The organism is Acidipila rosea (assembly GCF_004339725.1).
Classification (GTDB): domain Bacteria; phylum Acidobacteriota; class Terriglobia; order Terriglobales; family Acidobacteriaceae; genus Acidipila; species Acidipila rosea.
This window is the reverse complement of the sequence record NZ_SMGK01000001.1, coordinates 115,344-230,686: the sequence shown is the minus strand read 5'-3', so window position 1 is coordinate 230,686 and position 115,343 is coordinate 115,344. Positions and strand designations below refer to the sequence as shown.

General features: G+C 60.9%; 95 protein-coding genes (2 of these 95 cut by a window edge). 42 read left to right on the top strand and 53 right to left on the bottom strand.

Going from position 1 to position 115,343, the window contains the following annotated elements:
• The 18 genes from C7378_RS01000 to C7378_RS00915 form a co-directional block, all read left to right on the top strand.
• Positions 1 to 668, top strand: partial view of a DUF4238 domain-containing protein gene (locus tag C7378_RS01000; protein WP_131990824.1) — the 3' portion only. Its footprint begins 250 nt before the window's first position; the window shows 668 of its 918 coding nt (coding positions 251-918); its start codon lies off the left edge, out of view; the stop codon is at positions 666 to 668.
• Positions 669 to 747: 79 nt separating this feature from the next.
• The gene (locus C7378_RS00995) at positions 748 to 1,722 is read left to right on the top strand and encodes a DUF2971 domain-containing protein (protein WP_131990822.1); all 975 of its coding nucleotides are present in this window, start codon (positions 748 to 750) and stop codon (positions 1,720 to 1,722) included.
• Positions 1,723 to 1,838: 116 nt separating this feature from the next.
• A complete protein-coding gene (locus C7378_RS00990) occupies positions 1,839 to 4,592 on the top strand; it encodes a class I SAM-dependent DNA methyltransferase (RefSeq protein ID WP_131990820.1) in 2,754 nt (917 codons plus the stop codon).
• Positions 4,589 to 5,425, top strand: coding sequence for a hypothetical protein (locus C7378_RS00985; RefSeq protein ID WP_131990818.1), 837 nt, complete (start codon positions 4,589 to 4,591; stop codon positions 5,423 to 5,425). The genes C7378_RS00990 and C7378_RS00985 overlap by 4 nt, the downstream gene beginning before the upstream one ends.
• Positions 5,422 to 6,279 (top strand): hypothetical protein, encoded by an 858-nt coding sequence (locus tag C7378_RS00980; RefSeq protein WP_131990816.1) that lies wholly within the window; start codon positions 5,422 to 5,424, stop codon positions 6,277 to 6,279. Before C7378_RS00985 ends, C7378_RS00980 begins: the two co-directional genes overlap by 4 nt.
• A complete protein-coding gene (locus C7378_RS00975; protein ID WP_131990814.1) occupies positions 6,276 to 8,342 on the top strand; it encodes a DEAD/DEAH box helicase in 2,067 nt (688 codons plus the stop codon). Before C7378_RS00980 ends, C7378_RS00975 begins: the two co-directional genes overlap by 4 nt.
• Positions 8,335 to 9,537: a GIY-YIG nuclease family protein gene (locus C7378_RS00970; RefSeq protein ID WP_131990812.1), complete on the top strand. Its 1,203-nt coding sequence runs from the start codon at positions 8,335 to 8,337 to the stop codon at positions 9,535 to 9,537. Before C7378_RS00975 ends, C7378_RS00970 begins: the two co-directional genes overlap by 8 nt.
• 40 nt (positions 9,538 to 9,577) lie before the next feature.
• The gene (locus C7378_RS00965; RefSeq protein ID WP_131990810.1) at positions 9,578 to 10,312 is read left to right on the top strand and encodes a hypothetical protein; all 735 of its coding nucleotides are present in this window, start codon (positions 9,578 to 9,580) and stop codon (positions 10,310 to 10,312) included.
• A gap of 389 nt (positions 10,313 to 10,701) precedes the next feature.
• On the top strand, positions 10,702 to 11,127 hold the full coding sequence (locus C7378_RS00960) for a plasmid mobilization protein (RefSeq protein WP_131990808.1): 426 nt from the start codon (positions 10,702 to 10,704) through the stop codon (positions 11,125 to 11,127).
• Positions 11,124 to 13,091 carry a type IV secretion system DNA-binding domain-containing protein gene (locus C7378_RS00955; RefSeq protein ID WP_131990806.1) on the top strand — a complete coding sequence of 656 codons (1,968 nt, stop codon included), beginning with the start codon at positions 11,124 to 11,126 and terminating at the stop codon, positions 13,089 to 13,091. Before C7378_RS00960 ends, C7378_RS00955 begins: the two co-directional genes overlap by 4 nt.
• Before the next feature lie 21 nt (positions 13,092 to 13,112).
• Positions 13,113 to 15,887 carry a MobF family relaxase gene (gene mobF, locus C7378_RS00950; RefSeq protein WP_131990804.1) on the top strand — a complete coding sequence of 925 codons (2,775 nt, stop codon included), beginning with the start codon at positions 13,113 to 13,115 and terminating at the stop codon, positions 15,885 to 15,887.
• Positions 15,888 to 16,238: 351 nt separating this feature from the next.
• A complete protein-coding gene (locus C7378_RS00945) occupies positions 16,239 to 17,120 on the top strand; it encodes an ArdC family protein (protein WP_131990802.1) in 882 nt (293 codons plus the stop codon).
• Between the two features lie 307 nt (positions 17,121 to 17,427).
• On the top strand, positions 17,428 to 17,922 hold the full coding sequence (locus C7378_RS00940) for a NuoI/complex I 23 kDa subunit family protein (protein ID WP_131990800.1): 495 nt from the start codon (positions 17,428 to 17,430) through the stop codon (positions 17,920 to 17,922).
• Positions 17,923 to 17,954: 32 nt separating this feature from the next.
• Positions 17,955 to 18,515: a PPC domain-containing DNA-binding protein gene (locus tag C7378_RS00935; protein ID WP_207901286.1), complete on the top strand. Its 561-nt coding sequence runs from the start codon at positions 17,955 to 17,957 to the stop codon at positions 18,513 to 18,515.
• Between the two features lie 12 nt (positions 18,516 to 18,527).
• On the top strand, positions 18,528 to 18,827 hold the full coding sequence (locus C7378_RS00930; protein WP_165876572.1) for a putative quinol monooxygenase: 300 nt from the start codon (positions 18,528 to 18,530) through the stop codon (positions 18,825 to 18,827).
• A gap of 96 nt (positions 18,828 to 18,923) precedes the next feature.
• Entirely contained in the window at positions 18,924 to 22,403 is a 3,480-nt protein-coding gene (gene metH / locus C7378_RS00925) for a methionine synthase (protein WP_131990796.1), read from the top strand.
• 33 nt (positions 22,404 to 22,436) lie between these two features.
• Positions 22,437 to 22,778, top strand: a complete 342-nt coding sequence (locus C7378_RS00920) for a response regulator (protein ID WP_131990794.1) — start codon at positions 22,437 to 22,439, stop codon at positions 22,776 to 22,778.
• A gap of 33 nt (positions 22,779 to 22,811) precedes the next feature.
• Positions 22,812 to 23,924: an NADH:flavin oxidoreductase/NADH oxidase gene (locus C7378_RS00915; protein WP_131990792.1), complete on the top strand. Its 1,113-nt coding sequence runs from the start codon at positions 22,812 to 22,814 to the stop codon at positions 23,922 to 23,924.
• A gap of 1 nt (position 23,925) precedes the next feature.
• Here C7378_RS00915 and C7378_RS00910 read toward each other — a convergent pair whose 3' ends face one another.
• The 4 genes from C7378_RS00910 to C7378_RS00895 form a co-directional block, all read right to left on the bottom strand.
• Positions 23,926 to 24,861, bottom strand: coding sequence for a dihydroorotate dehydrogenase (locus C7378_RS00910; RefSeq protein WP_131990790.1), 936 nt, complete (start codon positions 24,859 to 24,861; stop codon positions 23,926 to 23,928).
• Complete coding sequence (locus C7378_RS00905; RefSeq protein WP_131990788.1) at positions 24,858 to 26,591, bottom strand: alkaline phosphatase family protein; 1,734 nt, start codon at positions 26,589 to 26,591, stop codon at positions 24,858 to 24,860. Before C7378_RS00905 ends, C7378_RS00910 begins: the two co-directional genes overlap by 4 nt.
• A gap of 71 nt (positions 26,592 to 26,662) precedes the next feature.
• Positions 26,663 to 27,319 (bottom strand): hypothetical protein, encoded by a 657-nt coding sequence (locus C7378_RS00900; protein ID WP_131990786.1) that lies wholly within the window; start codon positions 27,317 to 27,319, stop codon positions 26,663 to 26,665.
• Positions 27,320 to 27,324: 5 nt separating this feature from the next.
• Positions 27,325 to 28,020 carry a hypothetical protein gene (locus tag C7378_RS00895; protein WP_131990784.1) on the bottom strand — a complete coding sequence of 232 codons (696 nt, stop codon included), beginning with the start codon at positions 28,018 to 28,020 and terminating at the stop codon, positions 27,325 to 27,327.
• A 140-nt stretch (positions 28,021 to 28,160) separates the two neighbouring features.
• Between C7378_RS00895 and guaB the strand changes: the two genes are divergently transcribed.
• Entirely contained in the window at positions 28,161 to 29,684 is a 1,524-nt protein-coding gene (guaB, locus tag C7378_RS00890) for an IMP dehydrogenase (protein WP_131990782.1), read from the top strand.
• 86 nt (positions 29,685 to 29,770) lie between these two features.
• Positions 29,771 to 32,017 carry an ATP-dependent DNA helicase RecG gene (recG, locus tag C7378_RS00885; protein WP_131992624.1) on the top strand — a complete coding sequence of 749 codons (2,247 nt, stop codon included), beginning with the start codon at positions 29,771 to 29,773 and terminating at the stop codon, positions 32,015 to 32,017.
• Between the two features lie 21 nt (positions 32,018 to 32,038).
• On the opposite strand, the gene ispF is transcribed toward recG, so the two are convergent.
• The 5 genes from ispF to acpS all read right to left on the bottom strand — a co-directional run bounded on the left by ispF (position 32,039) and on the right by acpS (position 38,394).
• On the bottom strand, positions 32,039 to 32,644 hold the full coding sequence (gene ispF, locus C7378_RS00880) for a 2-C-methyl-D-erythritol 2,4-cyclodiphosphate synthase (RefSeq protein WP_131990780.1): 606 nt from the start codon (positions 32,642 to 32,644) through the stop codon (positions 32,039 to 32,041).
• 12 nt (positions 32,645 to 32,656) lie between these two features.
• Complete coding sequence (gene ispD, locus C7378_RS00875; RefSeq protein WP_131990778.1) at positions 32,657 to 33,373, bottom strand: 2-C-methyl-D-erythritol 4-phosphate cytidylyltransferase; 717 nt, start codon at positions 33,371 to 33,373, stop codon at positions 32,657 to 32,659.
• A gap of 82 nt (positions 33,374 to 33,455) precedes the next feature.
• Entirely contained in the window at positions 33,456 to 35,612 is a 2,157-nt protein-coding gene (locus tag C7378_RS00870) for a YncE family protein (RefSeq protein WP_131990776.1), read from the bottom strand.
• 346 nt (positions 35,613 to 35,958) lie between these two features.
• The gene (locus C7378_RS00865; RefSeq protein ID WP_131990774.1) at positions 35,959 to 37,992 is read right to left on the bottom strand and encodes an alpha/beta hydrolase family protein; all 2,034 of its coding nucleotides are present in this window, start codon (positions 37,990 to 37,992) and stop codon (positions 35,959 to 35,961) included.
• Between the two features lie 24 nt (positions 37,993 to 38,016).
• On the bottom strand, positions 38,017 to 38,394 hold the full coding sequence (acpS, locus tag C7378_RS00860) for a holo-ACP synthase (protein ID WP_131990772.1): 378 nt from the start codon (positions 38,392 to 38,394) through the stop codon (positions 38,017 to 38,019).
• Here acpS and C7378_RS00855 point away from each other — a divergent pair.
• Positions 38,393 to 38,899 (top strand): hypothetical protein, encoded by a 507-nt coding sequence (locus C7378_RS00855; protein WP_131990770.1) that lies wholly within the window; start codon positions 38,393 to 38,395, stop codon positions 38,897 to 38,899. The genes acpS and C7378_RS00855 overlap by 2 nt on opposite strands.
• Positions 38,900 to 38,906: 7 nt before the next feature.
• Here C7378_RS00855 and C7378_RS00850 read toward each other — a convergent pair whose 3' ends face one another.
• Both C7378_RS00850 and C7378_RS00845 read right to left on the bottom strand, forming a co-directional pair.
• Positions 38,907 to 40,481, bottom strand: a complete 1,575-nt coding sequence (locus C7378_RS00850; protein WP_131990768.1) for a UbiD family decarboxylase — start codon at positions 40,479 to 40,481, stop codon at positions 38,907 to 38,909.
• Between the two features lie 154 nt (positions 40,482 to 40,635).
• Positions 40,636 to 42,234 carry a glycosyl hydrolase family 79 N-terminal domain-containing protein gene (locus C7378_RS00845; protein ID WP_131990766.1) on the bottom strand — a complete coding sequence of 533 codons (1,599 nt, stop codon included), beginning with the start codon at positions 42,232 to 42,234 and terminating at the stop codon, positions 40,636 to 40,638.
• Between the two features lie 129 nt (positions 42,235 to 42,363).
• On the opposite strand from C7378_RS00845, the gene trpC reads away from it, so the two are divergent.
• A complete protein-coding gene (trpC, locus tag C7378_RS00840) occupies positions 42,364 to 43,158 on the top strand; it encodes an indole-3-glycerol phosphate synthase TrpC (RefSeq protein WP_131990764.1) in 795 nt (264 codons plus the stop codon).
• Positions 43,159 to 43,170: 12 nt separating this feature from the next.
• On the opposite strand, the gene C7378_RS00835 is transcribed toward trpC, so the two are convergent.
• The 13 genes from C7378_RS00835 to rpe all read right to left on the bottom strand — a co-directional run bounded on the left by C7378_RS00835 (position 43,171) and on the right by rpe (position 58,057).
• A complete protein-coding gene (locus C7378_RS00835) occupies positions 43,171 to 44,781 on the bottom strand; it encodes an L-aspartate oxidase (protein WP_131990762.1) in 1,611 nt (536 codons plus the stop codon).
• Between the two features lie 87 nt (positions 44,782 to 44,868).
• Positions 44,869 to 45,522 (bottom strand): riboflavin synthase, encoded by a 654-nt coding sequence (locus C7378_RS00830; protein WP_131990760.1) that lies wholly within the window; start codon positions 45,520 to 45,522, stop codon positions 44,869 to 44,871.
• Positions 45,503 to 46,666 (bottom strand): bifunctional diaminohydroxyphosphoribosylaminopyrimidine deaminase/5-amino-6-(5-phosphoribosylamino)uracil reductase RibD, encoded by a 1,164-nt coding sequence (gene ribD / locus C7378_RS00825; RefSeq protein ID WP_243647970.1) that lies wholly within the window; start codon positions 46,664 to 46,666, stop codon positions 45,503 to 45,505. The genes C7378_RS00830 and ribD overlap by 20 nt, the downstream gene beginning before the upstream one ends.
• Positions 46,667 to 46,699: 33 nt before the next feature.
• Complete coding sequence (gene ftsY / locus C7378_RS00820) at positions 46,700 to 47,665, bottom strand: signal recognition particle-docking protein FtsY (protein WP_131990758.1); 966 nt, start codon at positions 47,663 to 47,665, stop codon at positions 46,700 to 46,702.
• A 66-nt stretch (positions 47,666 to 47,731) separates the two neighbouring features.
• Positions 47,732 to 48,514 (bottom strand): HD-GYP domain-containing protein, encoded by a 783-nt coding sequence (locus C7378_RS00815; protein WP_131990756.1) that lies wholly within the window; start codon positions 48,512 to 48,514, stop codon positions 47,732 to 47,734.
• 121 nt (positions 48,515 to 48,635) lie between these two features.
• Positions 48,636 to 49,643 (bottom strand): NAD(P)H-dependent glycerol-3-phosphate dehydrogenase, encoded by a 1,008-nt coding sequence (locus tag C7378_RS00810; protein ID WP_131990754.1) that lies wholly within the window; start codon positions 49,641 to 49,643, stop codon positions 48,636 to 48,638.
• On the bottom strand, positions 49,640 to 50,284 hold the full coding sequence (gene plsY / locus C7378_RS00805) for a glycerol-3-phosphate 1-O-acyltransferase PlsY (protein ID WP_131990752.1): 645 nt from the start codon (positions 50,282 to 50,284) through the stop codon (positions 49,640 to 49,642). Before plsY ends, C7378_RS00810 begins: the two co-directional genes overlap by 4 nt.
• Before the next feature lie 24 nt (positions 50,285 to 50,308).
• Positions 50,309 to 51,109, bottom strand: a complete 801-nt coding sequence (locus C7378_RS00800) for a type III pantothenate kinase (protein WP_131990750.1) — start codon at positions 51,107 to 51,109, stop codon at positions 50,309 to 50,311.
• Between the two features lie 3 nt (positions 51,110 to 51,112).
• Positions 51,113 to 51,928: a biotin--[acetyl-CoA-carboxylase] ligase gene (locus tag C7378_RS00795; RefSeq protein WP_131990748.1), complete on the bottom strand. Its 816-nt coding sequence runs from the start codon at positions 51,926 to 51,928 to the stop codon at positions 51,113 to 51,115.
• Between the two features lie 5 nt (positions 51,929 to 51,933).
• The gene (gene nadC / locus C7378_RS00790; protein ID WP_131990746.1) at positions 51,934 to 52,818 is read right to left on the bottom strand and encodes a carboxylating nicotinate-nucleotide diphosphorylase; all 885 of its coding nucleotides are present in this window, start codon (positions 52,816 to 52,818) and stop codon (positions 51,934 to 51,936) included.
• A 3-nt stretch (positions 52,819 to 52,821) separates the two neighbouring features.
• Complete coding sequence (locus C7378_RS00785) at positions 52,822 to 55,551, bottom strand: valine--tRNA ligase (RefSeq protein WP_131990744.1); 2,730 nt, start codon at positions 55,549 to 55,551, stop codon at positions 52,822 to 52,824.
• Between the two features lie 155 nt (positions 55,552 to 55,706).
• Positions 55,707 to 57,335: an outer membrane protein assembly factor BamD gene (locus tag C7378_RS00780; protein ID WP_131990742.1), complete on the bottom strand. Its 1,629-nt coding sequence runs from the start codon at positions 57,333 to 57,335 to the stop codon at positions 55,707 to 55,709.
• Between the two features lie 44 nt (positions 57,336 to 57,379).
• Complete coding sequence (gene rpe / locus C7378_RS00775; protein ID WP_131990740.1) at positions 57,380 to 58,057, bottom strand: ribulose-phosphate 3-epimerase; 678 nt, start codon at positions 58,055 to 58,057, stop codon at positions 57,380 to 57,382.
• A 124-nt stretch (positions 58,058 to 58,181) separates the two neighbouring features.
• On the opposite strand from rpe, the gene C7378_RS00770 reads away from it, so the two are divergent.
• Positions 58,182 to 61,295, top strand: a complete 3,114-nt coding sequence (locus C7378_RS00770; protein ID WP_243647969.1) for a WD40/YVTN/BNR-like repeat-containing protein — start codon at positions 58,182 to 58,184, stop codon at positions 61,293 to 61,295.
• 46 nt (positions 61,296 to 61,341) lie between these two features.
• On the opposite strand, the gene trpE is transcribed toward C7378_RS00770, so the two are convergent.
• Entirely contained in the window at positions 61,342 to 62,820 is a 1,479-nt protein-coding gene (gene trpE, locus C7378_RS00765) for an anthranilate synthase component I (RefSeq protein ID WP_131990736.1), read from the bottom strand.
• A gap of 264 nt (positions 62,821 to 63,084) precedes the next feature.
• Between trpE and C7378_RS00760 the strand changes: the two genes are divergently transcribed.
• Entirely contained in the window at positions 63,085 to 64,350 is a 1,266-nt protein-coding gene (locus tag C7378_RS00760; protein ID WP_131990734.1) for a Glu/Leu/Phe/Val family dehydrogenase, read from the top strand.
• 15 nt (positions 64,351 to 64,365) lie between these two features.
• Here C7378_RS00760 and C7378_RS00755 read toward each other — a convergent pair whose 3' ends face one another.
• Both C7378_RS00755 and C7378_RS00750 read right to left on the bottom strand, forming a co-directional pair.
• Positions 64,366 to 66,540 (bottom strand): penicillin-binding protein 1A, encoded by a 2,175-nt coding sequence (locus C7378_RS00755; RefSeq protein ID WP_243647968.1) that lies wholly within the window; start codon positions 66,538 to 66,540, stop codon positions 64,366 to 64,368.
• A 23-nt stretch (positions 66,541 to 66,563) separates the two neighbouring features.
• Entirely contained in the window at positions 66,564 to 67,766 is a 1,203-nt protein-coding gene (locus tag C7378_RS00750) for a S41 family peptidase (RefSeq protein ID WP_131990732.1), read from the bottom strand.
• A 98-nt stretch (positions 67,767 to 67,864) separates the two neighbouring features.
• On the opposite strand from C7378_RS00750, the gene frr reads away from it, so the two are divergent.
• Both frr and C7378_RS00740 read left to right on the top strand, forming a co-directional pair.
• Positions 67,865 to 68,452 (top strand): ribosome recycling factor, encoded by a 588-nt coding sequence (frr, locus tag C7378_RS00745; protein ID WP_131990730.1) that lies wholly within the window; start codon positions 67,865 to 67,867, stop codon positions 68,450 to 68,452.
• Positions 68,449 to 69,642 carry a glycoside hydrolase family 18 protein gene (locus C7378_RS00740; protein WP_131990728.1) on the top strand — a complete coding sequence of 398 codons (1,194 nt, stop codon included), beginning with the start codon at positions 68,449 to 68,451 and terminating at the stop codon, positions 69,640 to 69,642. The genes frr and C7378_RS00740 overlap by 4 nt, the downstream gene beginning before the upstream one ends.
• 22 nt (positions 69,643 to 69,664) lie before the next feature.
• On the opposite strand, the gene folP is transcribed toward C7378_RS00740, so the two are convergent.
• Positions 69,665 to 70,558, bottom strand: a complete 894-nt coding sequence (gene folP / locus C7378_RS00735) for a dihydropteroate synthase (protein ID WP_131990726.1) — start codon at positions 70,556 to 70,558, stop codon at positions 69,665 to 69,667.
• A 43-nt stretch (positions 70,559 to 70,601) separates the two neighbouring features.
• Between folP and dacB the strand changes: the two genes are divergently transcribed.
• The 3 genes from dacB (at position 70,602) to C7378_RS00720 (ending at position 75,912) form a co-directional block, all read left to right on the top strand.
• Positions 70,602 to 72,212, top strand: coding sequence for a D-alanyl-D-alanine carboxypeptidase/D-alanyl-D-alanine endopeptidase (gene dacB / locus C7378_RS00730; RefSeq protein WP_207901284.1), 1,611 nt, complete (start codon positions 70,602 to 70,604; stop codon positions 72,210 to 72,212).
• A gap of 176 nt (positions 72,213 to 72,388) precedes the next feature.
• Complete coding sequence (locus C7378_RS00725; RefSeq protein WP_165876570.1) at positions 72,389 to 73,768, top strand: GGDEF domain-containing protein; 1,380 nt, start codon at positions 72,389 to 72,391, stop codon at positions 73,766 to 73,768.
• Between the two features lie 179 nt (positions 73,769 to 73,947).
• Entirely contained in the window at positions 73,948 to 75,912 is a 1,965-nt protein-coding gene (locus C7378_RS00720; protein WP_243647967.1) for a CocE/NonD family hydrolase, read from the top strand.
• Between the two features lie 62 nt (positions 75,913 to 75,974).
• Here C7378_RS00720 and C7378_RS17790 read toward each other — a convergent pair whose 3' ends face one another.
• From C7378_RS17790 to C7378_RS00700, 5 genes are all read right to left on the bottom strand, one after another.
• Positions 75,975 to 76,664 (bottom strand): hypothetical protein, encoded by a 690-nt coding sequence (locus tag C7378_RS17790; protein ID WP_207901282.1) that lies wholly within the window; start codon positions 76,662 to 76,664, stop codon positions 75,975 to 75,977.
• A complete protein-coding gene (locus C7378_RS17595) occupies positions 76,661 to 76,804 on the bottom strand; it encodes a hypothetical protein (RefSeq protein WP_165876569.1) in 144 nt (47 codons plus the stop codon). The genes C7378_RS17790 and C7378_RS17595 overlap by 4 nt, the downstream gene beginning before the upstream one ends.
• Complete coding sequence (locus C7378_RS00710) at positions 76,804 to 78,105, bottom strand: MFS transporter (RefSeq protein ID WP_131990720.1); 1,302 nt, start codon at positions 78,103 to 78,105, stop codon at positions 76,804 to 76,806. Before C7378_RS00710 ends, C7378_RS17595 begins: the two co-directional genes overlap by 1 nt.
• 202 nt (positions 78,106 to 78,307) lie before the next feature.
• A complete protein-coding gene (locus C7378_RS00705; RefSeq protein ID WP_131990718.1) occupies positions 78,308 to 81,559 on the bottom strand; it encodes a vitamin B12-dependent ribonucleotide reductase in 3,252 nt (1,083 codons plus the stop codon).
• Between the two features lie 495 nt (positions 81,560 to 82,054).
• Positions 82,055 to 82,537 carry a rhodanese-like domain-containing protein gene (locus C7378_RS00700; RefSeq protein WP_207901280.1) on the bottom strand — a complete coding sequence of 161 codons (483 nt, stop codon included), beginning with the start codon at positions 82,535 to 82,537 and terminating at the stop codon, positions 82,055 to 82,057.
• 137 nt (positions 82,538 to 82,674) lie between these two features.
• Between C7378_RS00700 and C7378_RS00695 the strand changes: the two genes are divergently transcribed.
• Positions 82,675 to 83,070, top strand: coding sequence for a hypothetical protein (locus C7378_RS00695; RefSeq protein ID WP_131990716.1), 396 nt, complete (start codon positions 82,675 to 82,677; stop codon positions 83,068 to 83,070).
• Positions 83,071 to 83,155: 85 nt separating this feature from the next.
• On the opposite strand, the gene C7378_RS00690 is transcribed toward C7378_RS00695, so the two are convergent.
• The 5 genes from C7378_RS00690 to C7378_RS00670 all read right to left on the bottom strand — a co-directional run bounded on the left by C7378_RS00690 (position 83,156) and on the right by C7378_RS00670 (position 88,207).
• The gene (locus C7378_RS00690; protein WP_131990714.1) at positions 83,156 to 84,136 is read right to left on the bottom strand and encodes an aldo/keto reductase; all 981 of its coding nucleotides are present in this window, start codon (positions 84,134 to 84,136) and stop codon (positions 83,156 to 83,158) included.
• 57 nt (positions 84,137 to 84,193) lie between these two features.
• A complete protein-coding gene (locus C7378_RS00685; RefSeq protein WP_131990712.1) occupies positions 84,194 to 85,216 on the bottom strand; it encodes a radical SAM protein in 1,023 nt (340 codons plus the stop codon).
• Positions 85,217 to 85,372: 156 nt separating this feature from the next.
• Positions 85,373 to 86,341: a PDZ domain-containing protein gene (locus tag C7378_RS00680; RefSeq protein WP_131990710.1), complete on the bottom strand. Its 969-nt coding sequence runs from the start codon at positions 86,339 to 86,341 to the stop codon at positions 85,373 to 85,375.
• Between the two features lie 141 nt (positions 86,342 to 86,482).
• On the bottom strand, positions 86,483 to 87,451 hold the full coding sequence (locus tag C7378_RS00675; protein ID WP_131990708.1) for an anti-sigma factor family protein: 969 nt from the start codon (positions 87,449 to 87,451) through the stop codon (positions 86,483 to 86,485).
• 78 nt (positions 87,452 to 87,529) lie between these two features.
• Positions 87,530 to 88,207: an RNA polymerase sigma factor gene (locus C7378_RS00670; protein WP_131990706.1), complete on the bottom strand. Its 678-nt coding sequence runs from the start codon at positions 88,205 to 88,207 to the stop codon at positions 87,530 to 87,532.
• Between the two features lie 129 nt (positions 88,208 to 88,336).
• Here C7378_RS00670 and C7378_RS00665 point away from each other — a divergent pair, with 129 nt between their 5' ends.
• From C7378_RS00665 to C7378_RS00655, 5 genes are read left to right on the top strand one after another with little or no spacing between them, the layout of a single operon-like run.
• Positions 88,337 to 88,633, top strand: coding sequence for a helix-turn-helix transcriptional regulator (locus tag C7378_RS00665; protein ID WP_243647966.1), 297 nt, complete (start codon positions 88,337 to 88,339; stop codon positions 88,631 to 88,633).
• Complete coding sequence (locus tag C7378_RS18030) at positions 88,620 to 88,742, top strand: hypothetical protein (RefSeq protein ID WP_279388562.1); 123 nt, start codon at positions 88,620 to 88,622, stop codon at positions 88,740 to 88,742. Before C7378_RS00665 ends, C7378_RS18030 begins: the two co-directional genes overlap by 14 nt.
• 3 nt (positions 88,743 to 88,745) lie before the next feature.
• Positions 88,746 to 88,970 carry a DUF2256 domain-containing protein gene (locus tag C7378_RS17890; protein ID WP_243647965.1) on the top strand — a complete coding sequence of 75 codons (225 nt, stop codon included), beginning with the start codon at positions 88,746 to 88,748 and terminating at the stop codon, positions 88,968 to 88,970.
• Positions 88,877 to 89,092, top strand: coding sequence for a DUF3253 domain-containing protein (locus C7378_RS17885; RefSeq protein ID WP_243648079.1), 216 nt, complete (start codon positions 88,877 to 88,879; stop codon positions 89,090 to 89,092). The genes C7378_RS17890 and C7378_RS17885 overlap by 94 nt, the downstream gene beginning before the upstream one ends.
• A gap of 14 nt (positions 89,093 to 89,106) precedes the next feature.
• Complete coding sequence (locus tag C7378_RS00655) at positions 89,107 to 89,547, top strand: MmcQ/YjbR family DNA-binding protein (RefSeq protein ID WP_131990703.1); 441 nt, start codon at positions 89,107 to 89,109, stop codon at positions 89,545 to 89,547.
• A gap of 37 nt (positions 89,548 to 89,584) precedes the next feature.
• On the opposite strand, the gene C7378_RS00650 is transcribed toward C7378_RS00655, so the two are convergent.
• Positions 89,585 to 91,144, bottom strand: coding sequence for a YifB family Mg chelatase-like AAA ATPase (locus C7378_RS00650; protein ID WP_131990701.1), 1,560 nt, complete (start codon positions 91,142 to 91,144; stop codon positions 89,585 to 89,587).
• 58 nt (positions 91,145 to 91,202) lie between these two features.
• On the opposite strand from C7378_RS00650, the gene C7378_RS00645 reads away from it, so the two are divergent.
• Positions 91,203 to 92,603 carry an L-serine ammonia-lyase gene (locus C7378_RS00645; protein WP_131990699.1) on the top strand — a complete coding sequence of 467 codons (1,401 nt, stop codon included), beginning with the start codon at positions 91,203 to 91,205 and terminating at the stop codon, positions 92,601 to 92,603.
• Positions 92,604 to 92,617: 14 nt separating this feature from the next.
• On the opposite strand, the gene C7378_RS00640 is transcribed toward C7378_RS00645, so the two are convergent.
• Positions 92,618 to 93,802 (bottom strand): acetyl-CoA C-acetyltransferase, encoded by a 1,185-nt coding sequence (locus C7378_RS00640; RefSeq protein ID WP_131990697.1) that lies wholly within the window; start codon positions 93,800 to 93,802, stop codon positions 92,618 to 92,620.
• A 523-nt stretch (positions 93,803 to 94,325) separates the two neighbouring features.
• Between C7378_RS00640 and C7378_RS00635 the strand changes: the two genes are divergently transcribed.
• A complete protein-coding gene (locus tag C7378_RS00635) occupies positions 94,326 to 95,063 on the top strand; it encodes an RsmE family RNA methyltransferase (protein ID WP_341539109.1) in 738 nt (245 codons plus the stop codon).
• A gap of 64 nt (positions 95,064 to 95,127) precedes the next feature.
• Here the strand turns inward: C7378_RS00635 and C7378_RS00630 are convergent, their stop codons facing one another.
• Genes C7378_RS00630 through C7378_RS00620 form a run of 3 tightly spaced genes read right to left on the bottom strand, consistent with a single transcriptional unit; the run spans position 95,128 to position 96,653 of the window.
• Entirely contained in the window at positions 95,128 to 95,664 is a 537-nt protein-coding gene (locus C7378_RS00630) for a zinc ribbon domain-containing protein (protein WP_131990695.1), read from the bottom strand.
• A gap of 12 nt (positions 95,665 to 95,676) precedes the next feature.
• Positions 95,677 to 96,042: a hypothetical protein gene (locus C7378_RS00625; protein ID WP_131990693.1), complete on the bottom strand. Its 366-nt coding sequence runs from the start codon at positions 96,040 to 96,042 to the stop codon at positions 95,677 to 95,679.
• The gene (locus C7378_RS00620) at positions 96,039 to 96,653 is read right to left on the bottom strand and encodes an RNA polymerase sigma factor (protein ID WP_243648077.1); all 615 of its coding nucleotides are present in this window, start codon (positions 96,651 to 96,653) and stop codon (positions 96,039 to 96,041) included. The genes C7378_RS00625 and C7378_RS00620 overlap by 4 nt, the downstream gene beginning before the upstream one ends.
• A gap of 179 nt (positions 96,654 to 96,832) precedes the next feature.
• Here C7378_RS00620 and rlmB point away from each other — a divergent pair, with 179 nt between their 5' ends.
• Entirely contained in the window at positions 96,833 to 97,618 is a 786-nt protein-coding gene (gene rlmB, locus C7378_RS00615; RefSeq protein WP_131990689.1) for a 23S rRNA (guanosine(2251)-2'-O)-methyltransferase RlmB, read from the top strand.
• Positions 97,615 to 99,480, top strand: coding sequence for a M1 aminopeptidase family protein (locus tag C7378_RS00610; RefSeq protein WP_131990687.1), 1,866 nt, complete (start codon positions 97,615 to 97,617; stop codon positions 99,478 to 99,480). The genes rlmB and C7378_RS00610 overlap by 4 nt, the downstream gene beginning before the upstream one ends.
• 33 nt (positions 99,481 to 99,513) lie before the next feature.
• Here C7378_RS00610 and C7378_RS00605 read toward each other — a convergent pair whose 3' ends face one another.
• From C7378_RS00605 to C7378_RS00590, 4 genes are all read right to left on the bottom strand, one after another.
• A complete protein-coding gene (locus C7378_RS00605; RefSeq protein WP_131990685.1) occupies positions 99,514 to 100,686 on the bottom strand; it encodes an acyltransferase family protein in 1,173 nt (390 codons plus the stop codon).
• A gap of 57 nt (positions 100,687 to 100,743) precedes the next feature.
• Positions 100,744 to 101,250: a hypothetical protein gene (locus C7378_RS00600; protein ID WP_131990683.1), complete on the bottom strand. Its 507-nt coding sequence runs from the start codon at positions 101,248 to 101,250 to the stop codon at positions 100,744 to 100,746.
• Positions 101,251 to 101,333: 83 nt separating this feature from the next.
• Positions 101,334 to 102,812 (bottom strand): GH1 family beta-glucosidase, encoded by a 1,479-nt coding sequence (locus C7378_RS00595; protein ID WP_243647964.1) that lies wholly within the window; start codon positions 102,810 to 102,812, stop codon positions 101,334 to 101,336.
• Positions 102,813 to 102,885: 73 nt separating this feature from the next.
• Positions 102,886 to 104,511 carry a S41 family peptidase gene (locus C7378_RS00590; protein WP_131990681.1) on the bottom strand — a complete coding sequence of 542 codons (1,626 nt, stop codon included), beginning with the start codon at positions 104,509 to 104,511 and terminating at the stop codon, positions 102,886 to 102,888.
• 204 nt (positions 104,512 to 104,715) lie between these two features.
• On the opposite strand from C7378_RS00590, the gene C7378_RS00585 reads away from it, so the two are divergent.
• Entirely contained in the window at positions 104,716 to 106,560 is a 1,845-nt protein-coding gene (locus C7378_RS00585; RefSeq protein ID WP_131990679.1) for a peptidylprolyl isomerase, read from the top strand.
• A 9-nt stretch (positions 106,561 to 106,569) separates the two neighbouring features.
• The gene (locus tag C7378_RS00580; RefSeq protein WP_243647963.1) at positions 106,570 to 107,577 is read left to right on the top strand and encodes a 3'-5' exoribonuclease YhaM family protein; all 1,008 of its coding nucleotides are present in this window, start codon (positions 106,570 to 106,572) and stop codon (positions 107,575 to 107,577) included.
• Here the strand turns inward: C7378_RS00580 and C7378_RS00575 are convergent.
• The 5 genes from C7378_RS00575 to C7378_RS00555 form a co-directional block, all read right to left on the bottom strand.
• Entirely contained in the window at positions 107,574 to 109,142 is a 1,569-nt protein-coding gene (locus C7378_RS00575) for a ribulokinase (protein WP_131990677.1), read from the bottom strand. The genes C7378_RS00580 and C7378_RS00575 overlap by 4 nt on opposite strands.
• 85 nt (positions 109,143 to 109,227) lie before the next feature.
• The gene (locus C7378_RS00570; RefSeq protein WP_131990675.1) at positions 109,228 to 110,637 is read right to left on the bottom strand and encodes an L-fucose/L-arabinose isomerase family protein; all 1,410 of its coding nucleotides are present in this window, start codon (positions 110,635 to 110,637) and stop codon (positions 109,228 to 109,230) included.
• A 45-nt stretch (positions 110,638 to 110,682) separates the two neighbouring features.
• Positions 110,683 to 110,892 (bottom strand): hypothetical protein, encoded by a 210-nt coding sequence (locus C7378_RS00565; protein WP_131990673.1) that lies wholly within the window; start codon positions 110,890 to 110,892, stop codon positions 110,683 to 110,685.
• Positions 110,893 to 110,906: 14 nt separating this feature from the next.
• On the bottom strand, positions 110,907 to 112,640 hold the full coding sequence (locus C7378_RS00560; protein WP_131990671.1) for a sodium:solute symporter family protein: 1,734 nt from the start codon (positions 112,638 to 112,640) through the stop codon (positions 110,907 to 110,909).
• An 18-nt stretch (positions 112,641 to 112,658) separates the two neighbouring features.
• Positions 112,659 to 113,363, bottom strand: a complete 705-nt coding sequence (locus tag C7378_RS00555; protein ID WP_131990669.1) for an L-ribulose-5-phosphate 4-epimerase — start codon at positions 113,361 to 113,363, stop codon at positions 112,659 to 112,661.
• A gap of 150 nt (positions 113,364 to 113,513) precedes the next feature.
• Here C7378_RS00555 and C7378_RS00550 point away from each other — a divergent pair, with 150 nt between their 5' ends.
• Positions 113,514 to 114,599 carry a LacI family DNA-binding transcriptional regulator gene (locus C7378_RS00550; protein ID WP_131990667.1) on the top strand — a complete coding sequence of 362 codons (1,086 nt, stop codon included), beginning with the start codon at positions 113,514 to 113,516 and terminating at the stop codon, positions 114,597 to 114,599.
• On the opposite strand, the gene C7378_RS00545 is transcribed toward C7378_RS00550, so the two are convergent.
• Positions 114,589 to 115,343, bottom strand: partial view of a LytR/AlgR family response regulator transcription factor gene (locus C7378_RS00545; RefSeq protein WP_131990665.1) — the 3' portion only. Its footprint extends 46 nt past the window's final position; only the last 755 of its 801 coding nucleotides appear in the window; its start codon lies off the right edge, out of view; the stop codon is at positions 114,589 to 114,591. The genes C7378_RS00550 and C7378_RS00545 overlap by 11 nt on opposite strands.

The window sequence follows — 115,343 nt, the reverse complement described above, 5'->3', positions numbered from 1 at the left end:
TGGACAGAGAACGCCGACTTCCCGACGACGATGAACTTGGAAGTCTTATTGTCTTCATGGCGATCCAGTGGATTCGTGTGCCAGCCTTCCGCCCATTTCTTTTCAACTTCACGGACACTTTTATGCGCGATAAACTCTCTGATGCACTCAGCAGTCAAGAGTCCTGGGAGCGCACCTTACAGCAGGCGGCGATTCCGGCTGGCGCTGAAGGTAGCGAGTATCACAAGATGCGCGAGTTTTTCCAATCCGGAGAATTTTCGCTGAACATCGGAAACGATTGGTATTTGAAAGAGGGATTTATTAATGCGATAGGTGTAATGGAATCGCTGGAAAAACGACATTGGGGCGTGGTCGTCAGCGACGCAGGAGACTTTGTCGCTTCAGACAATCCTGTGGTCATGGACGGACCTGCCAGCGAGAGAATGGGGTTTGAGAATGCGGGTGTAGTCATCTATCCCATCAGCCGCCATCTCGTGCTCTATGGAACCAGGACTGCGATTTCGATCCCCCACATGGAGCCAATCGATGTGGCGCGGCACAATACGTTCATGATGATGACCGCATCCAGCTATGTCTACTCCCATCGGCCTGACTTTCCTTGGCTCGATGCAGAGGGGCGAATCAAAACGGACGCACACCTTTTCTTGCAAGCGACGTTCGCTACTTGACCAATACCTATGCCAGATTATCCAGCGCCTCTGGCAACTGAGACGGAGCGATACTCAATGACGATTTGACGGAGAGACGATGGAAGAATGGCAAGCACAAATGGTCACTTGTCTGGCGCATGAAGAAGCAAAGAACCTCCGCGTCGAAGAAGCGCTTGCCATCAAATACGACCACCGCCCGAACAGCGTCTTCAAGTACCGGCAAGTCGATGATTGGTCACTGCAAAATCTTGAGAACGATTGTGTCTGGGTGTGTTCCCCGACGGACTACAACGACCCCTACGACAGCAGCATTTCCATTACCAGCGAAACGCTGACCTCCTCCATCGTCCAAGACGGGGTCAAAGAGTTAATCAAGCAAGGTCTGGACAAGGATTTGGATACCGAACGGTTGAAGGCTCTCCTCGCAGCGGAGAATCCTGCCATCGCATTACAGGAGGCCCTGCTTGGACAGGATCAGATTCCGCCAGAATTCTGGCCGCCCTTCATTGCGGCCTTCGAGGAACAGGTGCAGCAATGGAAACAAGCCGTCAAGGAATTGCTGCCCGGAAGTCATAAGGACTCGCTGAAAGTCTGTTCTTTCAGCGGGACGGTGGATTCCATCATCATGTGGTCTCACTACGCCGACCAACACCGTGGATTCTCCATCGAGTATGACTTGCAAGTGTTGCCGCCCGAGAACTTGTTTGTGCGAATGCTCTATCCCGTTATCTACTCCGACGCGCTCTTCGATGCCACCCGATACTATCTTGCTGCTCTCCGCGACCGTCCGGGATTTAATATCTTGTTCCCGGCGCTGGCATCGCTCTATAAATCTCCAGAATGGAGTTATGAGCGCGAGTGGCGGCTCGTCATACCCGCAGGTCTGGTGAAAGAACCCTCTCGGTGGCGCGTTCCTAAGCCAAAATGTCTACATCTCGGTTCACGCATGAATGCGGAACAACGGGATAAAGTTCTGGCTATTGCGAGAAAACGGGACATCGAGGTTTACCAGACCTTCCTTGCCGAAGATTCGTTCTCTCTGCGCTCAGAACCCGCTTACGCCCACTCATGATGGCCCCAGGTTTCGACAGAGCCGTGGACTGGTCAGTATCCTTGAAACACCAAAGAGTTTGGCTCGGATGATGCGACAGCCAAAACCGCAAAAGAATTTTTTGGAAGGTTCGTCCGTTGAACGCCGTTGAAATCGAAGAAGCTATTTCGCAGTTGGCGGAACAGCCGTTTGATCCCGCGAATTTCCCGTATGCCTTCCTTGAAGCCTTCGGCAACAAGGAGACGACGATCAAGCGTCTGCGCGCGGGCGCGTCAAACAAGTCCGATCTTGGCGGGGTTCTCCAGACCAACAATATCCATATCAGGGTATGCGCGGAAGGTGAGGTTACGAAAACCCTCACGGCGCTTCGGGAAAGTCCTTCCACCACGCGGGCCAAAGCCAAATTCATTCTGGCGACGGACGGGCAAACGCTGGAAGCCGAGAATCTTGCTTCCGACGATGCGCCTGTTGCCTGTGCATACAAGGATTTTCCTGACCATTTCGGATTCTTCCTGCCGCTTGCGGGCATCAGCACCGTTCGGCAAATTTCCGAAAATTCGTTCGACATTCGCGCCACCAGCCGCCTAAACCGGCTTTATGTCGAATTGCTGAAAGACAATCCCGAATGGGGCACAGCCGCGCGCCGCCACGACATGAATCACTTTATGGCGCGGCTTATCTTCTGCTTTTTCGCGGAAGATACGGACATTTTCATCGGCAAGGGCCTGTTCACCGACACTATCGCGCAGATGAGCGCGAAGGACTCTTCCAACACTCATCAGGTGATTGAGATGCTGTTCCACGCCATGAACACGAAGGTCGGAAATCGTGAGCGCGCGGGGTTGCCCAGGTGGTCCAATTCGTTCCCGTATGTGAACGGCGGCCTATTCTCCGGCAACATGGAAGTGCCGCGCTTTAGCAAAATCGCGCGGTCCTATCTTCTCCATATAGGCAATCTCGACTGGACAAAGATCAACCCGGACATCTTCGGCTCCATGATTCAGGCCGTCGCCGAGGACGAGGAGCGCGGCGCACTTGGGATGCACTACACCAGCGTTCCCAACATCCTCAAGGTGCTCAACCCTCTTTTCCTTGACGACCTGCGCGCGAAGCTCGCCGAGGCAGGCGACAACCCGCGCACCTTGCTCAACCTTCGCAAACGCATGGCGAAGATTAGAGTCTTCGATCCCGCTTGCGGCTCCGGCAACTTCCTTGTTATCGCGTACAAAGAAATGCGTGCCATCGAGGCCGAGATCAACGAGCGGCGCGGCGAGCCGGATAGGCTATCAGAGATTCCGCTGACGAATTTTCGCGGCATCGAACTGCGAGATTTTCCAGCGGAGATTGCGCGCCTTGCCCTTGTCATTGCGGAGTTCCAATGTGATGTTTTGCATCGAGGGGAGCAACAGGCGTTAGCTGTCTTCCTGCCGCTGAAGGCGGAGAACTGGATCACTTGCGGCAACGCGCTCCGGCTTGATTGGTTGAGCATCTGCCCGCCGACGGGAACGGGTGTGAAGATGCAGGCGGACGACCTATTCAGCACACCGCTCGACCAAGCGCAGATCGACTTTGAGAACGAGGGCGGAGAAACGTATATCTGCGGCAATCCGCCTTACAAGGGCGGGACAGAGCAAACGCCAGAGCAAAAGAGCGATATGGGAGCTGTGTTTGCTCAATGGACTCAGAACTGGAAATCACTCGATTATGTGTGCGGCTGGTTCTTCAAGTTTGCAGAGTATGCTCGCTTCACAAAGACAGCGTGTGCATTTGTCGCCACAAACTCAATCTCACAGGGAGAGCAAGTTGCGCGCTTATGGCCGCTAATCCTTGAGCGCGGGCAGGAAATCATTTTCGCCCATACTTCTTTCAAGTGGTCGAACCTCGCCACGCATAATGCCGGAGTTACAGTCGTCGTCGTTGGCCTAGGAACAAAGACTGGCAAATCGGTACTATTCGAGTACATCGGAGACGATAATCCGCAACGCCGCGAAGTTGAGAACATCTGTCCGTATCTCGTCCCGTATAAGAACATAGTCGTCAATGCTTCTACGGATGCCGTGTCGTCGGTTGCAGCAATGACGAACGGTAACAAACCGGCGGACGGCGGCCACCTCATTCTTGACTTGGACGAAGCAACCAGCTTGCGAACATCAGATGTTCGCGCGAGCGCATTTGTTCGCAGATTCGTCGGAGCAGATGACTCCATCAAGGGGTCTCTGCGCTTCTGCTTGTGGATTCAAGACAAAGAAAAAGATTGCGCGGTACAAATCCCCGCCATTGCCGAAAGACTTGCGCTCGTGCGGGCGATGCGCTCGAAAAGCCCAAAGAAGCTCACTAAAGACGGAGCAAATACCCCTCACGCTTTTCAACAGGTTCGACAATCTGGATCGGAAATCCCTGTTGTTATCCCTAGACATTCATCGGAGTCTAGGCCGTATCTTCCGGTGAGCCTTTTTGAGCAAGGAACCATTATTGCGGACGGTGCTTTTGCGCTTTTCGATGCCCCGCTTTGGAATCTATCTCTGCTAGTTTCTCGTACACACCTAATTTGGATAGCGGCAGTCTGTGGCAGGATCAAGACTGATTATCGCTACTCAAGCACACTTGGTTGGAATACATTTCCCGTCCCGACTCTGACAGAGAAGAACAAGGCAGACCTTACGCGCTGCGCTGAGGACATCTTACTTGCGCGCGAACATCAGTTTCCGGCGACTCTTGCCGATCTTTACGATCCTGACACCATGCCGGAGGACTTGCGCCAGGCGCACGAGCGCAATGACGAAGTATTGGAACGCATTTACATCGGTCGCCGTTTTAAGAATGACACCGAGCGGCTGGAAAAACTGTTCGAGCTTTATACCAAGATGACGAAAACAAAGGGGGCCGCATGAGTAGCCTCACGGTCATTGACAAGCGTTATCTTGAAAAGTTTCTGAATATGGACGGCGGCTATGTGCTCAACTATTCCGATAATAGTTTCGGCACGTTCTTCCATCGTCAGGCAGTCGATATTCATGGCCCGAAATATCAGACGTATGGAACATCGAAGGCGAAGAAGCTCCGCGCGTTCTGGGATACCGAAAACGATTCCGTCGTAGGCAAGGTATTGTCAGCCATGATCGACGAATATGAAGTCGATTGTGAGCTTAACAAGAAGCAAATCGACAAGGAGCTTCTTGCAAAGGTGCGGGGCATCGTCGCACGGCTGTCAGGAAAGCCGCAGGCCGCCGCAACGCCGACACAGACCGCCAACGACTTCCTGAATCACGAGTTCACGATTCCGAACATTCAGAAATTGCCGGTCGAACCGCTCGCCATCCCGATCATTGAAAGCAGACTTGCCGAGGCTCGAATAGCATTACGCGCGAAAGCGCATCTTTCTGTGATCTTCCTTTGCGGAAGCGTACTTGAAGCCGTCCTGCTAGGAGCGGCTCAGAAAGCTCCGGCGCAGTTCAATCGGGCCACGGCCAGCCCGAAGGCCAAGGACGGAAGTGTAAAGCCTTTGCATGAGTGGAGCCTTGCTCAGTTCATCGACGTTGCTTGCGAGATAGATTTATTGAAACCTGACGTAAAGAAGTTCAGTCACGGACTACGAGATTTTCGCAATTACATTCATCCATACGCGCAGATGCAATCAGGTTTCACGCCCGACGAGCACACGGCGAAACTCTGCTTTCAAGTTCTCAAGGCCGCCCTTGCAAGCGTTGCGGGAGAAAGAAAATGACAGAGTTCAACAATATGACCATTGTTGCCGCAACCGAAGTTATCGCTGAGTTCAAGTCACACAGCGATATGTCGGTTTTGGAGGTTCAGTGGGGCATTATCGGTAACTCGTCAAGCAAGGCTGCCCGCGTTGCAAGCTGGGCGCAACGAGCCACCATGCCGAATGCCCCCCAGGTAATGACCGAAAACGGCCTTATGAATCTTCCGCGAGCCTTTGTCGAAACGGCGATTAAGGCTCCCCCAGGCGTCCGCGACAGTGACGCTTGGAAGAAATTTGTCGCAGGGCTTAGGTTTGATGGATTCGAGGTAGTTGAAACGGAAGTTCCACCGCCTGCAAGCGCACCTTGGCAGTCCCCGCGCACTATCGTCACACTCGCGCGGATGTTGCCCGCCGACATCCCCGGACTGGATTTCCGCGAAGCCGAAAGCGAAATGACTTCCTTGCTTGTTCAGAGCGGCTTCACTGTCGCCAAAGGACACTTGGAACGAGCGGTATCCGCTTTTCAGCGTGGTGAATGGTCTTCGGCGAATGGAGAGCTTCGCAATTTCTACGAGAGCTATTTGAATGAAATCGCCGTCCATCTCGGTTGCGACAGTCAGCAGGACAGTAAGGCGAAACGTGATTTTCTCGGACGCCTTCAACCGCCGTTCCTGTTGACGGAATATAACGAGTGGAATGAAAACAATCAGAAGCCCCAATACGTTCAGGGACTGATGAGCCGGATGCACCCGCATGGGGGACACCCCGGACTGTCCGAAGAAGAAGACGCGACGTTTCGCCTTCAAATTACCCTTATTACGGCTCGCTTGTTTTTGCGGCGCTATCGCCAGCGAATGAAAGAGGTGACTGTTTGACTATTGAGGTGAAATCGGTTCCCTTCATTTCCGTTACCTACGCGCAGAACGGCAGTTCGACAAGGGCGAACGCGCTTGGTATGCGGCCCATGCAGGAGCGCGCGTATGAGAAGCGCGGCGAGCAGTATTTGCTTATCAAATCCCCGCCCGCGTCCGGCAAGAGCCGTGCGCTCATGTTTATCGCGCTCGACAAGCTGCAAAATCAGGGATTGAAACAGGCGATCATCGTTGTGCCGGAAAAGGCTATCGGCGCGAGCTTCTACGATGAGCCGCTGACGCAGTTTGGCTTTTGGGCTGACTGGCGCGTGGAACCGAAATGGAACCTGTGCAATGCCCCCGGCGGCGACAACGGCGGCAAGGTGAACGCCGTCGGCACTTTCCTTGAGAGCAACGACAAGGTGCTGATTTGCACTCACGCGACGTTCCGCTTTGCTGTCGATCAATTCGGCGTAGAGAAGTTCGACGACCGGCTGATTGCCGTGGACGAGTTTCATCACGTTTCAGCGAACCCCGACAACAAGCTGGGCGCGCACCTGGGCCAGTTCATCGCCCGCGACCGCGTGCATATCGTCGCCATGACCGGCTCATACTTCCGGGGTGATGCAGAGGCCGTGCTTGCTCCGCAGGACGAAGCGAAGTTCGAGTCTGTCACGTACACGTATTACGAACAGCTCAACGGCTATCAGTATCTCAAGCAACTCGACATCGGTTATTTCTTCTACTCCGGCTCTTACGTTGACGACATTTTGAATGTCCTTGACCCGACCGAGAAGACCATCATCCACATCCCGAACGTCAATTCGCGCGAGAGCACGAAGGACAAGATGCGGGAGGTGGAGCACATCATTGAGGCGCTGGGCGAATGGCAAGGGATTGACGCGGCAACGGGATTTCAGCTTGTCAAAGCCCCCGATGGTCGCATCCTGCGTATCGCCGACCTGGTGGATGACGACTCCAACCGCCGCGATAGAGTGACCACCGCGTTGAAAGATCCGGCGCAGAAGAATAACCGTGACTATGTGGACATCATCATTGCCCTTGGCATGGCAAAAGAGGGCTTTGACTGGATTTGGTGCGAACATGCGCTCACCGTGGGCTACCGGGCCAGTCTGACGGAAGTGATACAGATCATTGGACGCGCTACCCGTGACGCTCCCGGAAAGACCCGAGCGCGTTTTACCAATCTGATTGCCGAGCCGGATGCTTCCGAGCAGGCTGTGACCGAGGCCGTGAACGACACGCTCAAGGCCATCGCGGCAAGCCTGCTGATGGAGCAGGTTCTTGCGCCGCGTTTCGAGTTCAGACCAAAGCACCCAGAGAACGGGCCTGTTGCGGGCTATGATTACGGCGCGGGCGGCTACGATCCGAACGGGAACAATGTCGGCTTCAACCCGGAAACAGGGCAAATTCAGATTGAGATTAAGGGGCTTGCCGAACCCAAGAGCGAGCAAGCTGCACGGATTTGCAAGGAAGATTTGAACGAAGTGATTGCAACTTTCGTCCAGGACAAGACTGCCCTTGAGCGCGGCCTATTCGATGAGGAATTGGTGCCCGAAGAGCTGACCCAGGTTCGCATGGGCAAAATCATCAAGGATAAGTATCCAGAACTGGACGAGGAAGACCAGGAGGCCGTGCGCCAGCACGCCATTGCCGCCCTTAACATTACCCAACAGGCCAAACAGCTTGCTGCCAGTGGCGGGTTAGGGGGCAATGGGGAGCCTTCAGCCAATACAGCTTTGATCGACGGGGTGCGCCGGTTTGCGATGGATGTGCGCGAACTCGACATCGACCTGATTGACCGCATTAACCCGTTTGGCGAGGCTTACGCCATCCTCGCCAAGACTATGAGCGAGGAAAGCCTGAAACAGGTAGCGGTGGCAATCTCCGCCAAGCGTACAAGTCTGACGCCGGATGAGGCGAAAGACCTTGCCGTGCGCGCGTTCCGGTTCAAAAAGGAGCGCGGGCGGCTCCCGGCGCTCGACTCGCAGGACGCATGGGAAAAGCGCATGGCCGAAGGAGCCGCCGCTTTCATGCGTTACAAGAAGGAAGGTCGCTATGAGTGACCCGAATCTCGACGAACTTGCCGCAGAACTCGCAGAATTTGCGGAGCCGGAAAAGAAGGGCGGACGCCCGCCCCGCGAAGAACGCATTATTGCGGGCTTCGAGGAGATACAGCGTTTCGTTGAAAAGCATGGATGCGCCCCGCAACATGGGGAGGGACGCGATATTTTCGAGCGCCTATATGCCGTGCGTCTGGACCGCTTGCGCGCTCTTGACGAGTGCCGCGCGATCCTTGCGCCGCTCGACCGTCAGGGATTGCTCTCCGGCGCGAAGATTGCCGCCGCGCCCACGGAGACTATCGACGAAGACGAGCTGATGACGGAACTCGCGGGCGCAGCGGGTGATAGCGGTATCACCGAATTGCGGCACGTCCGCGCAAGCTCTGAAAAGCGTGCCGCCGAGGAAGTCGCTAATCGTACCGTGTGCGAGGATTTCGATTCGTTCAAACCACTCTTCGAGCGCGTTCAGAGAGAAATGAAGGAGGGCGTTCGCCGGTCGCTGCCCGTTGACAGGATGGATCAGATCAAGCTGGCAGATATACAGCAGGGGCAATTCTTCATTGTCGGCGGGCAGATTGCATACGTTGCCGAGGTTGGCGAGACTTTCAAAACAGGGGATGAGCGATGGGATAGCAGATTGCGGGTCATCTATGACAACGGAACCGAAAGCAATCCGTTAGCGCGATCTTTCCAACGCTCACTTTATCCCGATAAAGAAAATGCGGGCCGCATCATTACTAACCCCGACGCTGGGCCTTTGTTCGCAGATGAACAAGACGCAGACGACCTCGCCAGTGGGACCATTTACGTTCTGCGAAGCAAGTCAGACAATCCAATCGTTGCAGCCAATCGTGAGGTTTTGCATAAAATCGGCGTGACCGGAGGACGGGTTGAAACGCGGATTGTCAACGCGAGTCTTGACCCCACGTTTCTGTTGGCCGATGCGGAGATCGTTGCCACCTACATTCTCTACAACGTGAACCGCGTGAAGCTGGAAAACCTGATTCATCGCGTCTTCGATCCCGCGCAGTTGGACATTGAAATCAAAGACCGCTTCGGCAATCCGGTGAAGCCGCGCGAATGGTTCCTCGTACCGCTGTTTGTCATAGATGAGGTAGTCAAGCGCATCAAGGATGGGAGTATCACCCAATTCGTTTATGATCCGGCAGCGGCGAAGCTAGTGAAAATAGCATCCTGAAAGCATAGCTGGGGCTGGCTCCGGGTGGAATAAACAAACGATGGCGAAAGCAATCACCAGCGGCGGATGTTGGGCAGCACCGCTTGGCGGATGCGGAGGCGGTATTAGCCGTGAGCATCTTGTATCCAAATGCGTGTTCCCCGATCAGTCGATATTCGTGAAGGGTCTCGATTGGTGTCTCGACGAACCCAAAGAAGTCCGCATCGAAACACTGACGGCAAAGATACTTTGCAAGGATCACAACTCCGCATTGAGCGAGTTGGATTCCGAGGCGGGTAGCGCGTTCGATTCCATCCGGGATTTTGCGCGGACAAAGATGACCCGCGAAGAGATGCCATACATAAATTGGGCGTCCAAACATCTCACGGTGGACAGCCGCAAATTAGAGCGATGGTGCCTCAAGACGCTGCTCAATTTCAGCTTCGGCAGAAACCTAATCATCGGTCCCGGTACGCACGAGCCGGGAACGGTCCCTGTGGAATTGGCTAGGGTCGCCTTTGGCCTTGAAGAGTTCGCCGTTGGACGCGGCATCTATACGGCGTTCAGACAGGGAGAAACCTTTAATTTGGACGACCACTTCAATTACGTCGCAAAGGCGCACGAAGCGCATCTTGTGATGGGTTCATTTGGCCTTTGCGGACTTCGCTTTTACCTGAATCTGTTCCCGACTGTGGGAGGCGCACTGAGCAGGATAGAAGAGTCGGACGTTTTCTATCGCAAAACCCATTTCAATCAACCGATAGGCAATAGCCTTCTTCGGTTGTCAATCACTTGAGCGCGATCTCATCGCGTAGCCGCTGGCGAACTTTGCCGTTCTGACGAGTTTTCCAAATGAGCTTTGCATACACGGGGAGCCATGCCAGGCAAGGTATCCCCGAAAACCGCGCTGCCTACGGCATCGGCTGAAGTATCGACACGTCACCCCCAAATGGGAACTGCGAGGTGTACCTGCGGTACCGGACGTGAACGTGTGCAATTTGAGTCATTTAGCGATATGGCGTTTACAAGCGTAAACGCCATATCGTTCTGTAAACGTGCCGTCTTCCCTGACGCGTCTTTCACGTAAACACGTTGCAGGAGCAAGGCTTACGGTTTGGTGGCGTGAAACGGGCGCTTGACCGGATATCCTCGTCAGGTGCATGTTGGAAGACAAGGCGGACTTCTATGGAGACTCCGCACGGCCCTATTCTGGCGGCTTCCAGCGCTTCTGAAAGCGCCCAGGAGAAGCCCGGCTTTCGCACCAAAACCATCGCGACAAGGATCACTCCAGACGAGCTGCGGGAGGTCGAAGCTGCTGCCGAAAAGAGCGGCAAGACGCTCGCGGTATGGCTGCGGGAGCTGGCCTTAAATGGGGCGCGGGAGCGCCCAGCCGACCCCACGGAATTGATGCTGGCGGAGCTTTCCTCGCTGCGCTACATGCTCCTGAATCTGTTCCATGCGTCGGCCTCCGCGCAGACCGAAGGCAAGTATCTGCTGCCGGAATCTGTAGTCAAAATCCGAGATAAGGCGGAGGCGCGGAAGCTGGCCGACGCCCGCAAACTGCTCACCGATTTCCTTGCCGGGGAGGATAGAGCCGGAGGCCAGAAGTGAGTGCCGGGGCGATGCGCTTTCCCAGCCGGGGCCGGTGGCTCCTGTGGCTGGTTTTGCTCTTCGTGTTGGGGCCGTTTCTGGTGATCTTTCCGGCGGCGCTATGGCTCGGGTGGACGATGAATCCCGTCCAGAACTTCTACCTCGGAACCTATGCGGCGTGCTCCACACTGAGCAGCTACCCCGGTGCGACGACCACTGTGAGCTATGCCGAGAAAACGGCTCCGGGGCGGAAACCGGAGCCGTTATTGCCGGAAGATGCAGTCAAGAGTTCTGATCCGAAACAACGGTTCGCATTGAGTCCGAAAGCCATCGCGGAGGGTTGGCGAGGGGTGACGATTGCGCAGCCCGGTAAGGTCAGTGCGAGGGAGTTGCAATCGTACCTGCGGGACACGATCTATGACGGTGACAGCGCATGGCTGATCTTCCTCCGGCCCATGCTCTACCTGACGGCGGTAGTGTTGTCCCTATACCTGCTCTGGCTGTTCTTTGGACACAGGCTTCGTCTCAATCGGAAGCACGAGCAGCGTCATGGACGCCGTACCAAAGGCCCGGAGTTGATTGCCGCGTTGCGTGGCTCCAGTGATGGCGGTATCCGCTTCCAGATGGAGCGCGAAGGTACGCTCGGACGGCTGCTTCCCACCCGCAGCTTCCATCTCCCCCGACGGCTGGAGGCCAGTCACATCCTGCTTATGGGCGATACCGGCTCCGGCAAAAGTTCGGCCATCCGGCAGTTGCTCCGTCAGGTGAAAGACCGGGGCGAGAGCGCCATCGTCTATGACCCGGCGATGGACTTTCTGGGCGAGTTCTACGATCCCAAGAGGGGCGACCTGATCCTGAACCCGCTTGAGCAGCGCTGCCCGTACTGGGGACTGGGTGATGAGATCGACCGACCGGAGACGGCCACGACGATTGCGGCTGCGATGCTGCCGGAGAAGGAATATGAGAAGGCGTTCTTTACCGATGCGCCGCGCCGGGTGTTGGCCCATCTGCTGCGGGACAAGCCCCAGCCGAGAGACATTCTGCGCATGATGGCTGATCCGTCGCGCATCGAGTTTGCGGTGAAAGGAACGCCGCTGGCGGCGCTGCTCGATCCCGGCGCTCCGGCGCAAAGGGCAGGCGTGCTTTCCAGCTTGAACATGGTGGCCGACAGTCTGGAACTGCTGCCGGAGTGGGAGTACACAAGAAAGACCTTTGCGACGGCAGAATGGTATACCGAGCGCAAACGCTGGGTGTTCCTGACATCCTCTGCGGCTTACCGGGAGAAGGTGTTGCCGCTGCACTCGGCATGGCTCGACCTGTTCATCCTTCGCATGATGGGCTACTGTGAAGACCAGGCGGCGAAGCCGGTTTGGTTCGTGCTTGATGAGCTGGCGAGCCTGAATAAGCTGCCTCAGTTGCACACTGCCGTCACAGAAAATCGCAAGTATGGCAATCCCGTCGTGATGGGCTTGCAGGGGCGCAGCCAGATGGAGAAGCGTTACGGTCAGGACGCCGAAGCGATGCTCTCCCAGCCTGCGACGAAGATATTTTTGAAGACCTCCGAACCGCGCGCGGCCAAATGGATCTCCGAGGCCATCGGCGAAATAGAGGTCGAACGCCTGAAGGAGTCGCGCAGCATGGGCCTGCTGCGCTCAAAGAAGAGTTTTGCGATGGAGATTGCGACCAAGCCGCTTGTTATGGCCTCCGAGATCGCTGGGCTGGCTCCGCTCACAGGCTTTATCAAGCTGGAGAATCATGTTGTGCCGGCAAGGTTCCGGCTGGCGAAGAAACAGAATAAGCAACCGGAGTTTCTGGAGCGGACGAGAGAACAGCCGCGACCGCGCAAGGTGGATGCTGCGAAGACTCCGGCTCCCGTCAAAGCATCAGAAGCAAAGAAGCCAGTTCAGGCAGTGTTGCCGTTAGAGGATAAGGCCGCCGTGAAGCGAGAGGGGTTCAGTTGGGATGAAACCAAGGGCATCGAATGAAGATCGGGAGATTGAGTTCTTATGCTGACGCTCTCCAAGCCGCTGTCTGCGGGGCAGGTACGTTCGTACCATGAGCGGGAGTTTGCTTCGGAGAGACAGAACTACTGGAGCCGCGATCAGCAGGGGCATAGCGAATGGCAAGGACGGCTTGCGAAAGAATGGGGTCTGTCCGGTGTTGTGGGCGATGAGCACTTCGCGCGTTTGACTGAAGGCCAGCATCCCTTCACTCAACAGCAGATGGTGAAGCATCAGGTCTCACGCACCTATGAAGGCAAGAATGGCAAGGAAGTCACCAGCGTGGAGCACCGCGCCGGATGGGACGCGACGTTCTCCGCACCGAAGTCAGTTTCATTGACGGCGCTTGTGGGCGGAGATGATCGTGTGCGGGAAGCGCACCGCGAGAGTGTTCGCGTCGCGTTGAACGAACTGGAACATTACACGCAAGCTCGCATCGGCAATGTCCACGCACCGGAGACGACGGGCAAATTTGTGGCCGCAACGTTTGAGCACGATACCGCGCGGCCTGTCGAAGGTTATGCCGCTCCGCAGCTGCATACTCATGCTGTCATCTTCAATGTCACCGAGCGCGACAACGGACAGACGCGCTCCGTGCAATCACACGAACTCTATGCCTCGCAGCATTACGCGACATCCATCTACCGCGCGGAGTTGTCCTCTCGGTTGCAGGGGTTGGGCTATGAAATCGAATCCGGCAAGTACGGTCAGCCGGAGATTAAGGGCTACACGAAGGAATACCTCGAAGCATCCAGCCCGCGCCGCGAGCAAATTAAAGACCATCTTCGGGCGCAAGGATTGGATGGAGCGGGAGCTGCCCAGGTCGCGGCACACTTCACGCGTGACCGGAAAGAGTTGCTGTCGCCCGAAGAAGTCCAGCGTCAGCATCGTGAGTTGGCGACAACGTTCGGCCATCAGGCGGATCATGTTGTGGCAGCAGCGCGTGAGCGTAGCCAGCAACATCGGCAGGAGCGAAACCGGGAGATGATTGCGCGGCAGGCTGTCACGTATGCACGCGACCATCTTTTTGAGAAGTCTGCCGTGCAGGACCGTCGTGCTCTCTATGAAACCGCGTTGCAGCGTGGCATGGGCGAAGTGACGTACAGCCAGATACGGCAGGAAGTGGACAGACGCTTTGAGTCTGGCGAGTTCCAGCAGGCCGCCGCATCCGTGCGTGGCCCGCAGATTACGACTGCCACGATGCTGCGCACCGAGCGCGAGATCGTCGACATTCTCCAAAAGAGCAATGACCAGCACCGCCCGATGCTGGTGGAAGGCCGAGAAAGGTTCGATACGATAGGCCGTCATCCAGAGTTAAATTCTTCCCAACGCCATGCGGTCGAGGAAGTATTTTCCGCGCGGGAGAAGATCGTCGGCATGGACGGTGTAGCCGGTGCTGGCAAGACGACCACGTTGGCTGTCATTCGTGAAGGTGCGGAACGTGAGGGCTACGCTGTGGAAGGTTTTGCGCCCACGTCGCGGGCGGCACAAAAGCTGGGTGAAGCTGGCATCGAAACGTCCACGCTCCAGAGGCATCTTGCGCGTGGTGAAAGACCAGACACGGGCGAAAAGCGTTTGTACGTGCTCGACGAATCCTCGCTGGCTTCCACGAAACAGATGCACGAGTTTCTGACACGCTTGCATCCGAGCGACCGTGTGTTGCTGGTGGGAGACAAACGACAGCATGAAGCAGTAGAAGCGGGCAGGCCGTTCGCGCAGTTGCAACAGGCTGGCATGAAAACAGTTTCTCTTGACCAGATCGTGCGCCAGAAAGACCCGGAGCTACGCAATGTCGTGGAGCAGTTAGCGCGGGGCGAAGTCGGTGCTGCGGTAAAGAAGTTGGATGAGCAAGGCCGTGTGCATGAGTTCAAAGGCCGGGATGAGCGCATCGACGCAGTAGCCAAGGAGTATGCGAAAGCCCCCGAGAATACATTGGTCGTCTCGCCCGACAATCGTTCCCGCATGGAAATCAACACTTGCATCCATGCCGAGTTGCAGCAGCGTGGGGTAGTCGCCAAAGAGGAACATCCCGTACAGACATTGGTGCAGCGGCAGGAACTTACCGGCGCTGCACGAACATGGGCGGAGAAGTACGAAGTTGGTGACGTGCTACGGTACAGCCGTGGCTCGAAAGAGACAGGCATCCAGAAGGGCGAATATGCCCGCGTAACTGGCGTGGATGCCGAACACAACCAGATCACCGTCGCACTACGCGATGGACGACAGCAGAGTTACGATCCACGCCGCCAGCAGGGTGTGTCGGTCTACCGCGAGGAGCAACGAGCATTCTCCGTAGGCGACCGCATCCAGTTCACCGCACCCGACAATGAATTAAAGGTTGCGAACCGTGAACTAGCGACGGTCGAACGAATCAGTGACGGCAAAATGAGTTTGCGTATGGACGGTGGCCGTTCGGTAGAAATCGACCCGGTACGCAATCCGCATCTCGATCACGGCTATGCAGTGACCAGCCACTCCAGTCAGGGACAGACCGCCGAGCGAGTGCTGGTGCATGTAGACACCGAGTTAGGCGCGAAAGACCTGCTTAACAATCGTATGGCGTATGTCTCTATCTCGCGTGGAGCGCACGACGCGCAGATATTTACCAACGACCGGGAGAAATTGCCGGTTGCTCTCGGCCATGAAGTATCGCAGCAGAGTGCTCATGCACCGCAGGCAGGCGTAGAGAAGGGTGTGACGCCACAACAAGACCTTGGTGAAAAGATAAAGCCGCAATCTGTTCCCCAGCAGGAAATTTCACATGGCTTCTCGATTGGGTAAAGTCTTTTATTAGATTCAGCGGAGGAGGTTTCCTCCCCGCTGCGACCGCATTCGCGTTCTCCGCTTCCACCTCTGCGTGACGTTCCCTCCCGCAACGCCCTCCCTATAAATCTTGTGCGCTGACGCGCACGCATAAGGAAGACAAGCCCTGCTAAGGGGTCTCCCCTCGCGCTCTCCAAGGCCATTCGCCCTTCGGGTTTTGGCTCCCCCACGCTGACGCGCGGTCCCCCCAAAAAGCTCCGCTCGAAGACCTTTCCGTTTGCTACCCCCGCCTTCGCCAGGAGGCGTTCGGCATGTACATGCCGCGTTTCAACGCGGACGTGCAAAAGCAAATGCAAAGGAGAAAACACCATGAACACCATCGCCAACAGCAAAAAGCCCCTCACCAAGCAGGAAATCATCGCCGCCAACGTAAAGCTCTTGATTGAACAGTTGGAGGCCGGACACTCCGAAGCCCTCACGAACTACTTAACCGCGATGAGCCGTTTCCATCACTATTCCTTCGGGAACGTGATGGAGATTGCGCGGCAGATGCCCACCGCTACCCGCGTAGCCGGATTCTTCGCATGGAAGCAGTTAGGCCGGTTCGTCAAAGCTGGCTCCAAAGGCATCCGCATCCTTGCTCCCATCGTTGGCGTTCGCCGCAAGACTGACGAAGAGGTCGCCAAGAGTGACCCCATTTATCCGAATAAGCCTGTATTGGTTGGCTTCCGTTCGGCCTATGTCTTCGACATCTCTCAGACCGACGGTGTAGACCTGCCGGAGATGCGCGAGGTATCCGGCGACCCCGGAGAGAACTTGGACAGACTAACTGCATTCGTGCGTTCGCATGGCATCCAGCTTGCGTATAGCGACGATCTCAAAGGCGCACTCGGCATGAGCTACGGCGGACGCATTGCCATCCTGAGCGGACAGACGAAGGCCGAGGAATTTTCAACGCTGGTACATGAGACGGCGCACGAGCTTCTACACAAGGCCGAACGCAGAACAGCCACCACGAAGACAGTACGCGAGACAGAGGCCGAGGCTGTGGCGTTTGTTGTCGGAAAGGCCGTTGGGCTGGTAACGGGTTCCGCGTCCGCTGACTACATCCACCTGTACCACGGCAACGCATCCTTGCTGGCTGAATCACTCGAAGTCATCCAGCAGACTGCGAGCGTCATCCTTGCCGCGCTGGAGCCGCCCATTACGGACGAGGTAACGAGTGAGGAACCGGAGGAAGTCGCAGCATAAAAATCATGCCTGCGATCATGTAACAATCGAACGACACAGAAAACCGGACAGACGGGATGCAAAGGCTCCCGTCTGCCATTTTCAGCGGCGCGGGAGACACCCTGCGGGTTTCTCCCGAACCCTCTTCCGGCGTGAGAAAACTGTCATTCAGACTGAATTCTGCACAAATGTCCTGCACAATTCCTACACAGCCAAAATTGGCTGTTTTAGCTCATGCAGAATCAAAAGTTTCTGACAGTTTTCTCACCCGCTCAGGATGACCAGGGGCTGGTGCAAAGAGTACACCGCAGCATCGTATACTGTCGTTATGTCCATCGTGCGCAATATTGCGGGAATCACCAAGGGAATGAGCATCACCTTCCGGGAGATGCTGCAGCCGACTGAAGTTGAAAACTATCCTGACGGGCCCGGGCCGACCCGCGGCGCCGTACTGCAGGAGCGCTTCCGTGGCGCGCACGAGTTGCAGCGGGATGAGAACGGCCTTGAAAAGTGCGTTGCGTGCTTCCTGTGCGCCGCCGCCTGCCCCTCCAACTGCATTTATATTGAAGCGGCGGAGAACACCGCCGAGCAGCGGATTTCAAGCGCCGAGCGCTACGCCAAGGTCTACAACATCGACTATAACCGCTGTATTTTCTGCGGCTACTGCGTCGAGGCCTGCCCGACGGATGCGATTACCCACGGCCACGGCTTTGAGCTGGCATCACTGAACGCTACCAACCTGGTGATGCGCAAGGAAGACATGCTGGTAGCGAACGTGGGCATGCCGGGGCAGCTGGCGGCTCACTCTGACTCATTGAAATAAGGAAACAACCAAGCCGCCTCGGGGAGGTTCCATTGAGACTCTGCCGGTCCATCCTGCTCCTGCTGCTCGCGGCGCCTGTGGCCGCGCAGACCACCCCCGAGTACCTGCACCCCTCGCAGACAGGGCCCCATGGCAGCGCGCCGGGCATGAAGGTCAAGCTGCTCAGCGCGGCAGGCCCGCAGCGGGAGTACGCGGTGATCCTCAGCCCGGGCGATGAAGCTCTTTCCGGGCTGACAAAGTTTGCCGCCGACTACCATGTGGAAGCCGCTCACTTCACCGCCATTGGCGCGCTCAAGGGTGCGACGCTTGGCTGGTTCGATCCCGTGAAAAAGATGTATAAGACCATCCCGGTCAACCAGCAGGTTGAGGTGCTGTCGATGGTGGGCGATATTGCTGTGGCCAACGGCAAACCTGCGGTGCATACGCACATGGTCGTCGGGCTGCCGGACGGCACGACGCGCGGCGGCCATGTGATCGCGGCCTATGTGAATCCGACGCTTGAGGTGATGGTGACGGTCGACCCCGGACCTCTGTATAAGAAATACGATCCGGCGACCACGCTGACGCTGATCGATCCCGATGCAAAGCAGTGACAGGAGAAGATGATGGCAAAGGTAAGGGTGATCGCGCGCATACAGGCTCATGACGGCAAGGCGCTGCAGGTAAGGGAGCTGATGCGGCGGATGCTGGAGCCGACGCGCAAGGAAAAAGGTTGCGAGTTCTACGACCTTTATGAGGTGAGCGGCACGGGGCTGTTCTACTTCGACGAACTGTGGACGAGCCAGGAGGATCTGGACGCGCACGCTGCAAGCAGTCACTTTCAGGCCATCTTCGGCGAGGCCGGCCCGATGCTCCAGGCTCCTCCCGAGGTCTCCCTGGTGACGGAACTCCATCCCCTTCCCTGAACGATTCAGGCTTCTCCCTGACGAGAAAGCCTCCTTCCATGCGCGCGACTTCTGTCGGAGAAGTCGCGCCATTTAGCATGGAGTATTAAGCCAGCCATGCAAGATTTTCTCTCACTGATACAGGAACGCGTAGCGGTCTACGACGGCGCAATGGGCACCAACATCCAGGTGCACGCGCCGACCGTCGATGACTATTGGGGCAAAGAGGGCTGCAATGAGCTGCTCGTGCTGAGCCGCCCGGACATTATCCGCAGCATCCACGCCAGCTTCTTTGAGGTTGGCTGCGACGTGGTGGAGACGAACAGCTTCGGCTCCACACGCATCGTGCTGGCCGAGTATGAGCTGGAGGACAAGACCCACGAGCTGAATCTTGCCGCTGCGAAGCTGGCAAAGGATGTTGCGCGGCAGTACTCCACTCCGGAGCGCCCCCGCTTCGTGGCCGGCTCCATCGGGCCGACGACCAAGCTGCCTTCGCTCGGACACATTACCTATGACGCGATGGCCGAGGGCTATCGCGAGCAGGCGGCTGCGCTGATCGAGGGCGGTGTCGATATCCTGCTGATCGAGACCAGCCAGGACCTGCTGCAGGCGAAGATCTGCCTGGCGGCATGCCAGGACGCAATGCGCGCGGCGGGTCGCGAGCTGCCGATCCAGATGCAGGTGACGCTCGAGGCTACGGGCACGATGCTGCTGGGATCAGAGATCGGCGCTGCGCTGGCCGTGCTGGAGTGCTTTAACCCGGCGGTGATCGGGCTGAACTGCGCGACCGGTCCGGCAGAGATGAACGACGCGGTGCGCTTCCTCTGCCAGAATGCGACGCGCCCCATCTCCGTGCTGCCGAACGCCGGGCTACCCCAGAATGTGGGCGGACACGCGGTCTATGCGCTGACGCCAAAGGAGCTGGGCGCTTATCATCGCCGCTTCGTGACGGAGTATGGGGTGCAGGTGGTGGGCGGCTGCTGCGGAACTACGCCGGAGCATCTGCGCGCCGTGGTGGAGGCGGTGAAGGACGCCACGCCTGCCCCGCGGCACGTGAAACCGCAGGGTGTTGCCGCCAGTGCGTTCAGCGCTGTGCCGCTTGAAGTGGATGGACAGCCGGTCATCGTCGCCGAGGAGATGAATACGACGACCCGGGTGGCCCATTTCCGCGACATGGTGCGCGCGGGCGATTATGACGGCATCCTCGCCCTGGCGAAGCGCCTTGCGGCAGAGGGCTCACAGATGCTCGACCTCTGCTGCGCGATTGTCGGCGAGGACGAGAAGGGCTACATGAATGCCGTGCTCGAGAAGATCGCGACGCGCGTGACTGCGCCGGTGCTGGTCGACTCGACTGAAGCGGACGTGATCGAGGAGGCGCTGAAGCGCATCCCCGGCAAGCCGATCATCAACTCGATCAACCTGGAAGACGGCGAGAAGCGCACCAGCCGCGTGCTGCCGATGGCGAAGCGCTACGGCGCAGCGGTGATTGCCCTGACCATCGACGAAGACGGCATGGCGCTGACGGCGGACAAAAAGGTCGCTATCGCGAAGCGCATCTACCAGATGGCGACGGAACGGTACGGCCTGCGCGGCGTGGACATCCTCTTCGATCCACTGACGCTGCCGATCTCGACCGGGCAGGAAGACTATCGCACGGCGGGCATTGAGACGCTCGAAGCGGTGCGGCGCATCAAGCAGGAGCTGCCCGAGGCGAAGACGATTCTCGGCGTCAGCAATATTTCCTTCGGCCTGTCAGCCTATTCGCGGCGCGTGTTGAACAGCGTGTTTTTGAAGGAAGCGGTCGATCGCGGACTCGATGCGGCAATCGTCAACTATTCGAAGATCTATCCGCTCTACAAGATTCCCGATGAGGAAGTGGAGCTGGCGCGCAGGCTCATCTTCCACGACACCAGCAACGGCGATCCCCTGCAGCTTTACATGGCGCACTTCAGCGGCAAGGACAAGAATGCAGTTGCCGAAGATGAGGTTGCAGTCGAGTCGCTCTCTGACGATGACAAGCTGAAGCAGCTGATCATTCGCGGCGAGCGCTCCATCGGCCAGGGCGCGGCGAAGCAGTCGCTCGAAGACGTGATCGAGCTGGCACTCGCGCGTTATTCGCCTCTTGACCTGATTAACACTGTGCTGCTCGACGGCATGAAGACGGTAGGCGAGCTCTTTGGCGCGCGCAAGATGCAGCTGCCCTCGGTGCTGGATTCGGCGGCGGTGATGAAGGCTGCGGTCGCCTATCTGGAGCCGCGCATGGAGAAGGTGGAAGGCACGCAGAAGGGCACGATCGTGCTCGCAACCGTCAAGGGCGACGTGCATGATATCGGCAAGAACCTGGTCGACATCATCCTCTCCAACAACGGCTACAAGGTCGTAAATCTGGGCATCAAGCAGCCTGCGGATGTCATCATCCAGGCAGCGCAGGAGCACAAGGCCGACGCCATTGGATTGAGCGGCCTGCTGGTGAAATCGACGCTGGAAATGAAGTATGTGATCCAGGATCTGGAGCGGATGGCGCTCGAGTTTCCCGTGATCTGCGGCGGCGCTGCGCTGACCCGCAAGTATGTCGAAGACGATCTTCGCAAGGAGTACTCCTCGGCGGTTTTCTATGCCGAAGATGCCTTTGCCGGGCTGCATGTGATGACCGACCTCACCACGGACGATGAAGAGACGCGCAGCAAGCGGCTCACCGACGGGCGTACAGTGAAGGCATTCGTGAAGCCCACGCACCTGACTCCGGAGAGCGAACTGCCCGCGGAGACGACGGCTCGGTCAGGCTGGGTGACGGCGGTAGAAGATATCCCCACGCCGCCCTTTTATGGCGTGCGGGTGAAGAAGGACTTCAACCTCGATGAGGTCTTCGGCTACATCAACGAGACTGCGCTCTTCAAGAATCAGTGGCAGCTGAAGACCGCTTCTGCAACGGACTACCTGCGGCTGGTCGAGGAGAAATATCGCCCGATTCTCGAAGATCTCAAAGCCGAGATCAAGGAGAAAGGCTGGTTTGAGCCGAAGCTGGTTTACGGCTTCTATCCGGCAAATGCAGACGGCAATGACCTGGTGGTGTATGAGCCGGAAGATGCCTCGAAGGAACGGCTGCGGATCAGCTTTCCAAGGCAGCGCGAGGGAAGGCAGCTTTCGATTGCCGACTTCTTTGAACCGCGCGAGAGCGTCAGGAAGGACGTAGTCGGATTTTCGGTTGTCACCATCGGTGATCGTGCCAGCGAAGAGACGAAGAAACTCTTCGAGGCAGGCGACTTTACCCGCTACCTGTATGTTCACGGTCTGGGTGTGGAGACAGCAGAAGCGCTGGCGGAGCTGGCGCACAAACACATCCGGCAAGAGCTTGGCATTGCGGGAGAAGATGCGCCGCGCGTGACCGATCTTTTTCACCAGAAATATCGCGGGTCGCGCTACTCTTTCGGCTATCCGGCGTGTCCAAACCTTGAAGACCAGACCAAGATATTTACCCTGCTGGAGCCGGAGAAAAACATCGGTGTCCGGCTGACGGAAGGTTTTCACCTGGAGCCGGAGCAGAGTACCAACGCCATCATCGTGCACCACCCACAGGCAAAATATTTTGTGGTCTGACGCGCAACTGCGATGGACCTACGAGAAAAATGAATGATTCTGCATGTTTGCACACGGGAACTCATCAAGGACCTGCGCGATAGCGTCCTGCGTCTTCACGGCTTCGAGGTGATTTCGACGACCTCACTCGAAACCGCCGCAGAGCTCATGCAGAACGCTCCCATCGATCTCGTTCTGATCGATGTGGAGGTCGACGGGGGCATCGCCAGGGCTGAAGAGCTCTGCACAACCATCAAACAGAGAGACCCTGCCCAGAGGATCGCCTTCGTATGCAACTATCGCGTCTCGCAGGAGAGCACCTGTCCAGATGACATCATCCGCGCGGACTTCGATCCGGAAGGCCTGGTTCGCGGAGTGCGCGAGGCACTTGCCTGAAGCCGAAGGCAGCAATTCATCATCTAAAGCAGCATGTCACGGAATAGCCTGCTTTTCTCGCCGCTCGATCTAGGTTCACTTCAGCTCCCCAATCGCGTCATTGTTTCGCCGATGTGCCAGTACTCGAGTGAAGACGGATTCGCGAGCGACTGGCACCTTGTCCACCTCGGCGCCTTTGCCAAGAGTGGCGCGGGCCTGGTCTTTACAGAAGCGGCGGCTGTCCTGCCTGAGGGGCGCATCAGCCCGCAGGACCTTGGACTGTGGAAGGACGAGCACATCGCCGAGCTCAAGAGGATTACGGGCTTCATCCACAGCCAGGGCAGCTATGCGGGCATCCAGCTGGCCCATTCCGGCCGCAAAGGCAGTACGCTGCGTCCGTGGGAGGGTGACGGCGAGGTGAAGCCGACGGAAGGCGGATGGCAGGTCGCCGCCCCCAGTGCGATTCCCTTTTCCAGCAGCTATCCCCGGCCTGTGGAGCTCGAACACTCGGGCATCGGCGCCATCACCGACGCATTTGTAGCGGCGGCGGAGCGTGCAGCGGCCGCGAACTTTGACGTGATCGAGATCCACTCCGCGCACGGCTATCTGCTGCACGAGTTCCTCTCGCCGCTCTCGAACAAGCGCACCGACCAGTATGGCGGCCCGCTGGAGAATCGCATTCGCATGCTGATCGAGGTCGTGGATGCGGTGCGCGGCGTGTGGCCCGCGCCGAAGCCGCTCTTCGTTCGCATCTCGGCAACAGACTGGGTGCCGGGAGGATGGGACCTGCCGCAGTCGATTGAGCTGGCAAAGCACCTGAAGCATCACGGCGTGACGCTGATCGACGTCTCCTCCGGCGGCAATGTCGCAGACGCGAAGATACCGGTAGGCCCGGGATACCAGACGCCGTTTGCCGAGGCGATCCGGCGCGAAGCGGGCATCGCTACCGGCACCGTCGGCATGATCACCAATGCGGAGCAGGCCGAGCATGTGCTGCGCACGCAGCAGGCGGATGCGGTCCTGCTGGCGCGCGAATTCCTCCGCGACCCTTTCTGGACGCTGCACGCGGCGCAGGAGCTTGGCCAGTCAATCAGCTGGCCGGTGCAGTACACTCGCGGCGCAAAGGGCGAGGTCGCGGTGCGTCAGCCGGTCGAGGCTGACGAGTAGTTCAACCCTGAGCAGGCTGCGGCGATGTGTCCAGCTTGCCGGTAAGGTCGCTGACGCGCTCCACATGATTGCGGGCGCACCAGCGTTCAAGCCCGGTGGCGATGTGCTCCACTGCCCGGGGATCGGCATAGCTGGCGGTGCCGACCTGAACGGCGGTCGCCCCTGCCAGCATGAACTCGACAGCATCCTCAGGCGTGGTGATGCCGCCCAGACCTATGATCGGGATCTTCACGGCTTTGGCCGCTTCCCACACCATGCGCACAGCAATGGGCCTGATGGCGGGGCCGGAGAGGCCGCCAGTGATGTTGGCGATGCGCGGACGGCGCGTCTTGATGTCAATGGAGAGCGCGACGAAGGTGTTGACCAGTGAGAGCGCGTCTGCGCCTGCCTGCTCGGCGGCGCGCGCCATCTCGGAGATGCTGGTCACGTTTGGAGATAGCTTGACGAAGAGCGGCCGCTTCGAGACGGCCTTGGCCCTGGTGACCAACTCCCCCAGCAGCCCCGCATCGGTGCCGAAGACCTGGCCGCCATGCTTCGTATTAGGGCAGGAAGCATTCAGCTCATAAGCGGCCATTCCTTCCGCTGCATTCAAAGCCTCGATCACGGCCAGATAATCTTCAATCTCATAACCGAAGACGTTCGCGATAACCGCGCAGGAGTATTTCCTGAGCTGCGGAAGCTTCTTCTCAATGAACGCCTTCACTCCCACATTCTGCAGACCGATGGCGTTCATCATGCCCGCGGCGGTTTCGATGATGCGGGGCGCGGCGTTGCCCGCCATCGGTTCGCGCGAAAGCCCCTTGGTGACGAAGCCTCCGATGCGATCGAGGGAAACGATCTCCTCGAATTCGATTCCGTAACCGAAGGTGCCGCTGGCCGCGAGCACCGGATTCCGTAGCCGGATACCCGCGACCGTTACTTCCATCTGCGGCTTCATTCAGGCTTCTTTGCGGCTGCCGCGGCACGGTGGTGCGTGGTGCTGCGTGAGCGGACAACCGGCTTCCGAGGGTAAGTAACAGCAGCCGCGGGCTTCAAGGCCTGCGTCAGAATATGGCCAATGGAAGCCGATGGCTGGTTGACCCCGAGCAGCGAAGCAAGAGTAGCTGCCAGGTCGACCGGGCCGACGCGCCCGTGGTACGTCCCGATCGCAAAGGGAGCTCCATAAAAAGCCAGCGGAACATGGCGATCATAGGAGTAGGGCGTGTAGTGCGTGGTGCCGGTGCCCTTCTCGGGACCCATCTGGAAGGCCGCAGGGACGAGCATGACGTACCAGCCGCCATTGGGGCTGTAGCTGTGCGCGAGGATGCGTCCGAAGTCGGTCGGGGGCAGTTGACCGGCTGCCAGTTGCTGACGCGTATAGCTGCGATAGAGGATGGGGCGCGGCGGCAGCTTGGCCATCGCCGGAGCCTTGCTCTCAGCCTTCTTGGTCAGCGACTCAATCTCGGGCTCGATGGCGTTCTGGACAGCCTGCTCGGCCTCCTGCTCGTTGATGCCGGCGCGCTGAAAGGACGGCTCATTGAGCGAGAGGTAAGGCAGCGACTGGTGCGGGAGGATGTAGACAACTTTCTCGCCGGGCGAAAACTTCTGGTTGATGGCGTAGTTGAGATCGTCGATGACCTTCTTCATGTCCCATTGGGCTGCATTCAGACCAAGCTGCGCAGAGACAGCGGGCGACGGCGCGACGCCGTGATCGGCAGAGAGCGCAATCCAGACATTGCCCAGACCGCCATCGACATTTTTGTCGAGCCATGCAAAGAAGCCGTCAAGATCCGTGTCGAGCATATCGACCATCTGGCGCTGCTCATCGGAGTCAGGACCAAAACGGTGACCGAGCAGATCGGTCGAGGAGATGCTGAGCGTCAACAGGTCGGTGACGTCGTGCTTGCCGAGCTGCTCGTTCTGGATAAGCGCCTTGGCAAAGTCGAGTTCGTAGGAGACGCCAGCGGGAGTGCGGCCCACCTCCTCATAAAACTGCTTCGTGTCCGCATAGCCTGACTCCTGCTTTGCCTGCTCGATGCGTCCGCTGTTATCGAAGCTGGTGACCCAGTCGGGCAGCTGCGGAAGATAGTAGGTCGAGGTAATGAAGCGGCCGGAGGTGTGGTCGATCCAGTAGGCGGCATTGGCCGTCGCGCCCGAGGTGAGGATAGCGGCACGATCCTTCAAGGAGACACCGAAGAGCTTCGCCTGCCCCTTGGTGTCAAGACGCAGCTCATCGCCTACCGTCGAGGCCAGCAGGTTGCGCGGCGACGCGCCCGGCGTGGTCGCTTCGCCAGCAGGCATACCTACCAACTGGTAGCGCTCATCATCCACCGAGCTGACGGGATGGTCCTTGCTGCGGCTGAGGTCCCACCATTCATTGCCGCCGATGCCATGGCCGTCGGTGTAGGCGCCTGTCCCTATGGTCGAGTGGCCGGGTGCGGTTTCCGTGTTGGCGTAGTCGTAGTAGCAGTCAGGAAAATAAGCGCCGTGGTCGAGGAAGAGTTTGAAGCCGCGCGGCTTGAAGTCGGCGCGGTAACGCTCCAGATAATCTTCGCGGAACTGATCGATCACCAGGATGACGACCAGCTTCGGGTGCGCTTCATAGGCCTGCGCTGAGGCCAGCGGCGCAAAGTTGAAGGGAAGCAGAATGGCGAGCAGCAGGACACAGGAGCGCTTCAGCTTGGACATAAGTTTCACCAGTATGGCAGAGCTGTTGAAAGACTATGTTAACAAGCTGCAAGGATTATCCGCAGAGCGCCCTAAAGGGCCTTCGGCTTGACGAAGCTGACATCGCCGATGCCGACGCTGGCGCGCAGGCGGTAGCGTCCCGTCTGGGAGTGATGCTCTGTTTTGCCCAGGAAGCCGCTGGCGTGCATCTGCCAGAGCTGGTCGCTGATGTCGCCTATCCTGGTCACACCTTCGACCTCTCCGTACTGGCTTGCATCTTCGATCTTCACCACCAGATCTCCGATGCCCACATGCAGGTCCTTGCTGCCCTCGACCTCCGCAACCGTCAGGTCGCCGACGCCGAGGTCCAGTTTGAGAGATGTCTCGCGCGGAACGTAGATCGTGACATCGCCGCCGTGGCTGTTATTATCGTGCCCCTTCGGCATCTTCAGCCGGATGGTCGCGCGGTCTCCCGCGACATCGAACTCCCTGACCCACGAGCTCATGGTGTCTTCGTCGTCGAAGTGGTGCGGCTTGATCTCCAGGCGGATGGCGTGCTCGTCGCTGTTGCGCACAACCTTCACGTCGCCGACATTCATATCGAGAACCAGCATGGAACCCGATGGCACCGCCTTATCGACGATCAACGGCGCCGGCTTATCGAGGGCGAGCTGTCTTCGTGGGCTCTGCGCATGGGCCGCGGCGAGCGTTAACAGCAAAGCGGTCAGGACGAGGAATTTCTTATACATGGCGTCTACTCCTGGCTGATATCGACGGAGCCTGCTCCGAGATTGACCTGCAGCGAGCCCTTGCCCGTTCCGCCGTAGGAGCGGCTGACGATGAAGTGCCCATCGTGGCCGCTGGGGCGATGGTCATGCAGGGAACCCATTCCGATATTCACCTGCAGGGTGGCGTAGCTGGCGTCTCCGTGGACCAGCAGCTTCGCATGGCCGTGACCCAGGTTGAACTGCCTGTCTCCCCCGATACGGGCTGCGTCGATGTCGAAATCGCCGTCGCCCAGGTTGAACTGGCTGTTCGTCGTCTCAGGCGGTACCGTGAGCGTGACTACGGCGTGAAGGGATGGCGGAAATTTGAGCTGGAGGTCGGCATTTTCCGCACCTACCTCCAACTTCTGAATGTAATCGGCGACCGTCCGGCCATCTTCCGGCCTGGAGCCGAACTCGACCGACAGCCCCAGCTGCCCCGGCGACTTCGCTGGGCGGACGCGGACAGTGCCGTCGCAGACGGAGAGTTCAAGCTTGCCTTTGCCTGTAAAGGCCCGGGTCAGCGTCAGGGACTGCGCACCTGCCTGGTCCCCCGCCTGCGGCTGATAGATCCGCGGAGAGACCGGCTCATGGTCGCACTGCATGTTGCCCGTGGTGGTGGTTACTCCGAAAGCAGGTGCAGCCGCCAAAAGCAGCCCGATGGCCGCAGCGCAAAGCTGTTTCACGCATCCTCCTGAGAACGCCCGCAATCGAATACGCATCGAGAGGCGTACTGGTTCCCGGTTATCCACTGTTCTACAATCGAAAGAACGCCTAGCAGATGCAATCCAACCGGGCCTGAGCCCCATCATCCACAGAGAGATTCATGATCGAGCATCCTGTACCAGAAGCACTTACCTTTGACGACGTACTCCTCGTTCCAGCCTACAGCGAAGTGGTGCCGGCGCAGGTAAGCACCCAGACGCAGCTAACCCGGCGCATCGTGCTGAATACGCCGCTGCTGAGCGCAGCCATGGATACGGTCACGGAGTCGCGGCTGGCCATTGCCATGGCTCAGCAGGGTGGCATGGGCGTGATCCATCGCAACCTGACAATCGAGCAGCAGGCGAGCGAAGTGGACAAGGTGAAGCGCTCCGAGAGCGGCATGATCGTGGATCCGGTGACCGTTGCGCCGGAACAGCTTATCTCCGACGCGCTGGACATGATGCGCCGCTACAAGATCTCCGGCGTCCCGGTCACGAAAAACAAGAAGCTGGTCGGCATCCTCACCAATCGCGATCTGCGCTTCGAAACGCGGACAGATATCCCCATCGGCGACGTGATGACGAAAGAAAATCTCATCACCGTGGCCGTGGGAACGACGCTCGAAGAAGCCGAGCTGATCCTGCACAGGCATCGCGTGGAAAAGCTGCTTGTGGTCAACGATCAGTACGAACTGAAGGGCCTGATCACGGTCAAGGATATCCAGAAGAAGCTGAAGTATCCGCTGGCGTCAAAGGACGCGCAGGGGCGGCTGCGCGTGGGCGCGGCCATCGGAGCCACGGGTGACTACCTGGAGCGCGCCGCCGAACTGGTGCGTAACCGCTGCGACATTCTCTCCATCGACTCCGCGCACGGACACTCCTCGCGAGTGCTGGAAGCGGTGCGTGAGGTGAAAAAGGCGTTCCCTGACGTGGATCTGCTCGCAGGCAACATCGCGACCTATGAAGGCGCGATGGCGCTGATCGACGCGGGCGCCGACGGAGTGAAGGTAGGCATCGGGCCGGGCTCGATCTGCACGACGCGCATGGTAACGGGCGCCGGCATGCCCCAGATTACAGCCATCAGCGACGCTTACCGTGCGGCGCACAAACACAATATTCCGGTCATCGCCGACGGCGGCATCAAGTACTCCGGCGATGTGAGCAAGGCGATCGCGGCGGGCGCGAATGTCATCATGATCGGCTCCCTCTTCGCAGGCGTGGATGAAAGCCCGGGCGAGACCATCCTCTACCAGGGCCGTTCCTTCAAAACCTATCGCGGCATGGGTTCGTTGTCGGCGATGGCCCAGGGTTCAGGCGAGCGCTACTTCCAGAGCTCGCGGGACATGGAAGGCGAAGGCGCAAGCACGGAAGGCGTGGTGGCGCGCGAGCGCAACGGCCAGAACCGGCTGGCGAAGTTCGTGCCGGAAGGCATTGAAGGCCGAGTGCCGCATCGTGGACCACTGGAAGCGATGGTCTATCAGCTGGTGGGCGGACTGCGTTCAGGCATGGGCTACCTGGGCTGCGCGACGATTGAAGAGCTGCAGACGAAGTCGCGCTTTGTGCGGATTTCCAACGCGGGCCTGCGCGAGAGCCACGTGCATGACGTGATCATCACGCGCGAGGCGCCGAACTATCACGTCGAGTAGCTAAACGCACTCGCAGAACATAATGCCTCTGGCCGTTGCCCGGCGCTTCTCCGGCAGCGGCCATCGAGGCTGGTAGCATCAGCACTGTGCTCTCGCTCGACACTCCTGTTCAATTCGTCAAAGGCATCGGCCCCCGGCTTGCCGCTCCGCTCAACGCGAAGGGCATCGCGACGGTGGAAGACCTGCTGTTCCATCTGCCTTTCCGCTACGAAGACAGGCTGCATCCCTCGTCTCTGCGCGACCTGAAGGCCGGCGAGATGGCCAGCGTGATCGCCGAGGTGCGCGGCGCCAGTCTGCTCAAGACGCGCTCCATGACGCTCTTCGAGATGACCGTCGGGCAGAACCTGTCAACGCTGAAGTGCATCTGGTTCCACGGCTCCTATCTCAAGGACAAGTTCAAAACCGGGCAGATGGTGGCGCTCTACGGCAAGGTGGAGGCGTCGCGCTCCTCCCGCGGCTTCAAGATGATCCAGCCGCAGTTTGAGCTGCTGCCGAGCGGCGACGAAGACGCCGAGGCGGAGCTGCTGGAGGTCGGACGTATCACACCCGTCTATGAATCGCTGGGCGGCACGCAGTTCGCCTCGCGCTGGCAGCGCAAGATCATCTATCGCCTGCTGGAGGAGCTGAAGGGCCGGGTGACAGAGACCCTGCCGCGCTCGATGCTCGACCGGCTGAAGCTGCTCGGACGTGAGCAGGCACTGGCCCAGGCACACTTCCCGCCTGCCGGAACGCCGATGACCCACCTGCAGGCGGCACAGACCCCGGCACATCGGCGGCTGATCTTCGAGGAGCTCTTCTACCTGGAACTGGGCCTGGAGCTGAAGAGACGCCGCCTGAAGGACCGTGCAGGCATCCCCTTTGAAACCGGCGACCGCGTGCGGCAGGCGCTGCGCGATGTGCTGCCCTTTCACCCGACGACGGCGCAAAAGCGCGCTCTGGGAGAGATCGTTGCCGATATGCGGAAGCCAGGCCCCATGCGGCGGCTGCTGCAGGGCGACGTAGGCTCGGGCAAGACCATCGTCGCGCTGCAGGCGATGCTGGTGGCCATTGAGAACGGCTACCAGGCGGCGCTGATGGCGCCGACGGAGATCCTGGCCACCCAGCACTACCTCGCCGCCCGCAAGCTGCTGGAGCGCTCTTCGCGCAAATACAGGATCGTGCTGCTGACCGGCTCGCTCGATGAGGATGTGAAGCGGCTGGCGCGGCATCGCATCTTCAACGGCGAAGCCGACCTGGTGATCGGCACTCACGCGCTCATCGAGGAAAAGGTGGAGTTCGCGAGCCTCGGCCTCGTTGTGGTCGATGAGCAGCATCGCTTCGGCGTGCTGCAGCGCTTCCGCCTGATGAAGAAGCCCAACGCAGGAGAGCCCGACGTACTGGCCATGACCGCGACGCCGATTCCCCGGACGCTGGCGCTCTCAATCTATGGCGATCTCGACCTCAGCGTGCTGGACGAACTGCCGCCGGGCCGCACGCCGATCGTCACCCGTCGGGTCTCCGACGAGCGGGCGGACGATGTATGGAAGTTTGTGCGCGAGCAGATAGCCAAAGGCTACCAGGCGTATGTGGTCTATCCCGTGATTGAAGGGGCGAAAGATGACCAGCCGGAGCTGGACTTCGCGCCTCCGGACGCCGAAGCGGAGCTGACCGAGCCTCCGAAGAAGGCTGCGAAGAAATCGACGAAGAAGGCCAAGCCGCAGAAGCTCTTCACGGAGAAGCCGGCGCTCAAGGCCGCGACCGACATGTATGAAGAGCTGCGCGCCGGCGCATTAGCTGGCCTGCGCCTTGGACTGCTGCACGGGCGGCTCCCCGCGGATGAGAAGGATGTCGTGATGCGGCGCTTCCAGCGCGGCGAGATCGACGTGCTGGTTTCCACCACGGTGATCGAGGTAGGCGTGGATGTGCCGAATGCGGCGATCATGGTCATTGAACACGCGGAGCGCTTCGGACTTGCGCAGATGCACCAGCTGCGCGGCCGCGTAGGCCGCGGCGCCGCCAAGTCCTACTGCATTCTGATGACGGGCGGCCGCCCGTCGGCTCAGGCCGAGGAACGGCTCGACGCGATGGTGCGGACACAGGATGGGTTCGAACTGGCGGAGCTGGACCTGCAGCTGCGCGGGCCGGGAGAGTTTTTCGGTACGAAGCAGGCGGGCCTCCCCGATTTCCGCGTGGCCAATCTGGTTCGCGATCGCGAACTGCTGGAAGTTGCCAAGCAGGAAGCAGAGCGCTTTGCCGTCCAGGCAAGCAACGAGGCCACCGAAGAGGAACGGGCCCGTATCTGGGCCCGACTCCGCGAGGCATGGCAGAGGCGCTATGGCCTGGTCGAGGCCTGAGCTCCCCCAGTACCGGGCCCCTTAGGTAATGTCTTCCGTGTCGAACACGCGGAGCGGCGGGACACCGTGGACCTGGCTTACCAGGTCCTGAACCACGTCTTCCAACTGGCGCTGGCTCTCGATCACGGCCGTCATGCTCTTGAGCTCAAGCGGGTCTTCAACACGCTCGAGCAGGACCACTGCGTGTGCCTGGGCTACATGATCGAGCCCCATGCCTTCAGGCGTCTTGGCCTTGATTCCCACGGCGTTGGGCTCCAGGTCGAGCAGGTCCGCGACACGTTCCCGCATCTCAGCCGCGAGTGGGGCGATCTTCGGTGCGGCCAGCACCAGCGTGGTGTCTACGTTGACAATGCGGTAACCGGCATTCTGTATCTCTTCCAGCGCCAGGTTGAGAAAAATAGAGGAGTCGGCGCCTTTCCATCGCGGGTCGCCCGGAGGAAAGAAGCTGCCAATATCCCCAGCTGAGACGGCGCCGAGCAGCGCGTCGGTAATCGCGTGCAGCAGCACATCGCCGTCGGAGTGCCCGGCAAGCCCCTCATGGTGCTCGATGCTGAGGCCGCCAATCCTGAGAGGGACGCCGGGCTTGAATGCGTGTGAGTCCCACCCCTGCCCGATTCTCATATTCATATTTTTCTTTCTTCAGCGCTTTGTGCGCTGTGACAGATAAAATCCCGCGAGCTCCAGGTCTCCGGGCTGGGTAATCTTGAGGTTAGTCGCTGAACCTGCAACTACGGCGACACTTACGCCGGAACGCTCGACGATGCTGGCCTCATCGGTGCCGGTGAAGCCATCGGCTGCGGCCTCGGCAAAAGCACGCTTGAGCAGTCCGCAACGGAAACCCTGAGGGGTTTGCGCCTGAACGATGTACTCCCGGGGAATGGTCGCGGTGATGATGGCGCCGTCCGCGGTGCGCTCGACCTGCTTGATGGTATCGACGGCAGGCAGGCCGACAATCGCCGCGCCATGCTTGGCCACAGCATCGATCGTGCGGCTGATGGTAGCCGGGTCGATAAGCGGTCTGACCGCATCGTGAACCAGCACGATGTCGTCATCCTCACACTTAAGAGCTTGCAGCGCATTGGCGACGCTCTCCTGGCGGGAATCTCCGCCCTCGACGACCCAGACCTTCTCGGCCAGGCCATAGGAGCCGACCTGCGCCTCTACGCGAGGCATCTCCGACTTGCGGACGGCGACGTAGATCGACTTGACCTCTGGCACCTGGGCAAAAGCCCGAAGACTGTAAATGAGAATGGGGAGTCCATCAAGATCGAGGAACTGTTTGGGCGAGGAGGTCGAGTGGCCTGCGGCCATGCGCGTTCCCAGACCAGCGGCGGGGATGATGACAAATACCTGCATAGAAGAAAAATCCTGCAAAAGACGGAGTATACAGCAGTGAGACCCGCCGAAGCGGGTCTCGGGTTAGCAGTCCTGCTTCAGACTAGGTGGTCGGGCGCGGCTTCACCACCAGGAATTGAACCGGGACAGGGTTGCCGTTGGGATCCACCAGCTTGGGATTGATCGTCTGCGTATCGGTCAGCGACTTGACGTCGACATAGTGAACCAGATTGTCTCCGCTGGTGCCTACGAAGAAGATCGAGCCGTCCGGACTGAAGACACCCGCCAGCGGAGCAAGTGCTCCAGAGGAGAGCTGGACGTCAGAGATGGTGCCGGGCGTCGTCGCCGGAGTCGCCGGCTTGTAGACCGGCAGCACGCCGGTTGCATTCGACGAGTTGTAGGTCACGAAGGCCAGCGCCGAGTCCGGTGATGTAACCACCTGATCGATGTTCGTCGGGCTCACTCCCAGGGCGATCTGGTTAAACGTGGTGGGAATGGTGAGCGGCAGAGAATGGTTATTGCTCTGCGGACACGATCCCGGGAAGGTGTTGCCCGCCACCGATGTGCTCTGCGGAATCGTCACCGCTATATCGGTCAGCTGGCCGCCCGATCCGATCGTTGCGCCAATAATGTGATTGCCATCGTTGGTCGCGGCGAGCTGGTCCGTCTGTGCAGCAACCGTGGCCGCGTTGGGATAGTAAATGGGAGTAGCGCCGCGCGTATCCGGGCAGAATCCATTCGCCGTGGTGCTGGAGCCGGAGATAAACGGCCCTACGCTGGGAATGGTGATGGCCACGCCGGGCGAGCAGAAGGGATCCAGGTTGCTGTTATCCAGGGTGCAGGCAGGGCCGGAGGAGTAGGTCGTCTCGGGATAAACGCTCCACCCGGTCGAGATGTTGTGAACGTAGAGGGCATTCGGACCGGCAATGTAGAGGTTCTTGCTGTCAGGCGAGAAGACGGCGCTGGTGGCCGTGCCTCCGATGCTGGTGAAGCTACCATTCTTCGCAGTGTAGAGGTAAATCACATTGCGGACACGGTCGTTGATCACCACCGTCGTTCCGTCGGGAGAAACGGCCAGCACCACGCCCGGAACATTGATGTCCTGCTTGCTCAACGAATTCGACGCTGCCGCGACGACCATCAACTCGCGATAGCTGCCAAAGTAGATGTTCAGCCCGAGCTGGTCCATCACCATGGAGTTGGGCTGATAGGGAAGCTTGACCGGCGTGCCCACATTGCCGTTGGTCAGGTCGATGGGGGTAAAGAAGTTCGACTGTGGTGAGGCCATCCAGAGCAGGGTGCTGCTGCTGCCGGTCGACTTGACGACCAGCTTGTCGCTGACAATGGGCAGACCCGTTCCCAGGACGCCGATCTTGTTTACTGGCGCCGGGTTGCAGGTGCCCGGCTGGCAGATTGCCTGGATGTCTCCGGTCGTGGGGAAGAGCGCAGAGATCGCGCCGCCGGCGCTGACGCTGATCTGTTGCGGCTGCGTGGAGCTGTAGTCGAGCGACGGACCATTGATCGCCTGGCCCTTTGCATCCGTGATTGCGGCAGAGATGTTCTGCGGGCTGCTCGGGCTCACAACGATGGGATTCCCGTTGGCTCCGGTATGTCCATTGACCGTCAGCGAAATATTCGCCGGCGGGCAGGTGAAGAAGTAGCCCGCGGCCGAAGTTACCAGCGAGGTGGTGGCCGTGATCACGGTGGAGCCCGGCTGCAGGGCAGTGGCCACACCGTTGGTGCCGGTGGTCTGGCTGATGGAGACGATGCTCGGATTCACCGCGGCATAAGTGATATTGCCGACGTAATTCAGATTGATCGGGTTGCCGCTCTGGTCAAGCACCGTGGTGCCTGCAAGCAGAGAGGATGGCAACTGCTGATTCTGAGGGACGCAACCTGTCTGAGTCTGATCCGGGATGGTGATGGTGGAGATCGGCGGGTGCACGAAAACAGGGATGGGATTGCTGGACACACCGGCGCCGCTCGCTGTGATCTGCGCTACGCCCGGACCGCTCGGCGGGATGCAGATGGTGAAATCAGGAATGCCGCCCGCGCTGTTACGGTTCCAGGTGCCACCGCAGATCTGACCGGTATTCGGGTTGATATCCGCCAGGAGCAGATTGCTGCTGCCGTAGTTGTAGTGCGCGATGGTCTCAGTCGTTCCCACGCAGTCGGTTGCAGTCGGCTGCTGCACCTGCCCCGTCTGGCCATAGGCCAGGGAGATACCGGTCGTCTTTGGCTCCAGGTCGATGTTTGCCACCTGTCCAATTTTCAAACCATAGCCATGGTTGTTACGGACGCAGTAATTGTTCGGGTTGGCGCCACAGCCTGCAATGGATAGACCGACTGGTAAGGAACATAGAAGCAAAAGACAGAGGATAAGGAACTGCCGCATGAAACCTCCCCGCCCATGCCGCTGCTACTGCATGAACGGTTGAAAGAACCAGGGATCACCCGGTTCCCTTCCTGATGAAAGATATAGACCCGAAGCTTGAGTGTAAAAGCTGGCGGGTGCTTCGGCAAGGGCGAGGCAACAAGACTGCGCCGGAGAACCAGGGGAAGGCAGACCCGCTCCTGGTTCCAAACGCCCGGCGCCGCGGCAAATCTCAGGGCATGTACTGCTCAAACCAGCCCAAAGCCCGCTCCAGAACGTCGCGACGATGCTCCGGAGAAACGAAGCCGTGACCCTCATTCGGATAAACGACAAGCTCGGTGGGCACATGCTCGGCACGCAGAGCATGCCAGAACTCGAACGACTGCGGCGCAGGGCACTCCCCGTCGCGGTCGCCCACCACCACGAGCGTCGGGGTTTTCACGTTATGGATAAAGTTGATCGCCGAGCTCTTGGCGTAAACTCCGGGATCGTCATAAACCGATGCGCCGAAGAACGGCACCATCCATTGATCGATCGAGTTCTCTCCGTAGTAGCTCTTCCAGTTGGCAATGCCCGCGCCTGCGACAGCCGCATGGAAGCGGTGCGTCTGGGTGACGGCAAACATGGTCATGAAGCCGCCATAGCTCCAGCCGGTGAGTCCAAGGCGATGGTTGTCGATGGGGTGGTTCTTCTCAACGGCATCGACGCCAGCGAGGATGTCACGCAGGTCGCCGTAGCCGAAATCCTTGCGATTCGCCATGGTGAACTGCTCACCCTGCCCATAGCTGCCGCGCGGATTCGGCATGAGCACGAAATAACCCAGTGAGGCAAAAGGTACCCCGCCATAACCGGCATAGGGCCAGCGCGGCAGCACTGCGGACGACGGGCCGCCGTGAACCATGACGATCATCGGGTACTTCTTCGCAGGGTCGTAGTCTGCCGGGTAGATCAGCCAGCCCTGCACATGAAAGCCCTCATTCGTCCACTCGACCGACTCCGACTTGCCCCAGGAGGGCTTCAGCGCATCGTTGTAATGGGTGATGGCGGCGAGGGAGCCGGAGACCGGGCCCGTGTAGACCTCGGGCGCGCTTTCATAGGAGCTGCTTACAAAGGCCACGCGATCGAAGGTACGGTCAAACGAAAGGCTCAACTCCAGCCGTCCGTCACCGACGGAGGCCGCTCTGGTGAAGAGCGTGCGGCCTGCGGATGCCCCGCTGGCCGACATCGGATAATCCGCCACGCGGACAGATCCGCCGTCAACCTCCGACGCGATAATGTGCTGCTGCGGCGTCCAGGTGATCCAGGAGATGGTCTTGCTGGAACCCGGGGTCAGATCGACAGGCGCTGCGGAGCCATCGGCGCCGATCGCATACAGGTCACCGCCGGTCGCCCCCTGGTCGCTCATCAGGCCACCAATGAAGGCGATCCTGCTGCCATCCGGCGACCAGCGCGGTACGGCAATCTGCAGCCCATGCAGCGGACCCGGCGTCGTATCGGGGTCGAAGAGCACCTTCGGCTGCGCGCTATCGACGGGCTGGGTGTAGAGCTTCGCCACCCACCAGTTGTTTTCTCCCGGCGGAGGAGCGGCGACATAGGCCAGCTTTCCCGAGTCCGCCGACCAGTCGAATTCATAGACATGCAGGTTGGCAGGGGTGATCTGGCGAAGCTCGCCGGTCGAGGCGTCTGCCTCGGCCACGCGCTGCACTTCAAGCCCCTCCACTCCTATCACTCCCGCTGGCGGCTTCATCGCAGCCAGAGCGCCGGAGGGCCGCGTCGCGCCCTCGACATAGAGGAAGCCGAGATGTTTGCCGTCCGGCGCCCAGCTGAGCGATTTTGCATAGCCATTGAGCGCAGTCAGCTTCCGGGCTGTGCCGCCCTTCGGCTTGGCCAGGTAGATCTCTGTCTTGTGGTCTGCTCCGCAATCGGAGAAAAATGCCAGCTGGCTTCCATCCGGCGCCCAGGCGATGTGGTTTTCCGTTCCGGCCGCCCCGCTCGTGCAGGCGGTCAGGCGGCGCGGAGCATCCGGCTTTGTCACGGCTGCCGCTTCAATATCGGTGCCCCCATGCTCGGCCGCGACCACCCAGGCAATCTGCTTTCCGTCGGGAGAGAGAGCGGTTTCACTCACGCCGCGCACCTGGCTCAGGGAGGTCAGCAGCTGGGCTATGCGCGGGTCGGCGGCAGGTTTCGCAGCCTGCGCGACGGCAAAGACCGGTAAAACACAAAGAGGAAGGAGGACGAACAGAGAGCGGCGTGCGCGAAGGTGCATGCCGGGATACTAGCAGGTTGCGCTTCAGCGCTCCATCTGCACGATGGCCATGGCCAGTGTTTCAGTATGCGTCAGCGAGAGGGCGATGTGTCCTACCTGCAGACGTTCGGCAATGGAACGGGCGCGTCCACTCAGGTGGAGTGTGGGCCGTTCGCCCGCATTTCGCCTTACTTCCAGTTCTCTCCAGGTAACTCCGTGTTGCATGCCGGTACCCAGCGCCTTCGCTGCCGCCTCTTTGGCGGCAAAGCGCGCGGCGTAGCTTTCCGCGGCGTTTCTCTTGCGGCTGCAGTAGGCAATCTCTCCAGGCGTGAAAACACGCCCAAGAAACCGCTGCCCATAGCGCTCGATGGAGTGCGCTATCCGCTCGATCTCGATCAGGTCTGTTCCCGTGCCCACAACCATGACGTGTTTCCTTTTGAAGCACCCTGGCAAAAACAAGCCGGAACTGCAGTGTATACCCTTCGGGCCAAACGGAAGTACCGCGAAGTTTCAGGCGCTCCGGTCCGATCTATCCAGTGTGCGAGACGACCTTGAATTGATTGACTGGGACCTGAAACTGGCGGCTCTCAGCACGGATGAACCGCAGCGGCTGGTCCGCTTCCTGACCGGTGCGCTGGTGGCCTGCGGAGGCTGGGTGCTGAGCCGCAGCATCTGTGAAGCGGAGAGCGCCGAGATGAGCTTCGAGTTCCCGCGCTCCTCCTGCGTGGAGATTTATGCGGTGCTCATTGCGGCTGGGCTCGAATTGGGCCGCGAGTCGCACCTGAGGATGATGGAGCTGTGCCTCTGCACCAAAAACCTCCTCGAGTCGAAGGCCTTCGACATCGCCCGCATAAATCTGAGCGTGGGCATCGTGCACGCGGCGCAGAACAGCTCCTCCAGCGGGGAGCATCAGCCCCAGGTAGCGTAAGGTCCGCTTAATCGATCCCCAGCTTCTTCCAGATCGCATCCACCCGCGCTCTGGTCGCGGCATCCATCTCGATCATCGGCGGCCACGGACGCGTGAAGCCCTCGGCCTGCCACTTGCGGGTCGCGTCGATCCCCATCTTGCTGCCGAAGTTCGGCAGGCGCGAGGCGTGGTCAAGCGAGTCGACCGGGCCAAGCGTGAACTGGATGTCGCGCTCAGGGTCAATGTTGTTCGCCACCCGCAGCGTCACTTCGCCCAGGTCCTGCACATCGCAGTCCTCATCGACGACAACAACGCACTTGGTGAACATGGCCTGCCCTGTCGACCAGATGCCGTTCATCACCTTGCGCGCCTGCCCTGCATAACTCTTGCGGATGCTCACGATCATCAGGTTGTGAAACACGCCCTCCACCGGCAGGTTGATGTCCACAATCTCAGGCATGGTCAGCCGCATCAGCGGCAGAAAGATGCGCTCCACAGCCTTGCCCATCCACGCGTCTTCCATGGGCGGCTTGCCCACAATGGTCGCAGCATAAACAGGATTTCGGCGGTGCGTGATGCAGGTGATGTGAAAGACAGGGTATTCGTCTTCCATCGTGTAGAAGCCCGTGTGATCGCCAAAGGGGCCTTCGGAGCGCAGCTCGTCCAGTTTGACGTAGCCCTCGAGGATGATTTCAGCGTGCGCAGGCACTTCCAGATCCACAGTCTCCGCTTTAACCAATTCCACCGGCTTCTGACGCAGGAAGCCCGCAATCATGAACTCCTCAACCTCTGGCGGCGCGGGCACGATGGCAGAGAAGGTGGTCGCCGGATCGGTGCCGATGGCGACGGCCACCTCCAGCCGGTCACCCTTCAGCTTGGTCAGCGCCATGTTCGATGTGCCACCGGCTGTCTCGGCCATCGCATTCACGCGCGCGGAGAGCGATTCGCCGGCCGCGGCGCGCAGCTTTTCGCGCATATGTTCAGCGGCGACCTTCTGCCGCTGCCAGTGCATGCCTGTCGTCTGCCCGTCATAGACCTGCATGCGATACATGCCGACATTGCGCTTGCCCGTCTTCGGATCGCGGGTGATGACGCAGGGCAGCGTGATGAAGCGGCCGCCATCCATGGGCCAGCACTGGAGCACCGGGAAATCGAGGACGCTGAAGTTTTCGCGCAGAATGACTTCCTTGCAGGGCGCGTCGCGATTCGGGATAACCTTGGGAAAGAACTTGCCGATATCGGCGAGCATGGGCAGCATTTTGAGCTTCTCCAGCAGCCCCTCCGGCGACTTGACCTCGAGCAGCGCTCGAATGCGCCCCGCTATCTCGTCCAGAGAATCGACGCCCAGCGCAAGCTTCATCCGGCGCTCGCTGCCGAACTGGTTCATCAGCACGCTGCCGCCGGGGTAGCCCTTGACCTTTTCAAAGAGCAGCGCCGGGCCGCCCGGCGCATAGCCTTTCGCGCCTCCGCGCTTGCCTGCCTTGGAAGCGCGATCGGTGATTTCGGCGATCTCGAGAATCGGATCGACCTCTTCTCTCACCCGCTTCAGCTCGCCTGCCTTGTCGAGCGCCTTGATCCAGTCCCGCAGTCCGTCGTAAGCCAATGTCTTCTCCCTCGAGTGCCCTAACTCTTCATAGTAGCGGGTGAGATCGGCATAATTGCAAAAGGGCTGGCCCAGTTTAGAAACATCGCTTCCACGTGATCCAGCAGCGTGGAGCGGATGGGTATCATCAGCCGGGCGGAAGAACCATCCGGGGCTACTGGCAACTGGCGTTCTTCACACCATCCAGCGCGATAAAGGTAATGCTGGCGGCAGGCAGCACGACCTTCCCGCGTTTTGTCTTGACGCCATGCAGTGCTGGAACATTGCCATCTGCCGTCAACTCCAACGCCTGCCCATTAAGATCCACCTTGTTGTCCATCAGGTTTGCGGCTGAAAGAGTGTAGCGCTCGCCCTCCATCGGTAGCGAAACCTCTTTGCTCTCCGACCTATCCGCATTGATGGCAAGCAGCGCTACATCCCCTGAGCGCCCCCGTAGACAATGCGCGTAGAGATAGAGATCCGCCGAAGGAGAGGGGCCGGCATCGAGCACGGTAGTCCCCATAAGCTTGCGCCACAGCAAGGCCGACCAGTAGTTCGGCCTTGGCTGCAGGGTACGCTCGTCAATGAACGCATAGTCGCTGGCCGCGAGCGTATTGTGCATCACCACCTGCACCCCAAGTTTCGCCAGCACCCCCAGCTGATTCAGATAGCGGAAGCTGTCAATGAAGTCCGCGGCCCATGGATTTCCGCCACAGGCCGTCTCTCCTGTCTCCGTGACCCAGATTGGCTTGCCCGGGTCGAAACGGTCACGCAGCTTTGCATAATACTTTTCATCGGCTACCGTGCGAAACAACCACTCTCGCGTCAAAGCCTTGTCCGGAGTTGACAGGGCTGTGGTGCCGGGCCTGACGCACCGTTGCGATACGCCGCCATAGAAATGGTAGGAAAACACATCGACTTTCCGATTCATAGCCGCAAGCATGTCTTCCGACCTGAGCATATGAATCCCGACCGCATCACCCAGTGGCTGCCCCTCCCCCACAGACCCGGGGCCCAGCACTTTCATCGCAGGAGCAGCCTCTCTTACGAAGGACTCAAACGCCTGAAAATCTTTGCCGTACTGCTTCGCATCGTAACCTTTGGGCGCGCCGCCCATGCTTGCAAAGTTGGGCTCGTTGAACATCTCTGCCGCTGCAATGCTTCCACCGATGCTCTTCGTATAAGCCAGAAACTTTCGAGCCTCCACCGGAGTCCACATGCCCTGCGCATCGCGTACTCCCGGGCTGATGGCAAAGGAGGTCACAATCTCCGCATCCACTGCGTGCGCAAAGTCTACGACGCCCTTCCACTGCTTTCGAGTCAGCACACTTTTGAATCCCGCGGGCGGCTTCGCAAGCTGGGGCTGAGCCGCATCCTCGAAGTATGTCGAATTCGCCCACGTTCCGCTCACCCGCAAGTACGATGGGCCCAGAGCGGCAGCCATCCTGCGCAGGCGTGGATTGGTCAGATCGATGGGCGAACGATAACGATAAAGTGAGGGGTCCATGCCCGCCGGGGTGCTTTGATTCGAAGCCACGGACGCAGGAGGGTGCTCCGAAGCCTGATTATAAGGGGCCCAGAACTTTCCCCCGGTAACTTCAAGCATCTCGACATTGAACGACTGGTAGCGCTCGCTGACGGAGCCCAGCCTCGGCATCTTTGCCGGATTCAAATCTGCAGATTGAGCATCAACAGCCACCGGAGCTGCGGCAATAATCGTAAGCAGCACGCAACCGAGAGTGCTATATGACCCGTAACCAGTGCGTATGCGCATTACAGATATACCTCGTAAATGTCCGGCCACACCAGGACGCAGGAAGATATACAGCGACCTTCGCGAGCCAGTCAATCTCACCGCGGGCCTCACAAGCCCTCGCTATACTGAGGGGGAGGATCTACACGCGTGCATCTTGAACGCATTCTGAATCGCACCCGGCATACGGTTGCCGAGCGCAAGGCCGCAACCCCTGTTGCCGCGCTTGAGCGGCTCGCTGCCGAGCACACGCCGCGCGGCTTTGCCAGCGCTCTCCGTGCAAAGGCCGCCAGCGGCCCGGCGATCCTGGCGGAGCTCAAGAAGGCTTCGCCGTCCAAGGGTCTCATTCGCCCCGAGTTCGATCCACCGGCGCTGGCGCGAGAGCTGGCCGGAGCAGGTGCGGCGGCGCTCTCCGTGCTCACCGACGAGCCTTTTTTTCAGGGCAGCCTGCGCAACCTTGAACTTGCTTCAGCGGCCGTGGCGATTCCCTGCCTGCGCAAGGATTTCATGGTGGACGAATACCAGATTGTCGAGGCGCGCGCGCACCGGGCAGACGCGATTCTGCTGATCGCCGCTGCGCTCACCGATGCGGAGCTTACCCACCTGAACGCGGCTGCGCGCCGCTACGAGCTCGACGTACTGTGCGAAGTGCATACAGCGGAAGAGCTGGACCGCGTGAGCGCTCTGGGCTGCGCCGCGTATGGGGTGAACAACCGCGACCTCACCACCTTTGAGGTGCGGCTGGAGACATCCCTCGCACTGGTGGAGAAGCTGCCGCGCCACGCTGTCCATGTGGCCGAGAGCGGCATCCACACCCTCGATGACCTCAACCGGCTGCGGGAAGCAGGCTTCCACGCCTTCCTGATCGGCGAGTCGCTGATGCGTCAGAGTTCGCCGGGCGCGGCGCTTGAGGCGCTGCTGTCGCCAGCGGACGCGCGCGTTTAAGCATCGCCGCGCCTAGACTGCCTGGTCTTGGTCTGCGCCGGAAGGAGAGACAGCTGCAAGCTCCGCCGCATGCCTCGCGGGAAAGCTGACATGCCCATCATGGACGACGGAGTGTCGCTGAAAATGCACGTCGTCGCGAACCGGAAAGTCGCTGCGGAAGTGTGCGCCGCGGCTCTCCTCGCGAGCCAGCGCCGAGCGCACAATTAAATCTCCGATGACATGCAGGTTGCGCAGTTCCAGTGCTTCGCGCGTGGCGGGATGCAACGGCAGGGCCGCAGCAATCTCCCCGAGGTCGGACTGCGCCCGGTGAAGCTGCCCGGCGTCGCGCAGCAGGCCCGCGTTCTGCCACATGGTGTTGCGCAGCCTCGTGCGGGCCGCATCATTCGTAGCGGTGCTCTCGGGCATGATCGCCGGGGTGGGCTGCACGGCGTCCCCTGGCAGAGCTGGTGCCTCGCGCATGGCGCGGGCTGCGCGCGCGCCAAAGACCAGCCCCTCCAGCAGCGAGTTGCTGGCAAGCCGGTTCGCCCCGTGGACGCCGGTGCAGGCAGCTTCCCCAGCCGCGTAGAGGCGAGGCAGCGATGCGCGCCCATCCAGGTCTGTGCGAACGCCGCCCATCAGGTAGTGCGCGGCCGGTCTCACCGGAATGAGATCGGTGGCGAGCGAAAGTCCATGCTGCGCGAGAAAACGCGAGATGCCAGGAAACCGCTGCGCCAGGTCGATCCCCTGCACGTGCCGCATGTCGAGATAGACCTTGCCGTGGAAGCCCTCACGGGTAATGGCGCGGGCCACGACATCGCGCGGCGCAAGCTCCAGCAGGGGATGATAGCGCACCATGAAGCGCTCACCGGCGGCATTGCGCAGCCACGCTCCCTCGCCGCGCAGCGCCTCAGAAAGAAGGAAGCGCGGCACGCCGCTCAGGCTCAATGCCGTCGGGTGAAACTGATAGAACTCCATGTCCGAGATCTCGGCGCCGGCACGCGCCGCCATGGCAATGCCATCCCCGGTAGCCACGGCGGGATTGGTTGTGTCGCTATAGACTTGCCCCGCTCCGCCGCTCGCCAGCAGCACAGCACGGGCTCTGACCGAGTGGAAGACGCCTTCGCGATCCAGCAGCGTAAGGCCCACGACGCTGCCATCCTCCACCAGCAGATCGACGCACATCGTCCACTCCAGCAGCGTGAGGTTGGCGAGCGCACGCGCATGCCGCAGAAGCGAACGTCCGATTTCAGCGCCCGTTGCATCTCCATTCGCGTGCAGGATGCGGTTGCGGCTATGCGCCCCTTCGCGGGTGAGCATCAGCTTGCCATCCATCCGATCGAATCCTGTACCCCAGGCCAGCAGCTCCTCAACGCGCAGCGGACCCTCCTCCACCAGCACGCGGGCTGCCTCCCGATCAACGAGACCATCCCCCGCTGCCACCGTGTCCTCAAGGTGCAGCGAGACATCCTCCTGTCCGCTCATGGCGACAGCGATGCCCCCCTGCGCGTAGTTGGTGTTGGACTCTCCGAGTTGCTCCTTGGTGATAACGAGGACGCGGCCGGACGCGGCCAGCTCAATCGCGGCACGCAGTCCCGCAATGCCCGCGCCTACGATCAGATAATCGGTCTCTGCTGGGATCGGCATAACTTTCAAGGCTACTACCCTTACTCGGAAGATGGTCGAACGCGGGCCGGTTTACGTTGATGAGGGGCAAAGACTGCAGGCTTTCTGTCAGTATCCGTTCGCAATCAGATATTCGAGCGAAAGCTCAAACCCGGAGTGCTGCTTTTTTTGCGCAAACTTGAGCAGCACATCCGCCTCAAGATTAACCGGCGACCCGGGCGTGAGCGTATGCAGATTCGTATGGGCGTAAGTGTGCGGAATGATCGCGACGCTGATCGCCTGCGGCTCGACCCGCGCGATAGTCAGGCTGATGCCTTCAATGGCGATCGAACCCTTCTCGACCAGGAAGGGCATGATGGAGTCAGGCACCCCGATGCGAAGCCACCAGTCGCTCTGTTCCCCGGCAGCAGGTGCGACAGGTTCGAGCGAAAGCAGCGTGCCTGTTGCATCGACATGGCCCTGCACCACATGGCCTCCAAGCGGCGTGCCCGCCGGTGTAGGCAGTTCCAGGTTGACGGCGGAGCCAGGCCTGAGAGTGCTGAGCGAGGTGCGGGCGACTGTCTCGGCCGCAAGATCAGCGTGGAAGAGCGGCGGCTCGGCCGTAATGTCGAGCGCCGTCAGGCACACGCCGCTTACTGCGATGCTGTCGCCGGGCTTGAGGCGCTGCGCCAGCCCTGGAGCAGTGATCGCGATGCGCAGCGCTCCGTCGCGGCCTTCCAGGGCTGCGACGGAGCCGGTAGCTTCAATGAGTCCTGTGAACATCTTCCTCCTGTTGCCAGGGGTCGCGGAGGTAGGCGTCAAGCCGAAAATCCGGGCCGCTCTGGTCGATGGCCGTTCGCAGCATTACAGGTGCAAGCTGCTCCGTGCCGCTGGAAAAGGGAATGCCTCGCGCCCCAAGCAGGATAGGCGCATAAAAAAGCGTCAGCTTGTCGACAGCCTGCGTCGCAAAGGCGGAGTTGTTGATCTGCGAGCCTGCCTCGATCATCACCCGTGTCATCTTCATTTCGCCGAGCCGCTCGATGGCCCGCTTGAGAGAGACGCGGGGATTGCCGATGCTGGCATCGATACGCTCCACGCGGATACCCAGCGCCTCCAGCGCGCGCTGGCGCTCGGGGATGGGAGTGGTGCAGAAAACGAGAACATCGTCCTTGACCGAGCGCACCAGCTTCGAGTCCAGGCGCAGCCGAAGCGCGGAGTCGAGCACCACCCGGAGCAAGGGCCTGCGCCGCGGCAGACGGGTGCGGTCGGTGAGCAGCGGGTTATCTTCAAGCGCAGTATTGATGCCTGTGATGACCGCGTCCGAGTCGTGGCGCATCTGCTGCACGGTCTCCAGCGATTCGGCACTGGTGATATAGAACGGCGCCGTGCGCGCGACCTTGGCAGGCGCGGGCGCGATGCGTCCATCCAGCGACATGGCAGACTTCAGCGTGACAAAGGGCAGCCCCGAGCGAATATGGCGGGCGAAACCGTCATTGAGATCGCGCGCCTCGGTCTGCCGTACGCCGACCGCCACTTCGATACCGGCGCTGCGCAGCTTGGCCAGCCCGTTTCCGTTGACGACCGGGTTGGGGTCGGCGGTAGCAGCGACGACCCGGCGAATGCCCGCGGCAATCAGCACATCTACGCAGGGCGGGGTGCGCCCCTGGTGAGAGCACGGCTCAAGCGTGACATACGCCGTCGCGCCCTGGGCCTCGCCGCCTGCTTCCTTCAGCGCGACGATCTCAGCGTGATCGAGCTTGTCGTACTCGTGGAAGCCCTCTCCAACCACGCGGCTGCCCTGCACGATAACGCAGCCTACGGTCGGATTCGGAGTCGCCAGGGCTGAAGCGCGCCTCGCCATGGAGAGGGCTCGCGACATCCACTCGGAGTCGGCTGCGCTTTTGGCTGAAAAATTCTTCTCGGTCAAACGTATCCTCTCGTGCAGTCCCGGGGAAAGAGTTCAAGCGCCCAGCAGCGAATCCACAAAAGCTCCGCTGTCAAAAGGCAGAAGGTTTTCCAGCTTCTCGCCTGTACCCACAAAGCGCACCGGCAGATTCAACTCCTTCGCGATCGCAATCGCGATGCCGCCCTTGGCGGTGCCGTCGAGCTTGGTAAGTACGATGCCGGTCACGCCGGCGAAACTGGTGAAGAGGCGCGCCTGCTGCAGACCGTTCTGTCCGGTAGTCGCGTCCATCACCAGCAGCACCTCGTGCGGAGCATCGGGGATAAGCCGCTGCGCCGTGCGGCGCATCTTGTCCAGCTCCGCCATGAGGCTGTTCTTCGTGTGCAAACGCCCGGCAGTATCGACCAGCAACACATCGATCGCACGGGCCTTGGCCGCCTGCAGCGCATCGTAAAGCGCTGCCGAGGGGTCGCCGCCCTGCCGTGTCTTGATGATCTCGACGCCGCTGCGCTCAGCCCAGACCTCCAGCTGCTCGATAGCCGCCGCGCGAAAGGTATCGGCAGCGCACAGCATGGCGGTCTTTCCCTGGGCACGGTAGAAGGCGGCCAGCTTCCCGCTCGTGGTCGTCTTGCCGGTTCCGTTGACCCCCACCATCAGGATGACTTCCGGTCCGATGGCGACCGTCTTCGGGGGCTTCTGCTGTTCGTCGAGGATAGCTTTGAGCTGCGCGCGGAGCAGGTCTTTCAGCTCGGCTCCGTCGCGGATCTGCTGCCGCTTCGCATGCTCGCGGAGCGCGTTGACTACCTCCGTCGTCGTCGCGACGCCGAGATCAGACGCCAGCAGGCTCATCTCCAGCTCTTCAAGCGCCGCCTCGTCCACCTCGCGGGTCATCGCGAGGACGCCTTCGATGCGATCGTTCAGGCTCTCGCGGGTGCGCGAGACTGCCTGGCGCATACGGTCGAAAAGCCCTTTTTTCTCAGGCTCTTCTGCCTCTTTCAAGCTGCCGAACAGGGTCTGAATCATGGCACTCCGTGGGCTTTGCCCTTATCTCTGAGTGTAACAAGCGGCCGCCCGCCCCGACAGAGAGCGCTACCCGGAGATGCGGGCGTCGGCCGCCCGCCGCGGCTCGACGACCACCTTGCCATTGAGATAGAGCATCGACATCGCCGCAACCACGTTCTCGTCATAGCGGATGCCCCCAAGCCGGTTCAGCACTTCGAGCACGTAGTCAGGGTCCATTGCGGACTGGTAGGGGCGCGGTGTCGTCATGGCATCAAAGCTGTCGGCCACTGCAATGATGCGAGCCATCATCGGTATCTCATCGCGATGCAGGCCATAGGGATAGCCACTGCCATCCAGCGATTCGTGGTGCAGTTCCACGCCGGGGATGAGATCGTTGAGCGCATCGATAGGCCGCAGGATGGCCGCGCCTTTTACCGTATGAGCTTTCACAATCTCAAACTCTTCCGGCGTCAGCGACGCGCTCTTGCTGATCACGCTGTCGTCAATGCCGAGAGTTCCAATATCGTGCAGCATGGCCGAGAGACGGATCCGCTCCACCTCGGCCGGGTCGATGCGCAGCTCATGCGCAATGAGCGCGGAGTAGCGGGCAACTCGCTCGGAGTGGCCGCGCAGGTAGCCGGTGCGCTCGTCCACCGCCTTGGTGATCATGCCAATGAACTCTTTGAGCACATCGAAAGAACTATCGGGAGCGGCAGCCGGAACCACCTCCTCGGGCTTGCGCGGGCGAGGCAACAGCGCAACCAGAGCCCCTGCAGACACCCCCGCAAGCAGCCCCCAGGCGACGCCGAAGTGTGCGCCTGCGAAGACTCCGGACGTGCTGGAAACAACTGCTGCAGCAAGAGCATGCATCCCCTGGCGGCGATGAGGAGAAATAGTCAGATCGAACCGGCCTCCGTCTCTCGTGAGCTCATTCTCAGCTTACCCAAGCGGATGCCGCGAAACAGTCCCTCTAAAGTCGTAGATAACATCCTCACTCGTCGCGACCCGGACGCGCCATCAACTCCTCGATCGCAGCCAGAGGAGAGCGTTCCCCCTTCAGAATCGCCACGACCTGCGAGGTAATCGGCATCTCCACCCCATATCGCTCCGCCAGCCCCAGGGCGGCAAACGCCGTCGATACGCCCTCAGCCACCTTGCCGTTCAGCCCCGCCAGCGCATCCGCCAGCGTAGCGCCGCGACCCAGCTGGATGCCCACGCTGCGATTGCGAGAGAGAGACCCGGTGCAGGTGAGGATCAGATCGCCCATGCCGGAGAGGCCGGCCAGCGTCTCCCTGCGCCCGCCGCAGGCGACGGCCAGCCGCGTCGTCTCCGCGATGCCGCGGGTGATCAGCGCGGCGGCTGAGTTGTGGCCCAGTTCCAGCCCGGCCACAACACCGGCCGCCAGGGCAATGACATTCTTCAGCGCACCCCCGAGTTCCACCCCGACCACATCGTCATTGGTATAGAGCCGCAGGCTGCCGCTGCCAAACTCCTGCTGCAGGAGCGACGCAACCCCCGTATCGCTGCAGGCGATGGTGACCGCTGTAGGCGCGCCTGCCGCCAGTTCCTGGGCAAAGGAGGGTCCACTGAGGACGGCCACCGGCAGGCTGAGATTGCGCGCGGCCAGCACCTGCGCGATGACTTCGCTCATGCGCAGCAGCGTCCCGTCTTCAATGCCTTTCGTAGCGCTGACCAGGATCTGCCCAGCATGCAGATGAGCAGCGAACGATGCATAGGAAGCGCGCACATGGCGCGAAGGCATCGCGCTGAGGATAATCTCCGCGCCGGCCAAAGCTTCGGCGACATCGCTGCTGACCGTGATTTCGCCAGGCACGGCAAAGCCGGGAAGAAAGAGCTTGTTTTCACCCGTCCCGCGAATTGTGGCAGCCACCGCAGGGGAATGCGCCCAGAGCGCAATCTGATGGCCGCCGCGTCGCCACAGGCTGAGCGCAAGAGCCGTTCCCCAGGCGCCTGCACCCATCACCGCGATCCGGCTCATGCGCCGCTCGCTTTCGATCCGCCAAATCGGTATTCCGTGCCATGCAACAGCCGCGCAATGTTCTGGTGATGCTTCAGAATCACGACAGCGGGGATGACAAACAGCATCGCCAGCACCCACGGACTGCGCTGGCCGTGCGGCAGCAGCAGTGCATAGACGGGGATGAAAAACGCTCCGGCAATCGAGGCCAGCGACACATAGCGCGTGACAGCCACCACCAGGATGAAAGTGGCGAGACTGAGCCACGCCGCCCAGGGCGCAAGCGCAACAAAGAGCCCAAAGGCAGTGGCTACGCCCTTGCCGCCTTTGAAGCCGAGCCAGACTGTCCAGATGTGACCGATGAGGGCGCAGAGTGCGGCCAGAGCTGCAGCATGGCCCAGCCCCGTGCTGGTGGCGTCAAAGCGCATCATGATCCAGCGTCCGGCAACGACGGCCACATAGCCCTTCAGTGCGTCGAGCAGAAAAGTGAGCGCTCCGAGGCCCTTGGCGCCCGAGCGAACCACATTCGTCGCCCCGATATTGCCGCTGCCTTTCTCGCGGATATCCTCCTTGCGAAACATCCGCACGAGAATGTATCCAAAAGGAATGGAGCCAAGCAGGTATGCGGTGGCCGCGATGAGCAGATAGGGAGTGAACTGCATTGCGATTATGAGTTTAGCAAGTCCTCAGCCGCGCGGCTTCACCAGACGGTTACGCTCGTAAATGATGCGCAGTCCGTCGAGGGTCAGCATGTCGTCGATACCCGTAATATGCTTCGAATCGCCAGCGATGATCTTGGCGAGTCCCCCCGTGGCGATGCACTTCGTCTCCGGCCCCAGCTTCGCGATCATTCGTTCGAGAATGCTGTCCACCAGCCCGATGTGGCCGTAGTAGAGGCCGATCTGCAGGTTATCGATGGTGTTGGTGCCGATGACCTTGGCGGGCTTCTTGATCTCGACGCGCGGCAGCCGCGCGGCGCGTGCAAACAGCGCCTCGGCAGAGATGCTGAGCCCCGGCGCAATCGCGCCGCCGAGAAACTCGCCCTTCTGCGAAATCACATCGAAGTTGGTCGCCGTGCCGAAGTCGACGACAATGCAGGGGCCGCCGTATTTCTCAAACGCGCCCACGCAGTTCGCGATTCGATCCGCTCCGGCTTCGCCGGGGTTATCGGTGAGAATCGGAAGGCCTGTCTTGATGCCCGGCTCGATGAAGAGGGGCTTCGGATGAAAATATCGTTCGCAGAACTGGCGCAGAATCCAGTCGATCGGCGGCACCACGGACGAGATGACGATGCCGCTGACCGTATTGCTGTCGATGCCCTCGCTCGCGAGCAGATTGCGGACCAGGATGCCGTATTCATCTGCCGTCTGCGCGTGACGCGTGCTGATGCGCCAGGTCGCGCGCAGGCCTTCCGTGCGGCCATCTTCCTGCACGTTATAGATGGCGATGACCGTATTGGTGTTATTGACATTCAGGACCAAGAGCATACTTCAGCTTCTCCCGTTTGCTTCGCGAACTCCGCCGGAGAGAACCCTGCGAAGACCCTGCGGCGTACGCACCAGCAGAAATCCGCGAGAATCCAGCCCCTCGGTTATGCCACAAAACCGCTCTGCTTCCTCTACGCAGACAGCCTTGCCGCTAATCCAGCTCGAGCCTCGCTCGAGCCTGGCCATAATCTCCTGCTGCACCTCGGCGGCCTTCTGCGGCAAGGTGAGCGCGCTTACTTCCCTGTCGAGCGACTTCAGCAACGCGGCCAGCAGTTCCTGCCGCGGCCAGTCCCGGCCGGTTTCGATGTGGAGCGATGTGGCGATATCCCTCAACTCCGGCGGAAACTGCGCCTGATGAACATTGATGCCGATACCGATGACGAGATGACGAACGCGGGTGACCTCGGCGTTAAGCTCCGTCAGAATGCCGCAAAACTTCTTCCTGCCGAAGAGCAGATCGTTCGGCCAGCGAAGATCCGCCTCAAGCGAGGTAAGCTGCCGCACCGCGCTCTGCACCGCAAGCCCCGCCGCCAATGAGATCCACAGCACATCCGCGGGCGCAATCTGCGGCCGCAGCAGGACACTGACGTAGAGCCCTGAACCCGGCGGCGACGACCACTCGTGCGCCCCACGGCCGCGGCCCGCGGTCTGCTCATCGGCCAGGTAGACAGAGCCGTGCGGAGCGCCCATCTCGGCCTGCTGCATCCCATGCGTGTTGGTCGAGTGAATGGTCGGGAAGTGGTGCAGATTCCCCGCAAAGGGCATGCCTTCCAGCGCAGTGTCGAGCGCAGGCAGATCGAATGGATCGTCGATCAGCATGCGCCTCAGTAAATCTCCGCCGTAATGCGCATGCTCAGGTCGACCGCGATCGCCGAGTGGGTCAACGCACCGACGGAGATGTAATCGACGCCGCTGAGCGCATACTTGCGAATGTTTTCAAGCACGATCCCGCCGGAGGCTTCGGTAGGAATCTTCTTGCCCGTTTCCTTGATGATGGCAATGGCTTTCTTGATCTCCGCAGGCGTCATATTGTCGAGCAGCAGCGACTCGGCGCCGTGCTCGAGCGCCGTCTTCAGTTCGTCAAAGGTGCGAACCTCGATGTCGATCGTCTGTCCCGGCTTGCGCAGCCTGCAGGCGCGTTCGAGCACCTTCTCAATGCCGCCGCCGAGTGAGATGTGATTGTTCTTGATCAGGATTCCATCGGAGAGGTCGAGGCGATGGTTCGTGCCGCCGCCACAGCTGACCGCATACTTGTCCAGAATGCGCAGGCCGGGCACCGTCTTGCGCGTGTCGAGCAGCGTGGCGTTGGTGCCCTTGATCGCATCCGCATACTGGCGGGTGAGCGTGGCGATGCCGCTCATCCGCTGCATCAGGTTGAGAATCACGCGTTCGCACGCAAGGATGACGCGCGCGTTGTGCCGGATGACGGCCACCGCCTGGCCTTTCTTGACGCGCACGCCGTCGAACATCTCCGGGTGAGAGATGACTTCGTAGCGGCCACTGTTACGTTTATCGAGCCGCGCAAAGATATCGAGGAAGCTCGAGATACAGCCGAGCCCCGAAATGACGCAATCCTGCTTAGCGATGACGGTCGCAGAGGCACGCAGAGACGGGTCGATGGTGATGGCAGTGGTCGCATCGCTGGTCACCTTGTCTTCTATCAGCGCCTGTTCGAGCACAGCCTCGATGCGCTTGCTTTTCCAATCCATCAATTACCTCCCACCCAGATCGTCGAGCGCCCTGCGTGTTTTTTCAAGCAGCAGGACCAGCTCGGCTGCCCTCTTTCTTAGACCGTCCACCACCTGCGCGGGCGCCTTGCTGAGAAAACTTTCGTTTGCCAGCTGTCGCTCGGCGTTGGCCTGTTCCTTTTCCATGCGGGCGAGCTCCTTGGTCAGGCGCTCACGCTCGGCTGCCGGATCGATCTGCTTTTCGTAGATCACCTGCACATCAAAGTGCGTGGTGGAACGCAGCCCGGAGCCGGCCAGCGCATCCACCGAAAATTCGACTGAGGACACTCGCGCAAGCCGCTCGATCATCTGCGTGGCATCGGTGAAGAACTGCTGCATCTGCTCATCGGTGCGGATCCGTATCGGGACCGCAGCCTTCTCTTCCACGCCCAGGTCTTTGCGCGCGGCGCGTATGTTGACGATCAGCTCCTGCAGCTGCGCCATCTGCCCTTCTACAGCCGTATCCACCTGCACGGCCTGCGGATAGCGGGTGAGCGCGATAGACTTCAGCGGCGGCTTGCCGTCATAGAATGCATGCCACAGCTCTTCCGTGAGGAAGGGCATGAAGGGCGAGAGCAGCCGCAGCGCTGCTTCAAAGGTGTGCAGAAGCAGCGCAATGGCCGCGCGGAGAGATGCCTGGTCAACGCCATCGTTGAAGTCGAGGCGCAGCTTGACCATCTCCAGATACCAGTCGCAAAAATCGCCCCAGAAGAACTGGTAAACGAGGTTCGCGGCCTCGTGGAAGCGATACTCGCCGAGCGCCCTGTTAATCTCGGCGGCGGTCGTGTTCAGCCGCGAGGCTATCCAACGTGCCTCGAGCGTATCGCTCAGCGGAGCCGTCTCCAGAGAGTTCGGATCGACGACGATGCCCGCTTCCGCCGCACGTTCCAGGTTCATGAAGATAAAGCGAGCCGCATTCCATATCTTGTTGGCAAAGGCGCGGTAGCCCTCGGTGCGTGCTTCGCTGAAGGCGATATCTGTGCCCGGCGAAGCCATCGCCGCCAGCGTGAAGCGAACCGCATCCGTGCCATACCGCTTGACGATATCGATGGGGTCGATCACGTTCCCCTTGGTCTTCGACATCTTCTGCCGGTCGGCATCGCGGACCAGCGCGTGAATGTAAACCTCACGGAACGGCACCGCTTCTTTCAGCGTTCTCTCCGACCCGTCAGGCATGGGCACTTCGCTCATGAACCAGCAGCCGAACATAATCATCCTCGCCACCCAGAAGAAGAGGATGTCGAAGCCGGTGACCAGCAGCTGCGTGGGATAAAAGGTCTCAAGATCGCGAGGGTTGCGCGGCCATCCGAAAACCGTGAATGGCAGCAGACCCGAGGAGAACCACGTGTCGAGTACATCGGTCTCCTGCGTAATCTCGGCGCTCTTGCAATGCGAGCAGACAGAGGGCGTGTCGCGCGCCACGGTGATCTGTCCGCACGTCCGGCAGTGCCACGCCGGAATGCGGTGGCCCCACCAGAGCTGCCGCGAGATACACCAGTCGTGAATGTTGCGCATCCACTCGTCATAGGTCTTCCGGTATTGCTCGGGCGTAAACCGGATGTAGCCCTGCTCGACGGCGGCAATGGCCTTATCGGCCAGCGGCTGGATTTTGAGGAACCACTGCGTCGAAAGGCGCGGCTCGACAACCGTCTTGCAGCGGTCGCACTTGCCGACGGAGTTGACGTGGTCCTTCACCGCGACCAGCGCCCCCTGCGCTTCCAACTCTTCCACAATGCGCTTACGCGCAACATAGCGGTCGAGCCCTGCATAGGCGCCCGCAGCCTCGTTCATATGCGCGGTCTCGTCCATGACGTTGATCGACGCCAGCCCGTGCCGCTGCCCGATTGCAAAGTCATTGGGATCATGCGCGGGCGTCACCTTCACCGCGCCGGTGCCGAACTCCGGACTGACCCACGCATCGGCAACCACCGGTATCTCGCGACCCACCAACGGCAGCCGCAACCGCTTGCCATGCAGGTGCCGGTAGCGCTCATCGTCAGGATGAACAGCCACGGCCACGTCGCCGAGCATCGTCTCAGGACGCGTCGTAGCAATCGTCAGATAAGTCCCGGGATCCTCGACGACTTCATAACGAATCTCCCACAGCTTGCCCTGTTGCTCCTCGTGCACCACCTCAAGATCGCTGATGGCAGTCTGGCAGCGCGGGCACCAGTTGACGATATAGGCGCCGCGATAGATCAGCCCCTGCTCATGCAGGCGGACAAAAGCTTCCTTTACGGCAATGGAGAGGTCGTCGTCCATGGTGAAGTATTCCCGCGACCAGTCCACGCTCGCCCCGAGGCGCTTCATCTGGTCCAGAATGGCGCCGCCATAGTGCTGCTTCCACTGCCAGACGCGGTCGATGAATGCTTCCCTGCCCAGCTCCTGCCGGGTCTTTTTCTCTTCGGCAAGCTGCCGCTCGACCATCATCTGCGTCGCAATGCCCGCGTGGTCGGTGCCTGGAACCCACAGCGCGCGGTGGCCGCACATGCGGCGCCAGCGGGTGAGGATGTCCATCTCCGTCTGGTTGAGCATGTGGCCCATGTGCAGACGGCCCGTAACATTCGGCGGAGGCAGCAGGATGGTGAAGGGAGCGCCGGCGTCCTTCCAGGAGACATCGAAGAGTTGTTCGCTTACCCAGTACTCCGCCCAGCGATCTTCGATTGCAGTGGGGTCGTAGGCTTTGGGCAGTGTTTTATCAAGGCTTGCAGACATGAGGGTTAGAACCAGCTCCTCTTCATAGCATAGCGAAAATATGCCGCTCATCGGGCGCGGAAGCTAACTTGGCGGACACAAGAGATAGGAACCAAATAAAAAACCCGGTGCACCGCCATCCATCGGCAGCACACCGGGTCATCCCTGCAGATTGTTTAGAACGGGTTCAGCTTGTCGAGGCCGGTCTTCTTCTTGTGCCTGCTCGACGATTCCTTATCGGCATGGTAGGGAGCGGACTTCTTCTTGTTGGTAGCGCTCGCACCGGTCTGCACCTGCGCATGGCCACCGCCTCCACCCTTCACGTCGTTGATCTGGTCCGGGGCCTCAGCGGGCTTGTCCACTGCCGGAAGCGCCTTGTTGTTCGCCGGAGCGACGGGCTGGTTCAGCCCATACTTCGCCTCGGGGTTTTCCGAGTTAGCAGGGTTCGGATTGTTGTCACCCGGATTGCTGTGGTCCGCGGCCGCTCCGCTATCGCTGGTCGGCGGCGCATTATTGCCCGAGCCGCTGTCCGGCGAAGAGGAGGAACCCGGATTCACAATCTCGACGCTGGTGTCGTTGCCGCTTCCACCGGAACCCTCGGTGACGGGCTGCATCTCGAGCGGCTGCGAGGACTGGCCTGCACCCTGCGAGCCTGCGGCCGGAGCAGCCTTGGCGTTTTCTGTCGCCGTGTAACTGGTGGACATGGGCGGGATGGGCTGGCCCTTAATGGCTGCGTTGAAGGCCGCCAGGGTCTGCTTGTTCACCTGCGGCGCCAGCACCGGCGGCGGGTCCGTCAGCGTCGGCTCACCGACACGCGCGGCTTCGACCGTCGAAGGGCCATGCTTGACAAGCAGCATTGCACGATCCTTGAGCCGGACATTGGTCCGGCTGCCCTCTTCGGCTTCACTCTCAGCGAGCTGCTGCTGCGTCGGTTCGGGAACCGGCATACCCATCGCAATCAGCCGATCCTTGGCGTCTTCCACGTGGGGTGACATCGCATAATGAGTCACAACGCGATCCCAGGCGGCCCGCGCCTGCTCGTTATAGGTCTTGACGAGCTGGGCCTTCGCCTTGGGCGGCAGATTCATGCGGTTGGCAATCTGGGCCTCGTTGGCATAGGCGTCACCGATCGTGATGAGCGTGTCATCGCTATGGCTGAAGAGCGGATAGCTATCGGCGACTGTCTGCAGCCGGGCAATGGTGGCTGCCCAGTTCTCGTGCGTCGCATAGAACTGACCAATCTCGAACTGCCGCTGGGCCAGGACCTCCTGCACGTCGCGCAGACGCTGCTTCGCGCGTGGAATCAGCGGCGAATCAGGAAACTGCTCGATCATCGTGCGATATTCCTGCTCCGCGTGGATCACATTCTGCGGATCGCGGTCCGGCTTCTCCATCTGCTCGTAGTAGATGTCGCCGACCTTCATCTGGGCCTCGGCGGCCTCCGGCGTGTTCGGGAAGAAGGTGATGAAATCCTTGTACTCAGACTCAGCCTGGGTCAGCGCCGCAGAGCCGCCTTCCTTGTACCAGGTATCGCCGATCGCCAGCTTGGCGCGCATCGAGTATTCTGAGTCGCCATAGGTGTTGAGCAGCGTCTGCAGATCGAGACGCGCCACATCGTACTTGCCCTTCTTGAGGGCGACCATCGCCTTGTCGAAGAGCACCTTGTCCGGCTGCTGGCTCTTGACGCCGGCCAGCGGGTTCGCGCTTAGATCGACCTGTTTCTTCTTCTTGCTGTAGGCGTGGCTTGCCGGCGCGAGAGCCATGCACAGGCAAATGGCGGAGATCTGGGTGGTGAGACGGTTCATCGATACCTCTTTACAGACAGGCGTTCAAGGTGGCCTGTTTTCACCTATGCCGCATTGCTTTCTGCAGCCTTGCGTGCGGCGGCGAGCAGCTCCCGGGCGTTTTGCTCGGCGCGTCCTGAGCTGAAAACAGCGCTCCCGGCCACCAGCAGCTCCGCTCCAGCTTCGACGACCGCAGCAATCGTGTCGTGAGCAACCCCACCATCCACTTCAATTCTAAACTTGAGGCCCATCTGCTGGCGAAGTTCGCGCAGCCGGGAGAGTTTCGTCAGCGAATAAGGGATAAACTCCTGGCCGCCAAATCCCGGGTTCACGCTCATGATCAGCACATGGTGCAGCATCGGCAGCACGGGGATCAGCAGATCCACCGGCGTCGCCGGATTAATCACCACGCCCGGCTTCATGCCGTGCTGGGAGATGAGCTGGATCGTCCTGTGCAGGTGGCGGCATGCCTCGTAGTGCACGCTGATCCAGTTCGCACCCGCGTCAGCAAAGGCTGGGATGAAATCGTCCGCGTTCTCGATCATCAGGTGGCAGTCAAGCGGCAGGCTTGTGACCTTTCGCAGGGACTTGACCACAGGCGGCCCGAGCGTGATATTCGGCACGAAATGGCCGTCCATGACGTCGACATGAATGACGGTGCCTCCACCGCGTTCCGCTGCTGCTACTTCATCGGCGAGATGCGCAAAATCGGAGGACAGGATCGATGGGACTAGTTCAACCAAGATACGCATAGTCTAACAGGACGAATGAGCGTAGCAGCGGAGTCCAGCTACAATCCTCTACATGAATTTCAAGCGCCTTCGCCTGCTCGCCCTGCTCCCTCTCTGCCTTGCCGGATCTGCACTTATGGCCCAGACAGCGCTGCCCGCGCTTCATTGGCGGCTGGTGGGGCCGTTTCGCGGCGGACGCACCCGCGCGGCTGCCGGCGTGCCCGGCAAGCCGAACGTCTTCTACATCGGCCAGGTCGACGGCGGCGTCTGGAAGACGAATGACTACGGCCGGACATGGCGGCCCATCTTCGATGCCGAGCCCACCCAGTCCATAGGCGCAATCGCAGTCGCGCCATCTGACCCGAAGACCCTCTACGTCGCCAGCGGCGAGGGGCTGCATCGGCCCGATCTCTCCGTCGGCAACGGCATCTATCGCTCTGACGACTCCGGCGCAACCTGGACGCATCTCGGATTACGCGAAGGGCAGCAGATTCCGGCCCTGGCCGTCGATCCGCAGAACCCCGACCGGCTCTTCGCCGCAGTGCTCGGCCATCCCTACGGACCCAATGCGGAGCGGGGCATCTACCGCTCGACCGACGGCGGCAAGACCTGGGAGAAGGTGCTCTACAAGGATGAGAACACCGGCGGCTCCGATGTCGTCATCGACCCGAAGAATCCGCAGACTGTCTATGCCTCGCTCTGGGAATCGCGCCTCGGCCCCTGGGAAGACGGCAATGAATATGACGGCGCCAACGGCGGCCTCTTCAAATCCACCGACGGCGGCACCACCTGGAAAAAACTGACCAACGGCCTGCCCTCCAATCTGGTCCAGATCAACCTTGCCCTTGCGGCCAGCGACCCGCAGCGCCTCTATGCGACCGTTTCGACTCCCGCTGACAGCGGCTATGCCTCCGGAAAAGGACTCGGCGTCTACCGCTCCGATGACGGCGGCGAAAGCTGGCGGGTAGCCACCGACGATCCCCGTCCCGCCATGAAAATCGGCGGCGGCGATCTGCCCGTGCCCCGCGTCGATCCGCAGAACCCCGACGTGCTCTACAGCACCAGCATCGTCACCATGAAGTCCACCGACGGAGGCAAGACCTGGGTCAGCTGGCGCGGAGCGCCGGGCGGCGATGACTACCAGAACATGTGGATCAGCCCTCAGAATCCGCATGTCATCCTGCTCGTCAGCGATCAGGGTGCGGTGATCACCGTCAACGGCGGCAAGTCGTGGAGTTCCTGGTACAACCAGCCGACCGCGCAGCTCTACCATGTCGCAGTCACCAATACCTTCCCCTACAAGATCTGCGCCGGCCAGCAGGAGAGCGGCTCGGTCTGCATTGACAGCCGCGGCAACGATGGAGCGATCACCTATCGGGAGTGGCATCCGGTGGGGGTTATCGAATACGGCTATGTCGCGCCCGACCCGCTGCACCCCCGCTTCGTGTATGGCGCCGGACGAACCGAGGTTTCAAAGTATGACTTCGCCACCGGCCAGGTGCAGAATGTGACTCCGATTCCGCTGCGCAGCGCGAAGTATCGCGCCGACCGGACCGAGCCGATCCTGTTTTCGCCGGTCGATCCGCATGTGATGTATTACGCGGCAAATGTGCTTTTCAAGACGTCAGACGGAGGCAGGAGCTGGCAGACGATCAGCCCCGACCTGAGCCGCGAACACACCGGCACGCTGCAATCCGTACCGGCCCTCACCGAGAAGGACCAGGAGAAAAGGCGCGGGGCAATCTACTCGCTCGCAGCCTCCTATAAGAATCTGAATACTCTCTGGGCAGGAACCGACGACGGCCTGCTCTGGCGCACCACCGATGGCGGGGCAAACTGGAAGAACATCACGCCGCCGGGCCTTCCCACCTGGAGCAAGGTCACCCAGATCGACGCTTCCCGCTTCGATGACGAAACGTCATATGTCTCCGTCAGCCGCATGCGGGCCGATGACATGAAGCCGTATATCTTCCGCACTCATGATGGCGGCGCTACCTGGCAGGCGATCGTCAGCGGCCTGCCCGCAGATGCGCCCGTCAACACCGTCCGTCAGGACCCGCTCAAGAAGGGCCTGCTCTACGCCGGGACCGAAACCGGCGTATACGTCTCGCTCGATGACGGAGACCACTGGCAACCGCTCGAATACAACCTGCCGCATACCTCCATGCGCGACCTGATGGTCAAGGACGACGACCTCATCGTCGCCACCCACGGCCGCGCCTTCTGGGTGCTGGACGGCATCGCGCCGCTCCGGCAGATGGCAGAGGTTCCGGCCGGCGCGCCCTATCTCTTCGCCTCCGGTGCAGCATGGCGCGTTCGCCGCAGCACCTATACGGATACACCGCTGCCTCCGGATGAGCCCGCCGGGCAGAATCCCCCGGACGGAGCACTGATCGACTACTCGCTGCCGCAGCAGGTCTCCGGGCCGGTGGTGGTGGAGATACTCGACGCGCAAGGCAAGGTCGTGCGCCGCTATTCGAGCGAAGACAAGCCGGAGCTGACTCCCGAAGAGCTGGACAAGCAGCTGATCCCCACCTATTGGGTCAAGGAGCCGACGAAGGTCTCAGCCACGCCCGGCATGCACCGGCTCGTCTGGGACATGCACTACACGCGCCCGGTGGCTGCCCACTATGACTATCCCATCTCGGCCGTTCCGCATGAGACGCCGCGCGAGCCCCTCGGCCCGCTGGCGCTCCCCGGCGCCTATACCGTTCGCCTGATCGCCGCCGGCAAGACGCTGACCCAGCCCCTGACCATCAGGATGGACCCGCGCGTCTCCACCGCCCCGGCAGGGCTGCAGGCCATGTTTGACGCCCAGGTGAAGCTGGCCGCCATGCTGAGCGAGAGCTCTGAAGCGGCCATGCAGGCGCACTCCCTCAGGGAGCAGCTTGCCGACCGTAAAAAGCAGGCGCAGGGAGCGCTGGCAGCCTCCATCGAAGAGCTGGACAAGCAGATCGAGGCGGCGATCGACGGCAGCAAGGAGACCCAGATCCCCGGCCTCGACGACGTCAGCGGCGAAGCCGCCGCGCTCTACACCCAGACGGGACAGGCGGACGCGGCCCCAACCACCGCGCAGGCAGACGCCGCAACTCACCTGGGAGAGGAGTTGCCGAAGGCGCTCGATCACTGGAAGCAGCTGAATGGGACGGCGATTCCGGCGCTGAACGAGAAGCTCCGCGCCGCGCATCTCGCGCCCCTCAACCCTGAGCGCCAGCCCGACAACATGCCGGAAACCGGCGACGAGGACTAGCCTCCCTGCGCGGGTGCTTCCCTCTTCAGGAGCACCCGCGCAGGACTCAGCTCCGCGCCCGTTCGATGGCCCGGATCACCGCGCGGGCCTTGTTCTCGCACTCCTCGAATTCCTTCTCGGCGACGGAGTCGGCGACGATCCCCGCACCCGCTTGAATATGCCCCTGTTTCCCCTTGAGCACCAGCGTGCGAATGGCGATGCAGGAGTCCAGATTGCCCGAGAAATCTGCGTAAAAGACGCTGCCGCCGTACAAGCCACGGCGCGCGGGCTCCAGCTCTTCGATGATCTCCATGGCGCGCACCTTGGGCGCGCCGCTCAGCGTACCCGCGGGGAAGCAGGCGCGGAATGCGTCGATGGCATGAAGCTCGGGGCGCAGCCTGCCCTCGATGGCGCTGACAATGTGCATGACATGCGAGTAGCGCTCGACCGTCATCAGCTCCTTTACGCTGACCGAGCCGTATTCGCTGACCCGGCCCACGTCGTTGCGGCCCAGGTCGACCAGCATCACATGCTCGGAGCGCTCCTTTTCGTCCGCCAGCAATTCGGCGGCGATGCGCTGATCCTCTTCCTCGTCGCGCCCCCGGGGACGCGTTCCGGCGATGGGGCGATAATCGACTCGCTGCTGATTGACCTTCACCAGCAGTTCCGGGGAAGATCCGGCGATGTGCATATCCCCCGTCCGCAAAAAATACATATACGGCGACGGGTTGACCACCCGCAGCGAACGGTAGATCGAAAACGGATCCACGCCCGGCTTGACGTCAAAGCGCTGCGACAGCACGGCCTGGAAGATATCGCCGGCGGCAATATATTCCCGCGTCTTCTCGACCGCCTTCAGGAAGTCGCGCTTGCGAGTCCTGGGTTCGATCTTCAGGGCTCCGCGCGTGCGCTTCTGCTCCATGCGGGGCAGTGGCCTGGCCAGCCGCTTTGTCAGCCGGTCCAGCCGCTTCATCGCGTCGGCATAGGCCAGCTGCGGCTTCTGGGCGCGAACGTCCGCCGTCACGATCAGCAGCATCTCCTGGCGAAGACGGTCAAACGCCAGCACCTCGTCGAAAAACATCAGGCAGGCGTCCGGCGTCTTCAGCTCGTCCTTGGCCCGCGAGGGCAGCCGCTCGATCAGGCGCACGGCATCGTAGCTGAAGAAGCCGACTGCCCCGGCCGTGAACGGCGGCAGTCCCGGGAGCCGCGCCGGGGTGTGGCCGCTTAAAGCCTCCTTGAGCACCTGGAAGACGTCCCCGGTCGACTTGCGCGTCCTTCCGCGCTCCGTCGTCTCGATCGAGGCGCCGCGGGCCACGATCTTGCGATAGGGCCGGATGCCGATAAAGGTATAGCGCCCTATCTTTTCTCCACCCTCGACCGATTCAAGCAGGAAACACTCCGGCTCATCGGCGGCAAGGCGCAGAAAGGCCGTAACCGGCGTCTCCATGTCGGCGCTAAGCGCCCGGCACAGCGGGACAAGGGTATGGGTGCGCGCTAGTTCGAGGAAGGCTTTGCGGTCGGGAACGGGCTGGCTGGGAGCATTCATACGGTCTTTTCAATATAGAAGCTTGCACCCGGGCATCTAACTCGGCAACCCGTTTTTTCACGAATATGTGCTTGCGGGGTCTTTTGGGGCAGGCCTATACTCGGTGAGTTTGGCCCGAGTTCGGTTTTTCGACCCAGGTCATGCCACTGAGAATCACGCCGGAAAGGCAGACCGCCGAGCGTGACTCAAGAAAGATTGGCCCTCGCCGAAAGAGTTGGTGACGGGGGCGGTGCGAAATCGGTCTCAACCTTGGAGAAGCACAGTATGGCTACTATCACTCTCGAGCAGGAGATCAACCCCTGGGAAGCGCAGGCTGCTCGATTCGACTTCGCGGCACGCAAACTCAACCTGGACGAAGGCCTCTGGAAGGTCCTGCGTTACCCCTCACGGGAGATCATCGTTCACTTCCCCGTCGCGATGGACGACGGACGCATTGAGGTCTTCACCGGCTTCCGAGTGCAGCACTCGCAGGCGCGCGGCCCGGGTAAGGGCGGCATCCGCTACTCCCCCGATGTGAACCTCGATGAAGTGCGCGCCCTGGCGAGCTGGATGACCTGGAAGTGCGCGGTCGTCAATATTCCCTTCGGCGGCGCCAAGGGCGGCGTGATCTGCGACCCGAAGAAGATGTCCATGGGCGAACTGGAACGCATGACCCGCCGCTATACGGCGGAGATCATCGAATTTCTCGGGCCGGAAAAAGATGTGCCCGCCCCCGACATGGGCACCAATGAGCAGGTGATGGCCTGGATCATGGACACCTACTCGATGCACATGCGTCAGACGGTCACCAGCGTCGTCACCGGCAAGCCGCTCAATATTGGCGGTTCGCGCGGACGCAAGGAGGCCACTGGCCGCGGCATCGGCATCGTCTGCGATGAGGCCCTCAGGCACCTCGGCATGCAGCGGGACGGCTGTCGCGTCATCATCCAGGGCTTCGGCAACGTCGGCTCGAACGCCGCCCGTATCATGATGGAGAAGGGCTACAAGATCATCGGCATCGCCGAGTACGATGGCGGCCTCTATAACCCCAACGGCATAGACATCGACCAGCTTTTCGAGTTCCGCCAGCGTAACGGCACAGTGCTCGGATTCAGAGGCGCAGAGGCCTTTGACCCCCACGAACTACTGCTGACCGACTGCGAAATCCTGATCCCGGCGGCCACTGAAAATGTGATCACCAGCCGCAACGCGGACCGCATCAAGGCGCGCGTCATCTGCGAAGGAGCCAACGGCCCCACCACCGCCGTGGCGGATGAAATTCTCGCCGACAAGAAGGTCTTCATCATTCCTGACATCCTCGCGAACTCCGGCGGCGTTACCGCTTCTTATTTCGAGTGGGTGCAGGACCGGCAGGGATACTTCTGGAAAGAGGCCCTCGTCAACGAACAGCTTGAAAGCATTCTCGCCGAGAGCTTCGATGACGTGGTTCGCTACTCTGAGGCCCACGCCGTCAACAACCGCATCGCGGCTTATATGCTGGCTATCGATCGCGTCGCCTTCACCATCAAGCAGCGCGGCATCTACGCCTGATCACTGCGGTGGGAGTCAGCGCGCCTGAACAGTGCGCGCCGACTCCCCCGGAAAACTCTCGTTTTCGCGTCCCTGCACCGCCCTCTTCATGAAATCGACCCAGATCGGCAGCGCCACCTGCGCGCCCGTCTGCTTCGCGCCAAGCGACTGGCGGTCATCGTAGCCGGTCCACACGCCGCAGGTTACTGAAGGGGAAAATCCCACAAACCAGGCATCGGTGAAATCGTTCGTCGTGCCCGTCTTGCCGCCCAGCGGGGCGTGGATTTCCGAGGTAGCCGCAGCCCCCGTTCCTGAACGCATGACTTCCTTGAGCAGGACCATCATGGTCCGGGCGGTCTTCGCGCTCGTTGCCTCGTTGACCTCGGGCGTGTCATGCCACAGTGGCACGCCATCTGACGCCGTAACCCGCCGGATCAGCCGCGGAGAGATACGGATTCCATCGTTGGGAAATACGGAGTAGGCAGCCACCTGCTGTTCCAGCGTAATCTCAACCGCGCCCAGCGCCACCGGCAGCAGCGCGGGAATATTTCCCGTGATTCCAAAACGGTGCGCCGTCTCGATGACCTTCCGCATGCCCACGCGATCGGCAAGCTCGAGCGCCGGAATATTGCGCGACTCGGCAAAGGCGCGCTCCACAGTAATGTTGCCGAGATAGTTGGGCTCGTAGTCATGCGGCGTGTAGCTGCCGAAGGAGCGCGGCTCATCCGCGATCATCTGCTCCGGCGTAACTCCCTGCTCGATCGCGGCCGTGTAGACATAGGGCTTGAACGAAGATCCCGTCTGGCGCTCGGCCTGGGTGGCGCGGTTGAACTGCGACAGGTGGAAGTCGCGTCCGCCGACCATCGCCAGCACGTCGCCGCTCGCGTTATCCATCGCCAGCAGCGCCCCCTGTGCGCCGCTGTCCTGCTCCAGCATTGCGCGCAACAGGCTGCTCTGCTGCGAGACGATGTGCAGATAGAGGATGTCGCCCGGCTTCAGAAACTCGGTCGCCGTCTTGAAGCCTGTCCATGCCCAGTCGTCGGGCGTCAGCAGAACCTGCTGATCGCCGATGCGCGCGGTCGCCTGATAAGGCAGCACGCCCGTTACCAGCGCATGCTCATACGCGCCAGGCGCTGGCGCCATCACCCAGTCAGGGTGCTTGAAGTCGGCGAGACCAACGCCCCCGGCGATGACATTCAGCAGGTGTCCGCGCCATCCGCGTCGACGCTCGTACTTCGCCATGCCGTCGAGGACCGCGCTGTTCGCCGCCTCCTGCAGGTCGAGATCGAGCGTCGTGTAAACGCGCAATCCGTCTTCGTGGACATGATCTGGCCCGAAGCGCCGCTCCAGCTCCCGGCGCACTTCCTCCACAAACCAGGGAGCCACGCTGTTCGGCGGCGGCTGTAGATGCAGCCCGAGCGGAGCCGAGCGTGCCTGTGCTGCCTGCGTCGCGGTGATCTTGCCGTCCTCGAGCATCGCGTTGATGACCGCATTGCGCCTGCGGAAGGAGCGGTCAGGGTTGAGGATCGGAGAAAACTCGTTCGGCCCCTTGGGCAGCCCGGCCAGCAGCGCTGCCTCAGGCAGCGTCAGATCGCCGGCATGCTTGCTGAAGTAGTACTGCGACGCCGCCTCAAACCCGTAAATGCCGTGGCCCAGGTAGATCTGGTTCGCGTAGAGGGTGAAGATCTGCTGCTTGGTAAAGGTGTGCTCGATCTGAATCGAAAGCAGCACCTCCTGCAGCTTGCGGGAGGCTGTGCGCTGGCTCGAAAGGAAGAGGTTGCGCGCCAGTTGCATGGTCAGGGTCGATGCACCCTGCGCCCGCGACTTCGAGGTCAGGTCGTGATACGCCGCGCCGAGGACGCGGAAAAGATTCACTCCCCAGTGGCTCTCGAAGTTCTTGTCCTCGATGGAGATGACGGCCTCGCGCAACAGCGGCGAAAACTGGCCGTAGCTGTCGATCTCACGCCGCTCCAGCGCAAAGGAGCCGAAGACGCGCCCGTGGATATCGTAAAGTTCGGTGGTCGTACTGGGATGGAATCGTTCGAGATCGGCGATCTGGGGCAGGTCCACCGTGTAGACCAGCATGAGCCCTGCCAGAGAACCCGCGGCTATCGACAGGAGCACCAGAACGACCAGCGCCACGCTTCCAGCAACCTTACGCTGCGGAGGCTTCGGTTGAAATTTCTTCTGACCCTCGCCTCGCTGGCTCAATCGTCCCCTGCCCTGCGTTGATCCTAAGCAGCCTTCTGCTTCAGTACATCCAGCGCCTTGTTCAGCTGGTCATCCGCCTTCGGCCCTTTTGAAACAATCCCGTCCTCTTCGGCCAGGTACTGGTCGATGCTGGGGCTGACCTGAATGTTCGGCGTCACCGCATCCTGCTGGAACGTCTTGCCCGAGGGCGACTCATACTTCGCAATCGAGAGAATCACAGCCGCGCCATCCGGCAGGTCGATCGTCTTCTGCACCGCGCCCTCGCCAAAGGTCCGCTCGCCCACCACATCGCCGCGCTTGTTATCAAGTACGGCAGCGGCGACAATCTCTGCCGCGCCGGAGGTTCCGTGGTTCACCAGGATGGCCATCGGCGCATCTGTAATGAACTTGGAGGGATCGGCCGTGAAAACCTTCTTGGGAAACTTCTGCCCCTCGAGCGAAGCGATCGTGCCGGATTTCAGAAAGGCGTTGGCCAGCTGAATTCCCTCTTCCTCGTTCCCCTCGGCCACGTTCCGCAGGTCGAGAAGAATCTTCTTGTTGCCGGTCTTCGGCATGGCGCGCAGCTTGGCTTCAATACCCGCGACCTGCTCCTTCGTCATCTCAGAGGGCTTCAGGTAGAGCACGCTTGCGTTGTCATACTGCTGCTCCTGGATCGGAGGCGGCGTCAGGGCCACGCGAGTCAGGGTCACCTTATCGGGCTCTGGTTTACGGGGACGCACCAGCTCGATCGTCAACTGGCTGCCCGGCTGGCCCTTGAGCAGTTCGCGTATGGTGGCCAGCGATATCTGATGGGTCGACTGGCCCTGGATGGCCTCGACCAGGTCTCCGGCTTCAATCTTGGCGCGGTCGGCAGGGCTGTCTTTGATCACTGCGACCACCGTCGCATAGCCCATCCGCTTCGAGATTTCCATGCCGGTCTGCGCGGTCCCGTCGTTCTGGTGAGCCTTGTACTCTCCATATTCTGCGGGCGTCAGGTAGCTGGAGTCGGCATCGAGGGACTCGAGCAGCCCGTGCAGGGCTCCCGTCGTCACCGTGTCGATATTCGGGGTGGTCACATAATCGCTCTGGATCTTGTGCAGCACCTCTTCATAGACGCCCATCTGCTTGTAAGCGCCGTCGCTCTGAGTGCCGGCGGTGACGCCACCAGGCAGAAACCCTCCGAGAAAAACAATGCTGACGAGTGCGACCGAAATCGCAAGAATGGAGCGCTTGAAGCCTTTAGACATACCGTGACACCACCGATACAGAAATGATACCCCACCGTGACGGGACTCCGCTCCAAGCAGTAAACTGGAGGCCGGTAGGAAAAGGAATAGACGACACTATGGCAGCTCCCGTTATGGCGGGTATTCCCGCGCTAAAAGAGACACACCAGCAGCTGAAGGCCCGCATGGATAAGGCCGTGACCGATTTCAAGGCGAACCTGGGCTCGATTCGCACCGGCCGCGCCTCGGCGCAGATGCTCGACCAGATACGCATCGACTACTACGGCACCGATACGCCGCTGACCCAGGTGGCGCAGATCACGAGCCCCGACGCTAACATGCTCGTCGTGCAGCCGTGGGACGCAAGCCTGCTCAACACTATTGAGAAGGCGCTCCGCACCTCCGATCTCGGCTTCAACCCGCAGAACGACGGCAAGCTGATCCGGGTGCCCATTCCTCCCATGACCGAGGAACGTCGCCGCGACATCGTCAAGCACCTCAACAAGGTGCTCGAAGAGCACCGCACCGGCATTCGCAATATCCGCCGCGACGGCAACGAGATCATCAAGAAGTCAGCCAAGGACAAGAAAATCTCCGAGGACGAGGAAAAGCGCGCGCTCGACGAGATTCAGAAGCTGACCGACGAAGAGATCAAGCGCATCGAAGAGCTCGCCAGGAAGAAAGAAGTAGAAGTGATGCAGATTTGAAGCAGTTCTGCCTCAGCATCGGACTGCTTTTGCTTGCCTGCACGCCCGCGTTTGCCCAGCCTTTCCTCATGGGCTACTTCCCTCAGTGGGGTCTCTATCAGGACCCGCCTTACACCGTACACAGCCTGGTCGCAAGCGGCGCGGCCGGGCTGCTCAGCCAGATCGACTATGCCCAGGGCTCGGTAACCGGCGGCCGCTGCGGCATCGCCGACGCTAACGCCGACCTCAACTTCAGCTTCCCGGCGCAGCAGAGCGTCAACGGCGTCGCAGACCAGCCCTCCCAACCCCTGCGCGGCGACTTCCACCAGCTCCAGGAGCTGAAACAGCGCTACCCCGACCTCAAGATCCTCATCTCCCTCGAAGGCCGCGCCGAGTCATTCGAGCAGGCGGCTCTCCCGCAGAATCGCGAAGCCTTTGTCGCCTCCTGCATCGCTACCTTTCTCCGCGGCCATTTCGCCAGCGGCATCCATGCGCCGGGTCTCTTCGACGGCATCGATCTCGACTGGGAGTTTCCCCGCAAGGAAGATTCTGGCAATTTCATCGCTCTCCTCGCGGAGTTCCGCCGCCAGCTCAACGCCCTTGACCCGACCCTGCTGCTCACGATTGCAGCTGGCCCCAGTCCCGGCATGTATCAGGATGTAGACATGGGAGCAGCGAGCACCTACCTCGATGAAATTGGCCTGATGAACTACGACTACAACGGCCCCTGGCGTCATGAGACCGGCTTCATCGCTCCGCTCTACACGCCGGACAACGATCCGGAGCCGCATCACGACGTCGACTCCACCGTTCATGCCTATCTCAGCGCAGGAGTGCCGGCGCACAAGCTGCTGCTCGGCCTGCCCTTCTACGGATACGGCTGGCAGAGCGTTCCTCCCGCCGATCACGGGCTCTTCCAGCCGGGCAAGGCGATCCACGCAGACCGCCCGTGGAGCTATCTCCGCCAGCTGGAAGACACATCGGCTCTTTATCGCGATCCGCGCTCCCAGGCGCCCTGGCTCTATGACGGGCACACCTTCTGGACCTTTGAAGATCCCGTCTCCGTGGCCTTCAAAGCAAGGTATGCCACCGATCATCGACTGCTGGGCATGATGATCTGGGAACTCAGCAACGATTCGCAGAACGCCGACCTGCTGAAGAGCCTTACGGGAAAGGTCCACGCTCCGCCTGAGAAAACCGGATCGCAATAGGCGGTTGCGGCTTCACCCTTCCTCAGCCGCCGGCGAGAATCGCATCGGCAATCAGGCACGCCTCCACCGCCGGCCGCACCTCATGCACGCGCACGATGGATGCTCCCGCCAGCACCGCTGCTACCGTCGCCGCCAGTGTAGCGTTGCCGCGAGCGTTCATCGGCGCATCTTCGCCGCCATGGAGCGGAGCCAGCGTCCGCGCCAGAAACGACTTGCGCGAGATGCCCGCCAGCAGCGGCTGACCGAGTGCCAGCAACTCCTCCTGCGCCGCCAGCAGCGGATAGTTCGCCTCGAAGCTCTTGCCGAAGCCATACCCTGGATCGAGCGCGATCCGCTCGCGTTCAATGCCCTCATCGCGCGCGGACTTCAACCGCTCGCCCAGTTCGCGCTTCACCAGCGGCAACACCTCGGCCGCGGCCAGTCGCGGCAGCCGCCGCCACTCCTCAGGACGTCCGCGCGTGTGCATCAGCACCACCCCGCACCCCAGCTCGGCGCAGGTGCGCGCCATCGCCCCGTCCCACAGAAATCCGCTGACGTCGTTCACGATCTCGGCGCCGGCCGCGACCGCTGCGCGAGCCGTCTCCGCGTGATAAGTGTCGATCGACAGCAGCGCGCCAGGCCGGGCGCGCAACACTTCTTCCATCACCGGAAGAACACGGTCGATCTCCTCGTCGGCGCTGAGCGGTCCCCGTGCGCCCGGCCGCGTAGATTCGCCGCCGATATCCACCATCTCCGCTCCCGCTGCAAACATCGCAAGCGCGTGCTCTGCGGCAACAGCAGGCTCGCGGAACGCGCCGCCGTCTGAAAAAGAGTCCGGCGTAACGTTCAACACTCCCATCACCAGCGTCCGTGCGCCCAGCGGCAGCGTCCGGGTGCGAAGCTTCCATTCAACGTGTGCTCGTTTTGCGAATCCCATTCCTCAAGTCCAATCCCAGATGATGCTACACTCCGGCCAAACGATGATTTCGCGACAACTCAGCGCTCTCCTGCTCGCATCCGTCCTCTGCGCGTCGAACTCAGGCCCGCTCCACGCGGCAGCGCGCCGCTCTCATCGCCCCGCGCGGCGCCCTGCGCGCGTATCGCTGCCGAAGACCATCGACCGCATCCTCGCCGACCCTGCAGTTGCACGCGCTCACTGGGGCATTGAAGTCACCACACTTGAGGGCAAGGATATCTACGCCCTCAACTCCGGCCAGTTCTTCGAGCCCGCCTCGAACGCCAAACTCTTCACCACCGCCGCGGCGCTCGCGCTGCTCGGGCCGCAGTTCACCATGAAAACCTACGTCGTGGCCGAGGGAAAGCAATCCTCCGACGGCCACCTTCGCGGCACGCTGCGACTCATCGGTGGCGGCGATCCCACGCTTTCCGGTCGCAGCTACCCCTACAACGGCCACACCGAGCGTCCTGACCCGCCGCTCGGTCCGCTCGACGACCTCGCTGCGCAGGTCGCCGCCCATGGCATCCGCACTCTCGACGGCACCGTGATCGCCGACGACACCCTCTTCACCTATGAACGCTACGGCGAGGGCTGGGCATGGGACGATCTGCAGTGGGACTACGGCGCGCCCGTCTCCGCCCTCACCATCAATGACAATGTTCGCTATCTCACCATCACTCCCGGCGCGCAACTCGGCGACAAAGCGGTTATCTCCTGGAATCCGGATGCGCCGGGCGGCGAGCAGACCTTCGATGCCGTGAACAACCAGATCATCACCTCGCCCGCCGGATCGCAGCCGCACATCGGCCTCGATCGCGAACCCGGCCAGCCCGCGCTGCGGGCCTTTGGAACCATCCCCCTCACGGCGCAGCCGTCGAACTTCGGCATCTCCCTTGAAGATCCGGCGCAGTTCGCAGGCAATGCATTCATCCAGTCGCTCAACAGTCATGGAGTAGCCGCGAAACAGGCCGCGCAGACCGCGCATCGCCTCTCCGGCGATACGATGAGCTTCAACCTCGAAGTCGCCCAGCCACTCGCGCTCAGGCCCGCACTCAATCAACCGCTTCCCTTTTCGCCCTCTGCCGGGCAGCGCATCGTGGCGGAGCGCAGCTCGCCGCCGCTCAGCCAGATCGTGACTGTCGTCAATAAGGTCAGCCAGAATCAGCACGCCGAGACACTGCTGCGACTGCTGGGCGTCGCCCAGGGTGACGGCGGCTCCGTCGTGCAGGGCGCGCGCGTCGTTCGCCAGTTCCTCATCGCCGCCGGAGTCAACCCGGAGGAGTTTCACTTCGTCGACGGCTCCGGCCTCTCCTCCGATGACCTGGTGACTCCTCACGCTGTCGCAACCCTGCTTGCCTACGCCTCGCATCAGAGCTGGGGCGAGGACTATCGCAACTCCCTGCCCATCGGCGGAGTCGATGGAACACTCTCCGGGCGATTCCTGCACTCCACGCTACGCGGCAAGATCTTCGCCAAAACCGGCACGCTCTCTGAGGTCAGCAGCACCAGCGGATACCTGACGACCCGCCGAGGCAAAACGCTGGTCTTCTCCGTGCTCTGCAACGACCATGTAGGAGAAGGCTCCCGCAAGGCAATCGACGAAATCATTGAAGCGATCGCCGCCGCAAATTGAACTGCGCTTGACCCCGCAGATGAGCCTGCAACAATTCAGCTTTCGCATAACTGGAAAATCTGTGAATATATTTGCAACACATAAAACCAGATTGCCCATGGCTCTCAAACTATTGAGAGCGTCAATCTCGCAAGGAAGCGAGTTTTTGCTGAATCATGGCTCGCCTGCGGAGGTTCATGAAGAATCGCGGAACAGCCGGGACGCTGATCGAATCAAACCTAACGCGTGAACTCATTGAGGCTTCCCTCCTCAGTCTGGGATTTTCGACAGTCGCAGTCATTCCGCGCGAGCAGAGTATTTCGCCGTCTCCCACCCTTCAGCTTTCCGCCTGCGATCTGGTAATCACTGATGCTCGCAGCGCAACAGCTGTTCTCGACGCAGCTTCACAGAGCCTCGAAAAGAGTCATCGACTCCCGCCGCCCATTGTGTTGGTCCGCGATGCAGCGCCTGAGCAGGAAGAAGCTTCCGATCTCTCCTTCGATGGAGTTCTGCAGCTTCCACTCTCAGAAGAAGAAGTTTCGCTTAGATTGCGTGTGATCCTCCATGCGCATCATGCCCTCGTGCAGCGCTTTCCCTCTCTTCTGGAAGATCTGAGCCTGGCTCAAAGCGTCATCCGATCGGTGACCAACGGCATCGTCATCGCAGATGCCACACAGCCGGATATTCCAGTCGTCTATGTGAATCCTGCTTTTGAAAAACTAACCGGCTACAGCCTCGAAGAAGTACGCGGACGCAACTGTCGCTTCATGCAGGGGACTGAAACGCAACAGCCGGGCCTCGAGACGGTGCGCGCGGCATTGCAAAGGCAATGCGAGACCTCAACCGTGATCAGGAATTACCGCAAGGATGGCTCCCGGTTCTGGAACGAGCTCTATCTTTCCCCGATACGCGATGCAGAGGGAAGAGTGCGCCATTTTGTCGGCATTCAGAATGACGTTACGTTGAGAGTGGAGGCTGAACAGCGTCTGGGCTTTCTCGCCCACCATGACGCACTCACGGGGCTCGCCAATCGTGATCTCCTGTTCGAACGTATGCAGCAGGCCATCCTGCGTGCGAACCGGCAGAAAACCTCGATAGCGGTTCTCTTCTTTGATCTGGACAAATTTAAGAACATCAACGATGTATTCGGCCACGAGGCTGGAGATTGTCTTCTACGTCTGATTGCCTCGCGTCTGATAGCTGAGGTGCGGGAATGCGACACGGCAGCCCGCCTCGGGGGTGACGAGTTCATCCTCATGCTTCCCGACCTCACAGACACACAGGAAGTCCCCGCACTGATCCACCGCATTTCGGAGCGTATCAGCCAGACGGCTATTAGCTGCGGACACTCCTACAATCCCACCTTCAGCGTAGGCTATTCTCTCTATCCGCGCGATGGCAGTAATCCTGAGGAACTGCTTAAAGTCGCGGACTTCGCCATGTATGCCGAAAAGCACAAGCGCCGGCAGGCTGAGCAGGAAGATGATGCCAGGTGCGCGAACCAGGCCAGCATCACTGATGCAGGAGAGGATGAGAGCCGCTCCGACTCTCCTGAACGAAGAACCTTGCGTTCCTAAGCCTGACTGTAATCACTGTCTGGGCAGGGTTGCTACCCTGGATCTGGTTCGCACGTGACAGCTCTCTGCCAGTTCAAAACTCATTTTTGGTGCAGCGGAACACCTCTGCGAGTTTTTGGCCTATGCTGATCGCCCGATATGGTACCTTGCCTCTACCACGCTCCACGAGGTGATCTCCCTTGGCACTGTCTGTCAGATGGCTTTCCGCTTCTGCTGTCCTCCTGTCGGTGGCTTTGCTCGCGCCGCGCCACGCATCCGCGCAGAGCGCCCCGCTCTATCCCAACTACCCCAGCGAGACACCCGCAGTTTTTCAGCCGCCCACCTACGGCATGGACTACGAGCGCCGCGTAGTCATGATCCCCATGCGCGACGGCGTAAAGCTGCATACCGTCATCCTCGTGCCTAAGGGCGCGAAGCATGAGGGCATCCTGCTCACGCGTACGCCTTACAGCGCCGATGTCCTCACCGCCAATACCCCGAGCGTTCATCTCGGGACCAGCCTCTACGGCTACGACAACGCCACCGAGACCATCGTCGAGGGCGGCTACATCCGTGTAGTGCAGGACATTCGCGGCAAGTACGGCAGCGAAGGCGACTACGTCATGAATCGCCCCTTTCACGGGCCGCTGAACCCCACCCCCGTCGATGAATCGACCGACACCTATGACACCATCGACTGGCTGATCAAGCATGTGCCGGAGACCAACGGCAAGGTCGGCGTCCTCGGCATCTCCTATGACGGCTTTCTGTCGCTGACGCCGCTGGTGCATCCTCATCCGGCGCTCAAAGTTGTCGTTCCCATGAACCCCATGGTGGACGGCTGGCGCGGAGACGACTGGTTCCACAACGGCGCCTTCCGCCAGCAGAACATGCCCTACATCTATGAGCAGACAGCCACCCGCGGCAACGAGGCTCATTGGCTCTCCAGCAACTTCGACGACTACGACATGTATATGCGGGCGGGCTCCGCAGGCGAACTGGGCAAACAGCGCAACATGGACCAGATCGGCTTCTGGAAAAAGGTCACCGAGCACCCTGCCTACGACAGCTTCTGGAGCGATCAGGCAATGGATCGGATCCTCGCCGAACGTCCCCTGCCCGTCCCGACCATGCTCGTCTCGAGCCTATGGGATCAGGAAGACATCTACGGCGCCATGGCCGTGTACAAGGCTCTGAAAGCCAGGCCCGAGAACGACGGCAAGCTCTTCCTCGTGATAGGCCCATGGCACCACGGGCAGGAGATTGAAGAGGCCAGTTCGCTCGGAGCCATCAAGTTCCACAGCGACACCGGACTCTATTTCCGCGAGCAGATCCTCGCGCCCTTCCTGGCACACTACCTCAAGGATGACGCGCCCGCGATGAATGTCTCGCCGGTCACCGCTTTCGTCACCGGAGAAGACAAGTGGGAGCGTCTGAAGACCTGGCCCTCAGGCTGCCAGGACGGCTGCACGCCAAAAGCAACGCCGCTCTATCTCGAAACCAGGTCCGAGCTTGCCTTCACCCCGCCGGCAAACGGCAATGGCTTCGATGAGTATGTCTCCGATCCGGCGAAGCCCGTGCCCTTTCGCACGCGGCCCAACCAGCCTGTCGGCTACACGCCTAACCTCTCCTGGGTCCGCTGGCTCGTTGACGATCAGCGCGAGTTCTCAGGCAGGCCTGACGTGCTCTCCTACACCACTGAGCCGCTCACTGCGCCCCTCAAGATCAGCGGTGAACCCATCGCGAATCTGATTGCCTCCACCACCGGAACCGACGCCGACTGGGTCGTCAAGCTCATCGACGTCTATCCTGACGAGGTCGCCGGTCAGCCGGAGCTCGGCGGCTATCAGCTCCCGGTTGCGATGGATATCTTCCGCGGACGCTACCGTGAAAGCCTCTCTTCGCCGCAGGCCATCACCCCGAATACGCCGCTGCTGTACAAGTTCGCGCTGCCGACGGCCAACCACGTCTTCCTGCCCGGCCACCGGATCATGGTGCAGGTGCAGTCAAGCTGGTTCCCGCTTTATGACCGCAATCCGCAGACCTTCGTGCCGAACATCTTCTTCGCTCGGCCGGGCGATTACCAGAAGGCCACGGAGCGCATCTACCACGCGCCCGGCGAGGCCAGCTTTATCGATCTTCCCGTGGTCACAGCAGAGCCGTAGCCGCCGCAAACGACGCAGCTCCAGCCATCGGCTGGAGCTGCGTTTTCTTTGCCCTGCTTCCCTCAGAACGCGATGCTGACCGCAATTCCAGGACGGCCCGGATACATCCGGTTATAGAGGTAGTACCCGTCCATGGAGTAGTCGATGAAAACATCGTCGGTCTCGTACCAGTTAACTCCCCAGTACTCCGGATACGGATCGAGGAATGTAAACCAGTAGCCCGCATACTGAAACCGCGGAAATCCGCCAACCACCATGAATGGAAGATTGTAGACACGGAACCAGTGATTCCGCCCATAGTAGTTGCGGAAGTAAGGAGCCGGTATCCGATACCCACTGTAGCCGCCCCGCTGCTGCCAGGTGCGGCGCTCGGAGTCCCACCGCCCGGCGCGGTGCTGTTGCCAGATGCGCCGCTGCTCGGCCTGCTGTGCGCGCCTCTCCTGCTGGGTACGCTGCAGTTCCAGAGCAGGACGCGGCCGGTTCTGGTTCGACTGCCCCGGTCGCTGCGCCTGCTGCCTGTTCTGGTTCTGCTCTTGCATGCGCGGCCGGTTCTGATTCTGCTGGGGCGCTCGCCGCGTCTGATTCTGCTGCCTGTTCTGGTTCTGCTGCGGCGGCCGCCGAGCCTGATTCTGCTGCCGGTTCTGGTTCTGATTCTGCTGTTGCTGCGGCTGCTGTCCATACCCCGGCGCCCCCGTCGCGACTAAAAGAAGGACACCCAACGTTGCGGTACTGAAAACTCCGGCTTGCTTCATGAGGACTCCCTCGTCTGCTGCGCATCGAGCGCGCCTGTCACGCCGTGATCTTCGCGGCTGGCAGATACTCCCATCTTGCGAAGAGAGAGCAGTCCTTGACTGTGACGACTGTCACCCTGCGATACAGTCGTCAGCCGCATCAGTGGCCTGGTGCGCTAAGGTCGTCGTCCTTGGTTTCGCGAATCGTAAGCAGGCCCATCGTTGTCAGCAGCGCCGACAATGTCAGATAGTAGCCGACATACTGCAGGCCATGAGTCTTCGCCAGCCATGTGGCGATGTAGGGCGCCAGCGAAGCCCCCACGATCCCTGCCAGGCTGAAGGCCAGCGAACTGCCCGTGTAACGCACTTCCGTCGGAAAGAGCTCTGAGATCACGGTACCCAGCGGCCCATAGGTCAGGCCCATCAGCAGCAGGCCCACCGCCATCATCAGCACCGCTCCCGTCGTGCCGGCCGTGAACATCGGAGCCATCACCAGGCCGAAGACTCCGATCAGCGCAGTCACCCACAGCATCATGCGGCGGCGTCCACGCTCCACCAGAATTGCGGAGACAGGAATCGTCAGCGCAAAGAAGAAAATATCGAACAGCTGCATAAGCAGAAACTTGCTGCGGCTGTAGCCGAGCGCAGTCGTGCCCCACGACAGCGCAAACACCGTCATCAGGTAGAACAGAACAAACGTCGCCAGGCACACCACGATGCCTGAGGTCAGCGCCCGGGTATGCTTGCGAAATACCTCCAACACCGGCACACTCACCTGCTGCCCGCGCTCGACAGCCTTCTGGAAAACGGGAGTCTCCGTGATCGTCAGCCGCACGTAGAGGCCGAGAAAAACCAGCACCGCACTCGCCAGAAACGGCAGCCTCCAGCCAAAGGCAAAAAACTGTTTATCGGAGAGCATTCGCGAGAGCAGCAGAAAGACGCCGCCCGACAGAAGAAATCCGGCCGGCGCGCCCAGTTGCGGAAACATGCCGTACCAGGCACGCTTCTTCGGTGGCGCATTTTCGATCGCCAGCAGCACCGCACCGCCCCATTCGCCGCCCAGGCCCAGCCCCTGCCCAAAGCGACACAGCGCCAGCAGCAGAGGCGCAGCAAAGCCGATCGTGTGGTAAGTTGGCAGCGCGCCGATCGCCACCGTCGATATCCCCATCGTAGAGAGCGCGAGCACCAGCGTCGTCTTGCGCCCGATGCGATCGCCAAAGTGACCGAAGAGCGCCGAGCCGACTGGCCGCGCCAGAAACGCGATGCCGAACGTTGCCAGCGAAGCGAGCATCGCCGATGCCGGGTCAGACGCCGGAAAAAAGAGCTTGGGAAATACCAGCACCGCGGCCGTCGCATAAATATAAAAATCGAAGAATTCAATGGTCGTACCGATCAGGCTTGCGAACAGTACCTGACCTGGCGTGTTGAGTGCCTTGTGCGTTCCAGCTTGTGTCGTGCTCATTGAATCTCCGAGATGCAGCGAAGCCAGCGGGCCATGCAGCCTGCCCCGGCTGAGACTCTGGTTTTAACAGAATCAATCGTCAATTGAAACATCCAAGTGCCTGCGGAGCCGCGACCTGCAAATCTGAAGGTACTTGACCCAGAAACAGTAATGTCCCGGCTGAGAGAGCCGGGACATTTTCTGTTGGCTGCCGTTCAGGAATCTAGCTGCAGCCGCTCGTGCTGCCACAGCTCATGCACCGGTAGCAGCTGCCGTTCCTCACCATGATCGCTCCGCAGGTGTGGCAGCTCGGCGCGTCACCCATGTCATAGAGTTCCCTCATGGCATCGGCCGCGTGGTAGAGACCGCGGTCTTCGAGCTTCGGCATCGCATCCGCGCCGCTGCTCGCGCTCAGGCCCGGCAAAATTCCACCCTGCGGCGCAGACGTGGCGCCAAAGCCCCGCGTCGATGCATGCTGCTCCGGGCTCAGGCGAGGTTCGCTCTCGACAAAGCCCTCCGGCGAAACAATCCCCTTCACGGGAATCGATGCCGCCGGCTGGCCAAGCCCAGCAAAGAGCGACAACTGCTGCCCCGACAGGAAACGCAGCTGCAGCCAGCGGAAGATGTAATCCATGATCGACTTGGCATAGCCGATCTGTTCGCTCCCCGTCCAGCCTGAAGGCTCAAAGCGCGAGTGCGCGAACTTTTCGCAGAGCACCTTCAGCGGCACGCCATGCTGCAGCGCAAGCGACGTTGCCGTCGCAAAGCTGTCCATCAGCCCGGAGACGGTCGAGCCTTCCTTCGCCATCTTGATGAAGATCTCGCCCGGTTGCCCATTGGGATAGAGTCCTACGGTGATGTAGCCTTCATGCCCCGCAATGGAAAACTTGTGGGTCAGCGATGCGCGCTCCTCGGGCAGACGATGCCGCACCGCGCGCGGCGGAGCATTCAGATCCTGCGCCGAGGGCGTTATCTCCTGCAGCGCATGCAGCGTGCCTGCAAACGCATTGGTTGCGGCGAGGATCGACTTCGCTGAAACCTCCAGCTTCTCGGCCACCTTCGCTTCCAGCGTCTTCAGATCAGCGTCGCTGGCCTTCGCGCCCGTCGCCAGGGCGGCCAGCACGCGATCGGCAGCCGCCGTCGTTGCTTCATCGCCGCTCTTTGAGAAGCCGACAGCCTTTGCGCCCTTGCCGTCGGAGACGTTGAGCGGCTGCGCGCCCTTCGATCCATCGCGATAGATCGCGACCGCCTTCAGCCCAAGCTTCCAGGCCTCAAGATAAGCCTCGGCAACATCTTCGATTGAGCAGTCATGCGGCAGGTTCACCGTCTTCGAAATCGCGCCTGAGAGGAATGGCTGCGCCGCGCCCATCATCCTGATGTGGCCCATGGAGTGGATCGAGCGCGTACCCTTCGACGGCTTGAAAGAGCAGTCGAAGACCGCAAGATGCTCGGCCTTGATGCCCGGCGCGCCTTCGATGGTGCCGGTCGCGTCGATGTAGCTGACAATCGCGTCAACCTCGGCGCTCTTGTACCCCAGCTTGAAGAGCGCCGACGGGACCGTGTTGTTGACGATCTTGATCATGCCGCCCCCGACCAGCTTCTTGTACTTCACCAGCGCCAGGTCAGGCTCGATGCCCGTTGTGTCGCAATCCATCATGAAGCCGATGGTCCCTGTAGGCGCAAGCACCGTTACCTGTGAGTTGCGATAGCCGTGCTTCTCGCCATGCGCGAGAGCCTGGTCCCAGCAATCCTTGCTGGCCGTGATCAACTCATCGAGCTGCGGCGCGACAAAGGGCTCGCTGCTCGTCTTCGACTTGCCGATGTTGTTCACCTCCGCGCGGTGCATGCGGATCACGTCGAGAAACGGCTCGCGGTTGATGTAGAAGCCCGGGCATGCGCCGCCCGTCCGGTCCGCCGTTGCGGTCAGCGGCGTGGCTGAGGCCAGCGCCGGCGCCTTCTCGGCCAGCCGCGAAGACTGCAGATAGGCCTCGCCGCACATGATCGCCGTAAGCGTCGCAGCGAAGTCTCGCCCTGCGTCTGAGTCATAGGGCAGCCCCAGGGACATCAGCAGCGCGCCCAGATTTGCATAGCCAAGCCCCAGCGGGCGATAGTCGTGCGAGTTGCGTGCGATAGCCTCCGTCGGATAGCCCGAGTTATCGACCAGGATATCCATGGCGGTAATCATGATGTCGACCGCATGGCGATAGGCGGCAATATCAAATGTGCCTGCGCCGGTTACAAATTTCAGCAGGTTAAAGCTCGCCAGGTTGCACGCCGAGTTATCGAGGAACATGTACTCCGAGCAGGGATTCGACGCGTTAATGCGGCCGGAGTTCTTCGACGTGTGCCACCGGTTGATCGTCGTGTCGTACTGCATCCCCGGATCGCCGCACTGCCAGGTAGCCTCGGCGATCTTCTTCATGATCTCGCTCGCCTTGTAGGTTTTCACCGGCTTGCCGTCCTTCACCGCGCGCGTTGCAAACTCGCCGTCGCGCTCGAAGGCCCGCATGAACTCGTCGTTCACCCGCACGGAGTTATTGGCATTCTGAAAGAAGATGCTGCTGTAGGCTTCGCTGTCCGGGCCGGAGGAGCCGTCGTAGCCCTCGCGCATCAGCGCCCACGCCTTCGCTTCCTCCTTCATCTTGCACTCGATGAAATCGACGATGTCCGGATGATCGACATTGAGAATCACCATCTTCGCCGCGCGGCGCGTCTTGCCGCCGGACTTGATGACTCCTGCGAAAGCATCGAAGCCGCGCATGAAGCTCAACGGACCGGACGCCGTGCCGCCGCCCGACAGCTGCTCCGAGGAGCCACGCAGCGGCGACAGGTTGGTGCCTGTACCCGAGCCCCACTTGAAGAGCATGCCTTCCGTCTTCGCCAGCGTGAGGATCGAGTCCAGCGAGTCCTCAACCGCATTGATAAAACAGGCCGAGCACTGCGGCTTGCGATAGCCGGTCACTGAGAACTCGACCGCGCAGGTGTGCTGGTTCCAGTGCCAGTTCTGCGCGTCAGAGTTGGGCTCCAGCCGGTCGCAGCCCACGTTAAACCACACCGGCGAGTTGAACGCGACCTTCTGGTTCACCAGCAGGTGCACCAGCTCATCGTGAAAGATCGCCGCGTCCTCAGGCGTTGAGAAATAGCCGTCCGCCATGCCCCAGTCGCGTACCGTCTCTGCCACGCGCGCCACCAGCTGGCGAACGCCCGTCTCCCGCTCCGGCGTATTCAGCTGGCCATGGAGGTACTTGCTGGCGACGATGTTCGTTGCGGTCATCGACCAGTCGGCCGGAACCTCTACGTCCTTCTGCTCAAAGATCGTCTTGCCCGCCGCGTCCGTAATGGCGGCGGTGCGACGCTCCCACTGTACCTCGTCGTACGGGGAGACACCCGCCTGCGAGAAGCGGCGGTTAAAGTGCAGCGCTGCGCGCTTGCTGCCGGCTGCTGAGGCGGCAGATTTCTGAATGGCTTCGGCCATGATTGCTCCTTGCAATAGGTGAGAATGGTTGGCCACAAAAAGGGCGGCCAGCGGGCGTGCCTTCTGCCCGAAAATGATCCGAACGGCGAGTGCTGAAAACGTACTTCAGGGTCGCATGAGAGGCGGTGGAAGTGACTTTCTGCTTCGTCACCGCAAGCGGTAATTTTGATCCGCAGTCGTGAAGGTACCGCTGCCCATAGGGCGCGTCAAGCACAAACCGCAATATCTAGTATTTTAGATGCAGTTACCTACACACTTGCTCCCAATTCGGGAAAACGGCTGTGGAGAACTGCGGGCGGGGGCAAATGGCAAGGCAAGTCACTCTCCTGACGGTACGCTGCATGGCCCTGTGGAGGCAAGGAGCGGGGTCCGGAACGGGTCAGGAAGAGCCTTTTTGGGCGCTGAAAATTGGCCCGCAGGGAGAACAATTATCAGGGGATAATCATTCTCCCGGTGCGGGCCTGGACAGCTTATTTTTGCCTCAAAGCGGGGCTATCAGGAGGCGTCCGACTGCACTGGATAGCCCTTCGCCACCCAGTCCGTATGGAAATTGTGCGGCAGGTTCAGCACCTGGACGCCCTGCATCTTGTGCTTCGCAAGCGCCTCATAGGCCGGGCGGATGTTGGGGCAGTCCTTGAGCGGGCAGCAGCCGCAGTAGAGAACGATCTGCGAGCCGTTGACTGCCTTCGTCATGCGGAGCAGCTCCCGGATGCCCTCAGGCTTGCTGGTCGGCCCAGCCAGCTTTGCGCCGGGAATATGCTTCTCGCGAAAGAGGCTTGGGAAGCCGACACAGAAAATCGCAGGGGCATCGCCGCCTGCGATCAGGTCGCGAAGGGTGCCCGGGCCCAGCAGTGCGTCTGTGGGCCATGGATCCTGCTGAGCCTGTTCGCCTGACTGCGAGAATGCGGAACGGCTGAGAAAAAGCGCGGAAATACCGGTAAAGGCCATATGCCTGATTGCGTCACGACGATCCATCATCTGCTTTTCCCTCAAGTCTGAAGTATCTCAGAAACGTGAAAATGACCTCTGAAAAATTTGACAACTATTGGACGAAACTTTAACGACAGTCGTTTCACGGCGTGGCTAGTGTTGTCTGCGTTAAGGAGGAACACACCATGATGCGTTCCATAGTTCGCACGATAGCTTTCGCCGCAGCCACAGCCAGCGCCACCGCCGCCTTCGCGGCTGACGTGGTCACGGTGGATGTCCCCTTCAACTTCAACTCGCACGGAGTTTCGTACCCCGCCGGCAAGTATGACGTCTCGCTCAACCAGGATCAGACGCTGGTTACCATGGCGAGCAAGATCGACGTCAAAAAGCAATTCGTTTACCTCACCAAGCCCGTCCATGCAAAGGCGGACGGACACATCCTCAAGATCAACTTTGACAATCTGGCCGACGGCTCGCGTGAGCTCAGGACCATCCAGATAAGCGAGCGCGTAACCAGCGTGCTCGACGGACGAGGGAAGCACATGACAGCCGCAGAGGCGCCCTTCACTCTCGTCCGCTAACGATGTTGTACGTAATACCCCTCTGTTTCAGGATCTGTGCTAAGCAATGCTCCGGCGCAGATCCTGCTTTTTTTTGCAGCCAGCCTCAACGCACAGCCGGCGTCAGGTATTCCGGACCAACCGGATCTGTAACCGCACCGCGCACAATTGCATCCATCTCACGCATTGTGTTCTCGTCGATCGTCCAGCCCATGATCTCCTCTACCGCATCCAGCTGCGCGGGCCGCTTTGCGCCCCAGAGCGCAGCGCTGACACCGCGCTGGTCCAGCACCCAGCGCACAGCCAGGTGCAGCACACGCCTGCCATAGCGCTCCTGCGCCAGTTCGTCGAGCTTTGTAACCGCGGCAAAATATTGCGCGTAGCGCGGTGGCTGAAACTTCGGATCGACGCTGCGGATGTCTTTGCTGCTGAACACCTCCTCGAGTGTGAGGCGGCCGCAGAGCAGGCTGCGGCAGAGCGAGCTGTAAGTTAGCACGGTGATGCCCTGCCGATGGCAGTAAGGCAGCACGCTCTCATCTGCGGCCCGCTCGAAGAGGTTGTAGGGAGGCTGATTGAAGTGCAGCGGCGCCACGCTGCCGAAAGCCTCCATCTGCGCTACGGAAAAATTGCTCACGCCGATCGAGCATATCTTGCCCTGCTGCTGAAAGCCGAGCATGAGCGCGGCGGTCTCTTCAATGGCAACGGTGGTATCGGGCCAGTGAACCTGGTAGAGATCGATGTAGTCAGTGGCGAGACGGCGCAGGGAATCCTCAATCTCCCGGCGCAGGCGTGTCGGATCGGAGTTGGCAAAAACGCCACGGCTGTTCCACTCCAGGCCGCACTTGGTGGCAATGTAGAAGTCCTCGCGGCGGCCGTGGTCGCGCATGGCCATGCCGATCAGCTCCTCCGAGCGTCCGTGGCCGTAGATGGGCGCAGTGTCGATGAGGTTGATGCCGCGATCGAGCGCGGCGCGACAGGTGGCAATGGCATCGGCGTCGGAGACATGGCCCCATTCGCCGCCGCCAATGGCCCACGTGCCAAGACCGATGCGGGAGACTCGGGCGTTGTTGAGATTGAAATATTCCATCAACGGCAGAGTACAGCAGAGAGGTTGCAGCGTCGCCTATATCGGTCGCGGGCTAGTCTACAGCTGAATATTCACGAGGCCGGCATCGCCGGGGGTGGTGCGTGAGGTCTGCGGGGCGCGCCAGTGGTCGATGTAGGAGACCTGGTGGACGCAGCTCACAGTGCAGTGTGGGGCGCAGCTCTTCTCCGTCAGGAATTCGCGTTTGAGGTCTTCGCGCGTGTACTCGGCAAGTGGTGTGCCCGGATATCCCCGCTGCTGCGAACAGTAGTGCACCAGTCCGTCTTCGCAGATGTAGAGATACCGTGAACCTGCGCGGCAGCGCCAGTCGTTGGGCTGACCGTTGGCAATGGCCACCTGGAACTGATTGAAGCGGGAGTAGTTCGTCTTCTTCATCCCGCGCATCTCGAAGTAGACGCGACGCTCCTCGCCGCCCAGGGGCTTGAGCTGGCCGTCGCCGTCATGAATGATGCCGATGGTCGAGGTGAAGCCAAGATCGAGCGCGCGGTGGCCGATGGTGAGGGCATCCTGCGGATTCTTGATGCCTCCGCCGACCACGGAGTTGATGTTCACGTGGAAGTCGGCGTGTTCGGCGAGCATCTCAAGCTTTTTGTCGAGCACCTTGAGGCTCTTCTTCGAAATCTCGTCCGGCTGCACGTTATCAATGGAGATCTGCATATGGTCCAGACCCGCCTTGTTGAGGCGCTCGATACGGTCGGGCATGAGCAGATAGCCGTTGGTGATCATGCCGGCGACGCGGCCATGATGGCGGATGCGGGCGATGATCTGATCGAGCTCGGGATGAGTAAGCGGCTCGCCGCCCGAGATGGTGATGATGCTGGTGCCGAGGCGGGCAAGGTGGTCGATGCGGCGAAGCATCTCCTCCACCGGAACGGGCTCTGAAACCTTGTCGTACTCGTTACAGTAGGCGCAGGACAGATTGCAGAAGCGCGCCGGAACAATCTGCGCCATGACCGGATGGCCGGTGGAGGCCAGCGCGTGACCAACCACGGCGAGTTCGCGGGCCTTGCGGTTTGCTGCCTTCAGACGGCGGCTCAGGGACTGTTTCGGGGCAGCGGACATTACTCTATTGATTCAACCACAAGGCTTTGCGAGAAGCGAACGGCTTTGAAGCGAAAGGCTGCGCTCGCGGGTTGAGTGGGAAGTATCCGGCCCTGGCGAGGGTGCAGCTCGCGGGAACGCGATTGCCCGGATACCATCGGTTGATCCGCTCTAACCTCAATTGCTGGAGCTGAACTGGTCCACCGGATAGCTCTCCCGGGACTGTATCGTCGAGAGCATTTCATCCATCGTCTGCAATTCCGCTTCAATGACGGGATCAGCATCCGGGAAGAAGTCAGGCAACTCCAGCGCGCCCCTCTTCTTGGGTTCGCCTGCCAGCAGGTTCAGGGTCTGTTCATGGCGGTTGCGGACGACCACCAGCTGCACCTGCTTGCCGCGGTTGGCGTGCAGCTGCTTGAGCCAGTCGGAGCGGGAGGCGACCGCATCGTTGTTCACGCGGATGATGACGTCACCCGCCTTGAGGCCGGCAGTCGAGGCCGGACTGTTGTCATCCACCGCCTTGACCAGCAATCCTTTATTTCCCTTGACCCCAAAGTATTCGGCGAGTTGGGGGTTGAGCGTGTCCACCTCGACGCCGATGTAGAGCGAGCCCGGCGTGAGCGCGCTGAAGAGGCTGCCGAGATGGGCGGTCGAAGAGCTGAGAAAACCTTCAGGCCCGGAGGCCGGGGCTGGATTCGGTACGCTGAAGTGCTGCGACCAGGCCTGCTGCTCGATCTGCGACTCGTCGGCGAGCTGTACGCTGAGGGTCTGCGACTCGCCCTCGCGGCTGATGACGAGAGTGATCGTCTGGCCCGCTGGCGTCTCGCGCAACATGTGACGCAGCTGCCCAACGCTGTTGATCTGCGTGCCGTTCATCTCGAGGACCACGTCGTGAAGCTGGAGACCGGCCTTGCCTGCAGGCGCATCGCGATCGATGGCGATAATCTCCGCTCCACCGGGCCCCTTGAGATTGAGAGCGGAGGCACGCGCGGTATCGATATCCTGCAGGGCGACGCCGAGATACCCCTGCGAGGAACTGTGGATCAAAGGGATCACATAGACATCCCTGAGCGGCTGCGCGGTGAGAGCGGTTGCCATAACGCCGGTAGCAACAGCAACCAGGACAAGCCTCGAAAAGTGAGTCATTCGGTTGTGCCTTCCAGGGCGCAATCACGGGCGCTCCCAGTCTTTGAGACGTTTCTTAATAGTAAAGGTCAGCGGCGCCAGGACGGATTTTAATGCAAGCCCCGATGCCCCTTCTGATGAGGGCGCATCGGGCCTCAGAAGCTATTGAATCTCAGGCATCTGGCTCAGCACCTGCTGCGAAACCGTGCGAATGTGCGCATTCTCATCCTGCGCGGCGACGGTGTGCAGCACCTCGCGGACGCTGGAGTCGGCCTCAACAGGCGTAAGCAGGCTGACGGCCTCTGACCGGACCTGGGGGTCGTGATCGTTCATGAGCGCTTCGAGAACGGCATCGCGCACATGGGGGTCTTCAGGAATGTAGTGCTCCAGTCCATCGAGCGCCTTGAGCCGGACACTGGGGCTCTTGTCATAGCGGAGGGCAACCATCAGGGCAGTGCGAACGGGGCCGCCTTCGCAGGCGTGGCCCGCGCGGCACTCGTTGGCCAGCAGGTCGACCGAGTTGTCGCTTACTGCCGGGTTGGTGCCATTCTGCATCCCCAGCAGCAGGAGCTCGCGGATGTGCGGGTCATCGAGCGAACCATGCACCGTTTCGGGCACGAGGCGGTTATAGCGGACCTCGACGTTTTCCGAGTTAGGGTCGCGGATGATGCTGCTCACGTTGGCGATCTGCGCCGTCGCCGCCGCGGAAGGCGAGCTGGAGCTGAGAATCAGCCGGGCCTGCTCGGCGTCGTGCGTCTTGAGCCCTGCCCGATACCCTCCATATGCGCCGCCAGCCAGCCCGAGCACGAGCAGGCTCGAGGCCATAACCGGCGCGGAGCTCAGACGGGCTGCCCCGTGGTAAAAGCTCTGCCAGATGCGGATGAGCCAGCCGCTGTGCGGGACGGAATCGAGCGCTTCCTCCAGGCGAAGCCGGGCCCGGGTGACGAGATTCGCCGACGGCTCCTCCACAGGATAGAGCGACATGGCCTTCTGCAGGCCTTCCACGGCGTCGAGCTCGCGCTGGCAGGAGATGCAAAGCGCGAGATGCAGCTCGAGTTCGTGGCGGGCGTCATCGGCCAACTCGCCGTAGACCGCCAGCGCGATATTTTCCTGTGCCTGTTCGCACTTCATAACGTTGATTCCCTATGCCTCTCGAAAATGAATCCATCTCGCCCGGTCTATGTGCCGGTTTGTCTTACCTTCCTTGCTCTAGCGGACCGCCGCGAGGCTGGACCGCAGCTTGCGTGTTGCGCGGAAGAGGGTGTTTTTCGCCGTCTCCTCCGTGGTGTTGAGCATCTCGCCGATGGTGCGCAGCTTGAGCCCCTGGTAGTGCTTCAACTCAAATACCATGCGCTCGCGGGGCGTCAGCTTGCCGAGCGCAGCCTGGATGCTCTCGCCCAGGAACTTGCGGTCGAGCTCGCGGTCAGGGTTCGCCATCGCCCGGTCGTCAGAGACGTTCGAGAGCAGGTCCATCTCGTCGCCTGAGGAATCCAGAATCACGGCCTGGTCTTCGCGCCGCGACTTGCGCCGCCGCATGTGGTCCAGGCACAGGTTGGTGACGATGCGATAAATCCAGGTGTAAAACGAGCACTCGAAGCGGAAGTTGCCCAGATACCGGTAGGCCTTCAGAAAGGCTTCCTGGTGGATATCCTGCGCGTCCTGCTCGGAGCCCAGGATATGCATGGCCAACCGCAACACTGCCTGATCATATTGACGCACGAGCGCGTCAAAGGCTGCGCGGGAACCCTGCTGGGCTTCGCGGATGAGATCGTTCTCCGCGGCGCGGCTGCGAGGATCTGCGGTCACTGCCGAGGATTGTACGCCGCGCGACTGCGGGCGCGGACGGACAACTGTGGGTGAGGTGAAACGTAATGCGTCAGCGGGCATTCTAGTCCAGCTCCAGAAGCAAGCGATCACTATGCTCTTATACGACGTTTGCCGGGCCGTTTGGTTAGCAGGGCTAATACAGAGGTTCTGTATTGACTCTTTGTTGTGTTTACGCAACAATACTTTAGCTTGAACAACATCGGCTCCAACCCGGCAAGTGGCATTCATAACCGGATTGCCGTGCTACGTACCGAACGCGGACTGAGCCGGCAGGAGTTGGCCGAGGCTATAGGCGTGAACTACCAGACCATTGGCTTTCTGGAGCGGGGCGACTACAGCCCAAGCTTGAAGCTGGCCTTCGACCTCAGCCGCTACTTCCGGTTGCCGGTCGAGGCTATCTTTTCTCCCCAGCCGTTTCAACCCTTGAGTGAGCAGGTATACAGGATCGAGCAGAGAAAGGCAGGTGGCCCTGATGATCAGCAATGAGAATTGGCTCGGGATAAGACTCGAAACGCAGCGGCAGCGCAGGATGCTGGTCTGCGGCTACTACAGCTTCATGATGCTGATTGAAGAGGTAGATGAACCATCCCTTTAGAATTTGCGTTTCTGTGGCCGCACCATCGAGTGGCGGAAGAGATGGGCGCGCGACTGGGAGCAGGTGCGCTACTGCAGCGATGCATGCCGAAGTGTGAAGGTGAAGCCTTCCGATGGCGAACTGGAGAGCGCGCGATTCTTGAACTTCTCAGGGAGCGCGGCGCAGAGAAGACAATCTGCCCCTCGGAGGCGGCGCGGCGCGTGGCCCCCGACAACTGGGAGCCGCTGATGCAGCAGGCGCGGGCGGCGGCGCGACGGCTGGCCGCAGCCGGGGAGATCGTCGTGATGCAGGGCGGCCAGCGGGTCGATCCGTCTCGGGCCAAAGGGCCGATTCGACTGAAGAAGGTGTGAGGAGGCACGACGGGATGGATGCCGATAGTCTGCGCGAGCTTCTGCTGAAGCTGCCGCACGTGGAAGAGACGATGCAGTGGGGCGCGAACCTTGTCTTCTGGGTGGGCGATAAGGCCATCGGCGGCAAGATGTTTGCGGTCGCGAATCTGGACGAAGATGGCGGACCGGTTGTCTCTTTTCCCGCGGGGCAGGAGCGCTATGCGGAACTGGTCGAGATCGACGGCGTTGTGCCTGCACCCTATTTCGCTCGCATCTACTGGGTCGCCCTCACGCAGTGGAATGCGCTGCCCGTGCGCGAACTGCAGGAGCTGCTGACGCAGGCTCACGAAAGCGTCTATGCCCGGCTGCCGAAGCGCACCAGGGAGGCGCTCGCGCTTCCGGCTTGGGAGCGGAAGCGATTGATCAGCGAGCGGCGCAAGCAGCTTGCAGCCAAGATGAAGCCGAAGACAAGTTGAAGCGAACCAGCGGCTGGTCCCCTTCCGCTGGTTTTCTTCAACTCCAGTAGCTGCGGTCGAGGGTTCGGTACTGAATGGCCTCAGCGATGTGGGCAACGGTGACCGCCGGAGCAGCTTCGAGATCGGCGATAGTTCTCGCGACCTTGAGGATGCGGTCGTGCGCGCGCGCGGTGAGTCCCTGCTGCTGCATTGCGCGCTCCAGCAGCTTCTCCGCGTCAGCGCTCAACTCGCAGAAGGTGCGAATCTGGCGCGTGCCCATCTGCGCATTCGAGTGCGTGGGCGAGGCAGCCTTGGCGAAGCGCTGCTTCTGGATCGCGCGCGCGGCGAGCACCCGCGCACGGATGTTCGCCGAGCTCTCACTCGCCGCACCCGAACGCAGCTCGCGATACTGCACCGCGGGCACCTCGATATGAATATCGATGCGGTCGAGCAGCGGGCCGGACACCTTCGACACATAGCGCTGGATCATGGGCGGAGTGCAGAGGCACTCGCGCGACTTGTCGTTGAAGTAGCCGCAGGGGCATGGGTTCATCGCAGCAGCGAGCATGAAGCGCGCCGGAAAACTGAGCGACATGGCCGCGCGCGCAATGACCACGCTGCCGTCTTCGAGCGGCTGGCGCATTACCTCAAGCACGTTGCGGGGAAACTCCGGCAGCTCATCGAGAAAGAGCACGCCGTTGTGCGCCAGAGAGACTTCTCCCGGTCGTGGAACTGCACCACCACCGATAAGTCCTGCATCAGAGATAGTGTGGTGCGGCGAGCGAAAGGGCCGCTGCGTCACCAGGCCCGTCTCGCCGTCGAGAACGCCGGCGACGGAGTGGATCTTCGTTGTCTCCAGCGCCTCTGCAAACGCCAGCGGCGCAAGAATCGTGGGCAGCCGCTTGGCAAGCATGGTCTTGCCGGAGCCGGGCGGTCCTATCATCAGAATGTTGTGGCCGCCGGCGGCCGCGACCTCGAGCGCTCGCTTGGCGGTCTGCTGTCCGCGCACGTCGGCGAAGTCCACGTGGAAGCTCTGCTGCTCGGCGAGCAGCTCACCCGTATCGACGCGGCAGGGCTGCGCATGGATGCCGCCATTGGCAGCGGAGTTGAGAAGTTCGCGCACCTGGTTGAGCGTAGTGACGGGATAGACATCGACTCCCTCGACGACAGCAGCTTCGCGGGCGTTGGCAGCAGGAATCACAAGGTTCCTGATGCCGCGCTCGCGCGCAGCAACGGCGACAGGCAGCATTCCTGGAACGGCGCGGAGGCTGCCGTCGAGGCCGAGTTCGCCGACCAGCATAAAGCTGCTGAGGTCCCGCAGATGGAGCGCGCCATAAGCGCCGAGAATGCCGATGGCGATGGGCAGGTCGAAGCCCGAGCCTTCTTTCTTGATATCTGCCGGAGCGAGGTTGATAGTGATGTGCGTCGGCGGAATATCGAAACCCGAGTTCTTGATCGCGGCGCGTACGCGATCGCGACTCTCGCGAACAGCTGCATCGGGAAGACCTACGGTATGGAAGCGGTCTTCGGTAGTTTTGACGCCGGAGAAGTCGACCTCGACGTCGATGATGTTTGCATCGATCCCGTAGACAGCAGCGCTGAGTGCCTTGAAGAGCATAGGATAGTCTGTTTGGTTTAAGTGCTCGGAGTATAGCACCCGGAGGCAGGACAAAAGCGTGAAAACCAGTTTCTTCGATCTGTTCAAGATCGGCGTCGGCCCATCAAGCTCGCACACCATGGGGCCCATGCGCGCAGCGCGGCAGTTTGCAATGTGGCTCAAAGAGAACCAGCTGCTGGAGCAGACGGCGAGGGTGCGTGCGGAGCTCTATGGTTCGCTGGCGCTGACCGGCGTAGGCCACGGAACGGATCGCGCGTTGCTGCTCGGGCTCTGCGGAGAAGAGGCCGCAACCCTCGACCCTGCAACCATCGAAGCGAAGCTCGCCACGATCCGGCAGAGCAGGATGCTCTCCCTGATGGGGCAAACGCCGATCAAGTTTCACGAGCCAGTGGATCTGCTCTTTCTGCGCGAGCAGATGTTTCCTCCGGGCGCGAAGACGGAGCACCCCAACGGCGTGCGCTTCATAGCTCTCGACGCCGCAGGCAAGACGCTGATGGCAAAGACATATTTTTCCATCGGAGGCGGCTTCATCATCGAGGATGGAGACGATCCGTCTGCAGCCTTTGCCACGAATGCGGTTGCGCTTCCCTTTCCGTTTCGCAGCGCCGCCGAGATGCTGACAATGGCAGACGAGGCGGGCCTTGCCATCTGGGAGTTGATGTTGGCGAACGAGTGCATCAACCGGCGCGAGGCTGAGGTGCGCACGGGCGTGATGCATATCTGGCAAGTGATGAACGGATGCATCGAGCGCGGCATGGTTACGGAAGGCATTCTGCCGGGCGGGTTGAACGTGCGGCGGCGCGCGGCGCGACTGGCGCAGCGCCTGCATGCTAAAGGCGCAGAAGGCCAGGGCAGCGGCGATCCGCTGGCGCCACTCGACTGGGTAACCGTCTTTGCGATGGCCGTCAATGAAGAGAATGCCGCAGGTGGCCGCGTGGTGACTGCACCCACCAACGGCGCGGCAGGCGTGGTGCCCGCGGTGGCTCGCTACTATCGCGACTTCATCTCGGGAGCAGACGATGCCGGCCTGCTGCGATACTTTCTCACCTCAGCCGCCATCGGCGTGCTCTACAAGGAGAACGCCTCGATCAGCGGCGCGGAGGTAGGATGCCAGGGTGAAGTTGGCGTGGCGTGCTCGATGGCAGCCGGTGGCCTCGCCGCGGCGCTCGGCGCCACGAACGCGCAGGTGGAGCATGCCGCGGAGATCGGCATGGAACACAATCTGGGAATGACCTGCGATCCGATTGGCGGCCTCGTGCAGATTCCCTGCATCGAGCGCAACGCGATGGGCGCGGTGAAGGCGGTCCACGCGTGCCGCATCGCGATGAATGAAACCGAGGGACACAAGCTCTCGCTCGATCAGGTCATCAAGACGATGTATCTCACAGGACTCGACATGCAGTCGCGCTACAAGGAGACGTCGCTCGCGGGGCTCGCGCTCAATGTAATCGAGTGCTAAGACCCCGCGGCTGACTAACGCTCGATTGCCATCGCTACTGAGTTGCCTCCGCCGAGGCAGAGAGCAGCGACACCGCGATGCGCATCGCGGCGGATCATCTCATAGAGCAGCGTGATGAGCACGCGTGCACCGCTGGCGCCGATGGGATGACCGATGGCCACCGCTCCGCCGTTGACGTTGACCTTTTCCAGCGGAATGCCGAGCTCGCGAGTCACGGCAAGAGCCTGCACGGCAAAAGCTTCGTTGAGCTCGTAAAGCTCCACGGAGTCCGTCGTCCATCCTGCGCGGGAGAGAACCTTCTGCACGCCGGTGACCGGCGCCATCATGACCCATGCAGGATCTACGCCGCTGGTGGCCTGTGCGCGGATGCGAGCCAGCGGCTGCAGGCCGAGCGCCTTGGCCCTCGCTGCAGACATGAGGACGAGCGCAGCGGCTGCGTCGTTAACTCCCGGCGCATTGCCCGCGGTTACCGTGCCGTCTTTTTTGAAGGCAGGTTTGAGAGCGCGCAGCGCTTCCAGGCTCGCGTCTTCGCGAACCGATTCATCGCGGCTGAAGATGGTCGGCGACTGTCCTTTTTTCTTCGCGGCGATTTCAACCGGAACGATCTCCGCTTCGAAGCGGCCATCCCTCTGCGCCGCGGTTGCTTTGCGATGCGAGTCCAGCGCGTACTCATCCTGCTCTTCGCGCGTGATGCTGTACTTCTCCGCGACGTTCTCCGCGGTGATGCCCATGTGGTAGTCGTTGAAGGCGTCCCACAAGCCGTCATGCACCATCGAATCAACAACCACGGAGTTGCCCAGTCGGAAGCCGCTGCGGCCCTGCGGCAGCAGATAGGGCGCGTTGGTCATCGACTCCATTCCACCGGCGACGACAACTTCAGAGTTGCCGGTCTGGATGGCCTGAGCCGCGAGCGCCACGGCTTTCAATCCTGAACCGCAAACTTTGTTGATGGTCAGCGCGCTCACCGCAGGCAGCAGCCCTCCGTGCAACGCTGCCTGACGCGCAGGGTTCTGGCCGAGCCCGGCGGAAACAACATTGCCGAGAATGCACTCATCCACCTGCGCGGGATCGAGCCGGGCGCGTCCGACTGCTTCACGAACAGCGATAGCGCCGAGCTGCGTTGCCGACAGCGGCGACAGAGTTCCTTGAAATTTTCCCACCGGCGTGCGCGCCGCAGAGACGATGACTACCTCTTCCATTTGTTACCTCGGTTTCCTCTTCCGAACCGATGAAGATACCAAGCTGCACGCGCGAGGCGCAATGCGCGGCCACCCTCGGCAAAAAGCGCGAGGCCGCGAACACCGCATTCTGCGCGGCGATCGCAGCACAAATGCGCTCGCCGGAATTCTCTGCGCGAAGAGATGCGCAGCGCCACTCCGTGCGATCGAAGTACCGTTGAACCATCCGCATCGACACTTCTTTCCTCCTGCGCAGGGGTCCAAGTTGACGCACGCGATTCCGCGACGAAAATATGCGCAGCTAAATTGTCATTTTTCTCTTGACACTCTTTTTTCTGGACTCTATACATTCGTTAACTGCAGCAAATATGCTGCAGCCCAAAAGGGAGAATAGACAATGGCAGCTACGAAGAAGGCAGCGAAGAAGCCCGCGAAGAAGGCGCCAGCCAAGAAGGCAGCCAAGAAGTAAATCAGTAACAAGGCAACACGCGAGGGGGACGCGAAAGCGTCCCCCTCGGTGTTTTGTGTGCGAGAGAATCAGGAGATGATGACACGACGCAGATGGATTGCTGATGAGTGGAATGAAACGACTGCCGCGCTGACCGGCGAACAGGCAGCGCACCTCATACGAGTGCTGCGCGCGGAGCCCGGCATGGAGTTCGACATGGTGGCCGGCGGCAGACTCTTTCGCGCGGTACTCACAGAATGCGCGAACGACATCGCGCGTTTCGAACTGCTGCAGGAGATGGAAGCCGACGGCGCGCTGCCCATTACGCTGCTGCTCTCCGTCTTCAAATTTGACCGGATGGAGTGGGCAATCGAAAAAGCGACTGAGCTTGGCGTCGAGCGCATCGTGCCGGTGGTTGCCAGCCGGACGGAAAAGCATCTTGCGCTGGCGTCTGCAAAACGCGTGGAGCGCTGGCGGCGCATCGCGCGCGAAGCAGCCCAGCAGTCGCGCCGTTCGGATGTGCCTGCCATCGAAGATGCCCAGCCGCTGAAGACCGCGCTCAAGCGCGAACAGGCGGGAGCGAAGCTGCTGCTCTCTGAGAGCGAGGAGAGCGTCATGCTCAGCGCCGCGCTGCGGGAAGAATCCACCCGCGAAGGGCGCGCCCTGCAGATGGCCTTTGGCCCGGAGGGTGGATGGACACAGCAGGAGGCATCACTCTTTGAGGCCGAGAGCTGGAAGTCCGTGAGCCTGGGGCCGCGCATTCTGCGCGCGGAGACGGCGGCGATTGCCGCGACAGCCATCGCCGGTGCCTTCTATAACGAGGCAGCCCACTGAATGCCGACTGCGCTCGCACTTTATAGAGATGCGAGCGCAGGCGGCAGGAGTAGCGGAAAGAGTCTTAGTCGCTGAAGGCGTGGAGGCGAGCCGGACGATTATCCGATGCCAGGTCGTGGCCGCAGTAGACGCAGTAGAGGTCGGTGATCGAAACGCTGCGGTAGCAGCGGCCGCAGGCTGCGGAGACCTGGTAAGCGCACTGCGGGCAGAAGTGGTATTCACTCTCTACATGGGTGCCGCAGGCTGGGCAGAGAGAGATCAGCGGCTGCCGGAGCAGGAAGTAAAGCACCGCTCCGATTCCCGTGGGCAGCACCACGCAGATCACCACCCACTGCCAGGTCGTCATGCCGCGCCGCGGCGTGTCCCGGGTGATGTAGCCGATCATCAGCATGTAGAGGGCAGCCAGCAGACTCCAGGAGATGGCGAAGTAAAGCCGCAGGCCTATGGGGTGGTGGTGATTGGGAATGACTTCCCAGAAGAAGTACTGCATGCCGACGAAGGCAAAGACAGCCGCTGCAACTGACCAGCGCGGGATGAGGTGGAGTTCGTCGACAAACGTTGCCGATGATGCGGTATCGCGTACGGGCGACTGATTTGCCATGGTAAAAGTGCCTTACCGTCTGCTGTGCTGATGACGCCACCCGGCGATAAGCGCCGCGAGCACAGTCGAAAAGAATAAAAGTACCAAGCTCATGACCATGCCGTGCATGTCATCGAAGGGCTGCTCGCCGGCGAGCATATCATCCACAGCGCTCCATAGAGCGGGGGTGAGCAGCGCAAAAAAACTGATAAAGGCAAGCAAGGCAAAACCGAGATTGCGGCGGCGGCGCGCGCGGCGCTGGCGCATCTCAAGCGCGGCGTGGTAGACAGCCCGGCGCGTGCGCTGCACGACGGCCAGATCCTGCGAGGCGCTGAGGCCGCTGAGCATCTGCACGAGATCCGCGTTGCTTCTGCTGCTCCGTCCGGAGGCCTGATTCATTTCGCCTCCTGAATGCGAATGACGGAAGAGACACGCGGCTTGAGCGTGGCAAGCCCGCGATAGAGACGAGACTTGACCGTGGAGAGCGGCGCAGAAGTCACCTGCCCGATCTCCTCCAGCGAAAGCTCCTCATGGAAGCGAAGGACCAGAACCTCGCGCTGCAGTGGTTCAAGGGTGAGCAGGGCCTCGGCGACGATAGAGCTGTTTTCACGGCTGGAGAGCGAATCAAACGGGGTAGGTCCCTCGCTGGGAACCTCGAACGGACGCTCGTCTTCGCTTGCCTCGCAGAGTTCATCAAGGCTGGAGGCTGTGCGCTTGCGGCGCAGATCGATGACCAGGTTACGCGCGATGGTGAAAAGCCATGTCTCAAAACGGGCATTGCCGTTGTACTGCGAGCCACGGGTCAGAACCCTCATCCATGTCTCTTGAAAGAGATCTTCCGCCACTTCGCGACTGCCGGTGAGGTAGAGCAGATAGCGGAGCAGACGATGCTGATACTGAACGATCAACTGATCGAGCAGCTCGGCATCGTGGCGCTTGAGCCCCTGCGCTATCAGCGCGTTCTCATAGAGTGCATCTCTCTGAAGGTTAAGCGTTCCAGCTGCAGCCATATCAGTTTGTGAGACGGCGGCGTCGCGGGCAAAGACTCTCTGCTGCGCGAATTTTTTCACCTTACCGGGAAAAGACATAGGCCGACGCTCGATTCTGCGGGGAATCCGGCGACAAACGGGCCCTGCCGGCGGTCTCTATCATGATACAGCCCGGCATTCCCGGAGGGTAGACTGGACTGATGGACATTCTCTACGGACTTCACCCCGTGGAAGAGGCCCTGCGTGCCGGGAGCCGCAGCTTCGACCACGTCTGTGTCGCGCGAGAGCGCAGCGACCGCCGGCTGCAGCAGGTTATCGACCTGTGCCGGGACCAGGGCGTACGGGTGCGCATGGAGCCGCGCGACCACCTCACCAGGCTGGCCAAGACGACCGCCCACCAGGGGGTCGTCGCCGTCGCCCGGGCGCTGCCCACCCTCACCATTGAAGACCTGCTCGACTCCCCGAAAGATCGCCCCCGGCTGGTGCTCGCGCTGGATGGCGTCGAAGATCCGCAGAACCTCGGCGCGCTGCTGCGCACCGCCGACGGCGCGGGCGTCGATGGAGTAGTTCTGACCGAGCGCCGTGCGGCCCCGCTGAGCGCCGTCGCTCTCAAGACTTCTGCCGGGGCGGCCGAGCACCTGCGGATTGCGCGGGTCGTGAACCTGACTCGCGCCCTGGAACAGCTCAAGGAGCGCAACCTCTGGTGCGTCGGTCTCGATGAGCGCGGCTCCATGGACTACGACGCCTTCGACTACACCGGCAACTGCGTGGTGGTGCTGGGCCGCGAGGGCGAGGGGCTGCACGAGGTGACGCGGCGAGCCTGCGATCACCTGCTGCGAATCCCGATGAGCGGAATGGTTTCTTCCCTGAACGTAGCGGCAGCCGGCGCGGTGGTCCTCTATGAGGCTGCGCGTCAGAGGCGCGTTCGCCGGCAGACACCTCCTGCGCCGCCATCCGTCAAAGTAAAGAAGGGTCTTGGTTCATGAAGTTGTGGATGTATACCGCTGCAGGCGTGCTCTGCCTTGTGGCTCTCGATGGATCATTGCAGGCTCAGCAGAAGACCCAGCCCCAGGTTCTGTTTTCGCGCTCGGACACCCAGGCACAGACGCAGGAGACATCTGCCAAAAAGATACCGCCCATCCAGATCACGGATGAGGAGCGCGGCGCGATCACTTTTACCGCCTACGATCTCAATATTCATCTCACCCCGCGCCAATCCTCGATTGCCGTGAATGCACGGGTGACGGTCCGCAATGACTCGACCCAGCCACTCTCGCATCTGCCGCTGCAGCTCTCCTCCACGTTGCACTTCGACCAGATTTCGATGAACGGCAAGGCTCTTCCATTCACGCAGCAGACGCTTCGCAGCGATACGGACCATACCGGCGAACTGCAAGAGGCCGCGATAGCGCTGGCCGCTCCCCTTGCGCCCGGCCAGGAGCTGACCATCACCGTCGGCTACAGCGGCATGATTGAGCAGACCGCCAAGCGGCTGGTGAAGATCGGCACGCCGGATGACATGGCGAACAATGCCGACTGGGACCGCATCTCCGAGGGCTTCACCGGTCTGCGAGGCTTCGGCGATGTAGTGTGGTACCCGGTCTCTTCCAAGCCAGTGCTGCTGGGGAAGGGCGCAGACCTCTTCACCGAGATTGGCAGGCAGAAGCAGCGCCAGACGAATGCCACGGTAAAAATGCGCGTGACCGAGGAGTTCTTTGACGAGGCTCCCAACGTAGCCGTACTTGACGGTCACCCCATTGCCCTTGGCGCTCCTCAGACAGCGCCTACTGCATCCTTTCCGGGCGTGCTTACATTTTCCCTGCCGCAGACGGAGCTGGGCTTTACTCCGCTCTCGCTGTTCGTCGCGCATCGCGTCAAGCACGAGGGCAAAGGCATCGCCGTATATGCCCGCACGGAAGACGATGGAGATGCGCAGGGATATTTGACCGCGCAAACGATGGTCGCCCCGCTGCTCACGACCTGGCTGGGCGCGAAAGCGCGCGGGCCGCTGACAGTTCTGGATCTGCCGGAGAGCGGCGACGCACCCTTTGAGACGGGGGTCCTGCTCGCAACCGGGCTCACTCCTGCTGCGCCGGAGAAGTTGGCCTCGGCAACCATTCATGGGCTGGCGCATGCAGCCTTCTCTTCGCCGCGGGAGTGGCTGAATGAAGGCGTGCCGATCTTCATGAGCACGTTGTGGATCGAGCAGGGACAAGGGCGAACGGCAGCGCTGGAGCGTCTGGAAGCGGAACGCACATCGCTGGCTGTGGCTGAACCTGCCAGCCCGGGAGCAGCCGATGGCGAAGATCTGCTTCACGCCTCGGACGCCATTTATTACGGGACAAAAGCAGCCTATGTGCTGTGGATGCTGCGCGACCTGGCGGGAGACAAGGCACTCGCGGCGGCGCTCCACAACTACGATCCGGCGCAAGATACGCGGCCCGAGTACTTCGAGGAGCTGGTGGAAGCAGCGAGCACGAAATACAAGCAGGCCACCGGGCAGGATCTCAAGTGGTTCTTCAACGACTGGGTTTACCACGATCGCGGACTGCCGGATATTTCCATAGGCAGCGTTTACCCCAGCAACTCTTCGCAGGTGAACACTTTCCTGGTAGCCATCGATCTCACGAACGATGGCTACGCAGCGGCGAGCGTGCCGGTGACCGTGCGCTCGCAGAGTGCATCGCAGACCGAGCGCGTCCGCATTCCTGCCCGTTCGAAGATCACGTATCGGATGCTGATCCAGGGCGAACCGACCGAGGTGCAGGTGAACGATGGCGTGGTGCCGGAGGTGGAGGCCACCATCCATCGGAAATCCATCACCATGACGAACCTGCCGGCCCGATGATCGTCTGCCATTCTCAGGCGAGGCGGGCGCTCGTTACGCTCTCACCTGAGGCCTGACCGCTGGATAGCGATCCTTGAGGCGCAGGAACGCTCGCTCGAAGGTGTAAAAGGACAGGCTGGCTGCGGCCAGCGTACCCACCAGCGCCACGAAGAAAAGAATCAGCAGGTGCGCATTGCCTCCGGCCTCGGGCGCAATCCTGAAGGCGAGCGCGATATAAATCGGCCGCAGCAGCAGGTGATAGACATAGAAGCCATAACTGATTTTTCCAAACCAGCGAAGCGGCTTCCACTGGAACACGGCCGTTAAAGCCCCGGGCCGGAGGCAAGTCGCAATCAGCGATGCGTAGAGCAGGCTGAAGAAGGTGACCTCCACCATTCCCATGCTGCTGGGGTTCTGCTGCAATGGATCTCTGCAGTAGAGGACCGCTCCAGCCACAGCGCCCAGCGATACGACAATCACCCAGGGAGCAAACCTCGCAATCGCGGCTCGCACCCTCGGGCCGAGTCCTGCGGCGAGCACCAGGGCAGCGCCCGCCGCCATGTCGCCCGCGCGCCCGGGCAGAGTTTCGATGCCCCACTGCGGCTGCAGAGGAAGGATAACGACAAGAATCCTGAAGGCGAGCGAAGCCAGCCAGACAGCAATGCACAGGCGGACCGCTGCCGCTCGACTCTTCCGCACAAAAAGAAGGAGGAATGGCCAGAGGAGATAAAACTGCTCCTCGACAGCCAGGCTCCACGTATGCCCCAGGCCAAACGGGCTGGGTATCTGCGTCGCCCAATGATGAAGCGGCGGGATGTTCTGGAGATAGAAGACATAGGTCCAATTGATGACCTCGACCGGCCACAAGTGAACCGCATTGCGATGAAAAAACAGGGCGCCCGTAAAGGAGATCGCCAGCGCGAAATAGTAGAGGGGAAAGATGCGGAGCGAACGCCGCATGTAGAAGTTTCTCCACCAGCCGATGGCGCGCATCGAGTCCCATAGGATTCCCGTAATCAGAAATCCCGAGAGGACGAAAAAGAGCGAGACACCCGACCATCCGAGACGGATCGTATATCCGATCAGCCGGACCGGTAGCAGCTGCGCATGTGCGCCGCCCCCATAGTGGAGGAGAAAGACCATGATCGCGGCGAATCCGCGAATGCCGTCGAGCGCAGGAATATGGGCGCGCGATGGCTGCAGCTGACTGGATTGCTGAGGGGGCACAGCCCTATCGTATCAGCGCGATTCCCACCCAAAGCTCTGCCTGCTCACGCGCAGAATCTACTGTGCCGACTTGTCCGAACGGCTGAAAACGACATAGTTGCGACCGAAGTAGAGGCGGTAGCTTCCCGTCTTCGCATCGGCAATCACCTGAAAGGGAGATGGGCGACGCAGCACGGCATCATGCGTTGCAGGAACGGAGAAGAGATCATGCGCGCCGATGTCCATCACGCCGAATTTGCCATTGACGAAGCCCACCCCGTAAGCGCCGGGGCCAAGCTTGTGTCCCTCGATATCGACCGTGACTTCGCTGATGAAGTATGCCTGATATTTCTGCTGGATGCCGCTCGAATAACCGGAGCTGTCGACGATAGCGCTGAGGACATACATGCCATCCGGATAATGAACGCCACCGGAGTTGCGCGCCTCAACCGGCGCAGACTGACCGCGGAAAAAAACGGCGTCGGGCAGCAGCTTCGCCGCCGCAGCAGCAGGGACGATCTGTTGAGCGCGCAACGGAAGGATGCCAAGGAACAGGAGCAGGGCAAGCAGAGAAAGTCTTCGCATAAGCCTCGTAGAAGGAACGCCCTGAGTATACCCCCCGCGGGCGGTCCAGCCTCGCTCCTCGCGAGGCTGGTTCCGCAGGGCTGTTATACGTCGAGATGATTTGCCGCCGCGACCCGCGAATACCACAGTCCCGAGTCCTTGACGGTGCGCTTCTGATCTCGGAAATCGACATAGGTCAGGCCGAAGCGCTGGCTGTAGCCCTCCGCCCACTCGAAGTTATCGAGCAGGCTCCACGCATGATAGCCGCGCACATTCGCGCCGTCCTTGATGGCCCGGGCAAGCTCGGCGAGGTGGCCGCGATAGAAGTTCGTGCGGCGCACATCGGGAACGTGGCCGCCCGCCCCCGCAAAGGGGGTGTCGTCATAGGCGCAGCCGTTCTCGGTAATCTCGATGATGGGGTTCGAGTATTCGTGGCTGATCTGGGTAACGATGTCGTAGAGTCCACGCGGCCAGACCTCCCAGCCATTGTCGGTGATAGGCCCCACCGCCGGCATCACCGCATTGAAGTGCATGTATGGATCGCCGCCCTGGCCTGCGTCAGAGATGAAGTGACGGTTGTAGTAATTGATGCCGATCCAGTCGAGCTTGGCCTGCATCAGCTTGTCGTCTCCCGGCCTGAAGCCCATGACGTCATAAGGAGTTTCCCCGACAAAGGCGTCAGGATACTTGCCGTGCATCGCGGTGTAGAGGAAGTAGACGTTATTGACGGCGTGGAAGCGCTCGACCGCCTTGCGATCGGCCTCGCTGCTGGTGGCCGGCACACCAGGCGACATGCTGAACGCGCTGCCGATCTGAGCCTTCGGCGAGATGGCCTTCATGGCGCGGAAGGTCTCACCCTGGGCGATATTGACCGTGTGGGCAGCCTTGAGGAAGAGCTTGATGTCGGACTTTGCCGGCGCATGAACGCCCACGCCGTACCCCAGATACGTGAAGACCCATGGCTCATTGAAGATGGCCCAGGTATCGATCCGGTCGCCCAGGGCCTTGGTGACAATCCCCGCATAGTCGGTAAAGAGTGCCGCCGTGTCGCGATTCGGCCAGCCGCCCTTGTCTTCAATGGCCTGAGGCAGATCCCAGTGGTAGATGGTGCACATCGGGCGAATGCCCGCTTCGAGCATCGCATCGGTAACCCGGCTGTAGTGGTCGAGCCCCTTCTGATTCACCGCGCCCGATCCCGTGGGCTGGATGCGCGGCCATGAGATCGAAAAGCGGCAGCTCTTCTGGTTGAGCTGCTTCATGAGGGCAATGTCCTGCTTGTAGAGGTGGTACTGGTCACAGGCAACGTCGCCCGTGTCGCCCCCCTTGACCTTGCCGACCGTGTGGGAGAAGCGATCCCAGATCGACTCGCCTTTGCCATCGACGTTCCATGCGCCTTCTACCTGATAGGACGCCGTGGCGGTGCCCCAGTAGAAATGTTCAGGAAAGCGCGCGTTGCGAATCGCAGCTTCGCTGACGGCGCCGTTCTCTGCGGAAAGGCCCTGCGCGAAAGCAAACTGGCGAGCAAACAGACTCGCACCACCAACGGCAAGCGAGTTAAGAAGAAAGCGGCGACGATCGATCAAGTGATCTACTCCTCAGGAATTCTGAGGAATGCTAGCACCGCGACTTAACAAAAGTAAAACTGTTTATTACTCGTTACTCAGCCTGAGGACCGGAGTTCTTTGCGGCCTGGCGGGCGGCTGCATCCCTGAGCGCCGTCTCCTCCAGGGAGGCGGCCTGCGGCATGTACTCGAGAGCCTTGTTGATCATCGGATCCCAATTCGCCCGCACTCTCATTCCCTGCTGCTCGCCAAAGGCGGAGGTGAAGAGTTCAGCCTTGATGTTGGCCTTGACCCAGTCGAGAACACCCGCAATGTCCTGGTCGGTGTAGGCCACCTGCTGGGCCGTCAGGAACTGCTTGAAGTCGGCAAGCACCTTATCGTCCACCTGAAAATCCTTGGTGATCGAGTGATTGACCAGATAGTGCTTGGAGAAGTTGAAGAAGACATAGTGCGCCGCCAGCACGTCCTGGAAATGGTTGGACTTGGGCGGATCGATCTTCACGTCGGGAGTGATGCCGCCGCCGCCGTAGACCGTGCGTCCGGAGTCGGTCTGCTTGACCTCGCGGTTCTTCAGGTCCTGCGGCTGATCGTGATTGTAGTAGTAGTCGTACAGCGAAACGCCGTTGTAGTTGCGCTGGATAAGCCGTCCGCTGGGCGTGTAGTAGTGATAAGTGGTGAGCGCGAGGCCAGTGTCATCCGATAAGGGATAGACCGACTGCACCAGGCCCTTGCCGAAGGTCGTCTCACCGACGATCAGCGCGCGGTCATGATCCTGCAGCGCTCCGCTCACGATCTCTGCTGCCGAGGCCGTGGAGTGGCTCACCAGCACAACGATGGGGAAGTCCTGCCGTCCATCGCCATGGGTCGCGCGATAGACCTGCTCGGGGAAGGCGCGTCCGCGTTGCGAAACGATCACCTGGCCGCGGCGCAGAAACTTGTCGCAGACAGCGACGGCCTCGACAAGCACTCCGCCGGGGTTGCCGCGCAGGTCGATGAGCAGTCCCTTGAGATTGCCGAAGGCATTCACTGCGTCGGAGACTTCGCGGCCTGTCGTCTCCTGGAACTGGGTGATGTGGATATAGCCGATGCCCGGCCGGATCTCATAGCTCAGATCGACACTGGGGTGGGGAATCTCATCCCGCACCAGGTCGAAGGTGAGCGGCGCAGCCGAGCCCTCGCGGGCGACGGAGAGACTGACGTGGGTTCCCTTGGGTCCCTTGAGCAGGTTCGCCACCTGCTCGGAGTTCATGTTGTCAGTGGACTTGCCATCGACCGAGATAATAATGTCGCCGGGGTGGATGCCGGCCTTATAGGACGGCGTACCCTCATAGGGGAAAACAACGACGATCTTTTGCGTTCCCGCGATGAACTGGGGCTGGATGGTCATTCCCACGCCGTAGTATTTCCCGTGCTGGTCCTCGCGCATCTTCGCGTAGGCCTTCGGGTCATAGAAGCTGGAGTGCGGATCGAGCGTGTGCAGCATGCCCGGAATCGCGCCATCGTAGATGGTCTTGTCCGGCATATCGGCGTTGAGAGGCTCGGCGTAGTTCTCCGCAACCAGGTTGTAGACACTGGTGAACGATTTGAGACTGTCGCGGAACTGGGACTCATCGCCGGCAGACTGGGCGCCTACCCTCTGGCTGACAACCATGCCTGCCAGGCCGCAGGCGGTAAAGAAAAGGACGAGCGAGAAGGCGGTGCGGCGCGCGCGGGGTGACATGGTAAGAGGCTGGTTCCTTCTGGACGCGCCCGTGGTGCGGGGCGCTTCCTGTGCGAAGTATAGCATTCAGCGCCCTCCTGAAGGCCGCCATTGGCGTTCGCGGGTACGGATGATTAGAATGAACGGAAAGCACTCCGCCGAGCCTGACTGTTTCCTGCGAAGAGATGCAAACGGCCTCCGCGCTGCTTTTGAGACGTTCAACAGATGACCCTTCGACCCATGCAGTCCCTGCAGTTCAGCGCCGTGCTCGCCGCCAGCATGGTAATCGTTGCCCTTCCCTCGTGGGGGCAGTCCGCGCGCAATGCTTCCGTCACTGACCGCAGCACGCAACAGCAGTCTCCCTATCAAGGCACGGTGGTTGAAGATATCGTTGCGCGCGTGAACGACCAGGTCATCAGCAAGTCCGACTTTGATCGCGCGGAGCAGAACCTCGAAGCCGAGGCTCGCCAGCAGGGATGGAGCCAGCAGGAGCTGTATCAGCAGAAGGCTGACCTGCTGCGCAATCTCATCGATCAGCAACTGCTCATCTCCAAGGGCAAGCAGCTCGACATTACCGGCGAGAACGAACTGGTGCGCCGTCTCGATGAGATCCGCAAGCAGAACCATCTCGATTCGCTCGAAGACCTGCAGAAGGCCGCCGAGGCGCAGGGCGTCTCCTATGAAGATTTCAAGGCGAATATCCGCAACAGCATCATCACGTCGCAGGTGATCCGCGACGAAGTAGGGCGGCACATTTCGATCACCCCCTCTGAGGTGCAGCAGTACTACGACCAGCACAAGTCCGACTTCGACAAGCCTGAACAGGTGCGGCTGAGTGAGATCCTGATTCCTACCGCCAACCCGGACGACGCCCAGCAGGTCGCGGCGGCCAAGACCAAGGCTGAGGACATTGAGAGCAAGCTGAAGAGCGGCGCGGACTTTGCCGCGCTGGCCAAGAGCTCCTCCGGCGGCCCCACGGCGGCCCAGGGCGGCGATCTCGGTGACTTCAAGCGTGGACAGCTCGCCAAAGTGCTCGAAGACCGGACCTTTGACAAGCAGGCTGGCCAGTATACGGAGCCGATTCGCACCAAGCAGGGTTTTGTGATTCTCAAGGTGGTGGACCATACGCCCGGCGGCGTAACGCCGATCAACAAGGTTGAGCCCCAGGTGGAAGACGCCGTGGGCATGGAGAAGATGCAGCCCGCGCTGCGCGCATATCTCACCAGGCTGCGCGAAGAGGCGTACATCGACATCAAGCCCGGCTTCACCGATGCCGGTGCGAGCCCCAATGAGTTGAAGCCTGTCTACAGCGCCTATACGCCTCCCGGCCCGAAGAAGAAAAAGCATGTAACGCGCGCCCGCTACCGCACCAAGACCCGTAAGGCCGATAAGGCCAGGACGGCCAAGGCTGTGCCCTCCAATGTTCCCAGCCTCGATCAGGTTCCGCAGGGCAACACTACGGTTGCATCTTCAGCGGCGCCGGCCAGGGCCAAGTCGCAGAAGGTCGCCGACAATGCTCCGGTCCAAAAGCCCGGCAAGAAGGAAAAGATTCGCTTTGGCCAGGCGCCCCGCAGAACTCTGCCCCAGGGCGATACGAAATCAGAGGATGCAGGCGCGGTCGCTCCCACCAGCAACACGACTCCCGGAGCAGGACAGGCAGAATCACAGGTTGCGCAGAGCAACGTAGCTCCCGATATCCGGGCCGACGGACAGGAAGAGCAGCAGACCCAAAAGAAGACGAAGAAGCGCTTCGCCGACCAGGCCAAGGTCAAGAAGGACAAGAAGCATGCGGCCCGGCAGGATGACCCCTATGCTCCTCCTCCGGAGAGCAGCGATGAACTGGCCTCGCGGAAAGTGCAGTCGGCGCCACTCGGCCTGAGTGGCGATACCGCAACCAAGAAGAAGGTCAAGAAGGCTAACACCGGCGAGAAGACCCGCTTCGCTGACCAGGGACGCAAGGACAAGGAGTCCAAGCAGCAGAACACCGCCCCCGCAGCGACCCCGCCCGCTTCTCAAACCCAGGACCAGAGCGCAACCCCTGCGGAGCCGGCGCCAAACAAGCCTCAGTAAAATCTCATCATGGCCCGGATGACCTCCGGGCCATTTTCTTTTCCTATGAAAGATCTCTACATTACCGACCTCACCCGTTTTGAGAATCAGCAGGTGACAGGATTTTTTGTCGCCAGCGCCAAGCAGTTTCGAGCTAAAAAAGACTCCAGCCGCTACCTCGCCGTCAACCTTGCGGACCGCACCGGGCAGATCGAGTGCCGCATGTGGGACGCCTCCGAGGTGGGCGACTTCAACAACGGCGACGTGATCAAGGTAAAGGGACTGGTCTGCCGCTACCAGGAGAAGCTGCAGATCAACCTCGACAAGATTCGCCTGGCTGCTCCCGGTGAATACGACCTTGCCGACTTTGTGCCGCACACCGTCCGCAGCATTGACGAGATGTGGGCGGAGTTGAACGGCTTCGTGGACAGCTTCAGCAACGTACACCTCAAGGCGCTGCTGCGGGCCTTCCTCGACGATCAGGAGATCGCCGGAGCGCTGCGCCATGCGCCCGCCGCCAAGGCGCTGCACCACGCCTGGATCGGCGGCCTGCTGGAGCATATCGTTTCCCTGCTGGGGCTATGCGAGCTGACGGCGAAGCACTACCCGGAGATTGACCGCGACCTGCTGATGACGGCTGCCGTACTGCACGACATCGGCAAGCTGCGCGAGCTGAGCTGGGGCACCAGCTTCGACTACACGCTGGAGGGCCAGCTGGTCGGGCACATTTCCATCGGCGTGGCGATGGTAGAGAGCAAGATCGCACAACTGGACAGCTTTCCCCAGGACCTCCGCATCCTGGTGCTGCACCTGATCCTCAGCCATCATGGCAAGTATGAATTCGGCTCGCCCAAGCTGCCCATGATTCCCGAGGCCGTGCTCTTCAACTACCTGGACGATCTCGACGCGAAGATGCAGACCATGCGAAGCGAGTTTGCCCGCGCCGAAGCAGCCGGCAAGGCTCCTGATCAGATGACGGATTGGGTGCGGGCGATGGAACGCCCGCTCCTCAACACGAACGGCCTGCTGAAGCGCTAGCGGGCCGCAATCTTTCGCAGATCGGGCAGCACATCGCCCAGCGCAACCGCTTCGGCTCCGCGGCTGCCGAGCGCAAAGTAGAGCTTGCGATAGTGCGCGAAGAGCTGGTTGTAGATGGCGTGCGCCTCGGCCTCCGGCTCATAGGTGGTGTAGTCGAGACACAACCTGGACTGCGCCTCCTCCACCGTCTTGAATGCCCCGGCAGCCAGCAGCGCGAAGATGCCTGAACCCAGGCTCGTCGGAATTCCCGCGGGCACCAGCACCGGCTTTCCCAGCACATTGGCATAGACCTGGTTGAGCACCTTGTTGTTCTGCGGAATGCCCCCGGCATTGATCACCCGCTCCACAGGAACGCTGTGCTCGGCCATGCGTTCGAGGATGATGCGCGTGTGGAAGGCTGTGCCTTCGATGGCCGCAAAGAGCTCGTCCTGCGCGGTGTGAATCAGGTTCCAGCCCAGCGTAACGCCTCCCAGTTCCGAGTTGACCAGCACGGTGCGATCGCCGTTGTCCCAGCTGAGGCGCAGCAGGCCGGTCTGCCCGGCGCGATAGCTTTCAAGCCCCTTCGACAACTCTTTCACGTTGGTTCCGGCGCGGCGGGCAATGGCCTCGAAGATGTCTCCGGTGGCCGAGAGCCCCGCCTCGACACCGGTGAACTGTGGATGGACGCTGCCCGGAACCACGCCGCAGACGCCGGGTACCAGCGTCGTCTTCTGCTCCATGGCAATGATGCAGGTCGAGGTGCCGACCACGTTGACGACGTCGCCCTCGCGGCAGCCTGCGCCGATTGCATCCCAGTGCGCGTCAAAGGCCCCTACCGGGATGGGAATACCCGCGCGAAGGCCCATCTTCTCCGCCCACTCCGGCGCAAGATGACCGGCCAGATGATCGGAGGTCAGATATTCGCCGTCAAATCGGGCGCGGATGCCCTCAAAGACGGGATCGAGCTTTGAGAAAAACTCCTGCGGCGGCAGACCGCCCCACTTCGGATTCCAGAGCCACTTGTGCCCCATCGCGCAGACGCTGCGCTTGACCAGCTTCGCGTCCTTGATGCCGGCGAGCGTGGCCGCCACCATATCGCAGTGTTCAAAGGCGGTGGCGAACCTGTCGCGCTTGTCCGGGTTATGGCGGAGCCAGTGGAGCAGCTTGGCGAAGCCCCACTCGTGCGAGTAGACGCCGCCGCACCACTCGATTGCCTCCAGCTTTTCGCGATGCGCCAGTTCGGTAATCTCGCGAGCCTCTTCCTTGGCACGATGGTCGCACCAGAGGTAGTAGTCATCGAGCGGCGTCAGATCGGCCGCCACCGGAATGACGCTCGAACCAGTGGTATCGAGAGCGATCGCAGCCACGTCTTCGCCCGCGACTCCCGCATCCGCGAGCACCTTGCGCGTCGCCTTGATGAGCGCGTCCATCTGGTCATAGTGCGACTGGGTGGCATAGTTGGGATCTTCGCGCTTGCGATGAAGCGGATATTCAGCCACGGCCGTGCCGAGGCGGCCGCGCTCGCTGTCGAGCAGGGTTACGCGAACGCTGAGAGTGCCGAAATCTACGCCTGCGACGATGGCCATCAATCTACTCCTGTGAATCGTGCGGTCAAAGGGAAGCCCCACGCCTCAAGCGAGACGTGGGGTACTCGAGGAGCGTTTCCCTCGTTTACTGGTGGTGGTGCATCTCCCATCCGAGGTAGCGTGTCGCTGCCTCGTAGACGGGGCTTGCCACCTGGGAGAAGTTGGCGGCGACGTGGTGCTCGAAGCCCTTCTCGCAGATGTAGCGCAGCAGCTTCTGCAGATGAGGAATCTTCACCACGCCCGCGCCGCCAAAGGTTTCCAGCGGATCGTTGGTGAACTCACCCTCGCCGATGTAGCCGCGAATCTTCCCGCTGTAGTCGTCCGTCGAGAAGCGCACGTAGCTCATGGCGCCGGCCTTCACGCGACCCACGCAGGTTCCGAAGGTGTTCTCCTTGCCGACCGTTCCGGCAATGATGGCCTGGAAGTCCATGACCACATCGGCGAAGAAGTGCTTCGGCAGGTTGGAGCAGTGAAAGCAGACAGCCTTGTCGGGATCTTCACCGTAGTTGTTGTTCCAGTCGAGCAGCGCGCTCGGCGTCTCTGAGGCGAGCGCCAGCGCATACATGCTCAGCGTGCCGCAGACGTCGGTTTCGCAGGCGCTCGAAAAGAGGTTCTCGCTCATCATGCTCATGACCGTGCAGGGGACCACGCCGAAGTACTCTTCCATCGAGGTCCAGCACTGGATGGCGCTGACCTTGCAATGGGTCTGCTGCATCCAGCCGTCGATGACCGCGCCGAGCTTCGACATTTTCATCAGCGCCTGGGCGGGAATGCCCTTGGTCGCAACGTAGGCGTTGATGGCCGCAAGCTTTGCCTGCACCGCGTCGTCATTGTCGCTGAGCTTGGCGATGCGGCCCATGATCTCAGAGAGATCGAGCGTCTCGACCGAGATGCCGTTGCGTTCGAGCAGCTTTTCACTGTAGCGAACCGTGTTGAAAGCCGCAGGGCGGGCGCCGATGGCGCCAATGCGCAGATTGCGAAGTCCGTCCACCACGCGGCAGACTGCGGAGAACCATTCGAGGTCCTTGGCGAAGGCGGCCGAGTTCGGAGCAACGGTGTGCAGCCCGGTGATGGAGTAGGGGATGCCGTACTGCATCAGGTTATTGCAGGCCGACATCTTGCCGCAGAAGCTGTCGCGGCGGTCGGAGATCTTCATGTCGTCGCGGCGGTCAGGCGTGGCCTGCACCAGCACCGGAACCTTGAGCGTTGAGTAGCGGATAGCGTCCGCAATGCCGCGTTCGTCGCCGAAATTGGGCAGCGTGACAATAATGCCGTCGATCTCATCGCGATGCTTGCGGAAGAGTTCGCCGCAGCGAATGGCCTCGTCGTGAGTCTCTACTGCGCCGTACTTTGACTCTTCCGGTGTAAGCGCAATGACCTTGATTCCGGCGTTTGTAAGGACGCCGAGCATCTCTTCGCGGCCCTCTTTCGCCAGGTGGTCAGGAAAGAATCCGCGATTGCCAACGATCATTCCAAATGTAAGCTGCTTTTTCATAATTTCAGTTTTCCTTTCCCGCTTTCGGGACCAGTCTTTACAAAATCAGTGCTTGCGCGGCCAGAACCGCACGGTGTAAGCGAGGCCCGCAAGCCCCATGGCTGCTCCCCACCAGATAGGAGCATGGAGCGAATAGAGGACGGGCCGATGCAGGGGCGGATGAGCCAGTTCCCATAACCCCTCGGACGTAATGACGACACCATAGGCGAGAAAGAGAACGCCCGCGAAAAACCAGATCGACATTGTCTCGCGCATGTGATGACCTCGTTTTACCAGAAGATAATGTTGAGCCCGATGAAGAGCACGGCAATGATGCTCGCCCACACGATCGGCCGCTGATACCAGTGCTCGTCATGCTCATCGGGCAGCGGCACAACTCCGTAAACCAGCCCTGCGAGTTCGGAGACTGGCCGCGGCTTGGTCATATAAGAAACCACCACAGTTACAATGACGCAAACCAGCCACGACCAGAGAGCACGATAGAGATTTTCTGCCATGTCCTTGGCATCCGGCGAGAGGGCGACATAGCGCAGCGCGGCGGGGTTCAGATGCACCCACAGCCACAGGCCGATAGCCGTGCAGGTGCCGGCCAGCAGCCCCCAGAAACCAGCCTCCTTCGTCGCACGCTTCCACAGCATGCCCAGAATGACCGTTCCAAACAGCGGCGCGATGAAAAAGCTGAAGAGCTGCTGCACGTAGTCCATGATGCTGGCCGCGTGCTGCACCAGGTAGGCCGTGCCCACTGAGATGAGGACGCCGATGAAGGTCGACCAGCGGCCCATCGAGACATAGTGACGATCGGTCGCTTTCTTGTTGATGAACGCGCCGTAGAGGTCGTAGGTCCAGACCGTTGAGAAGGCGCTGACATTGCCCGCCATGCCTGACATGAATCCGGCGATCAGCGCCGTGACGCCGAGGCCCAGCAGGCCCGGTCCGCAGTAGCGAACCAGCATCAGCGGCAGCACTTCGTTGTAGCTGTGCTGGCCGGTGGCAACCGCCGTCGTCTCTCCCACCAGGTGGAAAGGCAGCACCGAGAGCGCGACCAGGCCTGGCAGGATCACGATGAAGGGAACCAGCATCTTGAAGCCCGCGCCGATGATCGGAGCCATGCGCGCCGAGCGCAGATTGTCCGCCGAGAGCACGCGCTGCACGACCAGGAAATCCGTCGTCCAGTAGCCGAAGGCGATCACGAAACCGAGGCCGAAGACAATGCCGGTCCAGTGGACCCCCATGGGGTTCGAGTTGAAGTGGCCGAGCGTGCTCCACATATGCACGTATTCGGCAGAACCGAGACGGTGCAGGATCTGGCCGCGGAGGTTGGTCCAGCCGCCGACCTCGACCAGCCCGAGAATGGGCACCAGCAGGGCTCCCAGCCAGATCAGCAGGAACTGCAGCACTTCATTGAAGATGGCCGACTTGAGCCCCCCCAGCGCGACATAGATGGCGACCGTGATCGACGAAACCCAGATGGAGAAGTTCAGGTTCCAGCCGAGAACAACCTTCATCACCAGCGCCATCGAGTACATATTGATGCCGCTCATCAGCACCGTCATGAAGGCGAAACTGACCGCCGAGAGCGCCCTGGCTCCATCGCCGAAGCGCAGATGCAGATAGCCCGGAACCGAGTGGGTCTTTGAGATGTAATAGAACGGCATCATGACGATGCCGAGAAACAGCATCGCCGGAATGGCGCCGATCCAGTACCAGTGCGCGGCAAGAATGCCGTACTGGTAGGCCGAGCCCGCCCAGCCCATCAGTTCAAGTGAGCCGAGATTGGCCGAGACAAAGCTCAGGCCCGCAATCCACGCGGTCATCTCGCGGCCCGCCATGAAGAATTCCTCGCTGGTGTTCGAGGAGCCTCGCAGGTAGAAGCCAATGAAGATGACCATCGCGAAGTAGATCGCAATGACAAGAATGTCGACGCCGGTCAGCTTCGCGAGCTGCGCTTTGACCGGGCCTGCGAAGAGGGCGAGAGCGGCTGGGTTGGCGAATTGGATGGGCATCAGGGTTGGTCTGCCTTTTTACTTGTGCGGTTCGCTGCTTTGGCCATAGGTAGCTTTGGCCCCGTGCTTGCGGAAATAGTGGCGGTCGAGCAGGCATTGCGAGACGCCTGCTCCTTCCGCGTTGAGGGTTGCGGTCACAAAGGCCATCTTCGCGACTGATTCCAGCACCACCGCGTGATAGGCGGCATCAGCCGCCGTCCTGCCCCAGGTGAAGGGTGCGTGACCGGCCACGAGAACCGCCGGAATCGCCAGCGGGTCAAGCCCCTCGAAGCGCCGAAGGATGGCATGGCCGGTGTTGAGCACGTAGTCGCCGTTGATCTCCTCGGCCGTCAGCTCTTCCGTCACCGGAACAGGGCCGTAGAAATAGTCCGCATGAGTCGTGCCATAGGCGGGAATGCTGCGTCCGGCCTGCGCCCAGGCAGTTGCGTACTCGGAATGCGTGTGCACAACGCCCCCGATGGACGGAAATTCGCGGTAGAGCAGCAGGTGCGTGTGCAGATCGGAGGAGGGGCGAAGACTGCCTTCCACCTGCGTGCCCTGCAGATCGGTCACAACCATGTGCTCCGGCTTCATCTGCTCATAGGGCACGCCGCTGGGCTTGATGACGACCAGTCCCTGCTCGCGGTCAATGCCGCTGGCGTTGCCGAAGGTGTACAGCACGAGGCCGCGGCGAACCAGTTCAAGATTCGCTTCGAGGACGTCAACTTTCAGTTTTTCGAGCATATCAAGGCCTTACCTGCCACTTACGCGGGGTGGCAAAGAAAAAGTATCTCACTAAATTGGTTTACTGGCACTTTTATCGGCAAACGTTTACTAGCCTTCTGACCTTATGCAATTTACACTTGCCAAGTCAAGCGCAATTCGAACGATACGATGGCTACGAAGAAACGCACCAGGCAACAGAAACCCGAAAACAAGCGGCTGGACATTCGCGATGTCGCGCGCCACGCCAAAGTATCCATTGCAACCGTCTCGCGCACCATCAACCGCGTCCCCTCCGTGGACAAGGATCTGGCCAAGCGGGTCTGGAAATCCATCGCCGAGCTGAACTACTTCCCTAACACCCAGGCCCGGGCGCTGGTCTCCGGGCGCAGCCGCATTCTGGGTCTGCTCATCTCCGAGATCACCAACCCCTTCTTTCCCGAGCTGATCCAGGGGTTTGAGAGCATCGCCGTCGAGAATAACTACGAGATCCTGATCGGCTCGACCAACTACGACGTCCCCAGCATGGAGAGCTGCATCCGCCGCCTGCTGGAGCGCAACGTCGAGGGAGTCGCGGTCATGACCTTCGGTATTGAAGGTCCACTGCTGAATGAGCTGGCTTCGCGGAATATTCCAATGGTGTTTGTCGATGAGGCTCCCCCCAGCCCTCGCGTGAGCACGCTGCTGGTCGACTATCGCCAGGGCATCCGCGAAGGCGTGCAGCATCTGGCCGCGCTGGGACACAGGAAGATCGCCTTCATCACCGGCCCGCTGCAGCAACGGTCATGCCAGCTGCGGCGCGACGCCTTTCTGCATTCTCTTGAGGAGATCGGCCTCAAGCTGCCGAAAGAGTGGCTCCCCGCTGGCGACCACACCCTTGAGGGCGGCATGCGGGCCATGGAGGAAATACTCCGGCTCAAGGAGTTGCCGACCGCCGTGATGTGCTCAAACGACATGACCGCGATTGGCGTTCTGCGCGTGCTGGCGCGCGCCGGGCTGCGCGTGCCGGAAGATATCTCCGTGATCGGATTCGACGACATCCACCTGGCGGAGTTTGTCAATCCGCCGCTGACCACGGTACGCATGTCGCGCGCAGATCTGGCGAGGGCAGCGTTTGAGGCGCTGCGGATACACGTGGAAGGGACAGAAAAGACGGCGAAGCAGATATGGCCAATTCCCACCCGGCTCACGGTGCGCCAGTCGACCGGCTTCCCGCCGGGGACCATGCCGAAGCTCGCCAGCCGGACTAAAGCTTGAAGAGCTCGCGCAGGCGGCGCGTCTGCGCCCGGCTGACCGGGATCTCGGTCTGTTTCTTGTCGTCCATGCGCAACTGATAGCTGGACTTGAACCACGGCACTACTTCCTTGATGTGGTTGATATTCACCACGTAGGAGCGGTGCGCGCGCCAGAAGACGGCAGGCTCCAGCAGGTCGAGCAACTCCTCCAGCGTGCGGCACTTGGAGTGGCCTTCGATGGTGGGGGTCACGACTGAGATGATGCCTTCGTCGATTGAGGCGAAGCAGATGTCCTTCTGATCGACGAGCAGCAGGCGGCCATGCGCCTGGAGAACGATCTTGCCGCTGTGGGACCGCTGGGGCTGCTGCTGCTGCTCGATAAGGCGCAGCAGTTCTCCGATGCGGGTATCGCCGCTGAAGGGAGCAGGCTCGATCTCCTGCAGGCGGATGCGCGCGCGGTCGAGCGCCTGCAGAACGCGGGTTCGCTCAAATGGCTTCAACAGATAGTCGATGGCGTTCACGTCAAAGGCGCGCACCGCATACTGGTCATACGCAGTTGCGAAGATAATCTGCGGCAGCGGCTCCTTGTGGTCCCGATCGAGCAGCTTCTTGAGAACAGCGAAACCGTCCAGCCCGGGCATCTGCACATCCAGGAAGACCACATCCGGCTTGTGGGTACGAATCAGATCGACGGCCTCGATCCCATTCGTCCCCTGCGCGAGCACGTCCACGCCGCCCTCTGAGTCGAGAAGATACTTCAACTCCT

Excerpts from the sequence above, each read along its gene's own strand:
- C7378_RS00675 (WP_131990708.1), bottom strand. The coding sequence starts at position 87,451 with ATGAAGTGCGAACAGGCACAGGAAAATATCGCGCTGGCGGTCTACGGC.
- C7378_RS00710 (WP_131990720.1), bottom strand. The coding sequence starts at position 78,105 with ATGAGCACGACACAAGCTGGAACGCACAAGGCACTCAACACGCCAGGT.
- C7378_RS00650 (WP_131990701.1), bottom strand. The coding sequence starts at position 91,144 with ATGCTCTTCAAGGCACTCAGCGCTGCTGTCTACGGGATCGATGCAAAC.
- C7378_RS00695 (WP_131990716.1), top strand. The coding sequence starts at position 82,675 with ATGATGCGTTCCATAGTTCGCACGATAGCTTTCGCCGCAGCCACAGCC.
- C7378_RS00905 (WP_131990788.1), bottom strand. The coding sequence starts at position 26,591 with ATGTCCAAGCTGAAGCGCTCCTGTGTCCTGCTGCTCGCCATTCTGCTT.
- C7378_RS00980 (WP_131990816.1), top strand. The coding sequence starts at position 5,422 with ATGACAGAGTTCAACAATATGACCATTGTTGCCGCAACCGAAGTTATC.
- C7378_RS00815 (WP_131990756.1), bottom strand. The coding sequence starts at position 48,514 with ATGCATGCTCTTGCTGCAGCAGTTGTTTCCAGCACGTCCGGAGTCTTC.
- dacB (WP_207901284.1), top strand. The coding sequence starts at position 70,602 with ATGATTTCGCGACAACTCAGCGCTCTCCTGCTCGCATCCGTCCTCTGC.
- C7378_RS00565 (WP_131990673.1), bottom strand. The coding sequence starts at position 110,892 with ATGCGCGAGACAATGTCGATCTGGTTTTTCGCGGGCGTTCTCTTTCTC.
- C7378_RS00920 (WP_131990794.1), top strand. The coding sequence starts at position 22,437 with ATGATTCTGCATGTTTGCACACGGGAACTCATCAAGGACCTGCGCGAT.
- C7378_RS00575 (WP_131990677.1), bottom strand. The coding sequence starts at position 109,142 with ATGGCCATCGTCGCAGGCGTAGATTTCGGCACTCTCAGCGTTCGCGTA.
- plsY (WP_131990752.1), bottom strand. The coding sequence starts at position 50,284 with ATGCAGTTCACTCCCTATCTGCTCATCGCGGCCACCGCATACCTGCTT.
- C7378_RS00670 (WP_131990706.1), bottom strand. The coding sequence starts at position 88,207 with ATGCCCGCTGACGCATTACGTTTCACCTCACCCACAGTTGTCCGTCCG.
- frr (WP_131990730.1), top strand. The coding sequence starts at position 67,865 with ATGGCAGCTCCCGTTATGGCGGGTATTCCCGCGCTAAAAGAGACACAC.
- ispF (WP_131990780.1), bottom strand. The coding sequence starts at position 32,644 with ATGAATATGAGAATCGGGCAGGGGTGGGACTCACACGCATTCAAGCCC.
- C7378_RS00610 (WP_131990687.1), top strand. The coding sequence starts at position 97,615 with ATGAAGTTGTGGATGTATACCGCTGCAGGCGTGCTCTGCCTTGTGGCT.
- C7378_RS00655 (WP_131990703.1), top strand. The coding sequence starts at position 89,107 with ATGGATGCCGATAGTCTGCGCGAGCTTCTGCTGAAGCTGCCGCACGTG.
- C7378_RS00780 (WP_131990742.1), bottom strand. The coding sequence starts at position 57,335 with ATGAACCGTCTCACCACCCAGATCTCCGCCATTTGCCTGTGCATGGCT.
- C7378_RS00550 (WP_131990667.1), top strand. The coding sequence starts at position 113,514 with ATGGCTACGAAGAAACGCACCAGGCAACAGAAACCCGAAAACAAGCGG.
- C7378_RS00985 (WP_131990818.1), top strand. The coding sequence starts at position 4,589 with ATGAGTAGCCTCACGGTCATTGACAAGCGTTATCTTGAAAAGTTTCTG.
- C7378_RS00750 (WP_131990732.1), bottom strand. The coding sequence starts at position 67,766 with ATGTCTAAAGGCTTCAAGCGCTCCATTCTTGCGATTTCGGTCGCACTC.
- C7378_RS00705 (WP_131990718.1), bottom strand. The coding sequence starts at position 81,559 with ATGGCCGAAGCCATTCAGAAATCTGCCGCCTCAGCAGCCGGCAGCAAG.
- C7378_RS00915 (WP_131990792.1), top strand. The coding sequence starts at position 22,812 with ATGTCACGGAATAGCCTGCTTTTCTCGCCGCTCGATCTAGGTTCACTT.
- C7378_RS00760 (WP_131990734.1), top strand. The coding sequence starts at position 63,085 with ATGGCTACTATCACTCTCGAGCAGGAGATCAACCCCTGGGAAGCGCAG.
- C7378_RS00785 (WP_131990744.1), bottom strand. The coding sequence starts at position 55,551 with ATGTCTGCAAGCCTTGATAAAACACTGCCCAAAGCCTACGACCCCACT.
- C7378_RS00640 (WP_131990697.1), bottom strand. The coding sequence starts at position 93,802 with ATGGAAGAGGTAGTCATCGTCTCTGCGGCGCGCACGCCGGTGGGAAAA.
- C7378_RS00585 (WP_131990679.1), top strand. The coding sequence starts at position 104,716 with ATGACCCTTCGACCCATGCAGTCCCTGCAGTTCAGCGCCGTGCTCGCC.
- metH (WP_131990796.1), top strand. The coding sequence starts at position 18,924 with ATGCAAGATTTTCTCTCACTGATACAGGAACGCGTAGCGGTCTACGAC.
- nadC (WP_131990746.1), bottom strand. The coding sequence starts at position 52,818 with ATGGATTGGAAAAGCAAGCGCATCGAGGCTGTGCTCGAACAGGCGCTG.
- C7378_RS00930 (WP_165876572.1), top strand. The coding sequence starts at position 18,528 with ATGGCAAAGGTAAGGGTGATCGCGCGCATACAGGCTCATGACGGCAAG.
- acpS (WP_131990772.1), bottom strand. The coding sequence starts at position 38,394 with ATGGTTGTGGGCACGGGAACAGACCTGATCGAGATCGAGCGGATAGCG.
- guaB (WP_131990782.1), top strand. The coding sequence starts at position 28,161 with ATGATCGAGCATCCTGTACCAGAAGCACTTACCTTTGACGACGTACTC.
- C7378_RS00635 (WP_341539109.1), top strand. The coding sequence starts at position 94,326 with ATGATGACACGACGCAGATGGATTGCTGATGAGTGGAATGAAACGACT.
- C7378_RS00970 (WP_131990812.1), top strand. The coding sequence starts at position 8,335 with ATGAGTGACCCGAATCTCGACGAACTTGCCGCAGAACTCGCAGAATTT.
- folP (WP_131990726.1), bottom strand. The coding sequence starts at position 70,558 with ATGGGATTCGCAAAACGAGCACACGTTGAATGGAAGCTTCGCACCCGG.
- C7378_RS00580 (WP_243647963.1), top strand. The coding sequence starts at position 106,570 with ATGGCCCGGATGACCTCCGGGCCATTTTCTTTTCCTATGAAAGATCTC.
- C7378_RS00960 (WP_131990808.1), top strand. The coding sequence starts at position 10,702 with ATGGAGACTCCGCACGGCCCTATTCTGGCGGCTTCCAGCGCTTCTGAA.
- C7378_RS00995 (WP_131990822.1), top strand. The coding sequence starts at position 748 with ATGGAAGAATGGCAAGCACAAATGGTCACTTGTCTGGCGCATGAAGAA.
- ispD (WP_131990778.1), bottom strand. The coding sequence starts at position 33,373 with ATGCAGGTATTTGTCATCATCCCCGCCGCTGGTCTGGGAACGCGCATG.
- C7378_RS00965 (WP_131990810.1), top strand. The coding sequence starts at position 9,578 with ATGGCGAAAGCAATCACCAGCGGCGGATGTTGGGCAGCACCGCTTGGC.
- C7378_RS00685 (WP_131990712.1), bottom strand. The coding sequence starts at position 85,216 with ATGTCCGCTGCCCCGAAACAGTCCCTGAGCCGCCGTCTGAAGGCAGCA.
- C7378_RS00620 (WP_243648077.1), bottom strand. The coding sequence starts at position 96,653 with ATGGCTGCAGCTGGAACGCTTAACCTTCAGAGAGATGCACTCTATGAG.
- C7378_RS00830 (WP_131990760.1), bottom strand. The coding sequence starts at position 45,522 with ATGTTCACAGGACTCATTGAAGCTACCGGCTCCGTCGCAGCCCTGGAA.
- C7378_RS00810 (WP_131990754.1), bottom strand. The coding sequence starts at position 49,643 with ATGAGCCGGATCGCGGTGATGGGTGCAGGCGCCTGGGGAACGGCTCTT.
- C7378_RS00800 (WP_131990750.1), bottom strand. The coding sequence starts at position 51,109 with ATGCTCTTGGTCCTGAATGTCAATAACACCAATACGGTCATCGCCATC.
- C7378_RS00910 (WP_131990790.1), bottom strand. The coding sequence starts at position 24,861 with ATGAAGCCGCAGATGGAAGTAACGGTCGCGGGTATCCGGCTACGGAAT.
- C7378_RS00725 (WP_165876570.1), top strand. The coding sequence starts at position 72,389 with ATGAAGAATCGCGGAACAGCCGGGACGCTGATCGAATCAAACCTAACG.
- C7378_RS00855 (WP_131990770.1), top strand. The coding sequence starts at position 38,393 with ATGACGTGTTTCCTTTTGAAGCACCCTGGCAAAAACAAGCCGGAACTG.
- C7378_RS00555 (WP_131990669.1), bottom strand. The coding sequence starts at position 113,363 with ATGCTCGAAAAACTGAAAGTTGACGTCCTCGAAGCGAATCTTGAACTG.
- C7378_RS00945 (WP_131990802.1), top strand. The coding sequence starts at position 16,239 with ATGAACACCATCGCCAACAGCAAAAAGCCCCTCACCAAGCAGGAAATC.
- rlmB (WP_131990689.1), top strand. The coding sequence starts at position 96,833 with ATGGACATTCTCTACGGACTTCACCCCGTGGAAGAGGCCCTGCGTGCC.
- C7378_RS00700 (WP_207901280.1), bottom strand. The coding sequence starts at position 82,537 with ATGATGGATCGTCGTGACGCAATCAGGCATATGGCCTTTACCGGTATT.
- C7378_RS00560 (WP_131990671.1), bottom strand. The coding sequence starts at position 112,640 with ATGCCCATCCAATTCGCCAACCCAGCCGCTCTCGCCCTCTTCGCAGGC.
- C7378_RS17595 (WP_165876569.1), bottom strand. The coding sequence starts at position 76,804 with ATGCGGCTGACGACTGTATCGCAGGGTGACAGTCGTCACAGTCAAGGA.
- C7378_RS00570 (WP_131990675.1), bottom strand. The coding sequence starts at position 110,637 with ATGAAAAAGCAGCTTACATTTGGAATGATCGTTGGCAATCGCGGATTC.
- C7378_RS00630 (WP_131990695.1), bottom strand. The coding sequence starts at position 95,664 with ATGGCAAATCAGTCGCCCGTACGCGATACCGCATCATCGGCAACGTTT.
- ftsY (WP_131990758.1), bottom strand. The coding sequence starts at position 47,665 with ATGATTCAGACCCTGTTCGGCAGCTTGAAAGAGGCAGAAGAGCCTGAG.
- C7378_RS18030 (WP_279388562.1), top strand. The coding sequence starts at position 88,620 with ATGATCAGCAATGAGAATTGGCTCGGGATAAGACTCGAAACGCAGCGG.
- C7378_RS00940 (WP_131990800.1), top strand. The coding sequence starts at position 17,428 with ATGTCCATCGTGCGCAATATTGCGGGAATCACCAAGGGAATGAGCATC.
- C7378_RS00795 (WP_131990748.1), bottom strand. The coding sequence starts at position 51,928 with ATGCTGATCGACGATCCATTCGATCTGCCTGCGCTCGACACTGCGCTG.
- C7378_RS00590 (WP_131990681.1), bottom strand. The coding sequence starts at position 104,511 with ATGTCACCCCGCGCGCGCCGCACCGCCTTCTCGCTCGTCCTTTTCTTT.
- mobF (WP_131990804.1), top strand. The coding sequence starts at position 13,113 with ATGCTGACGCTCTCCAAGCCGCTGTCTGCGGGGCAGGTACGTTCGTAC.
- C7378_RS00865 (WP_131990774.1), bottom strand. The coding sequence starts at position 37,992 with ATGCACCTTCGCGCACGCCGCTCTCTGTTCGTCCTCCTTCCTCTTTGT.
- C7378_RS00625 (WP_131990693.1), bottom strand. The coding sequence starts at position 96,042 with ATGAATCAGGCCTCCGGACGGAGCAGCAGAAGCAACGCGGATCTCGTG.
- C7378_RS00600 (WP_131990683.1), bottom strand. The coding sequence starts at position 101,250 with ATGCGAAGACTTTCTCTGCTTGCCCTGCTCCTGTTCCTTGGCATCCTT.
- C7378_RS00680 (WP_131990710.1), bottom strand. The coding sequence starts at position 86,341 with ATGACTCACTTTTCGAGGCTTGTCCTGGTTGCTGTTGCTACCGGCGTT.
- C7378_RS00690 (WP_131990714.1), bottom strand. The coding sequence starts at position 84,136 with ATGGAATATTTCAATCTCAACAACGCCCGAGTCTCCCGCATCGGTCTT.
- C7378_RS00770 (WP_243647969.1), top strand. The coding sequence starts at position 58,182 with ATGGCCCAGACAGCGCTGCCCGCGCTTCATTGGCGGCTGGTGGGGCCG.
- C7378_RS00900 (WP_131990786.1), bottom strand. The coding sequence starts at position 27,319 with ATGTATAAGAAATTCCTCGTCCTGACCGCTTTGCTGTTAACGCTCGCC.
- C7378_RS17790 (WP_207901282.1), bottom strand. The coding sequence starts at position 76,664 with ATGAAGCAAGCCGGAGTTTTCAGTACCGCAACGTTGGGTGTCCTTCTT.
- C7378_RS00835 (WP_131990762.1), bottom strand. The coding sequence starts at position 44,781 with ATGCCGATCCCAGCAGAGACCGATTATCTGATCGTAGGCGCGGGCATT.
- trpE (WP_131990736.1), bottom strand. The coding sequence starts at position 62,820 with ATGAATGCTCCCAGCCAGCCCGTTCCCGACCGCAAAGCCTTCCTCGAA.
- C7378_RS00845 (WP_131990766.1), bottom strand. The coding sequence starts at position 42,234 with ATGCGCATACGCACTGGTTACGGGTCATATAGCACTCTCGGTTGCGTG.